This window comes from Serratia sp. C2(1) (genome assembly GCF_036352655.1).
GTDB lineage: Bacteria > Pseudomonadota > Gammaproteobacteria > Enterobacterales > Enterobacteriaceae > Serratia > Serratia inhibens.
In genome coordinates this window covers 459830-549619 of sequence record NZ_JAZFBA010000002.1, presented here as the reverse complement: position 1 = coordinate 549619, position 89790 = coordinate 459830, and the positions used below count along the sequence as shown (strand labels likewise).

Genomic DNA, 89790 nt, shown 5'->3' with positions numbered 1-89790 from the left:
AAAGGTTACTAAATGAATTTTACTTCAGTAGTCACTCTTCAAGACTTGATATTTTTTCGTACCCGAAGGTACTGGATATCGTCTTGTGGAGTGCCCACACAGATTGTCTGATAAATTGTTAAAGAGCGTTCGTTACTGAGATAACTCTCGGTAACGCGGGAGGTGCATATTACGCTTTCCCGCTGAAGAGTCAAGCTTTTTTCTTATTAAGAAACGGTGTTTTCACCGGCTTGCTTCTTCCTGGCTGGGCGACTGGTTCTCGTTAGAGGAGTCGTTGTTCCCGGTCAGTGGAGGCGCATTATAGGGAGTTCTCAGAAGGCCGCAACCCCTAAATGCAAAAAACTTTTCAAGCGTTCAAACATTAACCAATAACGGCTTTTTAGGATATTTGTTAGCCTAAAAAGTGGGATTTTAAGGCTACGAAAGATGCAAACCCCACAAGCCAGGCCAAAAATAGATAACAAAAAGGGAGCGATACTCCGCTCCCTTTTTGTTTATGGCTCTAAATAACCGTTACTGCCTGGCAACGATATGCTCGTTTTCCACATCCAGCGTCACCAGCTTGCCCGGGATCAGCTTGCCAGAAAGGATTTGCTGCGCCAGCGGGTTTTCGATTTCCTGCTGAATAGCGCGTTTCAACGGGCGCGCACCATAAACAGGGTCATAGCCGGTTTGGCCCAACAGTGCCAATGCCGGTTCAGTCATGGTGACTTCGTAACCACGCTCTTCAAGACGCTTGTACAGACGCGCCAACTGAATCTTGGCAATCTCCGCAATATGCTTCTGCCCGAGCGGGTGGAACACTACCACCTCATCTATACGGTTGATGAATTCCGGACGGAAGTGATGCGTAACCATTTCCATAACCGATTCTTTCATCTGTGCATAATTCATCTGACCAAAGTGTTCCTGGATCAGATCAGACCCAAGGTTAGAGGTCATGATCACCACGGTATTGCGGAAATCAACGGTGCGGCCCTGGCCATCGGTCAGACGCCCGTCATCCAATACCTGCAACAGGATGTTGAACACATCCGGGTGCGCTTTCTCCACTTCATCCAACAGGATCACTGAGTAAGGTCGGCGGCGCACGGCCTCGGTCAGATAACCGCCCTCTTCATAACCAACGTAGCCCGGAGGCGCGCCCACCAGCCGCGATACCGAATGTTTCTCCATAAACTCGGACATATCGATACGTACCATCGCATCATCACTGTCGAACAGGAACGACGCCAACGCTTTGCAAAGCTCGGTTTTACCTACCCCGGTCGGGCCGAGGAACAGGAACGAACCGATCGGCCGGTTAGGGTCGGACAATCCGGCACGACTGCGGCGGATTGCATTGGATACCGCAGTGACCGCTTCATCCTGACCAATCACTCGGGAATGCAGCTCCTGCTCCAGACGCAACAGTTTGTCACGCTCGCCCTCCAGCATCCTGGCTACCGGAATACCGGTGGCACGAGCCAGTACTTCAGCGATTTCCGCGTCAGTCACCCGGTTACGCAATAGCTTCATGGTTTTGCCTTCGGCCTGCGTAGCGGCGGCGAGCTGTTTTTCCAGCTCAGGGATCTTGCCGTACTGCAGTTCCGACATGCGCCCCAGATCGCCGACGCGTCGCGCCTGCTCCAGGGTGATCTTGGCCTGCTCCAGCTCCGCTTTTATATTCTGGGTGCCGGAGAGCGAGGCCTTCTCGGCTTTCCACTCTTCTTCCAACTCTGAATATTCGCGCTCTTTCTGCTCCAACTCACTGCTGAGCATTTCCAGACGTTTCTTGCTGGCGTCATCCGACTCTTTGTTCAGCGCCTGCTGTTCCAGCTTGAGCTGAATAATGCGACGCTCCAGTCTGTCGAGCGATTCCGGTTTGGAGTCCATCTGCATGCGGATGCTTGACGCCGCCTCATCGATCAGGTCAATAGCCTTATCCGGCAACTGACGATCGGAGATATAGCGATGTGACAGCGTGGCCGCCGCAACGATCGCCGGGTCGGTGATCTGCACGTGGTGGTGCAGCTCGTAACGCTCTTTCAGGCCGCGCAGGATAGCAATGGTATCTTCGACGCTCGGCTCAGCCACATAGACCTTCTGGAAACGACGTTCAAGCGCCGCATCCTTCTCTATATACTGACGGTACTCGTTCAAGGTAGTCGCGCCGACGCAGTGCAGTTCCCCACGCGCCAACGCAGGCTTCAGCATGTTACCGGCATCCATTGCGCCATCAGCCTTGCCCGCGCCGACCATAGTGTGCAACTCATCGATAAACAGAATGACGCTGCCTTCCTGTTTTGACAGATCGCTCAGTACGCCTTTGAGTCGCTCTTCAAATTCACCGCGGTATTTGGCCCCGGCGATCAGCGCCCCCATGTCGAGGGACAACACGCGTTTGTGCTTCAGCCCTTCAGGCACTTCACCATTAATGATACGTTGCGCCAGACCTTCAACAATCGCGGTTTTACCCACGCCAGGCTCACCGATCAGCACCGGGTTATTCTTGGTACGGCGCTGCAACACCTGAATGGTACGACGGATCTCTTCGTCGCGGCCGATAACCGGGTCAAGTTTGCCCTGTTCGGCACGCTCGGTCAGATCGATAGTGTATTTCTTCAACGCCTGACGCTGATCTTCGGCACCCTGATCTTCCACGCTGTCACCACCCCGCATTTGCTCAATGGCCTTACTGATTTTATCGGCTGTTGCTCCGGCGGCTTTCAGCAGATCGGTCAAGGTTCCGCGATCTTCAAGCACCGCCAGGACGAACAGTTCGGAAGAAATGAATTTGTCCGCCCGCTTTTGCGCCAGCTTGTCGCACAGGTTCAGAACGCGCACCAGCTCATGGGAGGGTTGAACATCACCGCCGGTGCCTTCAACTTGAGGCAGACGTGACAAAGCCTGTTCGATTTCGGTGCGCACGCGCCCGCTATCGATACCGGCAGAAGTTAATAGTGGACGAACCGTGCCCCCTTCCTGAGTGAGCAGAGCGCTCATCAGATGTAACGGTTCCATAAACTGGTTGTCGTGCCCAAGGGCTAAAGATTGGGCATCGGCGAGGGCAAGCTGGAATTTATTGGTAAGACGATCCAGACGCATAACACCTCCAATGTAGGTCAAAATTGCTACTGGAGATTAAATGAGGTCATCCCTCAAATTTTCAAGGTTATTTCGACACTATATTATCAGTACAACGTCATGCGTCAGCGGACCGTCCTAATTCAATAGGTTATATCAGCCAGATTAAACTTGCCATACGTCCGGTTACTCCATCGCGTCGATAGGAGAAAAATTGACTGATTTCGCTAACCGTACAGCGATCGCCGCCGTAGATGAGTTTTACGCCGGCATGCTGCAGGCGCTGGCGAGCCAGCAGGTAGATATCTGCCAGGAACTTATCGCCGTGCGGGATAAAAGCGGCCGCTGCGGCGCTATCCACTGCCATAAATGCGGCACGAACCTCTGGCCCCACTTCAAACTGCTGCGGACCGATTGCCGGACCAAGCCAGGCGCTGATATGGCCCGGCTCAGCGGCAAACGCTGCCAAAGTCTGTTCCAGCACGCCATTGCAAAGCCCGCGCCAACCGGCGTGGGCAGCGGCGATTTCATCACCGGCATGTGAGCAGAACAACACCGGCAGGCAGTCCGCCGTCATCACTGCGCACACCTGCCCCGACACGTTGCTGTAAACAGCATCCGCGCGCAGGTCAGTTGGGGTTTGACCATTCAGCCGCACTACGCGGGTGCCGTGAACCTGTTCCAGCCAAACCGGCATTTGCGGCAGACTCGCGCCCACCACCAACCGTTCACGGTTAAGTTCCACCGCGGATGCAACATCCCCGACATGGGTGCCGAGGTTGAGCGAATCATACGGCGGCAGGCTAATACCGCCACCGCGGGTGGTGCTGCAGGCTTTTACCCCAGCAGGCAACGACCAATCAGGCAGGATAAAGGGATCCATTACCAATTCATCTGATCTTTGAATTCTTCGGTATCAACCTTCAGCGCGTTAATCAGATCGACCATATCCTGAGGAAGCGGCGCATGCCACTCCATCTGGATACCGCTGATTGGATGATACAAACGCAGCATGGTCGCGTGCAGCGCCTGGCGATCGAAACCGCGCAGCGTAGCAATAAACGCCTCCGATGCACCTTTCGGCGGACGCGGGCGGCCACCGTACAGCTGATCGCCTACCAGTGGATGGTTAATGTGCGACATATGCACGCGGATCTGGTGGGTACGACCGGTTTCCAGACGCAAACGCAAACGGGTATGCGCACGGAAGTGTTCCATAATGCGGTAATGCGTCACCGCCGGTTTGCCCATCGGGTGCACCGCCATATGCGTGCGCTTGGTGGAGTGGCGGGAAATCGGCTCTTCAACGGTACCGCCGGCGGTCATGGTACCAATAGCGACCGCTTCGTATTCACGGGTGATTTCACGCGCCTGCAACGCCTCGACCAGACGGGTTTGCGCCGGAACGGTTTTCGCCACCACCATCAGGCCTGTGGTGTCTTTGTCCAGACGGTGTACGATGCCGGCACGCGGCACGTCCGCGATTTCCGGATAGTAGTACAGCAGCGCGTTGAGCACAGTACCGTCAGGATTACCGGCGCCAGGGTGCACAACCAGGTCACGCGGCTTGTTGATCACTAAAATGTCACTGTCTTCGTAGACGATATTCAGTGCGATATCCTGCGGTTCCCAACGGGCTTCTTCTTCTATCTGGGCATCAATGGCGACCGTTTCTCCCCCCAGCACTTTCTCTTTCGGTTTGTTCGTCGTTTTGCCATTAACCTGTACCCGATCGTCCAGGATCCATTCTTTTATGCGAGATCGTGAATAATCAGGGAACAATTCGGCCAAAGCCTGATCTAAACGTTGTCCGAGTTGAGATTCGGCCACCGTTGCGGTGAGTTGTACTTGTTGTGCCATATGCAGCTTCTTCGTTAACGTTGGGTTTTCACGGCGATGCCGTTTAATATAATGTGCTATTGTACCTGGTCTTTGTCGGGAGCTTAACGGACAGTCTCCCGGAATAACACCCTGAGGATAATCAAAACGTCATGACGCGTATGAAATATCTGGTGGCGGCAGCCACGTTGAGCCTGGCGCTGGCAGGTTGCTCCACATCCAAGGATGCGGTTCCCGACAACCCACCTTCGGAAATCTATGCTACTGCCCAGCAAAAACTGCAGGACGGTAACTTTAAGGGCGCGATTACGCAACTCGAAGCGTTAGATAACCGCTATCCTTTCGGACCGTACTCCCAGCAGGTTCAGTTGGACCTGATTTATGCCTATTATAAATCTGCCGATTTACCACTGGCTCAGGCTTCTATCGATCGTTTCATGCGTTTGAACCCAACGCATCCGAACATTGACTACGTGATGTACATGCGTGGTCTGACCGATATGGCGCTGGATGACAGTGCGTTGCAAGGCTTCTTCGGGGTCGATCGTTCAGACCGCGATCCACAGCATGCTCGCGCTGCTTTTCGCGATTTCAGCCAGCTGATTCAGCAATACCCGAACAGCCAGTATGTAACCGATGCCAACAAGCGTCTGGTGTATCTGAAAGACCGCCTGGCCAAATATGAGCTTTCGGTGGTGGAATACTACACTAAACGCGGTGCTTACGTCGCGGTCGTTAATCGTGCCGAGCAGATGTTGCGTGAATACCCGGATACCCAGGCAACGCGCGACGCCTTACCCCTGATGGAAAACGCTTACAAACAACTGCAGTTGAACGGTCAGGCCGACAAAGTGGCCAAAGTGATTGCCGCCAATCCGTCATAAGCGGATTAGTGCTAGCAGAAAAACAAAACGGCAGCTTCGGCTGCCGTTTTCATTTGCTGCGCATTTGACCAAGATTTGAAAAATACACAAGCAAAAACACGGTATTAGCAAGATTGCGCAACCGCTTATCCTCTCAATAATGCGCGTTCTACTCTCAAGACTCAAGCGTTAGATGGCCGTTTCAGACGCTGAATCACAGATTGAACTAACTTTGCAAAAAGTGACAAAAAAACGTGATTTTCATCACGCATTTAAACAAAAAGCGGGGTATGCTGGGGTCATCCAAGACGGAAAGACAGAGAGGTAAGTTATATGACATTGAACATTACCAGCAAACAAATGGATATCACTCCCGCAATCCGCAGTCACGTCGAAGACCGTCTCACCAAACTGGAAAAATGGCAGGCCCAGCTGATTAACCCGCATATTGTTTTATCCAAAGAACCTAAAGGGTTTGTAGCCGATGCCACCATTACCACCCCTAACGGCCCGCTGGTCGCCAGCGCAAAACATGAAGACATGTACACCGCCGTTAACGATCTGATCGCCAAACTGGAGCGTCAGTTAAATAAGGTGCAGCACAAAGGCGAAGCGCGCCGCGCCGCCGCCAGCGTGAAAGACATTGTTCCCGAAGTTGAGCCCGAACAGGAATAACCGTTTAGCGGCTGTTTCACATCAAACGCGCCTGAGGGCGCGTTTTTTGTCTGGTTTTTTATTGACAGAGATAAAAGCCTGCGGTTACTTTAAAACCTGTCTCACGCGCATTTTGGATAACACATGGCCCGCAAACCGTTTTTCTTCGCATTCTTTTTTACCTTCCCCTGATTGGGAGGCGTTTCGTCGTGTGATAAAGAATGCGAAGACGAACAGCAAAGCCTCCTGAAACCAGGGGGCTTTTTTTATGGCTATTTTACGACGTATAAAAATACAAGGCAGAAGCTGATTATGACAGACAACCCGTTACTCGTACTGCGCGAACGCATCAGCGCACTGGATCTCAAACTGCTGGCACTGCTGGCAGAGCGCCGTGAGCTGGCGGTTGAGGTGGGAAAAACCAAGTTGCATTCCCATCGTCCCATCCGCGATAAAGAACGCGAGCGAGATCTGCTGGATGCGTTAATCGCCGCCGCCAAACCCTACGACCTCGACGGCTTTTACGTTACCCGCCTGTTCCAGCTGATTATCGAAGACTCGGTATTGACTCAGCAAGCGCTGTTGCAGCATCAGCTTAATCAAGTCAGCCAGCATTCTGCTCGCATCGCCTTCCTTGGACCTAAAGGTTCCTATTCGCACCTGGCCGCACGCCAATATGCCGCTCGCCATTTCGACCAACTGATTGAATGCGGTTGCCAAAAATTTCAGGACATTTTCACCCAGGTCGAAACCGGCCAGGCGGATTACGCTATCTTGCCGATTGAAAATACCAGTTCCGGATCGATCAACGATGTCTACGATCTGCTGCAGCACACCAGCCTGTCGATCGTTGGCGAACTGACCAATCCAATCGATCACTGCGTCCTGGTGGCCGATAACACCGACTTGAACCAGATCGAAACCGTGTACAGCCACCCACAGCCGTTCCAGCAGTGCAGCCAGTTTATTAACCGCTACCCGCACTGGAAAATCGAGTACTGCGAGAGCACCGCGGCAGCAATGGAAAAAGTCGCCACGTTGAACTCACCTAAAGCTGCAGCATTGGGCAGCGAGGCTGGCGGCGCACTGTATGGCCTGCAAGTACTGGAACACAATCTGGCGAACCAACAGCAGAACATTACCCGCTTCATCGTGTTGGCGCGCAAGGCTATCGAGGTGTCAGAACAGGTGCCGGCCAAGACCACTCTGATTATGGCCACCGGCCAGCAGTCAGGCGCTCTGGTTGAAGCGCTGCTGGTGCTGCGTGACAATGGCATCATCATGACCAAGCTGGAATCCCGCCCAATTAACGGCAATCCATGGGAAGAGATGTTTTATATCGATGTGCAAGCGAATCTGCGTTCTGAAGCGATGCAAAAAGCGTTGAAAGATCTGACGCCGATCACCCGTTCGCTGAAGGTACTGGGATGTTATCCCAGCGATAACGTGGTACCGGTCAATCCATCCTGAATGAGATAAAAAAGGGTTCGGCGCTGCCGAACCCTGATAACTTATTGCCGGCTGTCATTTGCCTGCCGCAACAGCGAGCGGCTTTCTACCAGGAAGCGTTGGGCGTAGTCGCCAAACCAGTCCTCGACCTTCTGGAAACTCTGGATGAACGCCTGTTTATCCCCATGCTCCAGCAACTTTATCGCCTCGCCAAAACGCTGGTAGTAGCGTTTAATCAGCGCAATATTCTCTTCCGACGACATGATGATATCCGCATACAACTGCGGGTCCTGAGCAAAGAGCCGCCCAACCATCGCCAGCTCCAGCCTGTAGATTGGCGAAGACAGCGCCAGCAACTGTTCCAGCTGAACGTTCTCTTCCGCCAGATGCAGCCCATAGGCAAAGGTCGCGAAATGACGGAGCGCCTGGATAAACGCCATATTCTGATCGTGCTCAACCGCGCTGATGCGATGCAAACGCGCGCCCCACACCTGCAACTGCTCCAGCAGCCACTGATAGGCTTCCGGCTGGCGGCCATCGCAATACACCACGACCTGCTTGGCCACGCTGCCCACATCCGGACCGAACATCGGGTGCAACCCCACCACCGGGCCACCATGCGCCGCAAGCATGGCATTTAGCGGACGATTTTTCACCGAGGCCAGATCGACCAAAATACAATCCGCCGGCAACGGCGGCAGCCGCTCAATCACCTGTTCGGTCACGTGAATAGGCACGCTGACAATTACCATGCCGGCGTCTGCCAGCAATGTTTCAGCCTGCGGCCAGTCTTCCTGATCCAGCACCTTGACTCGGTAGCCAGACAGAGTCAGCAGACGGTTGAACAACCGCCCCATTTGACCGTTACCGCCAATAATCACAATCGGACGCAACTGCGGACACAAGGTTTTAAAGCCTTTGTCGTTCTCACTGACATAAGACTCACGCATCACGCGGCGCAGTACGTCTTCGATCAGATCCGGCGGTACGCCAAGGTTTTCTGCTTCTTTACGGCGCGAGGCCAGCATCGCCGCCTCACGCTCGGGAACGTACACCGGTAACCCGTGGTGACTTTTAACCTCGCCCACGTCTGCCACCAGTTGCAGGCGTTTCGCCAGCAGCTGCAGCAGCGCCTTGTCCACTTCGTCGATTTGATCGCGCAACGCGGTCAGTTCAGCCACCATAACTTACTACTCTCCAGTGCGTGCCGTCAGCGCGGCGCCGAGTTCCTGGTGCATATGACGCAGCAGCGTCTCTGTACTCTCCCAGTTAATGCAGGCGTCTGTAACAGAAACTCCGTAGCGCATATCTGCACGCGGTTGCTCGGAAGACTGGCTGCCTTCATGCAGGTGACTTTCCAGCATGATGCCGGTGATCGAACGATTACCCGCTTTGATCTGCTCAACCACGGACTCGGCAACTGCCGGCTGACGGCGATAGTCTTTATTCGAATTGCCATGGCTGCAATCTATCATCAAGGACGGGTGGAGTCCCGCGTCCTGCATCTGTTTTTCGCAGGCTGCAACGTGCTCGGCGCTGTAGTTTGGCGTTTTGCCGCCTCGCAGGATCACGTGGCCATCCGGATTTCCCTGAGTTTGCAGCAAGCACACCTGGCCCGCCTGATTGATACCGACAAACCGGTGCGGCATTGCCGCTGCGCGCATGGCGTTAATTGCCGTCCCCAGGCTGCCATCGGTACCGTTTTTGAAGCCTACCGGCATTGACAGCCCTGAAGCCATTTCACGGTGAGTTTGCGATTCAGTGGTACGGGCACCAATCGCTGACCAGCTGAACAAATCCCCCAGGTATTGCGGGCTGTTCGGATCCAACGCCTCAGTCGCCAACGGCAACCCCATTCCGGCCAGGTCAAGCAACAGGCGACGCGCGATGTGCAAACCTGCCTCAACGTCAAACGACCCATCCATATGCGGATCGTTAATCAGGCCTTTCCAGCCGACAGTAGTCCGCGGCTTCTCAAAATAGACACGCATAACGATATATAGCTGATCGCTCAATTCAGCCGACAGGGTTTTCAAATGACGGGCGTAATCCAGTGCCGCATCCGGATCGTGGATAGAACAAGGGCCGCACACCACCAGCAGGCGGTGATCGCGCCCCTGCAAAATATCGGCGATGGTTTTGCGCGCAGTGGCGATTTCATTTTCATCGTTGGCGCTAAGCGGGAACTGGTTTTTCAATTCTTCCGGAGTGATCAGAATTTGTTCTGCACTGATATGTACGTTATTGAGCGCGTCTTTTTGCATGATGCTATTCCTGTCGTTTGCCGTTATGCGTAAGCGTGAGGAGAACGTTGAGCGTTTCAGAGCCTTACCCTACCATGAACTGTAAAGTTTTCAATCCGAAATTCGTAAATAAAAAATTACCACCGAAATTTTAAGTCAAAAACCCACCATAACCTCGCCAATAAAAACCACCAAATCAATTGATTTTAAATGAATAAAATCAGAAAATCCCAACACCATCGCTCTCTGTTTTAGGGCTCATTCTAAAGAACACCCAGCCTAATAAGTGTAAATTATTTTGTACACAAAATATTACAGTGCAAGGAAGTCAGGCGCGGAGCTTGCGCAAAGCCATAGCTGTGGGTTTTGTTGCCAGCAGGCGACAACCTCACAAAAAAACCCATCAAAACTTAAGGATACTCAGCATGATATGCCAGCGGAAGGGATTAATTAAGTAGAAGAAAAATGAATAAGTGAGGATGAAAAATTTAAAACTTAAGCTAATCGCGGCTATTTTTGTCGCAATGCGGAATCGTTATAATGTGACCGTTATCACCTATAATCACTCTTAACAACTGGATCCAAAATGCTCTCTTTACGCGCTCGTCGCGCTATTCCGCTAGTCATCAGCTGCTTGACTGCCTTCACCAGCATTTCAGCCTTTGCCGACAATACGCTTTTCACCGCGATGGACGATCCGGCCACCGCTAAGAAACCGTTTGAAGGCAATGTCCAGGCCGGGTACAACTCCCAGTCAGGCAACTCACAAAGCTCTACCTTGTTGGCCAATACCAGCATGACCTGGTTTAACAGCGATGCTGCCTACAGCCTGTGGGGAGCCGCCAACAACACTACCTCTTCCAACGTGCGCTCATCGGAAAAGTATCAGGCCGGCGGCCGTACCCGTTATAACCTGTCCGATCGCAACTATCTGTTCGGCCAGGCAAGCTGGTTGAGCGATCGTTTCAACGGTTACGACTCTCGTTCCACTGCAACGGGTGGCTACGGCCGTCAAGTGCTCAACGGGCCACTCAGCGATTTACGGGTAGAATTTGGTCCGGGTGTACGTCACGATGAATACCATGGCGGTGGTCGTTCAACGAAAGCGCTGGCTTACGGCGCAGCCAACTATTCATACCAGTTGACCGACACCACCAAGTTCTCCGAAGGCGTTTCGGCGCTGGCTAACGAAGAAACCACGCTGAATTCCGAGACTGCATTGAGCGTTGCGATTAACGATAAGTTCTCGCTGCGCCTGGCTTACACAGTAACTTACAACAGCAAGCCACCAGCGTCTGCGCCGAAAAACACCGACACCACGACCTCGGTCTCGCTGGTTTACGGTCTGTAATCCTTCTAAGCCTAATCCTACCAAGCCCATCATTGATGGGCTTTTTTTATGTCCAAAGCCTCCCATTAAACATTTTGCTAAAAATAGCATTCACACTATTGACGACTTTAGCAAATAGCTTAATACTGTATGTATACACAGTAGTTATTAAACAAGAGCGGGGCATGGGCAATCTTAATGCTCACAGCGATACATTCCCCATAACGCCGCTATTGCCATCAGGATGGCTCATGCAGGCGCTTCAGGCAAACAACAGTGGGATTGAAGCAATGGAGAAAGTCACCTCATTTATTACTTACGCTATAGCGTTATTTCTCGCTTGGTTGGGCAAGCTTTCCCCCCAGGACCTCGCATTTTTGGTCGGTGCCGCAGTCGGAATTGGCACCTTTCTGGTGAACTGGTATTACCGGCGAAAAAGCCTGCAGGTTCTCAAGGCTATAGAACAAAACGCCGTATCTCGAAGGAGAATTTACGATGAGCTCAATCGTTAAACGTTGTATCGCTGCAACTATTCTGGCGATAGCGATGCTGATACCGCAGTTCGGGCAGGTTAAAACCTCTGAGAACGGGCTAAAACTGATTACCGACTTTGAAGGATGCCAACTGTCACCCTATCAGTGCGATGCGGGCGTGTGGACGCAAGGTGTAGGACACACCGCTGGAGTGATACCTGGTACCACTATCACCGAGGAAAAGGCCGCAGCAGATTTTCTGGCTGATGTTCGACGTATAGAACAGGGTGTGGCGAGTTGTATACCACAAGCTCTACCGCAAGAGATTTATGATGCAGTAATCGCTTTTGCCTTTAACGTCGGCGTAAGCGCCGCCTGCGGATCCACGCTGACCTATTTTCTCAATCAGCATCTGTGGCAACAGGCATGCGATCAGTTACCACGCTGGATCTACATCAATGGCAAAAAGAGTAAAGGGCTGGAACGTCGGCGTGCGGAGGAACGCAAATTGTGTATCAAAGGTGCTGAACGCGCCTCTTGACCAGCATTCTTCGATGCCATTTCGTCGCTTAATCTATTGATTATATTTTAATTTATTGCAAGGGGGTTTCTATGATGCACTGTCCACTATGCGGTAACGTGGCCCACACTCGCTCCAGCCGCTACCTGAGTGAGTCGACCAAGGAGCGCTATCATCAATGCCAGAACATTAACTGCAGCTGTACCTTCGCCACCCATGAGTCGGTTGCGCGGGTCATCGTAAAACCCGGTGATATCATTCCGGCCCAGCCGCACCCGGAGAAAGGCAAACAGCGCGCTGCCGCACTCTAATGCTTAGCCTGCGACAGCAGGCTTTTTTATGCCCGCAAAAATCAACCTTCATAGCGCATTTACGAAAAACAATCTTGCATATGCAACCTGTAAACAACAAGCATAAAAAAAGGGGTTGGCATATTGCCAACCCCTTCATAGCTATTAACTTTTGGATGCAGCGTTAGCCGACGCGGTTCAGACGCTCTTTGATACGAGCAGACTTACCAGTACGCTCACGCAGATAGTACAGTTTGGCTTTACGAACGGCACCACGACGTTTAACAGTAATGCTGTCGATTACTGGGGAGTGAGTCTGGAATACACGCTCAACACCTTCGCCGTTGGAAATCTTACGAACAGTGAATGCAGAGTGCAGACCGCGGTTACGGATAGCGATAACCACGCCCTCGAATGCCTGCAGACGTTTTTTGCTACCTTCAACGACCCATACCTTAACTTCCACGGAATCACCCGGACGGAATGCAGGTACGTCTTGCTTCATCTGCTCTTGTTCAATTTGCTTAATAATGTTGCTCATAATATGTCTCTTACCCTAGGTAAACTGATATATCGGTCCCGTCGAGCCAAATGCTCAGACGTTCCCTTCATAGTCCTGCTGCTTGGCCTGATGTTCCCGTTGGAACTCAGCCAGCAACACCGCTTGCTCGTCAGTCAGAGCTAGGCTTTCCAGAAGTTCAGGTCTTCTAAGCCAGGTACGGCCCAGCGACTGCTTTAAGCGCCAGCGACGTATCTCGGCATGGTTGCCCGACAGTAAAACCGGCGGAACCTCCATCCCTTCCAACACCTCAGGACGGGTATAGTGCGGGCAGTCCAGCAATCCATCGGCAAAAGAATCCTCTTCTGCTGAAGCCTGATGGCCCAGTACACCCGGTATAAAACGGGCGACAGAATCGATCAGGGTCATTGCCGGCAATTCCCCGCCGCTGAGAACGTAATCGCCGATTGACCATTCTTCATCAATTTCGGTTTGGATTACGCGCTCGTCTATCCCTTCATAACGGCCACAAACCAGAATCATCTTCGGGTTAGCCGCCAGTTCGCACACGCCGGTTTGATCCAGCTTGCGCCCCTGAGGTGACAGATAAATCACCTTTGCTCCCTCGCCTGCCGCTGCTTTTGCTGCATGAATGGCCTCCCGCAAGGGCTGCACCATCATCAACATTCCCGGGCCGCCGCCATAAGGGCGATCGTCCACGGTACGATGCCGGTCGTAGGTGAAGTCACGCGGACTCCAACACTGCACGCTCAGCAGGCCATTTTTTACTGCCCGGCCAGTTACCCCATAATCGGTGATCACGCGGAACATCTCAGGAAACAGGCTTACAATACCAATGAACACAAGCCAATCCCCATTCCGTTATTCCACTTGCTTCGACCGTTTAATTCGGAGGTCAAAAACCAGGATCCCAATCTGCTTCAATCACGCGAGCAGTGAGATCGACTTTCTTGATAACCTGCCCATGAAGAAACGGGACCAACCGCTCCTTCATGCCGAACGCATCCTTCAGGTTAGCCTTAACAACCATCACATCGTTCGAACCGGTTTCCATCATATCGACGACTTTACCCAGTTCGTAGCCGGTGGTAGTGACGACCTGGCAGCCCATAAGGTCTTTCCAGTAGTAATCATCACCGTCCAACGCGGGAAGTTGTTCCGAATCCACGATAATCTCACGATTGGTCAGTAGATTCGCAGCATCCCGATCGTCAATGCCTTTGACTTTGATGATCAGGTCCTGACTGTGGCGCTTCCAGTCTTCCAACTCGACAAGCTGCCATTGACCCGCCTGCTGGATAAACCACGGCTGATAGTCAAAAATGCTTTCGGCGTTCTCGGTGGATGAAAATACTCTGAGCCAACCACGGATGCCGTAAGTAGACCCCATTTTACCGAGTACAATCGGCTGCTTAGGTGCTACCGGTTTGAGTTGCTTGCTCATTGCCACCACCGCGACAGATTAAGCTGCTTTCTTAGCGTCTTTGATCAGCGCGTGAACGCGATCAGAAACGGTTGCACCCAGGCCGACCCAATGTTCGATGCGGTCCAGGTCCAGACGCAGTGCTTCAGCCTGACCAGATGCGATCGGGTTGAAGAAGCCTACGCGCTCGATGAAGCGACCATCACGAGCATTGCGGCTGTCGGTCACTACTACTTGATAGAACGGACGCTTTTTAGCGCCGCCACGTGCCAAACGAATTGTTACCATAACATCCTCTTTAGTTAATAAAACAGCCGGGCCCCATTGAGGGAACGGGGCCCGGTTGCAATATAAAAAGCCCGAAAATTTTACTCATTTTGGCGCAAAAAGCAATCTAAAGCGTAGATCACCGTCAACAACTTTTTGCGGCCAGTAATATTTCGGGCGGTTTTTGCCGCGAACGGCAAATGCTTAAACAGGCTCACCCCAGAGGGTAAGCGCCTGTCAGCGGCCTGGGAAGCCTGGCGGCATCATACCTTTCATGCCGCGCATCATCTTCGCCATTCCGCCTTTCTTCATCTTTTTCATCATGCGTTGCATCTCGTCGAACTGCTTCAGCAAGCGGTTAACGTCCTGCACCTGCATGCCGGAACCCATCGCAATGCGGCGTTTACGCGAACCTTTGATGATTTCCGGCTTGGCGCGCTCTTTCAACGTCATCGAGTTGATGATCGCCTCCATGCGCACCAGCACTTTATCGTCCATCTGCGATTTCACATTGTCCGGCAGTTGGCCGGCACCGGGCAGTTTGCTCAGCATGTTGGCCATGCCGCCCATGTTACGCATCTGCTTCAACTGCTCCAGGAAGTCGGTCAGATCGAAACCGTCGCCCTTCTTCAGCTTGTTAGCCAGTTTTTCCGCTTGTTCGCGATCAACTTTGCTTTCGATATCTTCGATCAGCGACAGTACGTCGCCCATGCCGAGAATACGCGACGCCACGCGGTCCGGGTGGAATGGCTCCAGCGCGTCGGTCTTCTCACCCACGCCGAGGAACTTGATGGGTTTGCCGGTAATGTGGCGGATCGACAGCGCAGCACCGCCACGCGCGTCGCCGTCGACCTTGGTCAGCACCACGCCGGTCAGCGGCAGCGCTTCGTTAAAGGCCTTGGCCGTATTGGCGGCGTCCTGACCGGTCATGGCATCGACCACAAACAGGGTTTCCACCGGCTTGATCGCCGCATGCACCTGTTTGATTTCGTCCATCATCGCTTCGTCTACGTGCAAACGGCCGGCGGTATCGACGATCAGCACGTCGTAGAATTTCAGCTTGGCTTGCTGCAATGCGCGGTTAACGATGTCGATCGGCTTTTCTTTGACATCCGACGGGAAGAAATCGATGCCGACACCTTCCGCCAACGTCTCCAACTGCCTGATCGCCGCCGGACGGTAAACGTCCGCAGAAACCACCAACACTTTTTTCTTCTGTTTTTCTTTCAGGAACTTGCCGAGCTTGGCGACGCTGGTGGTTTTACCGGCACCCTGCAGGCCCGCCATCAGCACCACGGCCGGCGGTTGCGCAGCCAGGTTCAGCTCGGTATTCACTTCGCCCATCGCGGCAATCAGCTCGCTCTTGACGATCTTGACGAATTCTTGCCCCGGCGTCAGGCTTTTATTGACCTCATGCCCCACCGCGCTCTCTTTGACGCGGTTGATAAAGTCGCGCACCACCGGCAGCGCAACGTCCGCTTCCAGCAACGCCATGCGCACTTCACGCAGGGTATCCTTGATATTCTCTTCGGTCAGCCGCCCACGGCCGCTGATATTGCGCAGTGTGCGCGACAATCGATCGGTTAAATTTTCAAACATCGTCTCATGCTCAACGTGTAATGACAGGCCGCTTTGGCGACACAATTGCGGCGATGATAACACGAAGCGCACAGGATCTCTGCCTCAGCGTTGGAGATCGGTTGGAGTGGGACGCGCTCAACGCTATACTGGCAATCCAATTAACCATGCCGAAGCAAAATTAAACGCTATGCCAGTTTTCTCCATTGTGGCTTTGATCGCCTACCTGCTCAGCCTTGGACTGATTATTCCCAGCTTGTTGCGGAAGAACAGCGCATACCGTCGGCTTGCTATCGTCTCGGCGGTGGTGGCGCTACTTTGCCATGCCATCGCACTGCAGCAGCGCATCTTTGACGTCAACACCGGGCAAAACCTCAGCCTGCTGAACATCGGTTCCATCGTCAGCCTGATCATTTGTTCGATCATGACCTTTGTCGCTTCGCGCAATCGCGGCTGGTTCTTGCTGCCCATCGTTTACAGCTTTGCGATGATCAATCTGGCCTTCGCCAGCTTTATGCCGGGCGAGTTCATCACTCATTTGGAAGCCAGCCCGGAGCTGATGGTGCATATCGGCCTGGCTCTGTTCTCCTATGCTACGCTGATTATTGCCGCATTGTATGCGCTGCAGCTGGCCTGGCTGGACTACCTGCTAAAAAACAAAAAGCTGTCCTTCAGCGCTGACATGCCACCCTTGATGAGCATCGAACGCAAAATGTTCCACATCACCCAAATCGGCGTAGTGTTGCTCACGCTCACCCTGTGCACCGGCCTGCTTTATATGGATAACCTGTTCAGCAAAGAAAATGTGCACAAAGCCGTGCTGTCCATCATGGCCTGGTTTGTGTACATCGTTCTGCTGTGGGGCCATTATCATGAAGGTTGGCGCGGCCGCCGCGTCGTTTGGTTCAGCTTTGCCGGCGCCTTTTTGCTGACGCTGGCCTACTTCGGTAGCCGTCTGATTCAACAAGTCATGGTGCGCTAACCGCCTCAGGCCATCTTTTTCCCTATATAAGGAATACCGCGTTGGAGCACGTTTCGACAGGGACCCTGATCATTATCCTGGTGATCATGATTGTGGTCTCCGCTTACTTCTCAGCATCCGAAACCGGCATGATGACGCTCAACCGCTATCGTCTCCGTCATCTCGCCAAACAGGGTAACCGCTCTGCGCGCCGGGTCGAGAAATTGCTGCAAAAACCGGATCGCCTGATTGGCCTGGTGTTGATCGGCAATAACCTGGTGAACATTCTCGCTTCGGCGCTGGGGACCATCGTCGGCATGCGGCTGTATGGTGACCTCGGCGTAGCCATCGCTACCGGCGTATTGACGTTCGCCGTGCTGTTGTTCGCCGAAGTGCTGCCAAAAACCTTCGCGGCGCTGTACCCGGAACGCATCGCATTCCCCAGCAGCTTTTTACTAGCGCCTCTGCAGAAGGTGATGTTCCCGCTGGTCTGGCTGCTCAACGGCATCACTACACTGATATTGCGCCTGTTCGGCATTCGCACCAACGTGCGCGTCAGCGATGCGGTGAGCAAGGACGAGCTGCGTACCATCGTCAACGAATCCCACTCGCAGATTTCCCGCCGCAATCAGGACATGCTGATATCGGTGCTGGATCTGGAAAAGGTGACGGTCGATGACATCATGGTGCCGCGCAACGAAATCGTCGGCATCGACGTCAACGACGACTGGAAGTCGATCATGCGCCAGCTTACCCACTCGCCGCACGGCCGCATCGTGCTGTATCGCAGCTCGCTGGATGACGCCATCGGTATGCTGCGGGTGCGTGAAGCTTACCGGCTGATGACCGAGAAAAAAGAGTTTAACAAAGAGAACCTGCTGCGCGCCGCTGACGAAATTTACTACGTGCCTGAAGGGACGCCGCTCAATGTTCAACTGGTGAAATTCCAGCGGAATAAAGAGAAAGTCGGCATCGTGGTGGACGAATACGGTGATATTCAGGGGCTGGTAACGGTGGAAGATATTCTGGAGGAGATCGTAGGCGATTTCACGACCTCCATGTCACCCACGCTGGCGGAGGAAGTTAATCCGCAAAGCGACGGCTCCGTACTGATAGACGGTACTGCCAACGTGCGCGAGTTAAACAAGGCGTTCAACTGGACACTGCCGGCCACCGAAGCGCGCACCATTAACGGCATGCTGCTGGAAGAACTGGAAGAGATCCCCGAGATCGGTACCCGGGTACGCGTAAGTCACTACGACGTCGATATTCTCGACGTGCAAGACAATATGATCAAACAGGTGCGGGTCACACCGATAAAGTCGCTGCAATCCAGCGTTCAACAACACTGATCGCCCACCAGAAAGAGAAAAGACGCGAACCTCGCGTCTTTTTTATTGCGGTAGCCAGGCGTCAAACTAGATATGCAGTTCCTGCAGCTTTTCTTTCGGCAGCGCCAGCTCTTCGTTGTGGTTCACTACCACGTCGTGATCAAGAATGTGCTTGGCGATTTCCTGCGCTTCTTCCAAAGAGTGCATGTGATAAGTTCCGCACTGGAACTCATTCAGCTCAGGAATTTTGCGCTGGTCAGTCACTTTCAGCACGTCAGCCATCGCCGCTTTCCACGCATCGGCAACGCGCTGTTCTTCCGGCACGCCAATCAGGCTCATGTAGAAACCCGTGCGGCATCCCATCGGGGAGATATCGATAATCTCAACGCCCTGGCCGTTCAGATGATCACGCATAAAGCCGGCAAACAGATGTTCCAGCGTATGAATGCCGCGCTCTGGCATCACTTCCAGGTTCGGCCGACAGAAGCGCAGATCGAACACGGTGATGGTATCGCCATGAGGAGTTTTCATGGTTTTCGCGACGCGGACAGCCGGGGCTGCCATGCGGGTATGGTCTACGGTGAAGCTATCCAGCAGTGGCATTTCGTTACCTCCTCGTAAAAGAGTATTTATTTCGAAACTTTTTTAACTAACCAGGAAACCTTTTCCAACCCAGCGAGTCTGAGTATGTGAAAGACGCGCATTTGTTATCATCATCCCTGTCATCAGAGATGCATATTTGGCCACATTGATGTGGCCTTTTTCTTTTTTCAGCCCCCGCCGTGTTGCTTCAGGAACTCTTCAAAGCTTAGCGTATCGCCGGCTTCTATGTTGCGTTGACGCTGCCATGAGGCTTCCTGTTCCTTCGCCAGCTCGGCTTCAGTCAGAATTTCCAACGGCTCTTCCATCAGCATCTGACGGTACTGCTCAGCCAATTGCAGGCCCACTCGGCCGGTTCCCTCTTCCTTCATCGCTTTCAGGATACGAGCAGAGAACGTCAGCTCCGGATCGGCAAACGCCGCAACCAGTTCATCGCAAACTTGCTGGTACTGCCGATCGCCGGCTTCGCTATCCAGTACCTCCGCAACGCGTCGCAGATCGTCAAACAACGCCTTACCGACCTTCTCCAGCGGCTCACGGCTGTCATCACAGCCCATGCCGATGGTCTGCCCAGGCTTGCGCCCTTCGAGGATCACACGGTTCCAGTTCTTGCGCGTGCAAAGCAGCTCATCACTGTTCATCTCTGGCGCATCGGCCAGCACACACCACACCAGGAAGAGGTCCAGGAAACGCGCCTGCACCGCATCCACGCCGATTGGCGAGAACGGGTTGATATCCAGCGAACGTACTTCGATATATTCGATACCGCCGCGCAGCAGCGCATCTGACGGCGTCTCTCCACTTTTGGTCACGCGCTTCGGCCGGATCGGCGCATACAGTTCATTTTCAATCTGCAGCACGTTACTGTTCAATTGCAGGTAACGATCGCCGTCCTTTACACCCAATTCGGCGAACTCTTCGGAAGGCGTGACAATCGCCCGCTTCAGACCGGCGACATAACTCTGCAGATCGTTGAAGGTAATACCCAGATTGCTCTGAGATTTATTGGTGTAGCCCAGGTCACTCAACCGCAGCGAAGTGGCATACGGCAGATAGCACATCCCCTGCTCGGTGCGCTCGAACGGCAATGCGGTTTCACGCCCTTTCAGGAACGAGGAACAGATCGCCGGTGACGCGCCGAACAAATATGGGATTACCCAGCCAAAACGGTAGTAATTGCGGATCAAGCGGAAGTAGCCCGCAGAAATCTGCTCTTTGCCGCTTTCTGCGTCTTTAACGCCGGCCCATGCCTGCCAGAACTCCAACGGCAGCGAGAAATTATAATGCACGCCGGAAATGGTCTGCATCAGTGCACCGTAACGATTTTTCAATCCTTCACGGTACAGCGTTTTCATGCGGCCAATATTCGACGAGCCGAACTGCGCCAGCTCAATATCCTGCTCAGCTTCAATAAAGCACGGCATGCTGAGCGGCCACATGCGTTCATCACCCAGATTACGCGCCACGTGACGATGGATGTCACGCAGGAACGTCAGCAGGTGATCGAGGTTATCGTCAACCGGCGTAATAAACTCTAACAGCGCCTCGGCAAAGTCTGTGGTAATCCAGTGGTGCGTTAATGCCGCCCCCAACTTCTCCGGATGTCCGGTTGTCGCCAGTTTTCCGTCCGCGGTGACACGCAGCGTTTCACGCTCGATGCCGCGACGAATACCTTTTAATGCATGGGGATGGGCTTCCAACCAAGAAAGCGCCTGTGATACGTCCGGGATCAAATTGACCTCCCGCTTCTAAAAACAATAACTCGTAAGCATACTGAATCTGCACCCGAGTGAATATTGAGTTATATTCATTTCGTTAATGCCACCAGGCCATTCCCTGTAACGTTATCATAGTCAAAATGATGTAACGCAGCGCCTTTCCGATACACAGAAACAACGCTACAGGGCCCCAGGGCATGCGCAGCCAACCTGCCAACACGCACAACAAATCGCCCACTACCGGCACCCAGCTGAGCAACAGCGCAGCCGGGCCGAAGCGTTGCATCCACCCGAGCGCTGTCTCCAGCCCTCGCTGCGGTTTCAACGCCGGTAACAAGCGCCCGATAATGACATTGGTCACCCCACCTAGCGTATTCCCCAACGTCGCGGCCAACACCAGTAACTCCGGTGAGACGCGGCTGTTGGTCAGCAAGGCGACCAAAACAATCTCTGAATTTCCCGGCAACAGCGTCGCACTGAGGAAGCTGCTGCCGAATAGCGACATGACCGCCAGCGTACTACTCAAAGCGTGCGGACGTCTACGACAGCCATATTGGCGCTTTTCGCCGCCTGAATACCGAAATCTGCGTCTTCAAATACCACGCATTTTTCCGGCGGTACGCCAATCAGCTCGGCGCAACGCAGGAAAGTATCGGGTTCAGGCTTGTGCCGCAGTACGTCATCGGCACCCACGATCGCATCAAAACAGTGGAACAGGCCCAAATGGCGCAGCAAGGACTCCGCCATGCGATGTTCACTGCCGGTGCCTACCGCCATTGGGCGGCGACCGTGATAGGCTTTGACTACCTCAATCAGCGGCAGGGGGCGCACGCTATCCAGCAGCATAGCTTCCACCGCGCGGGTTTTCTCCGCAGCCAGTTGATGGGGATCGAGATCGGCCTGATGGCGAGTAATAATCGACTGGGCAATACGCCAGCTCGGAGAGCCGTTCAACGCCACCATGGCCGCTTCATCAAACGTCATACCGTAACGGGCCAGCACCTCGTGCCACGCTTTGCGGTGCGTCGGCTCGGTATCAAGAATAGTGCCGTCCATGTCGAAGATCAGACCCTGATAGCGGTCGTACATCGTTACTCCATGATCGTTGAGGAAAGAAAACTACTTTAGCGTAAAGCCGGAAGGTTGTCGCTGATCGCGTAATGGCGGAATGTGCTCTGAGAAAAGCCCGGTAAGAAGAGCAGTGCGGAAAGTATTTTCACAAGGCCGGAAAGCGAAAACCCGCCGAAGCAGGTTTTTCTTAGAGGGTGCATCCAGGAGGATTACTCAGCGTAAACGCTTCGCCCTGCGGGCCGTTGCTGAAGCAACGTTGTCTCGCTTCGCTCGGCTCGAACCTCCAACCGCTCTCCTCGCGGTCGGAAAAGCGAAAAACCCGCCGAAGCGGGTTTTTCTTAGATGGTGCATCCAGGAGGATTCGAACCTCCGACCGCTCGGTTCGTAGCCGAGTACTCTATCCAGCTGAGCTATGGATGCATTACTATTTTTGGTTTGTCTGCTTGAAGAAACAAGTTTGACAGAAAGAATGGTGCATCCAGGAGGATTCGAACCTCCGACCGCTCGGTTCGTAGCCGAGTACTCTATCCAGCTGAGCTATGGATGCACAGGAATTCTTTTTTGATACCGTATGGTACGTTGTTACTACCCCACCATACTGCAAAATATGGTGCATCCAGGAGGATTCGAACCTCCGACCGCTCGGTTCGTAGCCGAGTACTCTATCCAGCTGAGCTATGGATGCAAATGGCGGTGAGGCGGGGATTCGAACCCCGGATGCAGCTTTTGACCGCATACTCCCTTAGCAGGGGAGCGCCTTCAGCCTCTCGGCCACCTCACCATACGCTTCTTTCGAATTGTGCCTAACTTGCTTTGGAGAAGCTCATCGGCACTGCGTGGCGCACATATTACTTTCTCCGACTTTTAAGTCAAACAATTTTTCCCAACTCACGCGCATTTGCACAATTCACGCTCAACATGAGTGATTTCACGGCAAAAAGAGTGTTTTATCAACAGGCAACTACAATCAAACCGCAAACAAAGTGAATGGCTTCAAACAAGAAATGAGTAAGGAGGAAAGCAGAAAGGATAATGATGGGCACAAAAAAGCTCAGTAGCGTCTCGCTAAGCAACGAGACGCTGCTTCGAAATCAGAAGGTCGTCTGTTGAGACTTCTCTGCCTGAATGCGCTGATAGATTTCTTCGCGGTGCACTGACACCTCTTTAGGGGCATTCACACCAATACGAACCTGGTTGCCCTTGACCCCTAATACTGTGACCGTGACCTCATCGCCAATCATGAGGGTTTCACCAACTCGACGAGTCAGAATTAACATTCTTTGCTCCTTGAAAGATTAAAAGAGTCGGGTCTCTCAGTTTCCCCGTCATTATCCATCATATGCTGCGAAAACGTAAGCCATGTAACCCACAATAAGTGTAAGCAGGCTTGGTCTCACCTCAGATAATGATAAGTTTAGCCGACCTGAAAAACTTTGTTCCCGGAATTGTAACTAAATTGTGTTAGCACAGGCTAAAAACGCCATAATCAGCAATGACTTATGGCGTTTATAAGTGCTATTTATTTATATTCACAGTTTCGAAGCCACCCAGGCCTCTACACTGTTTAATGCCGCCGGCAGAGCACTGACATCGGTGCCCCCCGCCTGCGCCATATCGGGGCGCCCCCCCCCTTTGCCGCCAACCTGCTGCGCTACCTGACCGATTAACTCGCCGGCTTTCACCCGGTCGGTCAAATCTTTGGTCACGCCGGCAATCAGGCTAACCTTATCGTCGGCCGTAGTGGCCAGCACGATAATTGCAGAACCCAGCTGATTTTTCAGATCGTCAACCATGGTCCGCAGCATTTTCGCCTCAACGTTATCAAGCCGGCTGACCAACAGCTGCACGCCATTGACCATTTTTGCCTGGCTGGACAACGAAGCGCTTTCCTGTGCCGCCTGCTGATCTTTCAGCTGCTGCAGCTCTTTTTCCAGTGCGCGAGTCCGATCCAGCACCGCACGTACCTTGTCCGTCAGGTTGTTACTGTCACCTTTCACCAGGTGTGCAACGTCCTGTAACAGATCGTTTTGCTGATGAAGGGTAGCAATAGCGCCCTCACCGGTTACGGCCTCAATACGGCGAATACCCGCTGCGGTACCTGACTCGGTCAGAATGCGGAACAGGCCGATATCACCGGTACGGCTAGCGTGAGTACCGCCACACAATTCGGTAGAGAAGTCTCCCATGGTCAGTACACGTACGCTGTCGTCGTACTTCTCACCAAACAGCGCCATCGCGCCCTTCTCTTTGGCATCCTCCAGCGCCATCACGTCGGTTTGCACCGGCAGGTTGCGACGCACCTGCTGGTTAACCAAATCTTCCACGATGCGGATTTGTTCCGGCTTCATCGCTTCAAAATGCGAGAAGTCGAAACGCAGATATTTATCGTTAACCAACGAGCCTTTCTGCGCTACGTGATCGCCCAGAGTCTGACGTAAAGCCGCATGCAGCAGGTGGGTAGCGGAGTGGTTCAGACGAATGCGATTGCGGCGGGCGGTATCGATCTGCGCATCAACGCGATCCTTCACCTTCAGCGAACCCTGGGACAATTTGCCCTGGTGGCCGATAGCCTGGCCATATTTCTGAGTATCGCTAACCACAAAATCAGCGCCAGCGGCTTTCAGCACGCCTTTATCGCCAACCTGGCCACCGGATTCGCCGTAGAATGGCGTTTCATCCAGCACCACCACAGCCTCTTCGCCTGCGTGGATCTCATTCACCGGCTGGCCATCGCGGAACAACGCAGTCACTGTAGCCTGCTGTTCTTCGCGGTCATATCCGCTGAACTGGCTGGCGTCGTCAACGCGGATCATGCTGTTGTAGTCGGCACCGAAGCCGCTGGACTCGCGCGCACGGCGGCGCTGCGCTTCCATCGCCAGCTCGAAGCCGGCTTCATCCACTTTCAAACCGCGTTCACGACACACGTCTGCGGTCAAATCGACCGGGAAGCCGTAAGTGTCATACAGGCGGAAGGCGGCTTCGCCATCTAAGGTATCGCCCTGCAGCTTGGCCAGCTCTTCGTCCAGCAACGCCAGGCCACGTTCCAACGTGCGGGCAAACTGGTCTTCTTCGGTTTTCAGCACTTGCTCAACCAGCGATTGCTGACGCTTCAGTTCGTCGGCTGCCGGGCCCATCACGTCGATCAACGGCGCAACCAGTTTATAGAAGAAGCTCTCTTTCGCACCCAGCATATTGCCGTGGCGGATAGCGCGACGAATGATGCGACGCAGCACGTAGCCACGGCCTTCACTTGACGGCATTACGCCGTCTGACACCAAGAAGGCGCAGGAACGGATATGGTCGGCGATAACGCGCAGGGATTTGTTATTCAAATCAACCGCACCGGTCACTTTCGCCACAGCGGTAATCAGCTTGCTGAACAGGTCGATTTCATAGTTGGAATTGACATGCTGCAACACCGCGGCAATGCGCTCCAGGCCCATACCGGTATCTACCGAAGGTTTTGGCAGTGGCAACATAGTGCCGTCGGATTGACGGTTGAACTGCATGAAAACGATGTTCCAGATCTCAATGTAACGATCGCCGTCCTCTTCCGCGCTGCCCGGCGGGCCACCCCAGATGTGATCGCCGTGATCGTAGAAGATCTCGGTACACGGGCCGCATGGGCCGGTATCGCCCATTTGCCAGAAGTTGTCGGACGCGAAAGCCGCCCCCTTGTTGTCGCCGATACGGATAATGCGTTCCGCCGGTACGCCAATCTGCTTCTGCCAGATGTCGAAGGCTTCGTCATCGGTTTCATAGACGGTCACCCACAGTCTTTCTTTCGGCAGGTTAAACCAGTTTTCACCGGTCAACAGTTCCCATGCGTAGCTGATGGCATCGTGTTTGAAATAGTCGCCGAAGCTGAAGTTGCCCAGCATTTCAAAGAACGTATGGTGACGCGCGGTATAACCGACGTTCTCCAGATCGTTATGCTTACCGCCCGCACGCACGCAACGCTGTGAGGTAGTGGCTCGGGAATAGGCACGCTTGTCCAGCCCCAGGAAAACATCTTTAAATTGGTTCATGCCGGCATTGGTAAACAGCAATGTCGGATCATTGTTAGGTACCAGGGAGCTGCTTGCTACAACCTGGTGGCCTTTACTATGAAAGAAATCGAGAAACGCTTGACGGATCTCAGCGGTGCTCTTGCTCATAATTTTCCCGGAAAGGCTAGAATAACGACACGTGAGCAAGAGCGCGACATCCTGACGATGGCATCTAGCTCACGAACAAAAAGTGGGGATAAGATAAATTTTCTTCAGAGGGAAGTAAAACCCCGTGTGCGTTCATTGCGCAAAATCACGGTAAATTGACTGAATTTCTTCCTGAAAGAAGCCGCGATAGAGCAGATAACGCTGAACTTTGGCTTTCTCTTTCCAGTCCGTTGGCAGCTCGTCACCAAATTTCCGCTGCGCCACCTGCTTAGCTTGTTCACACCAGTCGATATCACAGTCCGCCAGCGCCGTCTGAGTCAGCTCTTTATCCACGCCCTTTTGCATCAGTTCCGAGCGAATGCGCTGCGCGCCGTAACCTTTACGGCTGCGACTGCCGATATAGCTGCGGGCAAAGCGTTGATCGTCCAACCAGTTGTGCTGATAGCAATAAGTAATAACCTGCTCGATAACGGCAGGATCTACGGGTTCTTCAGGGGATGGCGCAGAGGTGGGGAGGGTCTTGGAACCAAATCTGGCTTTCGCCATAAATGGCTGCGCCGCAAGTTTGCGGCGCAGTTCAGCTTCACTATGATCGCGTTGCGACAGCAGGCGCATGGCGCGGCTTAGCAAATCATTCATTATTCAAGCCTGATTTAATCGATGTTGGTGCACCCTAAATGGCACGCACCAACCTCAACAGCGATTAAAACTCTTCGCTGGTTTCAGCTTCGCCATCATCGAAGCTTTCATTGGTAGCAGTAACCAGTTCGCCGTTGCTGTGCAGCAGCAGGTCACGCAGTTTTTTGTCCAGTTCAGCGGCAACCGCAGGGTTTTCTTTCAGGAAGTTGCAGGCATTTGCCTTACCCTGCCCGATTTTATCGCCGTTGTAGCTATACCAGGCACCGGCTTTCTCGATCATCTTGTGCTTAACGCCCAGATCGACCAGTTCACCGCGGCTGTTGATGCCTTCACCGTACAGAATTTGGAACTCAGCCTGCTTGAAAGGCGCTGCAATTTTGTTTTTCACCACTTTAACGCGGGTTTCACTGCCCACCACTTCATCGCCTTCTTTAACCGCACCGATACGGCGGATATCCAGACGAACAGAAGCATAGAATTTCAGTGCGTTACCACCGGTAGTGGTTTCCGGGTTGCCGAACATGACACCAATTTTCATACGGATCTGGTTGATGAAGATCAGCAGCGTGTTGGCGTTTTTCAGGTTACCGGCCAGCTTACGCATCGCCTGGCTCATCATACGCGCCGCAAGGCCCATGTGTGAGTCACCGATTTCACCTTCAATTTCCGCTTTTGGCGTCAGCGCCGCTACGGAGTCAACAATGATCACGTCAACCGCGCCAGAGCGGGTCAAAGCATCACAGATTTCCAGAGCCTGCTCGCCGGTGTCCGGCTGGGAACACAGCAGGTTGTCGATATCGACGCCCAGTTTTTTGGCGTAAATCGGATCCAGCGCGTGCTCGGCATCGATGAATGCACAGGTTTTACCTTCGCGCTGCGCGGCAGCGATAACTTGCAGCGTCAGAGTGGTTTTACCGGAGGATTCCGGGCCATAAATTTCAACGATACGACCCATTGGCAGGCCGCCCGCACCCAGTGCGATATCGAGTGACAGTGAGCCGGTAGAGATCGTTTCTACATCCATAGAACGGTCTTCACCCAGACGCATGATGGAGCCTTTGCCGAACTGTTTCTCAATCTGGCCCAGTGCCGCAGCTAACGCCTTTTGCTTGTTCTCATCAATAGCCATTTTTGCTCCTTCGTTTCGCAATGCCGGTGTTACCCCACACTGCAACGGAATGTATGTTGTGCAGGAAATGTCGCTAATTATACTGTATGGTCATACAGTATCAAGCCTAATTTTACAAAAATTCGTCAAGTGCGGTTTGCAGTGCAAAAATCGTCGCCTGAAGCCGCACCGCATCACGGTCGCCGGCAAATTGCATCTTTCGCGCCAACACTTGTCCAGAGCGTTCGGCAAAACCAAACCATACGGTACCCACCGGTTTTTCCGCACTGCCACCGTCCGGCCCGGCAATGCCGCTGACCGACAGCGCCAGACCGGCCTGCGCCGCATGTAACGCCCCCTGCGCCATCTCGCGCACCACTTCTTCGCTCACGGCACCGTAGGCAGTCAGGGTCGATTCCGCCACGCCCAGCAACTCGTGTTTCGCCGCGTTGCTGTAGGTGACGAATCCGCGATCGAAATAGGCGGAGCTGCCGGCAATATCAGTGATGGCTTTGGCGATGCCGCCGCCGGTGCAGGATTCCGCACAGGTGATCCACAGGCCCTTGGCCTTCAGTTTTTCCCCTACGGCAATGCTGAGTTCCCGCAGCTGATTTTCACTCATAACCCCTCCATAGCGAATCAGGTATATGCGCCCGATAGTAGCATTTATCAAGCTTGACCGACGCCGCAATGACAGAAATGCGCAGCGCCTCGCAGGAGAGGCGGTGTTAAGCCGCGGGTCAAACTGCTAGTATCAAATGTAACGCCCGGGTTAACGAATGGCGTTTCAGGATGAGGGATCTCACAGGGCCGTCTGTGCTGCCGGCATGGCTGGCCCAGGCAAACCAGGACAAAAGATTAGGATGATAGAGTGAAAAAAACGTTAGGCGTCTTCTTCCCGTTGTATACCACCACCCTGCTGATGCTGCTGGGGTCAGGGTTGCTCACCACTTACATCTCCCTGCGTTTAACCTCAATCCATGTAACAGGCGCGCTGATCGGCGCAATTATTGCCGCCAACTACATCGGCCTGGTGATCGGCGGTAAAGTCGGTCATTTCCTGATTGCCCGCGTCGGCCATATCCGCGCTTACGTCTCCTGCGCCGGCATCATTACCGCTGCGGTGTTGGGGCACGGCCTGACGGAGTACATTCCTGTCTGGGTGGTGCTGCGCCTGATTATCGGCCTGTGCATGATGTGCCAGTTTATGGTGCTGGAGAGTTGGCTGAACGACCAGGCGGAATCCAATCAGCGCGGCATAGTTTTCGGTTTCTATATGGCCGCCACTTACCTGGGCATGTCGCTGGGCCAGGTGGTGCTGATGCTGCAGACCAATCTCGGCATCACCACGTTGCTGTTGATCGCGCTGTGTTTTGCACTCTGCCTGGTACCGATCGCCCTCACCACTCGTACCAATGCGCGTCACATGTCACCGGCGCCAATGGAACTGCGCTATTTTGTCGGCGCTATTCCCAAGGTACTGGCGACCACGCTGGTGATCGGCATGGTAGTAGGCTCTTTCTATGGGCTGGCACCGGTCTACGCCAGCATGCAGGCACTCACTACCCAACAAACCGGCCTGTTTATGGCGATCTCCATCTTTGCCGGACTGGTGGCACAGTTCCCGCTCAGTTGGCTGTCAGACCGCTATAACCGTACGCTGTTGATGCGCATCAATGCCATTTTACTGATCGTGGCGGCATTGCCGCTGGCCCTGGTACCGCACATTGATTTTCCTGTGCTGCTGGTTGTGGGATTTATCGTCAGCATGCTGCAATTCACGCTGTATCCACTGGTCGTGGCATTGGCGAACGATCTGATCGAGCCTGAGCGGCGCGTATCGCTGGCAGCCTGTTTGCTGATGGCGTTCGGCGTCGGTGCCAGTATCGGTCCGCTGGCGGTCGGTGCGCTGATTCAGCCGCTGGGCGGCAACATTCTGTATGCGTTCTTCTCGCTTTGCGGCGTATTGCTGGTGGCCTTCAGCCGTACGGTAAAAGAAGACGAATCGCAGTTTGTGCAGGATGCGCCATTACCGCATATTCCCCTGCCGGACAGCCTGACCAGTTCGCCGCTTTCCCCAGCATTGAACCCAACCTTCGATGAGCAGATCATCCACGATACCATGCCGCCTCCGGAGGCCGCACCGGATCCGGTAGATGATCAACCCAGCGAAACGCCGGCAGCGGAGGACCCCATCCCGCAGGGCGCCGATCCCGACGAGGATACGGGGTTGAAAAAGGCCCACTCGATGCTTTAATCATTGTCCCCTCTTTGAGCGCGATACCCTAGCGTCACAGATCCAGGAAGGATCCCAGGCGGTAACCGCGCTCCGCAATCGCGTTTTTGATGCCTGGCGCGGTTAAAACATCCACTTCAGCAAGCCGCGGGTAGCAGTATTTGCTCTCCAGAAGGGTTTTATCCAGAAATGCAGGGTGGCACATCATCTCTACTGAACCGGCGCTGCGTTCGTCGGCCCGCTCAAGCACCTGCAAAAACAGCGCTTCGGATATGGCCTCACCATAAAAGCCCGCATCAAACCACTCGGTGCTGCGATCATAACGCAGCGGAATTTTTTGCTGCTCCACTGCCCGCCGGTCAATACGCAGCGGAATGGATTTGGACTGAGCGAAGGCTTCCACCAACGGATAGATCTGCGGCAACATATGCGCATGATGGTGGCTGTCGATATGAGTCGGCGCTTTGCCGAAAACGGCCACAAACCTGTCGTATTGCCCCACCAGCTCATTGTAGATTTCGTCCAAATCCAGCATCGCAGACTCGGCCCTTTCCCACAGCCACTTACCGAGCTCCCCCCGCTCGTTGACCAATGACGGCATCAGGGTCAATGGGCGCCCATGAGTCAACACAAAATGCAACCCCACCCGCAACCCGGGAAACACCTTGCTCAATTTCGCCGCGTGATACACGTCCTCGCCGTTCACCATGGCGGTAGTTGAAGAGACAACCCCGTAGTGAAACGCCTCGATAACCCCGTAGTTCTGGCCCTTGCTCAAACCAAAGTCGTCGGCATTTACTATCAGTAACTTTTCCATTTTGGTATCCATTTAACAAATTTTTGGCAAGGGAAAGCCGTCCGTCAGGTACGGCAGGTCCCCTTCGCGTATGCAAAAAAATTATTTAATCAGGTTATGGGTGGCCTGAAAGGTATTCGGAATATCGGCGTTAATACTTATCGGGAGCGGCCCTAAACAGGGCCGTAGAACTTTTTTCGGTAATTACCCGGCGTGACTTCGGTGAGTCTTTTAAAGTTTTTAATAAACAGGCTCACGTCGCCGTAACCTGAATCGAAGGCGATATCCGACACGGAATAATTCGTCACCTCAAGCTGCGTTTTGGCGAAGTTGACGCGGATTTCATTAATTACCTGCATCGGGGTTTTATGGTAGTAGCGCCGCATCGCCCGGGTCAGGTATTCCTGCGTTTTCCCCGACAGCTCAACCATATTCAGCAGCGCCTTTTCACCAAACATCGCTTTATCATGCATGCCCGCCAGCGTGTTCTTCAGCCATTGGGGAATATCATCGCCTTCGCCGCACTCTTCCTTGTAATGACGGATGCGGCTGACGATATAAAAAGTCAGCGTTTCCAGGAACTCGGCAAAGTCGTCTTCGCGAAACTGAGGGGAACCGACCACCGACTCGATATAGGCCAAAAACTCGTTCTTCAGGCTATAGGCCTGCGAGGCAACAAAACAGCGCGGTAAAAGCTGCAGGTAGTGCTCCTCAAAGAAGACCTTGCCGACCGCCACGTTGAAAATTTTCGCGGCGCCAAACTCATAAAAGCTCTGGTGCCGCGAGCCGATAGGGATAAAGACAAAGTCTCCCCGCTCCAGCAGCACCCGCTTGCCGTTGATCTCCTGATAGCATTTACCGCTCAGGACGATGGTGAACTCATAGTAGTCATGCTGATGCAGCCCGGTTGCGCTCTCCACCTTGTTATAGATAAACAGATGAAAGTCTTTGCAGTTAAAAAAATCCTGCTCCCGAATCAGCTTAACGTCGTTCGCATTCAGCGAAACCTGATTATCAGTCACCGCGTGCGCTCCCCTTAGTCAAAACCGTTTTGTTTGGCCGTTTCGGCAAACCAGTAGCCACTCTTTTTAAGCGTGCGCCGTTGGCTTTCCCGATCCAGTCTGACTAGCCCGTAGCGATTCTTGTAGGCATTGAGCCAGGACCAGCAGTCGATAAAGGTCCACAAATGATAACCTTTACAGTTGGCCCCCTCCGCCAACGCCTGATGCAGCCATTTCAGATGTTCGCGGATAAAGTCGATGCGATAATCGTCCTCCACCCGCCCAGCGGCGCCGATAAAGGCCTCTTCACCCTCTACGCCCATACCGTTTTCTGAAATATAGCAGGGAATGTTGCCGTAGTTTTCCTTCAGATCCGTCAGGATGTCATACAGCCCTTTTTCATAGATCTCCCAGCCTCGGTGCGGGTTGATCTTGCGGCCAGGCATGTCGTAATAGCTGAACAGATCTTCCGGCATCGTCACCTTATCGGTGGTCCGGAAACCTTCCTTCGCTTTAACCCTGCGAGGCTGGTAATAATTGACGCCCAGGATATCCACAATCCCCTTGGCGATCAGCTGTGCGTCCTCTGGATCCGTCGGTGGCTGCAGCCCATTGGCTTTCAGCAAATCCACCAATTCTTGCGGATAACGCCCTTTTGTTACTGGATCCAGGAAGCTCTTGTTCAGCAGCAAATCCGCATAGTTGGCCGCCACAAGGTCTTCCTGGCTGGTCGACCGGGGATAGGTTGGGCTCAGGTTCAAAATAATGCCTATCGTGCCCTCGTTGCCCACCGCTCTGAAATGGCTCACCGCTTTGGCGTGCGCCAGAACGCTGTGGTATGCCACCACGACGGCCCTTTTGAAATCGACCACGCACGGATAGTGCAGGTCGTTCAGATACCCCGCTTCCACCGGCACAATCGGCTCATTGAACGTGAACCAGTGGGTGACTCTGTCGCCGAACAGGGTGAAGCAGGTTTTGGCATAGCGAGCATAGGCTTCGACTACCGCCCGGCTTTCCCAACCGCCTTTCTGCTGCATGCACAGCGGCATGTCGAAATGGTAGAGATTGATAAATGGCGTGATGCCTTGGGCCAGCAGGCTATCAATCAGCGCGTTATAAAAAGCGACGGCTTTGGGGTTCACTTCACCATCGCCATCAGGTATCAGCCGGGACCAGGAGATGGAGGTTCTGAAGGTGTTATGCCCGAGTTTTTTTAACAGCAGGATGTCTTGCTGGAAATTGTCATAAAACGTGGACGCCTCGGAGGGGCCAACCTGATGATGAAAACGTTCGGGGGCGGTTTCATGCCAGTAGTCGAAGATGTTGCGGCTTTTGCCATCCCGCGCAGAAGCCCCTTCAGACTGCGGCGCAGAGGTGGCGCTTCCCCACCAAAAATCGTCAGCAAATTGATATTTCATCCAAACGCCCCTAAAACCGGGGCAGCAGACGCTGCCCCATTCCGACAGTTAGAATTTCAGCGCCTTGGCGATATCTTCTTCGCTCTCGGTCGCCTGATCGATCTGGCTCTGCGCCTTGTTGGAGATCATCACAAACGGCAGGTAAATCAAGGTCGCCACGCCCAGGTTGAAGAAACTCAGCAACATGGCGACAATGCTGCCATTGGTGTTGAAGAACGCCCCCAGCCCGACCGGCATGGTCCATGGCGCAATGTTGGTGATGGGCGGGATCATCCCGGTGTAATAGGCCACCGTGGTGATAATCGTCAATACCGGTTGCACCAGGATGAACGGAATAAACATCACCGGGTTCATTATCACCGGCAGGCCAAACAGGATAGGTTCATTGATCTGGAAGATACCCGACGGGGTCGCCAGCTTGGCGACCTGACGGTAGTCTTCACGGCGTGAGGCGATAAAGATGGCGATAATCAGCCCCAGCGTCGAACCGGTCCCACCCAGGTAAATGTAAGAGTCGACGAACGGCTTCGCCCACATGTGGAACTCTTTGCCCGCAGCAACCGCCGCCTCGACGGAACCGTACTTGTTGTAAAGCTCCACGTTCTCCAGCGCGAAGGGCGTCATGATGCCGCTGTCCAACGCCGCCAGCGCCATCGAGCCATGCACCCCAAAGAACCACAGCAGCGAGGAGAACATCACATACACCCACCCCACGACGCTGCCCATTTTCGCCAGCGGAGCCGAGATGCTGTCCATAATGATTTGGTGGAAGTTGGTGCCCCACAGCGTCAGGCAATAGGCCAGCACGCCCATAATCGACAGAATCAGGAAACCGGGGATCAATGCAGAGAAAGAACGTGATACCGAAGAAGGCACGCTGTCCGGCAGGCTGATCACCCAATTGCGGCGCACCACAAAGGCAAACATCTCCGCCACCACCAGGCCGATCACCATACCGGAAATGATGTTGGCGCCCCCAAGCCAGTTAGCGCCGACGGCATAAGCCTCACCAACGCTGAACGGTGTTAACGTCATAAAGGCGGCAACCGCCAGCAACGCGGCCGCCAGCGGGTCAACCTTACGTTCTTCCGCTAAAGCCATACTGATAAAAAAGGGCGTCATCAGGGACATGATCCCCAGGGTGCCGTTATACACGCTGCCACCGATGCTTTTCAGGCTATTCAGCGTTTCAATGGTGGATGCATCCAGCCGCACTCCCAGAGAGAAGAAGAACGATCCCTCACCGAAGCTGAGAAACACGTTGTTGATCAGAACGAACATCGCCCCGGTCAGCGTCAGCGGCATTAACCGGATAAACCCGTTTTTAATGGCATTAACATGGGGTTGCTTACCAATTTTCACGGCAAAGGGCAGAATGACCTTTTCCAATGAGGCAATTAACGTATTCACGGCAACGCCCCTTATTGGTTAGCTTTTTTTATTGTGGCAACCGCCGCCTTCAGCACCCCAAGGCCATCGAGTTTGCCGTACAAAACGGAGTCGATCACTTCGACCGGCTTATGCGGCAACTGTTTTTGCACTTCGGCAAGCGTGTAGGCAATCTGTGGCCCCAGCAGGATCACATCTGCCTCAGCGCCTTTCTCCGCAGCCAGAGCTTCGGGATAAGCGGCAATGATCACCGGCACCTCGTACTTCTCCGCTTGCGCTTTCATTTTTGAAACCAGCAGAGAAGTGGACATACCGGCAGAACAAAACAGATAGATTTTTTTCTTTTCCATACCAAGCACCTCAAGATAATCCAAAAAACCCCGTGTCATTTGTATGCCAGATGCAATCAAGATTGCCTCACGCACATTCCTTATGAAGTTTCCGTTACGTTGCCCTGGTTGCCGACAGTATACGGAGACGGTGAAGCGGACCGATAAGCCACTGGCCAATAGAATCGTCTATCCTTGACCTGCCGGCTTGACCCTCTTCACATTTCACATAAAAAAATAGTGTGACTGACCTCTCAAATAACCCTTTAAAACTCGTTTAAGTCGTCAAAAACCAATAAATAACAATTATAAACAATAAGTTAAAAACACACAGGATATTTATGGATAACTTTTGGCGTAACAGAGCCGGCAACGGACGGATGAGGGAAAAATAGTGCACCCTTGATTAGAGCGAGGCACAAGAAGGGAGCAAATTCCGCCGACGGAGAATGAGAGAAGGACAAGAGGAAACGCGCCCGGCTGCAATGCAGCGATTTCAGCCGGGGAAACGCAGCATATCTATTACCGTCGTTAAAGCGACCGGATGGTTTCTGCGGTTGGGATAATACAGATAGAAACCCGGGAATGCCGGGCACCAGTCCGCCAACACCCGCTCCAGGCGCCCGGTGGCAAGATGCTCCGCCGCCTCATTCTCGATGGCGAAGGCAATACCGACATTCTCTAACGCCGCCTGCAGCATCAGCCTGCCGTCATCGAGTATCAACGGGCTATTTACCGCGACGGAAAGTACCTTGTCCCCTTGGCGAAACTCCCATTTATAGAGTTCGCCGGAAGAGATCTTGCGCCATCCGATGCAGCGATGATTTAACAGATCGCTGGGCATATCTGGCTTCCCATGGCGTTGGAAGTATTCCGGGGTCGCGACAATGGCCAGCCGCAAATCCGGCGACACCCGTACAGCCCGCATGTCGTTGTGCAGGTCTTCTCCCAGCCGGATGCCGGCGTCAAATCCCAGTTCGACGATGTTGGCGAACCCCTCCTGCGCCACAATCTCCAGCGTAATGCCGGGACAATCGCGAGCCAATCGCCCCAAATGCGGCAACAGAACCAGTTCGATCGCCGAACGGGGAGCATTGATCCGCACCAGCCCGCGCGGCTGCTCGCGAAAGGTATTCAGACTTTCCAGCGCAGCGTCGATATCGGTAAACGCGGGCACCAGTCTGGCCAAGAGATGCTCGCCGGCTTCGGTCGGCGACACGTTGCGCGTGGTTCGATTCAGTAACCGCAGGCCGACCTGCTCTTCCAGTTCACGCATCGTGTGGCTGAGGGTCGGCGGAGTAACGCCAAGCCGGGCGGCGGCGCGTCTGAAGCTACGTTCATTGGCGATCGCTACGAAAGCCGCCAGGCCGGACAATTCGAGTTTCTTCATCGGATTGATATAAATAATTTAATAGTGAAATGAATTTTTAACGGATAGTTATCTTTTTGGCAACAACATAGCATGGCCGTGTGCTCAATAACCCAGAGTCCATATCATGACTATACATACTGATTCAGCTCGCACCCTGCAAAAACGTTTGGAAGGAAAGGTGGTCCTCGTCACCGGCGGAGGCACGGGCATCGGGCGTGCCGCAGCGCTGGCCTATGCCCGCGAAGGCGCTCAAGTGGCGTTGGCCGGGCGTCGTTCGGCAGAGATCGAGACCACCGCCGGCGAGATCATCGCCGCTGGCGGAGAAGCCTTGTCCGTGGTGGCCGATGTTTCGCTTGAAGAGGATATCCGTCGGCTGATCGCTGCGGTAATCGCCCGTTACGGACGGCTCGACATCGCCTTCAACAACGCCGGCATACTTGGGAATTTTTCACCCATCACTCAACAAAGCAGTGCGGATTTCGACCAGGTGATCGCCGTCAATCTCAGAGGAGTGTGGCTGGCGATCAAATACGAGATAGAGACTTTCCTGGCGCAAAATTCTGCCGGTGTCATCATCAACACCTCTTCCTGGCTCACCCACGGTGCGCTCGCCGGCTCGTCGAGTTACTCCGCCAGCAAAGGGGCGATTGACGCGTTAATCCCCGCAGTGGCACTTGAATACGGACGCCAGGGTATCCGCATCAATAACATTAATCCCGGTATCATCGAAACACCGATGGCGCACAGCAGCGTCGCCGATGCCGGCGATTTCGCGCCTTTTATCGAACACACCCCCGTCGGGCGCATGGGGCAACCGGAAGACATCGGCGATGTGGCGGTCTGGCTTGCAACGGACGAAGCCCGTTTTGTCACCGGGCAAAGCCTGCTGGTGGATGGCGGCTACACCATCGCCGGCATCCGCTGAGGAACCGCATAATGAACTACGTACGCCTCGGCCACAGCGGCCTGAAAGTTTCCCGGCTCTGCCTGGGCTGCATGACCTACGGCGATCCCGCCTGGCGCCCCTGGGTGCTGAAAGAAGAGCAGGCTCGCCCTTTCATCCAACAAGCGCTGGAAGCCGGCATTAACTTTTTCGATACCGCCAATATCTACTCCACAGGCGAGAGCGAGCGCATTCTCGGCCGTGCGCTGAAAGACTTTGCTCGCCGGGAGGATATGGTGATTGCCACCAAGGCGTTCTTCCCTATGAGCGCACACCCCAACAATCGCGGCCTGTCGCGCAAACACATCATTCAAAGCGTCGAGGCTTCTCTACAGCGCTTGAAGACAGACTATATAGACTTGTTCGTCATGCACCGTTTCGATGAGGAAACCCCGATTGAGGAAACGGCCGAAACGCTCGATACTCTGGTGCGTGCAGGCAAGATCCGTTACCTGGGCGCGTCTTCTATGCATGCCTGGCGCTTTATGAAAATGCTGGATTTTCAGCGACACAATAAACTGGCCACCTTTATTTCCATGCAAAGCCAGTACAACCTGATCACACGCGAAGATGAAGAGGATTTGATTCCGCTGTGCCAGGAGGAAGGCATAGGCCTTACTCCCTGGTCGCCGTTGGCTCGGGGCACGCTGGCCGGAGCGAAAATCACCGGCACACTGCGTGCCGAAACGGACCAGCAAAGCCCACTCTGGTACGGCGGCAGAAGCGAAGTAGAGCAATCCATCCAGGCAGTCGAATGCATCGCCGCCGATCGAGGAGTGCCTGCGGCTCAGGTATCCCTCGCCTGGCTAATGTCCAAAACGGCGGTCGCGGCCCCCATTGTGGGCATGTCCAAATCGCACCATCTCCAGGATGCCCTTCAGGCGCTGTCTCTCACGCTGTCCAATCAGGAAATCGCAACGCTTGAGGCGCCTATGAAAGAACAAATTCGCCCTCCACGGTGGTAACACTCCCCCCATCATCCAGAACAAGAGAGGCATCATGTTATACATAATGAAACATCACCCTGCACGGGCCGCGCTAACAGCCCTGGCGTTCGCCATAATGACGTCTGCGGTTTCCGCTTCCGCCATCACGCCCATCTGCACATCCACCAGCCTGACGCTACCGCCTGGCGAGCGCTATCCTAATGGCATAGCCCGTGCCTCCGACGGAACGCTGTATGTGGGGTTGATCACCAGTGGGCATATCCTGCGAAAACGTCCGAACGAGGATTGGGAAATCTTCTTTGCCGGGGCCGACACCGTTTTCTCCTCGACCACCCTGAGGCTGGATGAACAACATGGGCTGTTATGGGGAAATTCCCCGGATTTCCTGCCTGCAGGGCAAACCCGCCCTCACCGCATTTTCGCCCTAAACGTCTCAGATGCTACGATCAATCGAAGTTTAACTTTGCCTGAAGGGGGAATGGGCAATGACCTGGTCGTCGCCAAAGATGGCACGGTTTACGTAACGGAAACCAAAGCGGGCAGCATCATGAGGTTACGCCCGGGAGAGAGCGAGTTTAAGATCATATTTCGCGATAAACGCCTGGCCGATCCAAGTGGCCTCGGTGCCGCAGGTATTGTCTTGATAAACGATCAAAACATGGCAATCAGCAATTTTGGCAGTGGGAAACTCTATAGCCTGAGCTATGGGGAAAAGACGCCAAGGCTGTTTGAAATCCTATTGCCACGCACCATCGAGAACCCAGACGGCATGAGGTTAGCCCCGGACGGAGCGTTGATCGTGCTCGAAAATGGCATTAAAAGTGGTCAGGGCAGGATCCTGCGCATTGCGTCCCCTGGTACCACGGGCATGCACGCTATTGAAGTCATTCGCGAAGGAATGGAGTCGCCGGTCAATCTGGATATTACGCCGCAGGGCTGCGCCTTCGTCAGTGAATCTCGCATTCGCCACCGTCTGCTTCCTGGACGCGCTGCCGAAGTGCCCGACAGCTTTCGCATCTATCAACTCCAATTGCCTCTCTCCGCCACTCACTGACACTAAACTGCTTCTGGCTTGCGGGGGAATAGACTCCCCAAGCCCACCAATGGGGATCCCCTACCTGGTTTTTTACCTTTCACAAGCGACCCGCAACAATAATGCGTCCTGTGCGCTGTAACGACATCCCTCGCATTACAAACCCACTTTGCGCAAGGCTTCCCATTTTTACCTGTGACAGCGGATTGCCCGCTGGGCTAGTATAGCGTCGGTATAAAAAGCTTATTGATCCCACCGCCGGTAGCCGCGGCTCCATCCGTTCCGTGCCGTTTGGGATCGGTGATAAATGGCTTTACCTTGCCCTGTGGCTGCCTGACAAGCGTGATTTTTTGTGAAACGGCGTGATACCTAATGATGACAATGAAGATCACAATTAAATTTAAATTCAATGGATTGGAAACAGTAATCTTATGAATAGCACCGACAAGCTCGATTCGCATACGCCGATGATGCAGCAGTACCTGCGCCTTAAAGCGCAGCACCCCGAAATTCTGCTGTTCTACCGCATGGGCGATTTCTATGAGTTGTTCTACGATGACGCCAAACGCGCTTCCCAACTGCTGGATATTTCGCTGACCAAACGCGGCGCTTCGGCGGGTGAGCCAATTCCCATGGCCGGCGTACCGCACCACGCGGTAGAAAACTATCTTGCCAAGCTGGTTCAGCTCGGTGAGTCCGTTGCCCTTTGCGAACAAATCGGCGATCCGGCGACCAGCAAAGGCCCGGTCGAGCGCAAGGTCGTGCGTATCGTCACGCCCGGCACCATTACCGACGAAGCGTTGCTGCAGGAACGCCAGGATAACCTGTTGGCGGCTATCTGGCAGGACGCAAGAGGCTTTGGCTACGCCACGTTGGACATCAGCTCCGGCCGTTTTCGCGTCGCCGAACCGGAAGACGTTGAAACCATGGCGGCCGAGTTGCAGCGCACCAATCCCGCCGAGTTGCTTTATCCGGAAACCTTTGAACACATGGCGCTTATCGAGAAACGCCATGGCCTGCGCCGTCGTCCATTGTGGGAGTTTGAACCCGAGACCGCACGCCAGCAGCTTAACCTGCAATTCGGCACCCGCGATCTCACCGGTTTTGGCGTGGAGCAGGCCCATCAGGCATTGCGCGCCGCCGGCTGCCTGTTGCAGTACGTCAAGGATACTCAGCGCACGGCATTGCCGCATATCCGTGGCATCACCATGGAACGTCAGCAGGACGGCATCATTATGGATGCCGCAACGCGGCGTAACCTTGAACTGACCCAGAGCCTGTCTGGTGGCAGCGAAAATACGCTGGCGGCCATTCTCGATTGCACCGCAACAGCGATGGGCAGCCGTATGCTCAAGCGTTGGCTGCATATGCCGACCCGCGACATCAAGGTACTGAACAACCGCCAACAGGCGATTGGCGCGCTACAGGATTTGTATGCCGATCTGCAGCCGTCGCTGCGGCAGGTGGGCGATCTGGAACGCATACTGGCGCGTCTGGCATTGCGTACCGCCCGTCCACGCGATTTGGCGCGCATGCGCCATGCATTCCAGCAGTTGCCAGATATCCACGCGCTGCTCCAGGGTGTGGCAACCCCGCATGTGCAGCATCTGTTGTCGCAAGTCGGCCAGTTTAATGAACTGCAGGATCTTCTGGAACGGGCGGTAGTTGAAGCTCCGCCTGTGCTGGTGCGTGACGGCGGCGTTATCGCCCCCGGTTACAACAGCGAACTGGATGAGTGGCGCGCATTGGCCGACGGTGCCAGCGACTACCTGGACCGTCTGGAGATCCGCGAACGCGAAAAGTTGGGGCTGGATACGCTGAAGGTGGGGTTCAACGGCGTGCACGGTTATTACATTCAGGTCAGCCGCGGGCAAAGCCACCTGGTACCGATCCACTACGTGCGCCGCCAGACGCTGAAAAACGCCGAACGCTATATCATTCCCGAACTGAAAGAGTATGAAGACAAGGTTCTGACCTCCAAAGGCAAAGCGCTGGCGATCGAGAAAAGCCTGTATGAAGAACTGTTCGATTTGCTGCTGCCGCACCTTGGGGAATTGCAGCAAAGCGCCGGTGCGCTGGCTGAACTGGACGTACTGGCTAATCTGGCGGAACGTGCGGAAACGCTGAACTATGCCTGCCCGACCATGAGCGAGCAGCCGGGTATGCGCATCACCGAAGGCCGCCATCCGGTGGTGGAGCAGGTGCTGAGCGAGCCATTTATTTCCAACCCGCTATCGCTGTCACCTCAGCGTCGAATGTTGATCATTACCGGCCCCAACATGGGCGGTAAAAGCACCTATATGCGTCAAACGGCGCTGATCGTTCTGATGGCGCACATCGGCAGCTATGTGCCGGCAACCAAGGCCGTTATCGGCCCGGTGGACCGTATCTTTACCCGCGTCGGCGCAGCAGACGACCTGGCCTCTGGCCGCTCCACCTTCATGGTGGAAATGACCGAGACCGCCAATATTCTGCATAACGCCACCGAGCATAGCCTGGTGTTGATGGATGAAATCGGTCGTGGCACCTCGACCTACGACGGCCTGTCTCTGGCCTGGGCCTGCGCGGAGAATCTGGCCAGCCGCATTAAGGCCATGACGCTGTTCGCTACCCATTACTTCGAGCTGACGACCTTGCCGGAGAAAATGGAAGGCGTGGTCAACGTTCACCTGGATGCGCTGGAACATGGCGATACCATCGCTTTCATGCACAGCGTGCAGGATGGTGCCGCCAGTAAAAGTTATGGTCTGGCGGTTGCGGCGCTGGCCGGTGTGCCGCGAGAGGTGATCAAACGTGCGCGCCAGAAGCTGCGTGAGCTGGAATCCATCTCCAGCCATACCGCCTCCGGTACCGTTGACGCCACCCAGATGACGCTGCTGAATGAGGAAACCTCGCCGGCGGTAGAAGCGCTCGAAGCTCTTGATCCGGATTCTCTGTCACCACGGCAGGCGCTGGAGTGGCTTTACCGCCTGAAGAAGATGGTGTAAGTCCCGCCGCGTTTCAGGCATAAAAAAACGGTGAGCATAATGCTCACCGTTTTTATTTTGTGATGCGATTCAACTGCCGACGTTATTCGCGGAACAGCGCCTCAATGCTCAGGCCCTGCAACTGCAGAATTTCACGCAGGCGACGCAAACCTTCAACCTGGATCTGGCGAACACGTTCGCGAGTCAGGCCAATTTCACGGCCCACATCTTCGAGCGTTGCCGCTTCATAGCCTAACAGACCGAAACGACGAGCCAATACTTCACGCTGCTTGGCGTTCAGTTCGAACAGCCATTTAACGATGCTCTGTTTCATGTCATCGTCTTGCGTGGTGTCTTCCGGGCCGTTGTCTTTCTCGTCAGCCAGAATGTCCAGCAGCGCTTTCTCTGAATCACCGCCCAACGGCGTATCGACAGAAGTGATACGTTCGTTCAGACGCAGCATACGGCTAACGTCATCGACCGGCTTGTCGAGTTGCTCGGCAATCTCTTCAGCGCTCGGTTCATGATCCAGTTTATGAGAAAGCTCGCGCGCGGTGCGCAAATAGACATTCAGTTCTTTAACGATGTGGATAGGCAAACGAATGGTTCGGGTTTGGTTCATTATCGCCCGTTCAATCGTCTGACGGATCCACCAGGTTGCGTAAGTTGAGAAACGGAAACCGCGTTCCGGGTCAAACTTTTCCACTGCGCGGATCAGGCCGAGGTTACCCTCTTCAATCAGATCCAGCAGCGCCAGGCCGCGATTACTGTAGCGGCGGGCGATTTTCACCACCAGCCGCAGGTTGCTTTCGATCATTCGGCGGCGAGACGGCACGTCACCGCGCAGTGCTCGCCGCGCAAAATAAACTTCTTCCTCTGCAGTCAGCAGCGGAGAATAACCGATTTCGCCCAGATAGAGCTGCGTCGCATCCAATACGCGTTGGGTAACGCCTTGAGACAACAACTCTTCTTCTGCTAGATCACTCTCACTGGCCTCTTCTTCGACCAGTGCTTTTTCGTCGAATGATTCCGCTTCCGTTGCGTTCTCGTCGAAATCTGCATCATCCTGTAACTCGTTAACTTTCAGCGTATTTTGGTTCATATGCTGCTCCTACCCGTGATACCGCGAGCAGAATATCAGCGTATTCTGCCCAATCTATCGCTGCGGAAGAAAACGCAGCGGGTTTACGGATTTCCCCTTGTAACGAATTTCAAAATGCAAACGTACTGAACTGGTTCCGGTGCTACCCATGGTTGCTATTTTTTGACCCGCCTTCACTTCTTGTTGTTCCCGGACCAGCATTGTGTCGTTGTGAGCGTAGGCGCTCAGGTAATCATCATTGTGTTTGATGATGATAAGATTACCGTAACCCCGTAAAGCATTGCCTGCATACACTACGCGGCCATCGGCGGTAGCGAAGATAGGCTGCCCACGAGAACCGGCGATATCGACACCTTTATTCCCACCTTCTGATGAGGAAAAGTTATCAATGATCTTACCGTCAGTTGGCCATCTCCAGGTACTCACTGGCGAGCTGTTACTGACGGTGCTGCTCACTGGTGGAGCAACGACCGGCGCGGTAACAGGCGCTGCTGCGGTGGTTGCCGCTACTGCACCTGCTGCAGGTAACATCTTACCTACATTCTGTTTACCCGAATTATCAGAATACGCGTTAGTTGATGGAGAATCAACCGTTGCAGTTTGTATCTGCGTAGTGGATGGCGGCTTCGGAACACCGCCGCTGGTTGCGTCTGTCGCCGCCAGCATGCCACCGTTTCCGTTGGCAGAACCATTACCAAGCTGAATGCTTTGACCCACATTCAAACTGTATGGCTCAGGAATATTATTACGTTGCGCCAGGTCACGGAAATCGTTCCCGGTGATCCACGCGATGTAAAATAGCGTATCGCCTCTTTTTACCGTGTAGGTATTACCGCTGTAACTCCCTTTGGGAATTGAATTGTAACTGCGGTTGTAAACGATGCGCCCTTCAGGGCTTGCGTTTGCTCCGGCATTACCGGATGCAGCGGCTCCGCCACCGCCCACACTACTGATAGGGGCTGATGTCGATGCATCATTCGTACAACCCGCCAACCACAAACTTACCATCGTACACACCGCAACCCGGCGTAAAGTAATCATTGGGCTTCCCGTGCTCATGCTTCCCCCATGACAGCAATATCAGCGATATATCCAAAATACCCTTTACATCGTAGCTGAGCTTTTACCACTCTCTCAGTTTCTGCGATGAAAGGTGCCCGCGGCCGATCCCTGAATGCCAGGAAATCTCCTGCCGGAGCCTCAAAACAGCGCGCCAATGCTAACCACATTAGCGGTGCCGCACCATAAGACAACTACGCAGAAAGGCAATTGTATTGAAAATTAACTTTATTGAAACGTTAAAACCTTAACCGGAGGCGATGAAAGTGCAACAGATTTCATTTCGCGCCTAAAATTCAGACAATCCTTAGGCCAGTTCACCCTTCACCAGCGGAACAAAACGCACCGCTTCGACGGTATCGATGACAAAATCATTGCCTTGGCGTTGAATCCGCTTGAGGGTTTGGGCCTGTTCCCCCACCGGCAGCACGAGAATGCCGCCGTCATCCAGTTGTTCCATCAGCGCCGGCGGAATTTCTGGCGGTGCCGCAGTCACAATGATGGCATCAAACGGACCGCGCGACGCCCAACCCTGCCAGCCGTCGCCATGACGTGTAGAGACATTGTGAAGATCGAGCTGCTTCAAGCGGCGCTTGGCCTGCCATTGCAGCCCTTTGATGCGTTCGACGGAACAAACATGCTGTACCAGATGCGCCAGAATAGCGGTTTGATAACCGGAACCTGTGCCGATTTCCAATACTCTGGAAGTTGGCGTCAGATTTAACAACTCGGTCATTCGCGCAACCATATAAGGCTGGGAAATAGTTTGGCCGGAGCCGATGGGCAGCGCAGTATTTTCATAGGCTTTGTGTTCAAGCGCCTCGTCAACAAAGCGTTCACGCGGCACCGCTTCTATCGCTTGCAGCAACCTTTCTTCCCGGATCCCCTGCTGACGCAGCTGCGTCAGCAATGTTTGCATACGCTTGTTCACCATTCCCCGCCAACCCCTGCTTTGGTTAACCACGTTTTTACCACGTCCTGGGCTGCATAGGCGGTTAAATCCACCTGTAAGGGCGTTATCGCCACATACCCTTGCTCCACAGCAGCGAAATCAGTGTCCGGCCCGGCATCAAACTTATCACCCGGTGGCCCGATCCAATAGAGGTTTTGCCCACGCGGATCTTGCTGGCAGAACACTTTGTCGGCCGGGTGGCGGCTGCCGCATCGGGTCACGCGAATGCCTTTTATCTGGTCTAGCGGCAAATCCGGCACGTTAATATTCAGAATTTTCCCCGTACGCAACGGTTCACGCTGTAAAGCGCGCAGCACGCGGCAGGTGATCGCCGCAGCAGTTGCGTAATGCTGATGGCCGTTCAACGACACCGCCAACGCGGGCAAGCCCAGATGACGCCCCTCCATGGCGGCGGCTACGGTACCGGAATAGATAACGTCATCGCCAAGATTGGGTCCGGCGTTGATACCGGAAACCACGATGTCCGGCGCAGGCTGCATCAAGGCATTCACACCCAGATACACGCAGTCGGTCGGCGTTCCCTGTTGCACTGCAATGTCACCATTGGGCAACGTCAGGGTGCGCAGCGGCGATTCCAGCGTCAGCGCATTGGAAGAACCGCTGCGGTTACGATCGGGTGCCACAACCTGCACCTCAGCGAATTCTCGCAGAGCCGCCGCCAGCACCTGAATACCTGGGGCGGTAACTCCGTCGTCATTACTCAGCAATATCCGCATAAGAGGTTGTCTTCTTTTTATCTCTCTCGCCCATGCAGCGTTTAACGCAGCTTGGCATTTAAATACTCGGAATGACCACCCAAAAGGCGGCACTTAACCAGCAGATATTATGTTTACTCCCCCCGACGTGTCCAGTAACCAAAGGGAAGGCCGAATTTTGACCGGTCAGCCACTGGCCGGTCAAAAGAGCATAAGTTTCACGCGGGTCATTTGCCCGACGAAAAAAAACCTGCAAATGCAGGTTTTCTTTATTATTCGCCAATGTCCGCGTCACCGCTATCTTGCCGCATGATTTCGCGCACCACGCTGGTGGCAAAACTGCCGGCCGGTAGCCAAAAACGCAATTCGACGGTGGCATCATCCCACCAATTCCACTGCATCTGTTGCGGCAACAGCAACAGCGCACGACGGGCCGGATCAACGCGTTCACGCTTTAACAACGCCATCAGCTCCGGCTGTTCCACTAAACACTGCTGTTCAAAATCCAGCGCTTCCCCAGCGGTACCCGGTTCGCCGTCGCCCGGCAACGGCGCGGTAATCAGCAGCTCGCCGGCATCCAGCCGCTGTTGCAACTCGGCCAGCTCATCCGATTTGGCAACAAACCAACTGCCGCGGCCATGGAGTTGCAGCGCATCCCCTTCCAGTACCCTACGGTGCTGTTGATTGGCCAAGCGCCGGCTGGCGATCAGATTAAACAGCGCACTACGGCTAGCGGAAAGATAAAAACTGCGCTTGCTGCGTTCTTTAACCCGGATCTCATCATTCGCCCAGCGGCGTGCCATGACCAGGTTATTGCCACCGCGACCAAAACGCTGGCTGCCGAAGTAGTTCGGCACGCCACCCGCCGCAATGGCCTGCAGACGCTGTTCGACATCCTGACGATCGGAGATCTGGCGCAGTACCAGAGTAAAAGCATTGCCTTTTAGCGTGCCGATGCGCATTTTTCGCAGATGTCGTGCACTGGCCAACACTTCGCAACCCTCCAGCGCGAACTGGCTGAAATCGGGCGTTTCCTTGCCCGGCAGGTGCAAACAGAACCATTGTTCGGTCACCGCATGGCGATCTTTCAGGCCGGCATAGCTTACCGAACGGGCGTGAATGCCGGCAAAACGCGCCAGATAATCGGCGACGAACTGGGTGTTACACCCGCTCTTGCGGATGTTCACCAACACATGCTCGCCTTCACCGTCCGGTTCGAAACCCAGATCTTCCACCACCACGAAATCTTCCGGGCTGGCTTTCAGCATCCCGGTGCTTTGCGGTTGGCCATACAGCCAGGTCAGATTAGCCATATCCATGCGTTATTCCTTGATCAACAAGGCAACCGCTTCACAGGCAATGCCCTCGCCACGCCCGGTAAAACCAAGCTGTTCGGTGGTCGTGGCTTTAACGTTAACGTCGTCCATATGGCACTGCAGATCTTCCGCCAGGAAAATACGCATCTGCGGAATATGCGGCGCCATTTTGGGCGCCTGGGCAATAATGGTGATATCCAGGTTCCCCAGGCGGTAGCCTTTGGCGCGAATGCGCTTCCAGGCTTCACGCAGCAGTTCACGGCTGTCGGCGCCTTTGAAAGCCGGATCGGTATCCGGGAACAGTTTGCCGATATCCCCAAGCGCCGCCGCCCCCAGCAGAGCATCGGTCGCCGCATGCAGGGCCACGTCACCGTCCGAGTGGGCCAGCAAACCTTTCTCATAAGGGATGCGAACACCACCGATCACCAGCGGCCCTTCGCCACCAAATTTATGTACGTCAAAACCGTGACCGATACGCATGATGCGCTCCTTAATCGTCCAACTGGGTTAAATAGAACGCCGCCAGCGCCAAATCCTCCGGCCGCGTGACTTTAATATTGTCCGAGCGCCCTGCGATCAGCAGCGGGTGATAGCCGCAATGCTCCAGCGCAGAGGCCTCATCGGTGACCACCGCGTCATCGTCCAGCGCGCGCTGCAAGCAAAGTTTGAGCAATTGCAGCGGGAAAAGTTGCGGCGTAAGCGCATGCCACAGGTCCTGGCGTTCAACGGTATGGGCGATAGTTTCCTGGCCAGGCTCCCCGCGCTTCATGGTGTCGCGCACCCTTGCCGCCAGAATGCCGCCAACTTTGCTGTGTTCGGTGATCGCCAGCAGGCGATCGAGATCTTCTGCATGCAAGCAGGGGCGTGCGGCGTCATGCACCAATACCCACTCGGCTTCACCGGCCAGTTGCAACCCGGCCATCACCGAATCGGCGCGTTGGCGGCCGCCGACGGTCACTCGCACACGGGGATCCTTGGCAATAGGTAACTGGCAAAACTGCCGATCGTCAGGGCCGATCGCCACAATCACCTGCAGGATACGCGGATGACGCAGCAGAGCGTGGATCGCGTGTTCGAGAATGGTTTGCTTACCGATGGTGAGATATTGTTTCGGGCAATCCGCCTGCATGCGGCTGCCGACACCGGCAGCGGGCAAGATGGCAATCACCGATGGAAAGGTGCCTGCAGAAGAGTGATTCATTCGTTACTTTTGTACGTTATTTTGCGAGGAGGACGTCGCGTTGCGTCTTGATTGATCCGGAACCAGACGATAGAAAGTTTCACCGGGCTTAATCATGCTCAGTTCATTGCGCGCACGCTCTTCGATCGCTTCCTGACCACCATTCAAATCGTCTATTTCGGCAAACAACTGATCGTTACGCGCTTTCAATTTAGCATTGCTGCCCTGTTGGAGCGCAACGTCTTCATTGACCCGCACGTAATCGTGAACGCCATTTTTACCCAGCCACAGTGAATACTGTAACCAACCGAGCAATGCCAGCAATAGCAGCGTAAGTTTTCCCATCTCCGCCCCCTGAAAAACCGACCAATCATCCCACAACTTTTCGTTGGACTCCACACTGAGAGCGGCATTCACCGCCAAATTCAGAGTAAGGATGAGAATTTCCTGAGTTTATAACCTAAATTCACTTCGAAAGCGGCAAAAAAAAACACTTTCACCACAGAAAAACCAGCCGACGCCACAACATTCTCCCCTTCAGCGTTTTGCCGGTTATGCAGTAAGAAAAACTGGCTGCTTGCCAATTTCACCAAATCTTCCGCCAGCCATGATCGAAAAGTGAATATTTAACACCATTGAAAATTTCACTATCAGGTAGTGGTTGTATTTCTATTCATTAAATATTATTTTTATGCACTCATAGTGCATAAATAAATCCAATAGATAACGTTAATTACCGGGGATAGCGATGTTTAAATCTTTAGTTGTGCTTGGCGCCTGCCTGGCCGCCACCCTGTCGGCCTCAGTCCTGGCGGCAGAACCTACCTACGTCGTCGGCTCTGGCGGCACCTACCGCCCATTTGAATTCGAAAACAGCAGCAAACAGCTGGAAGGCTTTGATATCGATATCATCAAGGCAGTGGCCAAGGCCGAAAACTTTCAGGTCAAACTGGTGAATACGCCGTGGGAAGGCATCTTCGCTACGCTGAATTCAGGCGATCGCGACATCATTATTTCCGGCATCACCATTACCGACAAACGTAAACAAATGGTTGATTTCTCCGCGCCTTACTTCCCGGCAGAACAGGCGATCGTAGTACCTAAAGACTCCAGCGTAGACTCCATCGCCGCACTGAAAACGCTGAAGGTCGGCGTCGTGAACTCCAGCACTGGCGACATCGTGGTGTCCGACGTGTTGGGTAAAAACAGCACCGCCATCAAACGCTTCGACAATACCCCGTTAATGCTTCAAGAGCTATATGAAGACGGCATCGGCGCAGCCGTAGGCGACGTCGGCGTGGCCAAGTTCTATATCAAAACCCATCCGGAAAAAGAGTTCAAACTGGTGTCTGACGCCAAATTCGAACGTCAGTATTTCGGTATCGCCGTAGCCAAAGGCAATGACGAACTGCGCGGAAAAATCAATGCCGGCCTGAAGAAAATCGTCGCCGACGGCACCTACGCCAAAATCTATCAGACCTGGTTTGACAGCAACGTGCCGACGCTGCCGGCCGAATAATCGACTGGCGCTCGTCAGCGCCTACGCTGATAAACGGGCGTAGCGAGCCAAGTCATATTGGGTACGGACAGCGTACAGCCACCGGCGTGGACACGTAGCCCATGAGGATGGCGGGTACTGTCCAATCCCAAGGTGACGACGCGCAGTAGCCTTAACATTCTTAAATAAGGATCAGATCTTGAATTTCCGTTGGGAGATTATCCAGGAATACGCCCCGCTGTTTATGGAAGGCGCCTGGATGACCATCAAATGCACCATTATCTGCGTGGTATTGGGCACCACCTGGGGGCTGATCCTCGGGTTAGGCCGCCTGGCGCAAGCACCACACGGTATCTGGAAACCGATACTGCATTACGGCGTTCAGTGGCCGGTGCGCATCTACATTAGCGCCTTCCGCGGCACACCGCTGTTTGTACAAATTATGGTGGTTCACTTCGCGCTGGTACCGCTGTTTATCAACCCGCGTGACGGCCTGTTGGTCACCAACGGTCTGATGAGCACCGATTTCGCCCGCGCGCTGCGCTCCGACTACGGCGCATTCCTCTCCTGCGTCGTGGCGATTACGCTCAACGCAGGTGCCTACGTCTCGGAAATTTTCCGCGCCGGCATTCAATCTATCGATCGTGGCCAGATGGAAGCTTCGCGTTCGCTGGGCATGAGCTACGGCAAAACCATGCGCAAAGTGATCCTGCCGCAAGCGTTCCGCCGCATGCTGCCGCCACTGGGCAACAATGCCATAGCCATCGTCAAGGACTCCTCACTGGCCTCCGCCATCGGTCTTGCCGATCTGGCCTATGCCGCCCGCACGGTTTCCGGCGCCTATGCCACCTATTGGGAGCCCTATCTGACCATTTCGCTGGTCTATTGGGTCCTCACCTTCCTGCTTTCGCTGATGGTGCAACATATGGAAAAGAGGTTCGGGAAAAGTGATTCGCGTACATAACCTGCAAAAACAATTCGGCGAAAGTCACGTACTGCGCGGCATCTCCTGCGAGATTGCAGCGAACGAAGTGGTCTGCGTCATCGGCCCGTCCGGCTCAGGAAAAAGCACTTTCCTGCGCTGCATCAACGCGCTCGAGACCCTGTCCGGCGGTGAGATCCTGGTCAACGGTTTTGCCATACACAGCCAGAAAACCGATCTCAATAAAATGCGTGAGAGCGTGGGCATGGTGTTTCAACGCTTTAACCTGTTCCCGCATATGACGGTGCTGGAAAACATCATCATGGCACCTATCGGCGTGAAAAAACTGTCGCGCGCCGATGCCATAGTACGGGCAGAGGCGCTACTGCAAAAGGTGGGGCTGCTGGACAAAATTGATGCCTATCCCAACAGCCTGTCCGGCGGTCAGCAACAGCGGGTAGCCATTGCCCGTGCGCTGGCGATGGAGCCGAAAATCATGCTGTTCGACGAACCTACCTCCGCACTGGATCCCGAGTTGGTGGGTGAAGTGCTGACGGTGATGAAATCATTGGCGCACGAAGGCATGACGATGGTAGTGGTGACGCATGAGATGGGCTTTGCCCGTGAAGTGGCCGATAGGGTGTTGTTTATCGATCAGGGGATCATTCAGGAAGAAGGCTCGCCGCAACAGATTTTCAACCAACCGACCAATCTGCGCACTCAGGCTTTTCTGAGCAAAATTTTGTAACCTTCCGCACCGCTTTGCAATGCTGCGGGCGCAGGCTACTGCGCCCGTTCCCTCACCAGCCGGTCAGAAAACTGAATACCAGCCAGAACAGACACAGCACGATGGCGCCGGTCAGCAACAGCGTCAGGAGGAGCCTGCCGCGCAGCAGCATGCTGAGCGTAATGCCTATCAGCACCGAAACCGGCATCAGGGCCAGGAAGAACGGCCAGGTGTAGAGCAGAAAAAACAGGGTGTTAGAGCCGTAAACCAGAAACGGCACCGCGAACGCCAGCCAGTAAAAAACAAAGCCGCAGACGCCGCCCAGGAAAGAATACGAGGGTTCTTCTTTCTCAAGCGTTGAGTCGATCAAGACGGGCGAGACATTTTGCATAGTAATCCCTGGTTATTCGGCGCGCTCTGCGGCGGGCTTAGCGTAAAAAGCGTGTGGCGCAACAACGCCACACGCTTTTTTGAATTCAGGGTTTGATAATAGCCCGACCACGCAACACGTCTAACAATTGCGCAATCAAATTTGTTACCAATTGTTGGCCATCAAGGTGAATATCAGGCTGCTGCGGCGCCTCGTAAACCGAGTCGATCCCGGTGAAATTACGCAGTTCGCCGGCACGCGCTTTTTTGTATAAGCCCTTCGGATCTCGCGCTTCGCAAATCGCCAGCGGGGTATCGACAAACACCTCGATAAAACGATCGCTATCGAGCAGTTCACGCACCATTTGCCGTTCAGCGCGATGCGGGGAAATAAACGCGGTCAGCACCACCAACCCCGCATCCACCATCAGCTTCGCCACTTCGCCAACGCGACGAATATTTTCACGCCGATCGTCATCGGAGAAGCCCAGATCGCGGCACAGGCCGTGACGCACGTTATCGCCGTCCAGCAGATAGGTACTGACGCCAAGCGCATGCAGCGCCTGCTCCAGCGCGCCGGCAACGGTGGATTTACCCGAACCGGACAACCCGGTAAACCACAGCACCACGCCTTTATGGCCGTTGCGGGCTTCGCGATCCGCACGCGCTACCGCATGCGGATGCCAGACCACATTGTCATCATCCGGCCCGGTGGGCCGTTGTTGATCCTCGGTCACGTTATTTGCCCCCAAGCAGGTCGCGCGCACCCCAATGCGGGAAGTGCTTGCGCACCAGGGCATTCAGTTCCAGCTCGAACGCGCTATGTTCCCCCGCCGACGCCTGCGCGCCATGCAAGGTTTCGCGGATCAGGCCGGCACCGACCGTAACGTTGCTCAGGCGATCGATAAAGATCAGCCCACCGGTATCATGGTTGCGCTGATAGCTGTCCAGCACCAGCGGCTCGTCAAAGGTCAGCTCCACCAAACCGATGCCGTTCAACGGCAGGGTATCCGCCTGATGCTGCGCCAGCGAGTTGATTTCTACCTGGTGGCGAATGCCTTCCACGCGCGCACGGGTCTTTTTACCCGCGACTTTAATGTCATAGCTCTGGCCCGGCAGAAGTGGCTTTTCAGCCATCCACACCACGTCGACCAGCGCGCTTTGCGCCGCCTGCAGGGTTTCCCCGGCATCGACCAGCAGATCGCCGCGGCTGATGTCCACTTCGTCTTTCAGCACCAGCGTAATGGCTTCACCCGGTACCGCTTCCTGCAAATCGCCATCAAAGGTGACGATACGCGCTACGGTGGATTCCACGCCGGAAGGCAATACCTTCACGCGCTGGCCCACACGCACCACACCGGCCGACAGCGTGCCCGCGTAGCCGCGGAAATCCAGATTCGGTCGGTTGACGTACTGCACCGGGAAGCGCAGCGGCTGCGCTTCGCGCTCGCTGATCACATCCACGGTTTCCAATACCTGCAGCAGCGTCGGGCCGCTGTACCAGGGCATATGCACGCTTTCGGTCGCGACGTTGTCGCCGTCGAGCGCCGACAGCGGCACAAATTTGATGTCCAGATCGTTCGGCAACTGTTGTGCAAAGGTCAGGTAATCCTGTTTGAACTGCTCGAACACCGACTCTTTATAGTCCACCAGATCCATTTTGTTGACCGCCACCACAAGGTGACGAATCCCCAGCAGCGTAGCGATAAAGCTGTGTCGGCGGGTTTGATCCAATACCCCTTTGCGCGCATCGATCAGCAGGATCGCCAGATCGCAGGTGGAAGCGCCAGTCGCCATATTGCGGGTGTACTGCTCATGCCCCGGGGTGTCGGCGATAATAAACTTGCGTTTTTCGGTCGAGAAATAACGATAGGCCACGTCGATGGTGATGCCCTGCTCGCGCTCGGCCTGCAGGCCGTCCACCAACAGCGCCAGATCGAGCTTCTCGCCCTGGGTGCCGATACGCTTGCTGTCACTGTGCAGCGTAGACAGCTGATCTTCGTAGATCTGGCGAGTATCGTGCAGCAGGCGGCCAATCAGGGTGCTTTTACCATCGTCGACGCTGCCGCAAGTCAGGAACCGTAACAGGCTTTTATGTTGCTGCGCATGCAGGTAAGACTCTACCCCGCCCTGCTCAGCGATTTGTTTGGCAATTGCCTGGTTTTGCGAAACTATAGTTTTCATCCGGCGGCTCCTTAGAAATACCCTTGACGCTTCTTCAGCTCCATCGAGCCGGACTGATCGCGATCGATCATCCGTCCCTGGCGCTCACTGGTGGTGGATACCAACATCTCTTCGATGATCTCCGGCAGCGTTTCCGCCTCCGACTCCACCGCACCGGTCAGCGGCCAGCAGCCCAGGGTGCGGAAACGCACCATACGCTGGCTGATCTCTTCGCCCGGCTGCAGATCGATACGATCGTCGTCCACCATCAGCAACATGCCGTCACGCTCTACCACCGGACGCGGTGCCGCCAAATACAGCGGCACGATGTCGATTTTTTCCAGGAAGATGTATTGCCAGATATCCAGCTCAGTCCAGTTCGACAGCGGGAACACACGAATGCTCTCACCCTTGTTGATCTGACCGTTGTAGTTGTGCCACAGCTCCGGGCGCTGGTTTTTCGGATCCCAGCGGTGGAAGCGGTCGCGGAATGAATAGATGCGCTCTTTGGCGCGCGATTTTTCTTCGTCACGACGCGCGCCGCCAAAGGCGGCGTCAAAACCGTACTTGTTCAGCGCCTGCTTCAGGCCTTCGGTTTTCATGATATCGGTGTGCTTGGCACTGCCGTGCACGAACGGGTTGATGCCCATCGCCACGCCTTCCGGGTTTTTATGTATCAGCAGTTCAAAACCGTATTCTTTCGCCGTGCGGTCACGAAATTCGTACATTTCACGGAATTTCCAGCCGGTATCCACATGCAGCAGCGGGAACGGCAGCGTGCCCGGATAGAACGCCTTACGCGCCAGATGCAGCATCACGGAAGAGTCTTTACCGATGGAATAGAGCATCACCGGGTTGCCGAATTCAGCGGCGACTTCACGGATGATATGGATACTCTCCGCCTCCAATTGCCGCAAATGAGTGAGTCGTTTTTCGTCCATAACAGATCCTTAAGCCAAATTCACGACGGCAGGGCGTGATACCCCTTCCGCCTGCGGTTGATGCCCAAACCAGGCGATTTGGTGATGCAGTTCCACCACTTCGCCGATCACCAGCAGCGCCGGTAACGGTGCCTGTTGAGCCAATTGTTCGAGTTGTTGCAAGGTGCCGATCTGCACCTGTTGGTCCGCTCGCGTGCCACGGCTGATCACCGCGACCGGCGTACTGGCCGCGCGACCGTGGGCGATCAGACGCTGGCTGATATCCGCCGCCTTCATGGTGCCCATGTAAATGGCCAGCGTCTGGCGCGCACGCGCCAGATCGGCCCAATCCAGCCCATCGCCGTCGGGACGACAGTGCCCGGTAATAAAGGTAACGCTCTGCGCATGATCTCGGTGCGTCAGCGGGATACCGGCATAGGCCGTCGCCCCGGCAGCTGCGGTTACGCCCGGCACGACCTGGAACGGAATGCCTGCGGCGGCGGCCACCTGCAACTCTTCGCCACCGCGGCCAAAGATAAAGGGATCGCCCCCCTTCAAGCGCACCACGCGTTTGCCCTGCTGCGCCAGTTCCACCAACAGACGGTTGGTTTCCTCCTGAATCACCGAGTGCGCCCCGGCGCGTTTACCCACGCAGATGCGTTCGGCGTCGCGACGCACCAAGTCCAGGATCTCGTCGCTCACCAAGTGGTCATACAACACCACATCGGCCTGCTGCATCACCTGCAACCCGCGCAGGGTCAGCAGCCCGACGTCGCCGGGGCCGGCGCCCACCAGCGCAATTTCACCCTGGGTGCCTTCGCTGCCCAGTGCAAACTGCTGCAAGTCCTGTTCCAACTGCCGTTCCGCCTGCGCCTGCTGGCCATTGGCCACCAGCGTCGAAAAACGGCCACCGAAGGTTTTCTCCCAAAAGCGCCGACGTTCGCCGATCGAATTCAGCCGTTGTTTCACCTGGCCGCGCCAGCGCCCGGCCACCTCCGCCATCTGTCCCAGGCTGGCAGGCAACAGCGCTTCGAGCTTTTCGCGCAGCATGCGCGCCAATACCGGTGCCTGGCCGCTGGAAGAGACAGCCACCACCAGTGGTGAGCGATCGATAATCGACGGGAAGATAAACGAACAGCGCGGCTGATCGTCGACCACGTTGGCCAGCACCCGGCGTTTGTCCGCCTCGCTAAACACCTCGGCATTCAGCGCGCCGTCGTCGGTTGCGGCAATCACCAGGAAAACATCGTCCAGCTGTTGCGCGGCAAAGGCCTGCCCCAGCCAGCGGATATGCCCCTGCTGGCGTCGATGTTCAAGTTCCGGTGAGAGCGACTGCGCAACTATCCGTATTTCAGCCCCAGCACGCGTGAGAAGTTCAACTTTGCGCGCAGCCACTTCGCCGCCGCCAACGACCAGTACCGGGCGTTGTTTCAGGTCGGCAAATATTGGTAGATAGTCCACAACAGCCTTTTCATATATGCAGAATGATAGGGTGACTATACGGGCTGAGATTTAGCCTCTGAAATGACGAAAAGGAATTAATAGTTCCTTTATGGAATATAGGCCGCATTGCAGGGTTCAGGGGGTGATAATCGGGCCGGAAGTTTGCGCGCCGGCACCAAAATTAGGAGCCGAAGAAATTGTGTAATGCCGCGTGTCGTCTCATACTGGACACCGCAAAAAAATCATCGGTATCGCCGATATCAAAGAAGGATTTTTCGGTATGTTTTCCCGCGTTTACCTGAAGACGAGCCTGCTGATGGCGGCGCTCGGCGGCGTTTTCAGCGTTTCGGCAGCTATCCCGGCAGTGAAAGAAGCCCCTGTGGGTAAATTCGCCGCCGACCAGATTCGCCATATCGCCACCTATTTCCCCGGTCGCATGGCGGGTAGCCCGGCGGAACTGCTCACCGCAGACTACCTCAAGCAGCAGTTCGGCAAGATGGGCTATCAAAGCGATATCCGCAGCTTCAACACCCGCTATCTCTACACCAGCAAGGACGGCAAAAAGAACTGGAATAACGTCACCGCCAGCTCGGTGATCGCCGCAAAAAATGGCAGCGGCCCGCAACAAATCTTGATCGTGGCGCATTTTGATACTTACACCCCGCAAAGCGATGCCGATCTGGACAACAACCTCGGCGGGTTGACGCTACAAGGCGTCGACGACAACGCCTCAGGCGTTGGCGTGATGCTGGAGTTGGCGGAACGCCTAAAGAACATCCCCACCGCTTACGGCCTGCGTTTTGTCGCCACCAGCGCCGAGGAGATCGGCTCTCTGGGCGCACAGAACTACCTGCAGCGCATGAGCGCGGAAGAAAAAAACAATACCGTGCTGGTGATTAACCTGGACAGCCTGGTGACCGGTGATCGCCTGTACTTCAATGCCGGCCGCAATACGCCGAAGAAGATAGCCAAACAGAGCCGCGATCGCGCCCTGGATATCGCCCACCGTTACGGCATCGCCGCCGCCACTAATCCCGGCAGCAAACAATGGCCGAAAGGCACCGGTTGTTGCTCGGACCAAGAGGTGTTCGATAACGCGGGCATACCGGTGCTTTCGGTCGAAGCCACCAACTGGTCGCTGGGTGATAAAGACGGCTACCAACAGCGCGCACTCAGCCCGCATTTCCCGCAGGGTATCACCTGGCATCGCCCGCAGTACGACAACCTGCAGTATCTGGAGCGTTATCTGCCGGGCCGGATCGACAAGCGCAGCCGCGAGAGCGTGCAGATCCTGTTGCCGCTGATCAAAGAATTGGCGCAGGCGCACCCGGTTAAGCCCGTGCAGCAGAAGAAGAAATAAGGTCTGCGTCCGGCCATAATGCTGGTCAGTTAAACCTGACCGGCATTTTTTCTGCACCAACCCCGTGAGGCCGAGCCTCTCAATTACTCCTTAGTCCGCTCTGTATCATCAGACGGCAGACCCGTCCTGAGCCGATACGGTAAACATCCGGCAGATCTCCGCACTGTGATTAGTGGCTCTCAACCACGTCCGTTTAAATAATGCCGCTCCCTTATTTTATTAATTCCAGACTTGGCGTGGCTATTATTGGGATTAAATTAATAACAATAGATCCTGCTTTCTGCCTATAAAAATACAGTTATAAACAATAGAACATGGTGAACAAGACTCTATTTAACTGGAGAGAAGGTCATTAGCGAATATGATTTATAACTTATGCGTTAAATTGACAACTAATGTGGTCTGCTCTCCAAACAGCACAATAAGGCTGCTGAGCATAGCCGCTATTATGGCACGATTTGATCTCAAATTTTGGTGAGTCAGGCTTGCCAAAAGTACAGTGAAGTAGCTTCCAGACATCAAGTGAAGATCAACTATGAAGGGAAAATCATGCGCAAAATTAAAGCAAAGCCTTGCCTGCTCGCACTCTGTTTCGGTCTCTCCTGGCAGGCCATCGCCGCTCCAGATGTTGCCGATTGCGGTGTTCCACAACTGACCCACTGCCCGGCCCCCGTAGATAAACAACTCCCTGATGTGAAAGATATGTTGACCTGGAATCAACAGCAACGCGTGCTCGGTTTTCGTAACGACTACCGCGCCTATCCTGGCGATATATTTAAAGCCGCTAAAGCGGTGCCGATCCCGGTGGCGGTTCGCGATCTCTCTTCCGCTACCTACGATTACCAAGGACATAAATACGGGCTAAAAGATTATCTCAAACGAAACAGTGTGACGGGGATGATGGTAATTAAAGAGGGCAAGAAAGTCTGGGATTATTATGGCAGTGGTAATACCAAAACGACACTGTGGACCTCACGTTCGGTCGGAAAGTCTGTTGTTTCCACTTTGGTCGGTATCGCTTTAAAAGAGGGGAAAATTGCCTCGCTGGATGATGAGATTGTCAAATATAACCCAGATGTGAAGGGGACAATCTGGGAACATGTAACGGTGCGTCACTTACTTCAACATACTTCGGGTGTTTCTTGGAATGAAAATTATACGGACCCAAAATCTGACTTTTCACAACTAACCCAATGTGAAGCGAATAAAAACACTTACGATTGCGTTAATAAGCTGGTGAATAGCCCACAACGCAAGAGTTACGCTAAACCTGGCGAGGTTTGGTCATACTCTTCAGGTGGCGCCTGGTTGCTGGGAGATACGCTTGAAAAAGCTACCGGTGAACCACTTGCGCAGTACCTTCAGGAAAAAATCTGGCAACCCTACGGGATGGTGCACGATGGCGTATGGCACAGCTATCTGCCGGGTAGACATGATGTAGGGGCACACGGTTTTAACGCTACGCTGGAAGACTGGGGGAAATTTGGGCTGTTTATTATGAATAATGGCATGTTGCTCGACGGAAAAAAAATGCTGCCGGATCATTGGATAAAAGACGCCCGAACCTGGAACAAAGCGGAAAAATCGGTCACCCCGTCTTACCCTGATGGTAAATATGGTTATGCCTGGTGGAACAATAGCGTACCCGCGAATGCAAAAAACCTCAGCCCAAAACAGGGGTTATCAGGCCAAGATACGATGTGGGCATTAGGTATCTTTGGGCAGATGATTATGGTGAACCAGAAAGAGAAGCTGGTGATTGTACAGTGGTCGGTCTGGCCTGAAGCGGAACCCTCTGCTAACGCCCAGCCTCTGGAGGCTTCACTGATGTTTAACGCGATCGCAAATACCTTGGCGACTCGCCATATTGACCGAACCTAAAGCCTATTCTATGCCCTGGGTTCCCAGTTGACTCAGGGCATTGACGCAGTGATTATCCTTCGTGCAGACCGCATTCGCGCTTGAGGCCGAAGAAACGGGTTTCTTCTTCGCTCATGCCCGGTTCCCATTTCTGCGTGGTGTGGGTATCCCCGACCGACAGATAGCCTTGCTCCCATAGCGGGTGGTAACTCAAGCCGTGATCGGTCAGGTACTGATAAATCTTGCGGTTATCCCAGTCGATAATCGGCAGAATTTTGAATACGCCGCGCTGCACCGCCAGCACTGGCAAGTTGGCACGGCTGCCGGATTGTTCGCGGCGCAGGCCGGCGAACCAGGTCTGCCCGCCGAGGGTCTCCAGCGCGCGGTTCATGGGTTCAACCTTGTTGATTTGGTTGTATTTCTCGATACCTTCAACGCCCTGCTCCCACAGTTTGCCATAGCGTGCCTCCTGCCAGGCAGGCGACTGCTCGGCACGGAACACCTGCAGGTTCAGCTTGAGCTTATCGACCAGTTGATCGATAAACTGGTAGGTTTCCGGGAACAGATAACCGGTGTCGGTGAGGATCACCGGGATATCCGGCTTGATCCGGGTGACCAGATGCAGACATACCGCCGCCTGAATGCCAAAGCTTGAAGAAAGCACAAACTCGCCGGGCAGATGTTCCAGCGCCCATTCCACACGTTGCTCGGCGGAAAGCGCTTCAAGTTGACCATTGACGGCCCCCAGCTTCAGCGCCTGTCCAGACTTGGGCAACGCATTCAGCGCCGCCAGATCGAATTCAGCCATGTTGCCTGCCTCCTGATTCTTGAATTCTACCGCGCTGTTTGGCCCCTTCGCCGAGGGGCCAAACAACGTCAGTCCCAGAAATCCTGTGCCGGATCCACTACCGGTCTGACAATGCCGGTGCGGATAGTGAAATCGCCAAAACCTTCGCCCGCAGTGCGCTCTTTCGCCCAGCGGCCAACCAGTTGGTCGATCTCCTTGAGGATTTCTTCTTCATTAATATTTTCACGGTACATGCGCGGAATGCGCGTGCCTTCGCGGTTGCCGCCCAGGTGCAGGTTATAACGGCCAATTGCCTTGCCCACCAGGCCCAATTCCGCCAGCAGCGCGCGGCCGCAGCCGTTCGGGCAGCCGGTGATGCGCAGCACGATGTGTTCGTCGCCCACGCCGTGCCGATGCATGATCCCTTCCACCTTGGTAACAAACTCCGGCAGAAAGCGTTCGGCCTCCGCCATCGCCAGCGGGCAGGTAGGATACGACACGCAGGCCATCGAGTTTTTACGCTGTTCGCTGATCCCATCGTCGATCAGACCATGATCGCGCGCCAGGGCTTCGATCTTCGCCTTCTCGCTTTCCGGCACGCCGGCAACGATCAGGTTCTGATTGGCGGTCAGGCGGAAATCCCCCTTGTGGATCCGGGCAATCTCGGCGATACCGGTTTTCAGCGGGCGGCCCGGATAGTCCAGCAGGCGGCCGTTTTCAATAAACAGCGTCAGGTGCCATTGATTATCAATGCCTTTGACCCAACCGATACGATCGCCACGGCCGGTGAATTCGTACGGACGAATAGGTTCAAAGGTAATGCCGGCGCGTTTTTCCACTTCGGCGCGGAAGACATCCACGCCGACGCGTTCCAATGTATATTTGGTTTTGGCGTTCTTGCGATCGGTGCGATTACCCCAGTCGCGCTGGGTGGTCACCACCGCTTCGGCTACCGCCAGCGTGTGTTCCAGCGGGATGTAACCGAACTCGCTGGCCTGACGCGCATAGGTTTTTTTGTTGCCGTGTTCAATCGACAGACCACCGCCCACCAGCAGGTTAAAGCCCACCAGCTTGCCGTTCTGAGCGATCGCCACAAAGTTCATGTCGTTGGCATGCAGATCGACGTCATTCTGTGGCGGGATCACCACCGTAGTCTTGAACTTGCGCGGCAGATAGGTGGCACCGAGGATCGGCTCTTCGTCGGTGGTCGCCACTTTTTCCTGATCCAGCCATACCTCCGCATAAGCGCGGGTGCGCGGCAGCAGATGCTCGGAAATTTTCTTCGCCCATTCGTAGGCTTCCTGATGCAGCTCGGATTCCACCGGGTTCGAGGTGCAAAGCACGTTGCGGTTCACGTCGTTGGCCGTAGCCAGCGCGTCCAACCCCAGACGGTTCAGTAATTGGTGCACCGGCTTGACGTTGCCTTTCACAATGCCGTGGAACTGGAAGGTCTGACGGTTGGTGATGCGAATGCTACCGTACAGCGTACTTTCCTGTGCGAACTTGTCGATGCCCAGCCACTGCTGCGGGGAAATAATCCCCCCCGGCAAACGGCAGCGCAGCATCATCGCATGACGCGGTTCCAGCTTCTGCTCGGCACGCTCGGCGCGGATATCACGGTCGTCCTGCTGGTACATGCCGTGGAAACGGATCAGCAAGAAGTTGTCGCCGTTGAAACCGCCGGTCAGGCCGTCCTTCAAGTCTTCGGCGATGGTACCGCGCAGGAAGTTGCTTTCTTTCTTCAAACGCTCGGCATCGGACAGTTTGCCTTCGACCACCAGAGGCCCCGGGTGTTTATCACTCATCAGTAAACATCTCGCTGATAACGGCGCTCAAGGCGCAGCTCGCTTAAAAATTCATCCGCCTGCTCGGTATCCATGCCACCGTGCTCGGCCACCAGTTCCAGTAATGTGTTTTCCACGTCTTTCGCCATGCGGTTCGCATCGCCACAGACGTAAATGTGCGCGCCTTCCTGAATCCAGCGCCACACTTCCGCGCCCTGTTCGCGCAGTTTGTCTTGTACGTAGACTTTATGTTGCTGGTCACGTGACCAGGCCAGATCAATGCGGGTCAGCAGACCCTCTTTGACATAGCGCTGCCATTCGACCTGATACAGGAAATCTTCGGTGAAGTGCGGGTTGCCGAAGAACAACCAGTTCTTGCCGCCGGCACCCTCGACCTCACGCTGTTGCATAAAGGCGCGGAACGGCGCGATACCGGTGCCAGGGCCAATCATGATCACCGGGGTTTCCGGGTTGGCCGGCAGGCGGAAGTTGTCGTTATGCTCAATGAAAACCCGTACGTCGCCATCTTCTTCCAGGCGATCGGCCAGGAAGCTGGAAGCCCCGCCGGCACGGGCGCGACCGTCGATGTCGTAGCGTACGACGCCAACGGTGACGTGCACTTCGTTTTCGGTCTCAGCCTGCGAGGAGGCGATGGAATACAGACGCGGCGTCAACGGGCGCAGCAGGCCGATCAACTGCTCGGCGCTAAGATCCGCCGGGGCCTGGCGCACCATGTCGACGATCGGCGTATTGTGCGCATAATGCTGCAACGCGGCTTTATCCGCCAACAGACCAATCAATTTTTCATCACGCGACAACGCGGCATATTTGTCGACAATCGGCGTGGTGTTTTGCGTCAGTTCGAAGTGGCTGCGCAACGCTTCTGCCAACGGCAGGGTTTTGCCTTCCACTGCTACCGGCTCGTCGCCTTTCAGCCACAGCAACTGAACCAGTTCGTCCACCAACGCGGGATCGTTATCGAACCATACGCCCAGTGCATCGCCCGGTTTGTAGCGCAGGCCGGAATCGCCCAGATCGATCTCGATGTGGCGTACGTCTTTATCGGAGCCGCGGCCGGTGATTTTTTGCTTCACAGCCAGTTGCGCGGTCAGCGGCTGTTCCTTGCTGTACGGGCTGCTGTCGAGCAGGTCAACCGCTCCACTAGCCAGCACGCCTGGTGCGGCGTTTTCCGCTGGCGCACGTGCTTTCAGCACCTCTACGACCTGCTTGCGCCAGGCCGTGGCCAGTTCCTGGTACTCCACATCGGCGTCAATGCGTTCCACCAGGCGTTCGGCGCCCAGTTCGGCCAGCTTGCCGTCGAAGTCTTTACCGGACTGACAGAAGTTCTCGTAAGACGTGTCCCCCAAACCGAAGACTGCGAACGCCGTCTCGGTGAGTTTGGGTGCTTTCTTCGAGAACAGGAATTTATGCAGCGCAACCGCCTCTTCCGCCGGCTCGCCCTCCCCCTGCGTGGAGGCGACGATCACCAGCAGGCGCTCTTGGGCAATCTGCTTGAATTTGTAGTCGCCGGCGTTCACCAGCGTGACGCTCAGCTTGGCGGCCAGCAGATCGTCGCGCAGCTGCTCCGCCAGGCGGCGCGCATTACCGGTCTGAGATGCAGAAATTATCGTGATGCTGGCGGCAGCGGGTGCAGCCGGCGTAATGGCTACGGCTCCAGGTTGTTGGTTAACCATTCCCCAGAAATAGCCTGACAGCCACGCCAGCTGCGTCGGTGAATATTCACCAATCGCCGCCTGCAGGCGCGCCAGCTGTTCGGGCGTCAGCGGGAGCAAAGATGTTGGAGGAGCCTGAGTCGTCATCGCAGTACTTATTTCCTTACTTATAGCCTATGAATTTCAAGCTGCAGCCAAGGGGCCAACTCGCTTACCTCAGTCGCTTACTTAGGTAAGTCACTGGGGTGAGCGAGCGCAGATAACAATGCTGCAGTTTGAAAGGCAACGGGTATGGCACCTATCCAGCCAGGTGCTCGCCAGTGTCAGTCGCTGTCTTTTCGTTCAGTTGGGTCCTGAAAAGATCAGGTGAGTTTGTAAGGTTACCGAGCACAATAGCAACGATTAAATAAGGGATAGCAATAAATAATAACCAAAATGACTAAGCGGTTTTTCTGGTAAGTGATAACGGTTAAAACGCTAAAGAGAGTTTTTTATCTTATTGAAAATAAATCCGTTTTTTTGACGATTCTTGAATGAATCGCATTTACCGCTGAGTACCCCATCCGATAGGTGCAACACGGACCAAACAAAAAAAGTGCTAACGCCGGTTAAAGGGCGTACCGGTAGACTAAAGCAGTATAAATGGCAAGCAGGCGCGCTTTCCGGTACTATGCGGCGGTTTTTGAGTCAATGAGGCCGTAATAATGGCAACCACGCTGTTTAAAGATTTTCAGTTTGAAGCCGCACACCGCTTGCCGCATGTGCCGGAGGGCCATAAATGCGGCCGTCTGCACGGGCATTCGTTTATGGTGCGTCTGGAAGTGACCGGTGAAGTGGATGCACACACCGGATGGGTGATGGATTTCGCCGAGCTTAAAGCCGTGTTCTCCCCGATCTGGGAGCGCTTGGATCACCATTATCTGAACGATATTCCAGGATTGGAAAATCCCACCAGCGAAGTGCTCGCCGCCTGGATTTGGCAACAGCTTAAACCCCAGCTGCCGGAACTGAGTGCGGTAATGGTCAAAGAAACCTGCAGCGCGGGATGCGTCTATAAAGGTTGATCTCCTTCATACTTGAAGTGGCATCGGTGTTGGCTGCGCTCACTCACCCGAATCACTGACCCATGTCAGCTCATCGGGCTTTGTTTGCTGGCCGCCTTGATGCCACTCCAATTATTTTGTAGATCGGGTTTAACCGTTCTTAAGCAATATTCAAATACTTATGCGTCTGCATCGACAAGCGCCAGTTGCGCGCAATGCAGGTTTCAATGCACAGGCGAGTCGCCTCTTCCTTTTGACTGATTGGCTGCAACGCGATAATCCGCGGCTTTTCGTCATGCAACGTCGCCAATAGCGCATCCAACGCTTCAATATCACGCTCGCGTCCAACCGGATGCTTCACCTCGTCCGCACGCTGCAAAGCCTGATCCAGCACCTTCATGCCGCCACGCATATTCACCTTGGGGGAAACCGTCACCCAGGTTTTCGCCGAACACCGGACCTCATGGGTACCGCTGGTTTCAATCTGGCAGCCATAGCCGTTGTCTTCCAGCAGCTGGGTCAGCGGGATCAAATCGTAAATACACGGCTCGCCGCCGGTGATCACCACGTGACGCGCGGTATAGCCTTGCTGACGGATAACCGCGAGCAGTTGTTCCGCACTGGCGCTGCCCCAGGCGTCGCTCTCTTCGGTTTTTACCAGGATCCGCTGCATATCCACTTCCCGATTGGCTTCCTTTTCCCAGGTATGTTTGGTATCGCACCAGCTACATCCTACCGGGCAGCCCTGCAGGCGGATAAAAATGGCCGGAACGCCGGTAAAAAAGCCTTCGCCCTGCAAGGTTTGGAACATTTCATTAATCGGGTACTGCATCGGTTTCTCAATCAGGATAGGAAAAAAGCGATTATCTCAGATTACGGCCCGGCAACCAAACCGGCTAAAGTGTATTAAATTTTATCTTTTAGCCATGGCCCAGCCTATCCCACCGCCTATCTGCTTCATTTATTACGTTTATCGGTGTCAGCCGCCACATTGGCGATGCATCCTGCGGCGTAAAAACAACATACAGATAACAAATCAGACAAATATATTTGACATAAACCGTCGCGGCGCAGATGTATATACAGGCAAGCACAAGTTGGGCATCAGTTCCGGCAGTGCATCCACCAACATCACATCTGCGTTTAGAGGGTGCCATGGCTCATTCCACCGAGTTGAATATTCAGCAGGCCATCGACGACAGCAAATTCTCGCTGTTTCATTGGACCTTAATCATTTTGGGATTCCTGATCCTTGCCATTGACGGCTTTGACACTGCGGCAATGGGTTATATCGCCCCTTCGGTCGCCAAAGATTGGGGAATTGTGAAACAGGATCTCGGTCCGGTGCTGAGCGCCGCGCTACTGGGATTGTCACTCGGCGCGCTGGTGGCCGGACCGATTTCCGATCGTATCGGCCGCAAGCGAGTGCTGGTGTTTTCGTGCCTGTTCTTCGGCCTGTCCAGCCTGGCCACCGCCTATGCCGGCTCGCTCAACAGCCTGACGCTGTGGCGCTTTTTGACCGGGCTGGGCCTGGGCGCGGCGATGCCGAACGCCATCACGCTCATTTCCGAATATGCGCCGCAGCGCTGCCGTTCGATGGCGATTAATACCATGTACTGCGGTTTCCCGCTGGGTGCCGCCGGTGGTGGCGCCATCTCATCGTGGCTGATCCCGGCCTATGGCTGGCACAGCGTGCTGCTGCTGGGGGCGATCGCCCCGCTGATCCTGACGGTATTGCTGATCCTGTTCCTGCCGGAATCGGTGAAGTACATGGTGAACCGCGGCAAGGACGCGATGAAAATCAGACGCATCGCCCAGCGCTTCGTCAGCCAAAATATTGATAACGTCACGCGTTTCTATCTGTATGAAGAGAAGCTTGCGCAGTCAAAAACCAGCGTCGGCCTGCTGTTCACCCGTCCCTATCTGGCCGGCACGCTGATGCTGTGGCTGACCTACTTCATGGGGCTGGTGATTTATTACGTGCTGCTGAGCTGGATGCCGATCCTGATGCAGGGGCTGGGTTATCAGCTTGAACAGTCGGCCATTCTGACCTCGCTGTTTACCTTTGGCGGCACCCTCGGCATTCTGATGGCCGGCTGGCTGATGGACCGCTGGAACGCCCATAAAGTGGTGTCGAGCGGTTTTGTCATTACCGCCCTGCTGATTGTGGCGATGGCGACCGAGGACAGCCACATCGTGCTGCTGGGGACCTTTATCTTCCTGATGGGCATCACCATGAACGGCGCGCAGTCGGGCCTGCAAACGCTGGCCGCCACCTTTTACCCCACCCACAGTCGCGCCACCGGTATCGCCTGGATGCAGGGCATAGGTCGCTTTGGGGGCGTAGCGGGCACCATGATGGGCGCACAATTGCTGGCCATGCACTGGGAAGTGCAAAGTATCCTGATGTTCCTGTGCGTACCGGCGCTGATCGCCGCCATCGCTACGGTCTTCAAAATGACCCGAAAAGCGGTGCTGCAACCGGCAGCCTAAGGCTAACGCCCCCTTGAAGGGATACCTTCCTGTGTCCCGTCATGGCGGGCGTTTTGCCGTCAGCGATATGATTTTTTTATCACCGCCGCCAACTTGTAATGGACATGTAAAATTATTGTGATTTAACGCTCAAAAATGACCCATTTTTAATTCATTTTTGTTGAATAGCTCACTGTTCTCCTGCGCCAACCTAATGACTCTGGCACCCAAAACAAAATCATCTATTTGATAATAAACAAAAATAACTTTCTCTTATGCCATTTAAGGCATTCACTGGTCAGTGTTGCATATGCTTGTACATACAAGTATATGTTAATAAACCCTACGCATAGTTATGACGTGGTGATTGACCCCACCGCGTTATGGAATCTGCACCGATACTGTTTGAGGAAAATGCTGTGACTGCAAATAACAAAGTTCGCCATGTCGATGTACGCGCGCCACGCGGCACACAATTAAATGCAAAAAGCTGGCTGACCGAAGCGCCGCTGCGCATGCTGATGAACAACCTCGATCCTGAAGTAGCGGAAAACCCGCATGAACTGGTGGTGTACGGCGGTATTGGCCGCGCTGCGCGTGACTGGGATTGCTACGACAAAATTGTCGCCACCCTGAAAACGCTGGAAGACGACGAAACGCTGCTGGTGCAATCCGGCAAGCCGGTCGGCGTATTTAAAACCCACAGCAACGCGCCGCGCGTCCTGATCGCCAACTCTAACCTGGTGCCGCATTGGGCCACTTGGGAACACTTTAACGAACTGGATGCCAAAGGCCTGGCCATGTACGGCCAGATGACCGCCGGCAGCTGGATCTACATCGGCAGCCAGGGCATCGTGCAGGGGACTTACGAGACCTTCGTGGAAGCCGGCCGCCAGCATTACGACGGCAGCCTGAAAGGCCGCTGGGTCCTGACTGCCGGTCTGGGCGGCATGGGCGGCGCTCAGCCGCTGGCTGCCACGCTGGCCGGTGCCAGCTCGCTGAACATCGAATGCCAGCAGAGCCGCATCGATTTCCGTCTGAAAACCCGCTACGTCGATGAACAGGCCAAGGATCTGGACGACGCGCTGGCGCGCCTCAAGAAATACACCGCCGAAGGCAAAGCCATCTCTATCGCCCTGTGCGGCAACGCGGCGGATATCCTGCCGGAACTGGTGCGCCGTGGCGTGCGTCCTGACATGGTCACCGACCAGACCAGCGCTCATGACCCGCTGAACGGCTACCTGCCGAAGGGCTGGAGCTGGGAAGAATACCGCCAGCGCGCACAGACCGAGCCTGCGCAGGTGGTCATCGCCGCCAAGCAGTCGATGGCCGAACACGTGGAAGCCATGCTGGCCTTCCAGAAGATGGGCGTGCCGACCTTCGACTACGGCAACAACATCCGCCAGATGGCGAAAGAAATGGGCGTCAGCAACGCCTTCGACTTCCCGGGCTTCGTGCCGGCCTATATTCGCCCGCTGTTCTGCCGCGGCGTAGGCCCGTTCCGCTGGGCTGCACTGTCCGGCGATCCGCAGGACATTTACAAAACCGACGCTAAAGTTAAAGAGTTGATCCCGGATGACGAGCACCTGCACCACTGGCTGGATATGGCGCGCGAGCGCATCAGCTTCCAGGGGCTGCCGGCGCGTATCTGCTGGGTCGGTCTGGGCCAGCGCGCCAAGCTGGGCCTGGCGTTCAACGAGATGGTACGCAGCGGTGAACTGTCTGCGCCGATCGTGATTGGCCGCGACCACCTGGACTCCGGCTCGGTCTCCAGCCCGAACCGCGAAACCGAATCGATGAAAGACGGTTCAGACGCCGTATCCGACTGGCCGCTGCTCAACGCCCTGCTGAATACCGCCAGCGGCGCGACCTGGGTTTCTTTGCACCACGGCGGTGGCGTCGGCATGGGCTTCTCGCAGCATTCCGGCATGGTCATCGTTTGCGACGGCACCGATGAAGCCGCCGAGCGTATCGCCCGCGTGTTGCATAACGATCCGGCGACCGGCGTCATGCGTCATGCCGATGCCGGTTACGATATCGCCATCGAATGCGCCCGCGAGCAGGGTCTTAACCTGCCGATGGTCGCCGCCACCCAAGGAGGCAAAGCATGAAAGCGCTGACTATTCGCCCAGGCCAACTGACACTGGCGCAACTGCGTGAGGTGTATCAACATCCGGTTAGCCTTCAGCTTGACGACAGCGCCTATGCCGCCATTCAGCAGAGCGTCGCCTGCGTAGAGCGCATCGTTGAAGAAAACCGCACCACTTACGGCATCAATACCGGTTTCGGCCTGCTGGCCTCCACCCGCATCGCCCGTGAAGATCTGGAAAACCTGCAGCGTTCGATCGTGCTGTCCCACGCCGCCGGCGTAGGTGCCCCGACCGACGACAACCTGGTGCGCCTGATCATGGTGCTGAAAATCAACAGCCTGTCGCGCGGCTTCTCCGGCATCCGTCTGGAAGTGATCCAGGCACTGATGGCGCTGGTGAATGCAGAAGTTTATCCGCACATACCACTGAAAGGCTCCGTTGGCGCCTCCGGTGACCTGGCGCCGCTGGCTCACATGAGCCTGGTGCTGCTGGGTGAAGGCAAGGCCCGTTATCAGGGCGAATGGCTACCTGCCACCGAGGCGCTGGCCAAAGCGGGCCTGAAGCCGCTGACGCTGGCCGCCAAAGAAGGTCTGGCGCTGCTGAACGGCACCCAGGTTTCCGCCGCCTTTGCCCTGCGCGGCCTGTTCGACGCGGAAGATCTGTACGCTGCGGCTACGGTCACCGGCAGCCTGACGGTGGAAGCCGCTCTGGGTTCACGCAGCCCATTTGACGCGCGTATCCATGCGGTGCGCGGCCAGCGTGGCCAGATCGACGCCGCCGCCGCCTACCGCCACCTGCTCGGCGAACGCAGCGAAGTGTCCGATTCGCACCGCAACTGCGAGAAAGTGCAGGATCCTTACTCCCTGCGCTGCCAGCCGCAGGTCATGGGCGCCTGCCTGACGCAGATCCGCCAGGCCAGCGAAGTGCTGGAGATCGAAGCCAACGCGGTATCCGACAATCCGCTGGTGTTCGCCGAGCAGGGCGATGTGCTGTCCGGCGGTAACTTCCATGCAGAACCGGTAGCCATGGCCGCCGACAACCTGGCGCTGGCGTTTGCCGAAATCGGCTCGCTGTCCGAGCGCCGTATCTCGCTGATGATGGATAAACACATGTCGCAGTTGCCGCCATTCCTGGTGGACAACGGCGGGGTGAACTCCGGCTTTATGATCGCCCAGGTGACCGCCGCGGCGCTGACCAGCGAGAACAAGGCTCTGGCCCACCCGGCCAGCGTCGACAGTATCCCGACCTCCGCCAACCAGGAAGACCATGTCTCCATGGCACCGGCCGCAGGCCGCCGCCTGTGGGAAATGGCGGATAACGTGCGCGGCATTTTAGCCGTCGAGTGGCTGGCCGCCTGTCAGGGGCTGGATCTGCGCAAGGGCCTGAAAACGTCGGAAGCCCTGGAGCAGGCGCGCCGCACGCTGCGTGAACACGTCAGTTACTACGACAAGGATCGTTTCTTCGCCCCCGACATTGAAGCCGCCAGCCTGCTGTTGGCGGCCGGTCATCTGACATCGCTGATGCCAGCAGCGCTGCTGCCTAGCCAGGCATAAATAAAACCTACCACGCAGTTTGTTCTGTCCCACCGGGTGCCTTCCACCCGGTGCGGATAGCGCGTGCCTGTTCGGCAATAAAAACTCAACGGGAAGCAACATGCGTAACGAAACAACTCAACTCAGACGCGGATTAAACGCGCGGCATATCCGCTTTATGGCACTCGGCTCGGCCATAGGTACCGGCCTGTTCTACGGCTCCGCCGGGGCGATCCAACTGGCCGGCCCAGCCGTGCTGCTGGCTTATCTGGTCGGCGGCGCAGCGGTGTTTATGGTGATGCGCGCGCTGGGTGAAATGGCGGTGCATCAACCGGTTTCCGGTTCGTTCGGCCACTACGCCAGCCACTATCTTGGCCCGCTGGCCGGTTTCCTCACCGGCTGGACCTATACCTTCGAAATGGTGATCGTCGCTCTGGCGGACGTCACCGCCTTCGGCATCTATATGGGGCTGTGGTTCCCGGACGTCGCCCAGTGGGTGTGGGTGCTCAGCATTATCATGTTTATCGGCGCGCTCAACCTGTGCAGCGTGAAAGTGTTCGGCGAAATGGAATTCTGGCTGTCGCTGATCAAGGTCGCGGCTATCGTGGCGATGATCGTCGGCGGCGCGGCGGTGATGCTGTTTGGTTTCGGCCAGGCCCAGCATGCCACCGGCTTTAGCAATCTGTGGCAGCACGGCGGCTTTATGCCTAACGGCATCGGCGGCGTGATCGCCTCGTTGGCGGTAGTGATGTTCGCCTTCGGCGGCATCGAGATCATCGGCATCACCGCCAGCGAGGCGAAAGACCCGGCGAAGGTGCTGCCGAAAGCGATCAATGCGGTGCCAGTACGCATCCTGCTGTTTTATGTACTGACGCTGCTGGTGCTGATGGCCATCTATCCGTGGAACAGCATCGGCCAGAACGGTAGCCCGTTTGTGGAGATCTTCAGCAATCTGGGTATCAGCTCCGCCGCCAATGTATTGAACGTGGTGGTGATCACCGCCGCCATTTCCGCCATCAACAGCGACATCTTCGGCGCCGGCCGCATGATGTACGGCATGGCGCAGGATGGTCAGGCACCGAGAAGCTTCTCCAAACTGACCGCCAACGGCGTGCCCTGGATGACGGTACTGGTGATGTCTGTCGCCCTGCTGCTGGGCGTGGTGCTTAACTACCTGATGCCAAAACAGGTGTTTATGATCATCGCCTCCATCGCCACCTTCGCGACCGTCTGGGTGTGGCTGATGATCCTGCTGTCGCAGGCAGCCATGCGCCGTACGCTGACGCCGCAGGAAGTCAGCAAACTGAGTTTCCCGGTTCCCTGGTGGCCGATAGCGCCGGCGCTGGCGACGGTATTTATGCTGTTCGTCATCGGTCTGCTCGGTTACTTCGAGGATAGCCGGATCGCCCTGTACGTCGGGCTGGTGTGGGTCGCTTTCCTTACCCTGGCATACTGGTTGTGGGTACGTAAAAAAGGCGGGGGTTCCCCCGTCACAAGCTCGCCTCAGTATTAACGCTCAAACCCGCCACAGGCGGGTTTTTTATTACACCTGCGCCAGCGCCTGTTCGATATCGGCGCGCAAATCTTCTATGTCTTCCAGGCCCGCCGACAGGCGAATCAATCCATCGCTGATATGATGGCGCTGCCGCTCTTCAGCGCTGTAGGCCGAATGGGTCATGCTGGCCGGGTGTTGCGCCAGGCTTTCACAGTCGCCCAGACTGACCGCTCGCAGTATCAACCGCAGCGCATTGAGGAAGCGAATGCCCGCCGCCATACCCCCCTTAAGCTCGAACGCCAGCATACCGCCCGGCCGCGCCATTTGTCGCTGCGCCAATGCGTACTGCGGGAAGGTTTCGAGGCCGGGATAGTCAACCCGCTCCACCGCCGGATGCTGCGCCAGCATCTCCGCCAGCCGCTCGGCGTTGTCGCAGTGGCGCTCCATGCGAAGCGGTAGCGTCTTCAGGCCACGCAGCAACAGTGCAGCATCCTGTGCCGACAGTACCGCGCCGTTCATATCCTTCAGTCCCACCAGCCGGATCGTCTGCGCCAAATCCTGAGTGGTCACCACCAGTCCGGCCAGCAAATCCCCGTGGCCACCGATATATTTGGTGGCGGAATGCACCACGATGTCAGCCCCGAGCGCCAACGGCTGTTGCAGATAGGGAGTGCAATACGTGTTATCCACCAGCAGCAGTGCCTGCTGCCGATGAGTCACCTCCGCCACGGCAGCAATATCGATCAACCGCATATTGGGGTTGGCCGGCGTTTCGCAGTACACCAAACGGGTACGTGGACTTATGACTGCGGCCAGTTTTTCCGGCTGCGTCAGATCGACGTGCGTGATCTTGACGCCAAAACGCGCCAGACCCTGATGAAAATAGCTGAAGGTGCAGCCATAAATGGTTTCATCGACGATCAGCTCATCTCCCGGCGCCAACAGCGTCCAGCAACAGGCGGTTATCGCCCCCATGCCGGAAGAAAACGCCACCGCCGCCTCACCGCCCTCCAGGTTGGCTATCCGCTGTTCCAGCAGATTTAGCGTCGGGTTGGCGATGCGGGAATAAAAATAGCCCGGCTCACTGCCGGCAAAACAGGCACCGCCGTATTCCGCCGTGGGAAAGGTAAAGGTCGAACTCATAAAGACCGGCGGACAAAGCGCCCCCAGATATTGCCGAGGATCGTAGCCGTGATGGATCGCACGTGTGGCAAAGGCGTGCCGGATAGTGACAGACATAACAACTCCTTACCTGATTGAGTAAAACAATTCCCGTCATTCCGCAGTGGCGTCAGGCGGCAACGTGCCGGTACGTATGCGCCCGCCGATGATTTGCAAGGTACGCAGCACCAACATCAGGCCCAATAACGTATCCGGCTGGCGCAATAAGGCATACAGCGAACGAAAATTGGCAGGCGGCGGATCCAGCTGCAGTTCCGTGTGCGCCATCCGCAGCGCCATGCCGCCTTCCCATCCTGCAGCTACTACACCTTCAAATAGGCCGGCCAGCTTTTCCACCAGCGCGTTATCCGCGATATCCACCCCATCGGACAGCAACGACAGCAAATCGACCACGTTATCGAGCCGCCCACCGGCCAACAGCGGTTCCAGTTTCTCCAGCAATGCCGCCAGAGATTCATGTTCAGGTGAGTTCATCAGTGGCCCTCGTTATATCAACCCGCGTACCGTCGCCCAATAGAGCCCACGGTTAAACCCGTTGCGCAGCATACCGCCCACCTTGGTCGGCGGCGTCGGCAGCACATCGTGTCGGTAGTCATAAACCAGCGGCATACCCGCATGCAGCCCCATCTGGGCGATCGCCTGCACCTTGCCGTCGTAGTGGCTGACGGTCTGGCCCAACCTCAGTTCAGCCACAATGTTATCGGCAATCACCGGCGCCTGATTGTGGCAGGAGCCGCCGGCCTTGCTGACCGGCAGATCCACGGTATCGCCAATCACATAAACCCCCTGCTGGCCGTACACCTGCAGCGTCTGGTGATCGGTCGGCAGCCAGCCTTCTCCATTTTTAATATCGCTCAGCCCGGTATTGCGTACCGCTTCGACCGCACGGATCGGCGGCGTAGCCATCAGTATGTCGAACGGCTGCTCCTCGCCTTCGGCGGAATACGCTATTTTCCGTCGCTCGTCCACCCTGCTGAGGGTAAAGCCACGCTGATGGCCGATATCGCGTGCCGCAAATATGGCAGGCAGCGCTTCGCCGGTAGGGCGCTGCAGGAACAGGCAATTACGCAGTAACTGGGAAATTGTCGGATAGGTATAAACGATTTCTACCGCCTTGCGCACGCCGCGCCGCCGCAGGTAATCATCCAGCATCAGTGTGGTTTCTATCGGCGCAATGCCGCATTGATGCGGCACGTTGGGCGTTTCAGGGAAGGAAACGGTAATAAAAATGCGGCCTTTTTCGATCGTCGCCAGCTTTTGCGCCAACTGCCGGGCAGCCTGATACTGATAGAAGTGATCCCCCGCCGGTGCCAACCCCTCGATACGCTCAGGCCAAGGCACGCAACCGGTAGCAAACACCAGAAAATCGTAGGCATACTGTTTGCCGCTACGGGTATGGATCAGCCGCTGGGATAAATCGAACCGCTCCGCTTTATCGACAACAAACTTAATTTCCGGGCTCAGCAAACTTTGTTGCGGACGCATTAACTCCTGTTTAAAAAAAGCGTTAAATGCCACGTACATAAATGCCGGTTTATAATAATGAATCGGAGAGTCCGAAATCATTAATAACTCAACTTTATTATTTAATATTTCCCGGTGCAATTTAGTGGCCAGTAAATTGGCCAATATCGTCCCACCGGTTCCTCCGCCGACAATCACAATCCTGTTCCGCATCAAGCCCTCACCCAGCCGCCCATAGGGCAGCGATTTTGTAGGAAACTCAAAGAGGCAGGACAGCGGGTAATAGCTCTGCCTTACAGGCAGTCTAGTAACTAAAAGATATAAAGCAATGAAAAATGTAATTTATAAAAAGGAAATTTATTATTATAATTAAATTATAGAGTTAAAATCCGCCATTAAAATATTAATTCAATACCAATAAATAACATACTATAACTCCCGTAAATAATGAGTATTGAAAAATAGCGATAAAAAAACCCGCCGCAGCGGGTTTTTATTTAGCAACGAACCAAGCCGTTATTACTGACCTTTAACTTCTTTCAGGCCGTTGAACGGTGCGCGGTCGCCCAGCGCTTCTTCGATACGGATCAGTTGGTTGTATTTGGCAACGCGGTCAGAACGGCTCATGGAACCGGTTTTGATCTGGCCAGCCGCAGTACCTACCGCCAGGTCGGCGATGGTTGCATCTTCGGTTTCACCTGAACGGTGAGAGATCACCGCGGTGTAGCCTGCGTCTTTCGCCATCTTGATAGCAGCCAGAGTTTCGGTCAGAGAACCGATCTGGTTGAATTTGATCAGGATGGAGTTAGCGATGCCTTTATCGATACCTTCTTTCAGGATCTTGGTGTTGGTAACGAACAGGTCGTCGCCCACCAGCTGGATTTTGTCGCCCAGCACTTTGGTCTGGTATGCGAAACCAGCCCAGTCAGATTCGTCCAGACCATCTTCGATAGACACGATTGGGTACTGTTTGGTCAGGTCTTCCAGGAAGTGAGTGAACTCTTCGGAAGTGAAGGCTTTGTTGCCTTCGCCGGCCAGAACGTATTTACCGTCTTTGTAGAACTCGGAAGCTGCACAGTCCATCGCCAGGGTCACGTCTTTGCCCAGCACGTAACCTGCCGCTTTTACCGCTTCTGCGATAACAGCCAGCGCTTCGGCGTTAGAACCCAGGTTTGGCGCGTAGCCGCCTTCGTCACCGACCGCGGTGCTCATGCCTTTGGCCTTCAGCACTTTCGCCAGGTGATGGAACACTTCAGAACCGATGCGAACGGCTTCTTTCAGGGTCTTCGCGCCAACCGGCTGAATCATGAATTCCTGAATGTCGACGTTGTTGTCAGCGTGCTCGCCGCCATTGATGATGTTCATCATAGGCAGTGGCATAGAGAATTTGCCTGGGGTGCCGTTCAGTTCAGCGATGTGCTCATACAGCGGCATGCCTTTGGAGGCAGCAGCCGCTTTGGCAGTAGCCAGGGAAACCGCCAGAATGGCGTTTGCACCGAATTGAGATTTGTTTTCAGTGCCGTCCAGGTCGATCATGATCTTGTCGATGTTAGCCTGGTCTTTGGCATCTTTACCCAGTACTGCCTGAGCAATCGGGCCGTTTACTGCAGCAACGGCTTTCAGTACGCCTTTACCCAGGAAACGAGACTTGTCACCGTCACGCAGTTCCAGTGCTTCACGGGAACCGGTAGAAGCACCTGACGGCGCAGCAGCCAGACCTACGAAACCGCCTTCCAGATGCACTTCGGCTTCAACGGTCGGGTTACCGCGGGAGTCGATGATTTCACGACCGATGACTTTAACGATTTTGGACATTAGGTTTTCCTCAGTACAAGTTAAACTAAAACTCCAGACAAACAACGCGCGGTTCTCACCGCGCGCCGCTTACCAAATATTTTATTTCACCTGGCGCTTCTGGTGCTCGCCGGCGGCCTTCACGAAACCGGCGAACAACGGATGACCATCACGCGGCGTTGAAGTAAATTCCGGGTGGAACTGACAAGCTACAAACCACGGGTGATTCGGCAGTTCAATAATCTCAACCAGCTTGTTGTCTGCAGAACGGCCGGCAACACGCAGCCCGGCGGCTTCGATCTGCTTCAACAGCATGTTGTTGACTTCATAACGGTGGCGATGACGTTCAACAATGGTCGGTTCGCCATACATCTGGCGCACCAGGCTATTGTCGGTCAGGTGGCATTGCTGGCCACCGACACGCATCGTGCCGCCCAAATCGCTTTCTTCAGTGCGCACTTCAACGTTGCCGTCTTCGTCACGCCATTCGGTGATCAACGCGACTACCGGGTACTTGCAGTCTGGCACAAACTCGGTTGAGTTGGCGTTCTCCATACCCGCTACGTTGCGGGCGAACTCCATCAGCGCCACCTGCATACCCAGGCAGATACCCAGATAAGGGATGTTGTTTTCACGCGCATAACGCGCGGTCATCACCTTGCCTTCTACACCACGGTAGCCAAAGCCGCCTGGGATCAGAATCGCGTCCAGACCTTTCAGCACTTCCACACCGCGGGTTTCGACATCCTGCGAGTCGATCAGCTTGATGTTCACGGTCAGACGATTTTTCAGGCCACCGTGTTTCAAAGCTTCAATCACCGACTTATACGCATCCGGCAGTTCGACATATTTGCCCACCATACCGATGGTCACTTCGCCGCCCGGATTGGCTTCTTCGGAAATCACCTGTTCCCATTCGATCAGGTTAGCTTCCGGTGCGTTGAGGCTGAATCGTTTACAAATATAGTCGTCCAGGCCCTGAGATTTCAAGAGGCCTGGGATTTTATAAATGGAATCAACGTCTTTCAGGGAGATAACCGCTTTTTCCGGCACGTTGCAGAAAAGTGCGATTTTCGCACGTTCGTTAGCAGGAACGGTGCGATCAGAACGGCAAATCAGCACATCAGGCTGAATACCGATAGAAAGCAGCTCTTTTACGGAATGTTGGGTAGGTTTGGTTTTCACTTCACCGGCGGCGGCCAGGTACGGCACCAGCGTCAGGTGCATGTACAGGGTGTGCTCACGGCCCACTTCGACCGCCATCTGGCGGATGGCTTCCAGGAACGGCAGCGATTCGATATCGCCGACGGTACCGCCGACTTCCACCAATACCACGTCGTGGCCTTCGCCGCCTTCGAGGATGCGCTCTTTGATCGCGTTGGTGATGTGCGGGATAACCTGTACGGTGGCGCCCAGGTAGTCGCCACGGCGTTCTTTACGCAGAACGTCGGAGTAAATGCGACCCGTGGTGAAGTTGTTGCGGCGCGACATTTTAGTGCGGATGAAGCGCTCGTAGTGGCCCAAATCCAGATCGGTTTCTGCCCCGTCTTCGGTGACGAAAACTTCCCCATGCTGAATCGGGCTCATGGTGCCCGGATCCACGTTGATGTACGGGTCCAGTTTCATGATGGTAACGTTGAGGCCACGGGCTTCAAGAATAGCCGCCAGAGAGGCTGCGGCAATGCCTTTACCCAGAGAGGATACGACCCCGCCGGTCACAAAAATATAATTAGTTGTCATGCTGAACCTGAGAGTTTAGGTTTAAAGACGATGGAAGTACCAAGACGGGAAAGTAGTATACCCGAACCTCTCCAGACCTACAAACGATCGTTTTGCTGTCCATCATCTCTGTCACCACCGGGAGTTCATCAGGGTTTAATCCGTCGGCACCTTGCCCACTGCCTTTTAAAAACAATGAGTTAGCATGTAAAATTTTCTTTTACCGCCCTTTCATGGCAATAAAACGCCTTAAATTTCAGTTTGTTGGCATTTTCTTGCCGTTCTCTCGTCGTTCAGCAAACCATGGCTCTCAGCTTAACCGTTTCAGCTTAAGCGAACCTTGTCGCCGATCAACATTGCGACCCACATCGAACAACTTTAGGACAACGCCGCCCGGGATTAGTTTTCCCGACGTTTAACCTGTTGCCAGGCCTCTTCCATCTGCTCCAGCGTAGCCTCTTCCATCTGCTCCAGCGTAGCCTCTTCCATCTGCAACCCGCGCTGTTTGACAATCTCTTCCACCTGCCGGAAACGGCGTTCGAACTTGCGGTTGGCCGCCTGCAGCGCGTTTTCCGCCTTGTGCCCGAGATGGCGCGATAAATTTACCGTAGCGAACAGCAGATCGCCAATTTCCTCTTCCAGCTTCTGTTCATCGACCACCGCTTGCCTGGCTTCGTGCATGACTTCGTCGATCTCTTCGTACACTTTGTCCAGTACCGGCCCCAGGGTATGCCAGTCGAAGCCGACCGAGGCGCAACGCTTCTGGATTTTGTGCGCCTTCATCAGCGCCGGTAATGCCTGCGGGATATCGTCCAACACCGAATGCAGCTCTTTTTCGGCGCGCTCGCCGGCCTTCAACTGCTCCCAACGCGCCGCAACGGCTTCGCTGTCTGTTGCATCGGCATCGCCGAAAATATGCGGGTGGCGGCGTTCCAGCTTATCGCTGATGGCGTTACACACTTCATCGAAGTCGAACAGCCCCTGCTCCTGGCCCATCTGAGCGTAAAACACCACCTGGAACAGCAGATCGCCCAACTCATCGCGCAGATCGGCGTAGTCCTGACGCTCGATGGCGTCCAGCACTTCGTAGGTTTCTTCCAGCGTGTAGGGCGCGATGGTGGCGAAGGTTTGCTTGCGATCCCACGGGCAACCGGCTTGCGGATCGCGCAGCGTTTTCATGATGTTCAGTAAGCGTTGCAGCGGAAAAGAGGGGGTCATATTGGCATCTCTGACAAAAGGACGGGCACGGATTATTATGCCCTATAGTATGAATACCCACTGGATTTCGAGTCGCATTCAGGCGGCAAGAACGCCAATCCCCCGGAGCTTGCAGGGATGAACGTTCCGCAGCCAACAACGATACGGCTCGAAAGACGCAGGAGATTTAGCTGCCGTGCAGGCGTTTGGCGTCAATCACATCCGGCAGCTGATTAAGTTTGGCCAACACCCGGCCGAGCACCTGCTGGTTGTAGATTTCAATGTCCATATCGATGGTCGCCAGCTGCTTTTTGGTGTCGCTCCGGCTGGCCACGCCCAGCACGTTGACCTTTTCATTGGCCAGAATGGTGGTGATGTCGCGCAGCAGGCCGCTGCGATCGTTGGCCATCACCCGCACCACCAGCGAATAACCGCTGGAATAGCTTTCGCCCCACACCGCGTCAACGATGCGTTCCGGCGCGTGCGACTGCAAATCCACCAGTTGGTCACAGTCCGCACGGTGGATGGAGATGCCGCGCCCCTGGGTGATAAAGCCGACAATGTCGTCGCCCGGGATCGGCTGACAGCAGCGGGCAATGTGGTGCATCAGGTTGCCTACCCCTTCCACCACCACCCGGCCGTTGTCCTTGCTGCGGCTCACCGGCGGGGCTTTATGCTGCACCAGTTGGCGCAGCGCTTCGCGATCCTGTTCCTCGGCGCTCGGCTTGTTGAACTTGCCTTGCAGGAAGTTCACCATCTGATTCAGACGGATATCGCCACCGCCAATCGCCGCCAGCACTTCATCCAGCGAGTTCATGTTGTAACGCGGGATCAGCAGCTTCTCGGCTTCTTTCAGGCTGATGCCTAGGTGCTCCAGCTCGCTGTCCAGCATCTGGCGGCCGGCCAGGATATTCTTGTCGCGATCCTGCTTGCGGAACCAGTTATGGATCTTGGAGCGGCCACGGCTGGTGGTGACATAGCCCAAGTTCGGGTTCAGCCAGTCGCGGCTCGGGTTCGGCTGCTTCTGGGTGATGATTTCAATCTGATCGCCCATCCGCAGCTGATAGGTAAACGGCACTATGCGCCCGCCGATCTTGGCACCGATGCAGCGATGGCCGACGTCGCTGTGAATATGATAGGCAAAGTCGAGCGGCGTGGAACCGGCCGGCAGATCCACCACATCGCCTTTCGGGGTAAACACGTACACCCGATCGTCGAATACCTGGCTGCGCACCTCGTCGAGCATCTCGCCGGAGTCCGCCATCTCTTCCTGCCAGGCGATCAGCTTGCGCAGCCAGGCGATGCGTTCTTCATAGCCGGAGCGTACCGTCGCTACCGCGCCTTCTTTGTATTTCCAGTGCGCGGCCACGCCCAGCTCCGCGTCTTCATGCATCTGCCGGGTACGGATCTGGATTTCGAGCGTTTTGCCGCGCGGGCCCAACACCACGGTGTGGATCGACTGATAACCGTTGGGTTTCGGGTTGGCGACGTAGTCGTCGAACTCATCCGGCAGATGGCGGAAGTGGGTATGCACAATCCCCAGCGCCGCATAGCAGTCTTGCAAGCGTTCGACCACCACACGCACCGCGCGCACGTCAAACAGCTCGTCGAAGGCCAACGCCTTCTTCTGCATTTTGCGCCAGATGCTGTAAATATGTTTCGGGCGGCCGTAGATATCCGCTTTGATACCCTCGTCGCCCATCGCATTGCGCAGCGAGGCGACGAAGTCGTCGATAAACTGTTCGCGATCGATGCGGCGTTCGTGCAGCAGCTTGGCGATACGCTTGTATTCATCCGGGTGCAGGTAACGGAAGCAGAAATCCTCCAGCTCCCATTTCAGTTGCCCGATGCCGAGGCGGTTGGCCAGCGGCGCATAAATATTCGAACACTCTTTTGCCGCCAGCACGCGCTCGTCTTCCGGCGCATCCTTCACTTCGCGCAGGTGGGCGATACGCTCAGCCAGCTTGATTACCACGCAGCGGAAATCCTCCACCATCGCCAACAGCATGCGGCGCACGTTGTCGACCTGTTCGGAGGCCATGGAGTCGTTTTGGGTGGCTTTCAGTTGGCGGATGGCGTCCATATCGCGCACGCCGTGCACCAGGTAGGTGATGCCCTTGCCAAACTCTTCGGTCAGGGTTTCTTCCGGCACGATGCCGGCGTCCACCAGCGGGAACAGCAGCGCGGCGCGCATGCTGTCGTTGTCCATGCTCAGCGTGGAGAGGATTTCCACCATTTCCAGTCCGCGCCACAGCAGCAGCGACGCGTCAGGGTGGTTCTGGGTCTGTTGCTCACAGTAGCGCCAGGTTGCGGCTAATCGCTCACATGACTGCGGGTTAGGTAGCCCCAAGCTGGCAATCCACTCGTCGAGAGCAAATTCACCAGCCGTGTTCAGATGTGCACTTCTTACCGCAACCATACCCTCTCCCTACTTTGCAGCGACCCCAGGCGTGTTGTCTTTAATAAACAGCGCCATTGACTCAAGATGCCCCGTATGCGGAAACATATCCAACATCCGCACACGTGCAAGACGATAACCGGCATCCAGCAATATTTTGCTGTCGCGTGCCAGCGTGGTGGGGTTACAAGAAACGTAAACCACCCGCTCTGGCGCCAGTTTTACAATATGTGACATCACGCCGGCCGCACCCGCACGGGCAGGGTCCAGCATCACTTTATCAAATCCTTGTGCTGCCCAAGGTTGCCGCTCAACGTCGTCTTCCAGATTTTCATGGAAGAAGGCGGCATTATTCAGTTTATTCTTATGTGCATTATATTGCCCATTCGCTACCAGCGTGGCAACACCTTCTATCCCCACCACCGCAGCGGCACGTCGCGCCAGCGGCAGGGTAAAATTGCCCATGCCGCAGAACAGATCCAATACCCGATCATTGGGCTGAATGTTGAGCCATTCAAGGGCCTGCGCCACCATTTGCTGATTTACTGTGTCATTGACCTGTATAAAGTCGCGCGGGCTGAAGTCTAAGCGTAGCCCGTCGACCTGATAATACGGCGTTTCGCCGCACAGTTTTTCGACCCTGTCGCTGTCCGGCGCCAAATAAATAGTTACGTTTTTTTGCTGCGCAAAGGCCTGCAATGCCAGGCGATCGTCATCTTTCAACGCGTCCAGATGCCGTAAAACCAGCAACGGGCCATTATCCGCCTGTACAAGCTCCGCATGCCCCAGACGCCGGGCGGCGTGCAGCCCGTTAAGACAGGCGCGCAGCGGCGTCAGCAAATGTTCCAGCTCGGGATGAAGGACCGGGCACTGCGTCACCGGCACCAGATCGCTGGAAGCCGCCTGGCGAAACCCCATCACCAGTTGTTGCTGTTTGGGTTGCCACATCAGCCCCAGACGGGCGCGGCGACGGTATCCGTATTGCGGGCCGGCGATCACCGGCTCCTGCTGTGGCGTAATGCCGGTTTCACGGGCGATCATGCGCACCAGTGCGGCAGATTTGCTCTGCTGTTGCAGGCTTTCATCCGCGTGCTGCTGCTGGCAACCGCCGCAAACGCCAAAGTGCGGGCAACGCGGCTCTACACGTTGCGGGCTGCGGCTCAACAGGCGTTTCAACCGGCCTTTGGCAAACTTGCTTTTTTCTTCCGTCAGCTGGATTTCCGCCTGCTCGCCCGGCAACACTCCCGGCACAAACACCGCTTTGCCGTTGTGGCGCGCCACGCCCTGGCCAAAGGGATCGAGATCGCTCACCGTTACGGTGAATATTTGTAGGCTTTGCCGGGTCGTCACGCGGCGTTTGGGAGAGTAGAATTGCGCCATATTTGTCGATTGAGTGCTGGTTCATTAAAGTAGAGAGTGTCCGGCAATTCTCCCACATTGGAATCCCATGACCAAATACAGCTTGCGTGCGCGCATGATGATCCTGATTCTGGCCCCAACGCTGTTGATTGGTCTGCTGCTTAGCACCTTCTTCGTGGTGCACCGTTACAATGAGCTGCAAGAACAGTTGGTTGATGCCGGTGCCAGCATTATCGAACCCCTGGCGGTGGCCAGCGAGTATGGTATGACATTCCGCAGCCGCGAGTCGGTCAGGCAGTTGGTCAGCCTGTTGCACCGCCGTCATTCAGATATTGTGCGTTCAATTACGGTGTTCGATGCGCAGAATAATCTGTTTGTCACCTCCAATTATCATCACAATTTTGCCCAATTGCAGCTGCCGAAAGGTGTGCCAATGCCCACCGATCTGATGCTGACGCGGCGCGGCAACTCATTGATCCTGCGCACGCCGATCCTGTCGGAAAGCCAGTACCCGGATCAAAATGCCACCGACCCGGTTCCGCAGGACAATAATCTGGGTTATGTGGCGATCGAACTGGATCTGCAGTCGGTACGGTTGCAGCAGTATAAAGAGGTGTTTATCTCTACCCTGCTGTTGCTGCTGTGCATGTGCATCGCCATCCTGTTCGCTTACCGTCTGATGCGCGACGTTACCGGCCCGATCCGCAACATGGTGAACACCGTCGACCGCATTCGCCGCGGCCAGCTCGACAGCCGCGTCGAAGGCTTTATGCTCGGCGAATTGCATATGTTGAAGAACGGCATCAACTCGATGGCGATGTCGTTGACCGCCTATCACGAAGAGATGCAACAGAATATCGATCAGGCCACCTCAGACCTGCGTGAAACGCTGGAACAGATGGAGATCCAGAACGTCGAACTGGATCTGGCGAAAAAACGCGCTCAGGAAGCGGCGCGCATCAAATCCGAGTTTCTGGCGAACATGTCGCATGAGCTGCGCACCCCGCTCAACGGCGTGATTGGCTTCACGCGGCAGATGCTGAAAACCGAGATGAGCGTCACCCAAACCGATTATCTGCAAACCATCGAACGCTCGGCCAACAACCTGCTGACCATCATCAACGACGTGCTGGACTTCTCCAAGCTGGAAGCCGGCAAGCTGGTGCTGGAACACATTCCGTTCTCGCTGCGTGAAACGCTGGACGAAGTGATTGTGTTGCTGGCGCCCAGCGCCCACGAGAAAGGGCTGGAACTGACGCTGGACGTGCATAACGACGTGCCGGAGCAAGTGATCGGCGACTCGTTGCGGCTGCAACAGATCATCACCAATCTGCTGGGCAACGCGATCAAATTTACCGAAACCGGCAACATCGATATCCGCGTCGAGTTGCGTGGCCTGCAAGATCGCCAGGTCGAGCTTGAAGTGCAAATCCATGACACTGGCATCGGCATCTCCGAACGGCAGCAGTCGCAGTTGTTCCAGGCGTTCCGTCAGGCGGACGCCAGCATTTCGCGCCGCCACGGCGGCACCGGTCTGGGGTTGGTGATCACCCAAAAACTGGTGAAAGAGATGGGCGGCGATATCTGCTTCCACAGCCAGTTGAACCGCGGTTCGACCTTCTGGTTCCATATCACGCTTGAGTTGCACGAAGGCATGCTGTCGCTGCCGTCAAGCCTGCCGGACCTGCGCGGCAAGACGCTGGGGTATATCGAGGCCAACCCGATGGCGGCGGAAGCCACGCTCAACATGCTGAGCGTAACCTCGCTGGTGATCACCCATTCGCCTACGCTGGCCCAGTTACCGAAAAAGGATTACGACTTCCTGCTGGTGGGAGTCCCGATCCCGTTCCGCGATAACCTGGCACAGCACGAAAGCAAGCTGAAAGCGGCGCTGAATATCGCCGGTCGGGTGATTTTGGCGCTGCCCTGCCAGTCGCAGATCAACGCCGAACAGCTTAAACAACAGGGCGCTATCGGCTGCCTGATCAAACCGATCACCAGCAACCGCCTGTTCCCGCTGCTGCGCATGGAACCCCCGCAACGCCTGCTCGCCGCGCCGGAACGCAAACGCCTGCCGCTGACGGTGATGGCGGTCGACGACAACCCGGCCAACCTGAAGCTGATCGGCACCCTGTTGGCCGAGCAGGTGGAAAAGACCCTGCTGTGCGAAAGCGGGGAAGAGGCGCTGGCGCTGGCGCGCGATAACGTGCTGGATCTGATCCTGATGGATATCCAAATGCCGAATATCGACGGTATCCGCACCAGCGAACTGATCCGCCAACTGCCGCACCACAACTCTACGCCGATCGTCGCGGTTACCGCCCATGCGGTGAGCGGCGAGCGCGAGCATTTGCTGCAAGCGGGAATGGACGATTATCTGGCCAAGCCGATTGACGAAGCTATGCTGACCCGCGTGCTGGCCCGTTATTACAGCGGCGAACCGGCCGCCGAGCCGTTGCTGTCGTTAGACTGGCCGCTGGCGCTGCGCCAGGCGGCGAACAAACAGGATTTGGCGCACGACCTGCTGCAGATGCTGCTCGACTTCCTGCCGCAAGTCAGCGAACGGGTGCAGGCGGTACTGGACGGCACCCCAGACGACAGCATTCTCGATTTGATCCATAAATTGCACGGCAGTTGCAGCTACAGTGGCGTGCCGCGCCTGAAGCAGCTGTGCTTCTACCTTGAACAGCAGTTGCGCAAGGGCGTCGGCAACGAGGAGCTGGAGCCGGAATGGCTGGAACTGCTGGATGAGATCGAGCTGGTGAGCCAGGCGGCCCGCAGCCATCTGGAGAACGATCGCCCAACGACAAGCTGAGGGTTACCCCTCAGCAGCATTGGCGGAGCCTATATCAGCTGCGACAGCCTTATGGTCGCCGCAATATTGCGTGCGGTCATGCGCACGTTGTCGGCGGCATTCTCCAGCGCTTCCTCGAGCGTGCAGATGCTGTACAGCACGCTGAACACCGCATCCAACCCGTGCTGATGCACCACCCCGACGTCGGCCGTCAGGCTGCCGGCGATGCCGATCACCGGCTTGTTGTAGCGTTTGGCGACGCGCGCCACGCCGATAGGCACCTTGCCGTTGATGCTCTGACTGTCGATGCGCCCTTCGCCGGTGATCACCAGCGTTGCGTCGCGCACCAATGCGTCCAGCCCCAACGCTTCGGTGACGATCTCAATCCCCTGACGCAGATCGGCATGGCAGAACGCCAACAGCGCCGCCCCCATACCGCCGGCCGCACCCGCACCGGGCACCCCGCCCACCTCAATCGCCATATCCTGTGCGATCACCTGCGCATAGTGCAGCAGACAGCGATCAAGTTGCGCCACCATCTGCGGCGTCGCCCCTTTCTGCGGGCCGAAAATCGCCGAGGCGCCCTCTTTGCCGGTTAACGGGTTAGTGACGTCACAAGCGACCTCGAATTTGCACTGGGCAATGCGCGCATCCAGCCCGCTGACGTCGATCGCGACGAGGCGTTCCAACTGCGCACCGCCAAAGCCAATGTCGTCGCCGTTTTTATCCAGCAACCTCGCCCCCAGCGCCTGTACCATGCCGGCGCCGCCGTCGTTGGTGGCACTGCCGCCGATGCCGATAATGCAATGTTTTACGCCGTGATCCAGCGCCGAACGGATCAGTTCGCCGGTACCATAAGAGGTGGTGTTCAGCGGGTTGCGCTGCCGCCCCGGCACCAACTCCAATCCGCTGGCGGCGGCCATCTCGATAAAGGCGCTTTGCCCATCGCCGGACAGGCCGAAAAAGGCCTGCACTTTTACGCCCAGCGGCCCGGTGACGTCGACATCCACTTTACGCCCGCCGGTAGCGGCAACCATCGCCTCCACCGTACCTTCCCCACCGTCGGCTACCGGCAGTTTGATGTACTCGGCATCAGGAAATATCTCGCGAAAGCCCGCTTCAATCTGGGTCGCCACTTCCAGTGCCGACAGACTTTCTTTGTATGAGTCCGGCGCGATCACTATTTTCATATACGGTCCGTTTCCTCGACTGCACTCGTCCTTTGATTCGCCAACCGGCGCATCGGCACCCTCGGCAGAGGCTGAGCCTGCTCACCTGACCAGACGGCCCCTATCGGCTCACTTCCGCCTTGGCTAATTTCTCATAATAGCAGGCCAGCGCACTGTGATCCGCCGCCCCCAGCCCGTCGGCCCGCAGCGCCTGCATCATTTCCATTACTGCGGCGGTGAGCGGCAACGGTGCGCCGACGCCGTGCGAGGTATCCAGCGCGTTGGCCAAATCCTTGATATGCAGCTCAATGCGAAAGCCCGGCTTAAAATTGCGATCCATCACCATCGGCGCTTTGGCGTCCAGCACCGTGCTGCCGGCCAGCCCGCCGCGAATGGCCTGATAGACCAGATCCGGGTTGACGCCCGCCTTGGTTGCCAGCACCAGGGCTTCGGACATCGCGGCGATGTTCAGCGCCACAATCACCTGATTCGCCAGCTTGGTGACATTCCCGGCCCCGATTTCCCCGGTGTGCACGACCGAACCGGCCATCGCCTTCATGACCGGCAGGCAGCGCTCAAATACCGCCTTGTCGCCGCCGACCATGACCGACAAGGTCGCGTCGATGGCCTTCGGCTCGCCGCCGCTGACCGGCGCGTCCAGCATGGCAATCTGTTTTTCCGCCAGCGCGGCGCTGATTTCACGGCTGGCAAGCGGCGCAATCGAGCTCATGTCGACAAGCACGCTGCCCGGTCTGGCGCCTTCGATAATGCCGTCCTTGCCCAATGCAACCTCTTGCACCTGCGGCGAATTCGGCAGCATGGTGATCAGGATATCGCTTTGCTCAGCCACCGCTTTCGGCGTCTCGGCGGCGGTGGCGCCCAACGCAACCAGCTCGGCGGTGGTCTGGGGATGATGATTGAGCACCACCAGCGAATAACCGGCTTTCAGCAAATTTTTACTCATGGGTTTGCCCATGATACCCAAGCCAATAAATCCAATTTTCATGCGGTTAACCTCTTTGCAAAGTGGAAAGCAGAACGTTACTTTTTAAACCGATCGCACAGCGCTTGGGTGGCCGCGCGGAACACCCCAAGATCGCTCCCAACAGCGACAAACGTGGCCCCCCATTCCAGGTATCGGCGCGCATCGGCCTCCGCCGGCGCCAGTATGCCGCTCGGTTTGCCGTGCGCCTTGGCGCATTCAAAGATATGGCGGATCGCCGCCTGCACCTGCGGGTGATTGGGCTGGCCGAGGTAGCCGAGTGCCGCCGATAAATCGCTTGGCCCGACAAAGATGCCGTCAACGCCGTCCACGGCGGCAATCTCATTCAGGTTATCCACCCCGGCCTGGTTTTCTATCTGGACCAGTACGCTGATGTTGTCGTTGATGGTGGTGAAATAATCCGCCACCGTGCCGTAACCGTTGCTGCGATGAGAGACCGACACGCCGCGAATGCCCGCCGGCGGATAACGGGTGGAAGCTACCGCCAGCCGCGCCTGTTCCGCGTTTTCCACAAAGGGGATCAAGAAGTTGTAAAAACCGATATCCAGCAGGCGCTTGATAATCACCGGTTCGTTGCACGGCGGCCGCACCACCGCCGCGCTGTCGCTGTCTTTCAACGCCATCAGTTGCGGCACGAAAGTGGTGATGTCGTTAGGCGCATGCTCGCCGTCCAGCACCAGCCAGTCGAAACCGGCCAGCCCCAGTACCTCGGTAG

Annotated in this window: 78 protein-coding genes, 4 tRNA genes, 1 other RNA gene, 1 pseudogene and 1 other annotated feature (1 of these 85 running past the window's edge); of the genes and pseudogenes, 26 read left to right on the top strand and 58 right to left on the bottom strand. The window is 55.4% G+C overall.

From position 1 onward, the window contains the following. Positions 1-513: 513 nt before the first annotated feature. From clpB to rluD, 3 genes are all read right to left on the bottom strand, one after another. On the bottom strand, positions 514-3087 hold the full coding sequence (gene clpB, locus V2S86_RS18105) for an ATP-dependent chaperone ClpB (RefSeq protein WP_006323719.1): 2574 nt from the start codon (positions 3085-3087) through the stop codon (positions 514-516). A gap of 130 nt (positions 3088-3217) precedes the next feature. Further along, a complete protein-coding gene (yfiH, locus tag V2S86_RS18100; protein WP_330763552.1) occupies positions 3218-3949 on the bottom strand; it encodes a purine nucleoside phosphorylase YfiH in 732 nt (243 codons plus the stop codon). Beyond that, entirely contained in the window at positions 3949-4926 is a 978-nt protein-coding gene (gene rluD, locus V2S86_RS18095; RefSeq protein WP_065505914.1) for a 23S rRNA pseudouridine(1911/1915/1917) synthase RluD, read from the bottom strand. Before rluD ends, yfiH begins: the two co-directional genes overlap by 1 nt. A 131-nt stretch (positions 4927-5057) precedes the next feature. Here rluD and bamD point away from each other — a divergent pair, with 131 nt between their 5' ends. The 4 genes from bamD to pheA all read left to right on the top strand — a co-directional run bounded on the left by bamD (position 5058) and on the right by pheA (position 7892). Further along, positions 5058-5789 (top strand): outer membrane protein assembly factor BamD, encoded by a 732-nt coding sequence (bamD, locus tag V2S86_RS18090; RefSeq protein ID WP_126480394.1) that lies wholly within the window; start codon positions 5058-5060, stop codon positions 5787-5789. A 312-nt stretch (positions 5790-6101) separates the two neighbouring features. Beyond that, the gene (raiA, locus tag V2S86_RS18085) at positions 6102-6443 is read left to right on the top strand and encodes a ribosome-associated translation inhibitor RaiA (RefSeq protein WP_004950387.1); all 342 of its coding nucleotides are present in this window, start codon (positions 6102-6104) and stop codon (positions 6441-6443) included. A gap of 122 nt (positions 6444-6565) precedes the next feature. Then, positions 6566-6692, top strand: a sequence feature (Phe leader region). Further along, positions 6567-6614, top strand: a complete 48-nt coding sequence (locus tag V2S86_RS18080) for a hypothetical protein (RefSeq protein WP_193378397.1) — start codon at positions 6567-6569, stop codon at positions 6612-6614. It overlaps the preceding feature by 48 nt. A gap of 42 nt (positions 6693-6734) precedes the next feature. After that, positions 6735-7892: a bifunctional chorismate mutase/prephenate dehydratase gene (gene pheA / locus V2S86_RS18075; protein ID WP_330763551.1), complete on the top strand. Its 1158-nt coding sequence runs from the start codon at positions 6735-6737 to the stop codon at positions 7890-7892. 41 nt (positions 7893-7933) lie between these two features. Here the strand turns inward: pheA and tyrA are convergent, their stop codons facing one another. Continuing rightward, on the bottom strand, positions 7934-9055 hold the full coding sequence (gene tyrA, locus V2S86_RS18070; protein WP_330763550.1) for a bifunctional chorismate mutase/prephenate dehydrogenase: 1122 nt from the start codon (positions 9053-9055) through the stop codon (positions 7934-7936). A 6-nt stretch (positions 9056-9061) separates the two neighbouring features. After that, positions 9062-10135, bottom strand: coding sequence for a 3-deoxy-7-phosphoheptulonate synthase (locus V2S86_RS18065; protein ID WP_330763549.1), 1074 nt, complete (start codon positions 10133-10135; stop codon positions 9062-9064). 565 nt (positions 10136-10700) lie between these two features. On the opposite strand from V2S86_RS18065, the gene V2S86_RS18060 reads away from it, so the two are divergent. The 4 genes from V2S86_RS18060 to V2S86_RS18045 all read left to right on the top strand — a co-directional run bounded on the left by V2S86_RS18060 (position 10701) and on the right by V2S86_RS18045 (position 12748). After that, complete coding sequence (locus V2S86_RS18060) at positions 10701-11465, top strand: DUF481 domain-containing protein (RefSeq protein WP_330763548.1); 765 nt, start codon at positions 10701-10703, stop codon at positions 11463-11465. A 269-nt stretch (positions 11466-11734) separates the two neighbouring features. Beyond that, positions 11735-11956 (top strand): HP1 family phage holin, encoded by a 222-nt coding sequence (locus tag V2S86_RS18055; protein ID WP_126480384.1) that lies wholly within the window; start codon positions 11735-11737, stop codon positions 11954-11956. Continuing rightward, entirely contained in the window at positions 11940-12458 is a 519-nt protein-coding gene (locus V2S86_RS18050; RefSeq protein ID WP_330763547.1) for a lysozyme, read from the top strand. The genes V2S86_RS18055 and V2S86_RS18050 overlap by 17 nt, the downstream gene beginning before the upstream one ends. A 71-nt stretch (positions 12459-12529) precedes the next feature. Next, complete coding sequence (locus V2S86_RS18045; RefSeq protein WP_004950376.1) at positions 12530-12748, top strand: DNA-binding transcriptional regulator; 219 nt, start codon at positions 12530-12532, stop codon at positions 12746-12748. Between the two features lie 163 nt (positions 12749-12911). On the opposite strand, the gene rplS is transcribed toward V2S86_RS18045, so the two are convergent. From rplS to ffh, 5 genes are all read right to left on the bottom strand, one after another. Next, positions 12912-13268 (bottom strand): 50S ribosomal protein L19, encoded by a 357-nt coding sequence (gene rplS, locus V2S86_RS18040; protein ID WP_004950372.1) that lies wholly within the window; start codon positions 13266-13268, stop codon positions 12912-12914. Positions 13269-13322: 54 nt separating this feature from the next. Beyond that, positions 13323-14090 (bottom strand): tRNA (guanosine(37)-N1)-methyltransferase TrmD, encoded by a 768-nt coding sequence (trmD, locus tag V2S86_RS18035; protein WP_330763546.1) that lies wholly within the window; start codon positions 14088-14090, stop codon positions 13323-13325. Between the two features lie 52 nt (positions 14091-14142). Beyond that, a complete protein-coding gene (gene rimM / locus V2S86_RS18030; RefSeq protein ID WP_212558578.1) occupies positions 14143-14691 on the bottom strand; it encodes a ribosome maturation factor RimM in 549 nt (182 codons plus the stop codon). A gap of 18 nt (positions 14692-14709) precedes the next feature. Continuing rightward, positions 14710-14958, bottom strand: a complete 249-nt coding sequence (gene rpsP / locus V2S86_RS18025) for a 30S ribosomal protein S16 (protein WP_004932501.1) — start codon at positions 14956-14958, stop codon at positions 14710-14712. A 216-nt stretch (positions 14959-15174) separates the two neighbouring features. Continuing rightward, the gene (ffh, locus tag V2S86_RS18020; protein WP_062790301.1) at positions 15175-16536 is read right to left on the bottom strand and encodes a signal recognition particle protein; all 1362 of its coding nucleotides are present in this window, start codon (positions 16534-16536) and stop codon (positions 15175-15177) included. 169 nt (positions 16537-16705) lie between these two features. Between ffh and V2S86_RS18015 the strand changes: the two genes are divergently transcribed. Then, a complete protein-coding gene (locus V2S86_RS18015) occupies positions 16706-17497 on the top strand; it encodes a cytochrome C assembly family protein (protein WP_330763545.1) in 792 nt (263 codons plus the stop codon). 41 nt (positions 17498-17538) lie between these two features. After that, positions 17539-18828 (top strand): HlyC/CorC family transporter, encoded by a 1290-nt coding sequence (locus tag V2S86_RS18010; RefSeq protein WP_330763544.1) that lies wholly within the window; start codon positions 17539-17541, stop codon positions 18826-18828. A gap of 66 nt (positions 18829-18894) precedes the next feature. Here V2S86_RS18010 and luxS read toward each other — a convergent pair whose 3' ends face one another. From luxS to pncC, 14 genes are all read right to left on the bottom strand, one after another. Next, positions 18895-19410: an S-ribosylhomocysteine lyase gene (gene luxS / locus V2S86_RS18005; protein WP_020825287.1), complete on the bottom strand. Its 516-nt coding sequence runs from the start codon at positions 19408-19410 to the stop codon at positions 18895-18897. Positions 19411-19577: 167 nt separating this feature from the next. Continuing rightward, positions 19578-21140 (bottom strand): glutamate--cysteine ligase, encoded by a 1563-nt coding sequence (gene gshA / locus V2S86_RS18000; protein ID WP_330763543.1) that lies wholly within the window; start codon positions 21138-21140, stop codon positions 19578-19580. Positions 21141-21222: 82 nt separating this feature from the next. Beyond that, the gene (locus V2S86_RS17995) at positions 21223-21651 is read right to left on the bottom strand and encodes a YqaA family protein (protein WP_065505884.1); all 429 of its coding nucleotides are present in this window, start codon (positions 21649-21651) and stop codon (positions 21223-21225) included. Then, a complete protein-coding gene (yqaB, locus tag V2S86_RS17990; protein ID WP_330763542.1) occupies positions 21648-22214 on the bottom strand; it encodes a fructose-1-phosphate/6-phosphogluconate phosphatase in 567 nt (188 codons plus the stop codon). The genes V2S86_RS17995 and yqaB overlap by 4 nt, the downstream gene beginning before the upstream one ends. A gap of 174 nt (positions 22215-22388) precedes the next feature. After that, positions 22389-22511, bottom strand: a non-coding RNA gene (locus V2S86_RS17985) — RtT sRNA. A gap of 28 nt (positions 22512-22539) precedes the next feature. Next, positions 22540-22616: transfer RNA gene (locus V2S86_RS17980), tRNA-Arg, on the bottom strand. A 50-nt stretch (positions 22617-22666) separates the two neighbouring features. Continuing rightward, positions 22667-22743: transfer RNA gene (locus tag V2S86_RS17975), tRNA-Arg, on the bottom strand. 61 nt (positions 22744-22804) lie between these two features. Beyond that, a tRNA-Arg gene (locus V2S86_RS17970) sits at positions 22805-22881 on the bottom strand. 3 nt (positions 22882-22884) lie between these two features. Further along, positions 22885-22977 (bottom strand) — tRNA-Ser (locus tag V2S86_RS17965). Positions 22978-23287: 310 nt separating this feature from the next. Then, complete coding sequence (gene csrA, locus V2S86_RS17960) at positions 23288-23473, bottom strand: carbon storage regulator CsrA (protein ID WP_004950328.1); 186 nt, start codon at positions 23471-23473, stop codon at positions 23288-23290. 252 nt (positions 23474-23725) lie between these two features. Continuing rightward, positions 23726-26353, bottom strand: a complete 2628-nt coding sequence (gene alaS / locus V2S86_RS17955; protein ID WP_330763541.1) for an alanine--tRNA ligase — start codon at positions 26351-26353, stop codon at positions 23726-23728. Between the two features lie 132 nt (positions 26354-26485). Beyond that, entirely contained in the window at positions 26486-26992 is a 507-nt protein-coding gene (recX, locus tag V2S86_RS17950; protein WP_330763540.1) for a recombination regulator RecX, read from the bottom strand. A 64-nt stretch (positions 26993-27056) separates the two neighbouring features. Next, positions 27057-28121, bottom strand: coding sequence for a recombinase RecA (gene recA, locus V2S86_RS17945; RefSeq protein WP_004950320.1), 1065 nt, complete (start codon positions 28119-28121; stop codon positions 27057-27059). Between the two features lie 112 nt (positions 28122-28233). Continuing rightward, positions 28234-28722 carry a nicotinamide-nucleotide amidase gene (gene pncC, locus V2S86_RS17940; protein WP_330763539.1) on the bottom strand — a complete coding sequence of 163 codons (489 nt, stop codon included), beginning with the start codon at positions 28720-28722 and terminating at the stop codon, positions 28234-28236. A 249-nt stretch (positions 28723-28971) separates the two neighbouring features. Here pncC and V2S86_RS17935 point away from each other — a divergent pair, with 249 nt between their 5' ends. After that, the gene (locus V2S86_RS17935) at positions 28972-30357 is read left to right on the top strand and encodes an MFS transporter (RefSeq protein WP_330763538.1); all 1386 of its coding nucleotides are present in this window, start codon (positions 28972-28974) and stop codon (positions 30355-30357) included. A gap of 34 nt (positions 30358-30391) precedes the next feature. On the opposite strand, the gene chbG is transcribed toward V2S86_RS17935, so the two are convergent. The 6 genes from chbG to V2S86_RS17905 form a co-directional block, all read right to left on the bottom strand. Further along, entirely contained in the window at positions 30392-31153 is a 762-nt protein-coding gene (gene chbG, locus V2S86_RS17930) for a chitin disaccharide deacetylase (protein WP_330763537.1), read from the bottom strand. A 152-nt stretch (positions 31154-31305) separates the two neighbouring features. After that, a complete protein-coding gene (gene chbR / locus V2S86_RS17925; protein WP_330763536.1) occupies positions 31306-32154 on the bottom strand; it encodes a transcriptional regulator ChbR in 849 nt (282 codons plus the stop codon). A gap of 14 nt (positions 32155-32168) precedes the next feature. Then, positions 32169-33554 carry a glycoside hydrolase family 1 protein gene (locus V2S86_RS17920; protein WP_330763535.1) on the bottom strand — a complete coding sequence of 462 codons (1386 nt, stop codon included), beginning with the start codon at positions 33552-33554 and terminating at the stop codon, positions 32169-32171. A gap of 48 nt (positions 33555-33602) precedes the next feature. Next, positions 33603-34964: a PTS N,N'-diacetylchitobiose transporter subunit IIC gene (gene chbC, locus V2S86_RS17915; protein WP_330763534.1), complete on the bottom strand. Its 1362-nt coding sequence runs from the start codon at positions 34962-34964 to the stop codon at positions 33603-33605. Between the two features lie 11 nt (positions 34965-34975). Further along, on the bottom strand, positions 34976-35293 hold the full coding sequence (locus tag V2S86_RS17910; RefSeq protein WP_006317708.1) for a PTS sugar transporter subunit IIB: 318 nt from the start codon (positions 35291-35293) through the stop codon (positions 34976-34978). A 475-nt stretch (positions 35294-35768) separates the two neighbouring features. Next, positions 35769-36662 (bottom strand): LysR family transcriptional regulator, encoded by an 894-nt coding sequence (locus V2S86_RS17905; RefSeq protein ID WP_330763533.1) that lies wholly within the window; start codon positions 36660-36662, stop codon positions 35769-35771. 106 nt (positions 36663-36768) lie between these two features. Here V2S86_RS17905 and V2S86_RS17900 point away from each other — a divergent pair, with 106 nt between their 5' ends. From V2S86_RS17900 to mutS, 4 genes are all read left to right on the top strand, one after another. Continuing rightward, a complete protein-coding gene (locus tag V2S86_RS17900) occupies positions 36769-37569 on the top strand; it encodes an SDR family NAD(P)-dependent oxidoreductase (protein ID WP_330763532.1) in 801 nt (266 codons plus the stop codon). Between the two features lie 11 nt (positions 37570-37580). Further along, positions 37581-38552 (top strand): aldo/keto reductase, encoded by a 972-nt coding sequence (locus V2S86_RS17895; protein ID WP_330763531.1) that lies wholly within the window; start codon positions 37581-37583, stop codon positions 38550-38552. Positions 38553-38586: 34 nt separating this feature from the next. Further along, positions 38587-39588 (top strand): hypothetical protein, encoded by a 1002-nt coding sequence (locus V2S86_RS17890; RefSeq protein ID WP_330763530.1) that lies wholly within the window; start codon positions 38587-38589, stop codon positions 39586-39588. A 410-nt stretch (positions 39589-39998) separates the two neighbouring features. Beyond that, on the top strand, positions 39999-42554 hold the full coding sequence (mutS, locus tag V2S86_RS17885; protein ID WP_330763529.1) for a DNA mismatch repair protein MutS: 2556 nt from the start codon (positions 39999-40001) through the stop codon (positions 42552-42554). Positions 42555-42636: 82 nt separating this feature from the next. Here mutS and rpoS read toward each other — a convergent pair whose 3' ends face one another. The 8 genes from rpoS to ftsB form a co-directional block, all read right to left on the bottom strand. Further along, on the bottom strand, positions 42637-43635 hold the full coding sequence (gene rpoS, locus V2S86_RS17880; protein ID WP_004950287.1) for an RNA polymerase sigma factor RpoS: 999 nt from the start codon (positions 43633-43635) through the stop codon (positions 42637-42639). Between the two features lie 54 nt (positions 43636-43689). Further along, positions 43690-44676: a murein hydrolase activator NlpD gene (gene nlpD / locus V2S86_RS17875; protein ID WP_043912121.1), complete on the bottom strand. Its 987-nt coding sequence runs from the start codon at positions 44674-44676 to the stop codon at positions 43690-43692. A 325-nt stretch (positions 44677-45001) separates the two neighbouring features. After that, positions 45002-45628 (bottom strand): protein-L-isoaspartate(D-aspartate) O-methyltransferase, encoded by a 627-nt coding sequence (locus V2S86_RS17870; protein ID WP_330763528.1) that lies wholly within the window; start codon positions 45626-45628, stop codon positions 45002-45004. Further along, positions 45622-46383, bottom strand: coding sequence for a 5'/3'-nucleotidase SurE (gene surE, locus V2S86_RS17865; RefSeq protein ID WP_006323649.1), 762 nt, complete (start codon positions 46381-46383; stop codon positions 45622-45624). The genes V2S86_RS17870 and surE overlap by 7 nt, the downstream gene beginning before the upstream one ends. A 251-nt stretch (positions 46384-46634) precedes the next feature. Beyond that, positions 46635-47681 carry a tRNA pseudouridine(13) synthase TruD gene (gene truD / locus V2S86_RS17860; RefSeq protein WP_330763527.1) on the bottom strand — a complete coding sequence of 349 codons (1047 nt, stop codon included), beginning with the start codon at positions 47679-47681 and terminating at the stop codon, positions 46635-46637. A 3-nt stretch (positions 47682-47684) separates the two neighbouring features. Continuing rightward, the gene (gene ispF / locus V2S86_RS17855) at positions 47685-48158 is read right to left on the bottom strand and encodes a 2-C-methyl-D-erythritol 2,4-cyclodiphosphate synthase (RefSeq protein WP_004950274.1); all 474 of its coding nucleotides are present in this window, start codon (positions 48156-48158) and stop codon (positions 47685-47687) included. Between the two features lie 10 nt (positions 48159-48168). Next, complete coding sequence (gene ispD / locus V2S86_RS17850; protein WP_330763526.1) at positions 48169-48879, bottom strand: 2-C-methyl-D-erythritol 4-phosphate cytidylyltransferase; 711 nt, start codon at positions 48877-48879, stop codon at positions 48169-48171. A 3-nt stretch (positions 48880-48882) separates the two neighbouring features. Beyond that, positions 48883-49203: a cell division protein FtsB gene (ftsB, locus tag V2S86_RS17845; protein WP_006317700.1), complete on the bottom strand. Its 321-nt coding sequence runs from the start codon at positions 49201-49203 to the stop codon at positions 48883-48885. Between the two features lie 403 nt (positions 49204-49606). On the opposite strand from ftsB, the gene V2S86_RS17840 reads away from it, so the two are divergent. The 3 genes from V2S86_RS17840 to V2S86_RS17830 all read left to right on the top strand — a co-directional run bounded on the left by V2S86_RS17840 (position 49607) and on the right by V2S86_RS17830 (position 52026). Continuing rightward, positions 49607-50377, top strand: coding sequence for a basic amino acid ABC transporter substrate-binding protein (locus V2S86_RS17840; protein ID WP_330763525.1), 771 nt, complete (start codon positions 49607-49609; stop codon positions 50375-50377). A 175-nt stretch (positions 50378-50552) separates the two neighbouring features. After that, entirely contained in the window at positions 50553-51320 is a 768-nt protein-coding gene (locus tag V2S86_RS17835) for an amino acid ABC transporter permease (protein WP_330763566.1), read from the top strand. Beyond that, complete coding sequence (locus V2S86_RS17830) at positions 51304-52026, top strand: amino acid ABC transporter ATP-binding protein (protein WP_330763524.1); 723 nt, start codon at positions 51304-51306, stop codon at positions 52024-52026. Before V2S86_RS17835 ends, V2S86_RS17830 begins: the two co-directional genes overlap by 17 nt. A gap of 52 nt (positions 52027-52078) precedes the next feature. Here the strand turns inward: V2S86_RS17830 and V2S86_RS17825 are convergent, their stop codons facing one another. The 5 genes from V2S86_RS17825 to cysG form a co-directional block, all read right to left on the bottom strand. Beyond that, positions 52079-52396, bottom strand: a complete 318-nt coding sequence (locus V2S86_RS17825) for a DUF3561 family protein (protein ID WP_212558552.1) — start codon at positions 52394-52396, stop codon at positions 52079-52081. 85 nt (positions 52397-52481) lie between these two features. Continuing rightward, a complete protein-coding gene (cysC, locus tag V2S86_RS17820) occupies positions 52482-53174 on the bottom strand; it encodes an adenylyl-sulfate kinase (RefSeq protein ID WP_013811535.1) in 693 nt (230 codons plus the stop codon). Then, positions 53113-54558, bottom strand: a complete 1446-nt coding sequence (cysN, locus tag V2S86_RS17815) for a sulfate adenylyltransferase subunit CysN (protein ID WP_330763523.1) — start codon at positions 54556-54558, stop codon at positions 53113-53115. The genes cysC and cysN overlap by 62 nt, the downstream gene beginning before the upstream one ends. An 11-nt stretch (positions 54559-54569) precedes the next feature. Continuing rightward, positions 54570-55478, bottom strand: coding sequence for a sulfate adenylyltransferase subunit CysD (gene cysD / locus V2S86_RS17810; RefSeq protein WP_004950261.1), 909 nt, complete (start codon positions 55476-55478; stop codon positions 54570-54572). Positions 55479-55487: 9 nt separating this feature from the next. Further along, entirely contained in the window at positions 55488-56918 is a 1431-nt protein-coding gene (gene cysG / locus V2S86_RS17805; RefSeq protein WP_330763522.1) for a siroheme synthase CysG, read from the bottom strand. Between the two features lie 262 nt (positions 56919-57180). Here cysG and V2S86_RS17800 point away from each other — a divergent pair, with 262 nt between their 5' ends. Next, positions 57181-58260 (top strand): aminopeptidase, encoded by a 1080-nt coding sequence (locus V2S86_RS17800; RefSeq protein WP_330763521.1) that lies wholly within the window; start codon positions 57181-57183, stop codon positions 58258-58260. A 549-nt stretch (positions 58261-58809) separates the two neighbouring features. Beyond that, entirely contained in the window at positions 58810-60141 is a 1332-nt protein-coding gene (locus V2S86_RS17795; protein ID WP_330763520.1) for a serine hydrolase domain-containing protein, read from the top strand. Between the two features lie 52 nt (positions 60142-60193). Here the strand turns inward: V2S86_RS17795 and V2S86_RS17790 are convergent, their stop codons facing one another. The 3 genes from V2S86_RS17790 to cysJ form a co-directional block, all read right to left on the bottom strand. Next, positions 60194-60928, bottom strand: a complete 735-nt coding sequence (locus V2S86_RS17790) for a phosphoadenylyl-sulfate reductase (RefSeq protein ID WP_212558548.1) — start codon at positions 60926-60928, stop codon at positions 60194-60196. Between the two features lie 68 nt (positions 60929-60996). Further along, positions 60997-62712: an assimilatory sulfite reductase (NADPH) hemoprotein subunit gene (gene cysI, locus V2S86_RS17785; protein WP_330763519.1), complete on the bottom strand. Its 1716-nt coding sequence runs from the start codon at positions 62710-62712 to the stop codon at positions 60997-60999. Further along, positions 62712-64511: an NADPH-dependent assimilatory sulfite reductase flavoprotein subunit gene (gene cysJ / locus V2S86_RS17780; protein ID WP_330763518.1), complete on the bottom strand. Its 1800-nt coding sequence runs from the start codon at positions 64509-64511 to the stop codon at positions 62712-62714. The genes cysI and cysJ overlap by 1 nt, the downstream gene beginning before the upstream one ends. 557 nt (positions 64512-65068) lie before the next feature. Here cysJ and queD point away from each other — a divergent pair. After that, positions 65069-65428: a 6-carboxytetrahydropterin synthase QueD gene (queD, locus tag V2S86_RS17775; RefSeq protein WP_004950240.1), complete on the top strand. Its 360-nt coding sequence runs from the start codon at positions 65069-65071 to the stop codon at positions 65426-65428. A 139-nt stretch (positions 65429-65567) separates the two neighbouring features. Here queD and queE read toward each other — a convergent pair whose 3' ends face one another. Beyond that, complete coding sequence (gene queE / locus V2S86_RS17770; RefSeq protein WP_330763517.1) at positions 65568-66239, bottom strand: 7-carboxy-7-deazaguanine synthase QueE; 672 nt, start codon at positions 66237-66239, stop codon at positions 65568-65570. Between the two features lie 323 nt (positions 66240-66562). Here queE and V2S86_RS17765 point away from each other — a divergent pair, with 323 nt between their 5' ends. The 4 genes from V2S86_RS17765 (at position 66563) to V2S86_RS17750 (ending at position 73014) form a co-directional block, all read left to right on the top strand. Continuing rightward, positions 66563-67900 (top strand): MFS transporter, encoded by a 1338-nt coding sequence (locus tag V2S86_RS17765; RefSeq protein WP_330763516.1) that lies wholly within the window; start codon positions 66563-66565, stop codon positions 67898-67900. Positions 67901-68298: 398 nt separating this feature from the next. Then, the gene (gene hutU / locus V2S86_RS17760; protein ID WP_006317681.1) at positions 68299-69990 is read left to right on the top strand and encodes a urocanate hydratase; all 1692 of its coding nucleotides are present in this window, start codon (positions 68299-68301) and stop codon (positions 69988-69990) included. After that, positions 69987-71522, top strand: a complete 1536-nt coding sequence (gene hutH, locus V2S86_RS17755; RefSeq protein ID WP_330763515.1) for a histidine ammonia-lyase — start codon at positions 69987-69989, stop codon at positions 71520-71522. The genes hutU and hutH overlap by 4 nt, the downstream gene beginning before the upstream one ends. 100 nt (positions 71523-71622) lie before the next feature. Beyond that, a complete protein-coding gene (locus V2S86_RS17750; protein ID WP_330763514.1) occupies positions 71623-73014 on the top strand; it encodes an amino acid permease in 1392 nt (463 codons plus the stop codon). 30 nt (positions 73015-73044) lie between these two features. Here V2S86_RS17750 and V2S86_RS17745 read toward each other — a convergent pair whose 3' ends face one another. The 8 genes from V2S86_RS17745 to rlmD all read right to left on the bottom strand — a co-directional run bounded on the left by V2S86_RS17745 (position 73045) and on the right by rlmD (position 84130). Then, entirely contained in the window at positions 73045-74235 is a 1191-nt protein-coding gene (locus V2S86_RS17745) for a methionine gamma-lyase (protein WP_330763513.1), read from the bottom strand. 36 nt (positions 74236-74271) lie between these two features. Continuing rightward, complete coding sequence (locus V2S86_RS17740) at positions 74272-74652, bottom strand: hypothetical protein (protein WP_330763512.1); 381 nt, start codon at positions 74650-74652, stop codon at positions 74272-74274. A gap of 12 nt (positions 74653-74664) precedes the next feature. Beyond that, positions 74665-75855, bottom strand: coding sequence for an NAD(P)/FAD-dependent oxidoreductase (locus V2S86_RS17735; RefSeq protein WP_330763511.1), 1191 nt, complete (start codon positions 75853-75855; stop codon positions 74665-74667). A 306-nt stretch (positions 75856-76161) separates the two neighbouring features. Then, positions 76162-77457, bottom strand: coding sequence for a phosphopyruvate hydratase (eno, locus tag V2S86_RS17730; RefSeq protein WP_330763510.1), 1296 nt, complete (start codon positions 77455-77457; stop codon positions 76162-76164). 81 nt (positions 77458-77538) lie between these two features. Next, a complete protein-coding gene (pyrG, locus tag V2S86_RS17725) occupies positions 77539-79176 on the bottom strand; it encodes a glutamine hydrolyzing CTP synthase (RefSeq protein WP_212558536.1) in 1638 nt (545 codons plus the stop codon). A gap of 378 nt (positions 79177-79554) precedes the next feature. After that, positions 79555-80373, bottom strand: a complete 819-nt coding sequence (gene mazG, locus V2S86_RS17720; protein ID WP_330763509.1) for a nucleoside triphosphate pyrophosphohydrolase — start codon at positions 80371-80373, stop codon at positions 79555-79557. Positions 80374-80539: 166 nt separating this feature from the next. Continuing rightward, positions 80540-82771 (bottom strand): GTP diphosphokinase, encoded by a 2232-nt coding sequence (relA, locus tag V2S86_RS17715; RefSeq protein ID WP_330763508.1) that lies wholly within the window; start codon positions 82769-82771, stop codon positions 80540-80542. 9 nt (positions 82772-82780) lie between these two features. Then, on the bottom strand, positions 82781-84130 hold the full coding sequence (gene rlmD / locus V2S86_RS17710) for a 23S rRNA (uracil(1939)-C(5))-methyltransferase RlmD (protein WP_330763507.1): 1350 nt from the start codon (positions 84128-84130) through the stop codon (positions 82781-82783). Positions 84131-84197: 67 nt separating this feature from the next. Between rlmD and barA the strand changes: the two genes are divergently transcribed. Further along, the gene (barA, locus tag V2S86_RS17705; RefSeq protein WP_330763506.1) at positions 84198-86924 is read left to right on the top strand and encodes a two-component sensor histidine kinase BarA; all 2727 of its coding nucleotides are present in this window, start codon (positions 84198-84200) and stop codon (positions 86922-86924) included. 29 nt (positions 86925-86953) lie between these two features. Here the strand turns inward: barA and V2S86_RS17700 are convergent, their stop codons facing one another. The 3 genes and pseudogenes from V2S86_RS17700 to garL all read right to left on the bottom strand — a co-directional run. After that, positions 86954-88093 (bottom strand): glycerate kinase, encoded by a 1140-nt coding sequence (locus V2S86_RS17700; RefSeq protein WP_330763505.1) that lies wholly within the window; start codon positions 88091-88093, stop codon positions 86954-86956. Positions 88094-88193: 100 nt separating this feature from the next. Then, positions 88194-89084: pseudogene (gene garR, locus V2S86_RS17695) on the bottom strand (2-hydroxy-3-oxopropionate reductase); the annotation flags it as partial. A 29-nt stretch (positions 89085-89113) separates the two neighbouring features. Further along, positions 89114-89790: the 3' portion of a 2-dehydro-3-deoxyglucarate aldolase gene (garL, locus tag V2S86_RS17690; RefSeq protein ID WP_330763504.1), read on the bottom strand. It continues 94 nt past the right edge of the window; 677 of the gene's 771 nt are visible here — the last part of the coding sequence; the start codon falls outside the window, past its right edge — the gene reads right to left on this strand; the stop codon is at positions 89114-89116.

Coding starts and splice junctions, on each gene's coding strand:
- clpB (WP_006323719.1), bottom strand. CDS start 3,087: ATGCGTCTGGATCGTCTTACCAATAAATTCCAGCTTGCCCTCGCCGAT.
- yfiH (WP_330763552.1), bottom strand. CDS start 3,949: ATGGATCCCTTTATCCTGCCTGATTGGTCGTTGCCTGCTGGGGTAAAA.
- rluD (WP_065505914.1), bottom strand. CDS start 4,926: ATGGCACAACAAGTACAACTCACCGCAACGGTGGCCGAATCTCAACTC.
- bamD (WP_126480394.1), top strand. CDS start 5,058: ATGACGCGTATGAAATATCTGGTGGCGGCAGCCACGTTGAGCCTGGCG.
- raiA (WP_004950387.1), top strand. CDS start 6,102: ATGACATTGAACATTACCAGCAAACAAATGGATATCACTCCCGCAATC.
- pheA (WP_330763551.1), top strand. CDS start 6,735: ATGACAGACAACCCGTTACTCGTACTGCGCGAACGCATCAGCGCACTG.
- tyrA (WP_330763550.1), bottom strand. CDS start 9,055: ATGGTGGCTGAACTGACCGCGTTGCGCGATCAAATCGACGAAGTGGAC.
- V2S86_RS18065 (WP_330763549.1), bottom strand. CDS start 10,135: ATGCAAAAAGACGCGCTCAATAACGTACATATCAGTGCAGAACAAATT.
- V2S86_RS18060 (WP_330763548.1), top strand. CDS start 10,701: ATGCTCTCTTTACGCGCTCGTCGCGCTATTCCGCTAGTCATCAGCTGC.
- V2S86_RS18055 (WP_126480384.1), top strand. CDS start 11,735: ATGGAGAAAGTCACCTCATTTATTACTTACGCTATAGCGTTATTTCTC.
- V2S86_RS18050 (WP_330763547.1), top strand. CDS start 11,940: ATGAGCTCAATCGTTAAACGTTGTATCGCTGCAACTATTCTGGCGATA.
- V2S86_RS18045 (WP_004950376.1), top strand. CDS start 12,530: ATGATGCACTGTCCACTATGCGGTAACGTGGCCCACACTCGCTCCAGC.
- rplS (WP_004950372.1), bottom strand. CDS start 13,268: ATGAGCAACATTATTAAGCAAATTGAACAAGAGCAGATGAAGCAAGAC.
- rimM (WP_212558578.1), bottom strand. CDS start 14,691: ATGAGCAAGCAACTCAAACCGGTAGCACCTAAGCAGCCGATTGTACTC.
- rpsP (WP_004932501.1), bottom strand. CDS start 14,958: ATGGTAACAATTCGTTTGGCACGTGGCGGCGCTAAAAAGCGTCCGTTC.
- ffh (WP_062790301.1), bottom strand. CDS start 16,536: ATGTTTGAAAATTTAACCGATCGATTGTCGCGCACACTGCGCAATATC.
- V2S86_RS18015 (WP_330763545.1), top strand. CDS start 16,706: ATGCCAGTTTTCTCCATTGTGGCTTTGATCGCCTACCTGCTCAGCCTT.
- luxS (WP_020825287.1), bottom strand. CDS start 19,410: ATGCCACTGCTGGATAGCTTCACCGTAGACCATACCCGCATGGCAGCC.
- yqaB (WP_330763542.1), bottom strand. CDS start 22,214: ATGTACGACCGCTATCAGGGTCTGATCTTCGACATGGACGGCACTATT.
- csrA (WP_004950328.1), bottom strand. CDS start 23,473: ATGTTAATTCTGACTCGTCGAGTTGGTGAAACCCTCATGATTGGCGAT.
- alaS (WP_330763541.1), bottom strand. CDS start 26,353: ATGAGCAAGAGCACCGCTGAGATCCGTCAAGCGTTTCTCGATTTCTTT.
- recX (WP_330763540.1), bottom strand. CDS start 26,992: ATGAATGATTTGCTAAGCCGCGCCATGCGCCTGCTGTCGCAACGCGAT.
- recA (WP_004950320.1), bottom strand. CDS start 28,121: ATGGCTATTGATGAGAACAAGCAAAAGGCGTTAGCTGCGGCACTGGGC.
- pncC (WP_330763539.1), bottom strand. CDS start 28,722: ATGAGTGAAAATCAGCTGCGGGAACTCAGCATTGCCGTAGGGGAAAAA.
- chbG (WP_330763537.1), bottom strand. CDS start 31,153: ATGGAAAAGTTACTGATAGTAAATGCCGACGACTTTGGTTTGAGCAAG.
- V2S86_RS17920 (WP_330763535.1), bottom strand. CDS start 33,554: ATGAAATATCAATTTGCTGACGATTTTTGGTGGGGAAGCGCCACCTCT.
- V2S86_RS17910 (WP_006317708.1), bottom strand. CDS start 35,293: ATGGAAAAGAAAAAAATCTATCTGTTTTGTTCTGCCGGTATGTCCACT.
- V2S86_RS17905 (WP_330763533.1), bottom strand. CDS start 36,662: ATGAAGAAACTCGAATTGTCCGGCCTGGCGGCTTTCGTAGCGATCGCC.
- V2S86_RS17900 (WP_330763532.1), top strand. CDS start 36,769: ATGACTATACATACTGATTCAGCTCGCACCCTGCAAAAACGTTTGGAA.
- V2S86_RS17895 (WP_330763531.1), top strand. CDS start 37,581: ATGAACTACGTACGCCTCGGCCACAGCGGCCTGAAAGTTTCCCGGCTC.
- V2S86_RS17890 (WP_330763530.1), top strand. CDS start 38,587: ATGTTATACATAATGAAACATCACCCTGCACGGGCCGCGCTAACAGCC.
- mutS (WP_330763529.1), top strand. CDS start 39,999: ATGAATAGCACCGACAAGCTCGATTCGCATACGCCGATGATGCAGCAG.
- rpoS (WP_004950287.1), bottom strand. CDS start 43,635: ATGAACCAAAATACGCTGAAAGTTAACGAGTTACAGGATGATGCAGAT.
- nlpD (WP_043912121.1), bottom strand. CDS start 44,676: ATGATTACTTTACGCCGGGTTGCGGTGTGTACGATGGTAAGTTTGTGG.
- V2S86_RS17870 (WP_330763528.1), bottom strand. CDS start 45,628: ATGGTGAACAAGCGTATGCAAACATTGCTGACGCAGCTGCGTCAGCAG.
- surE (WP_006323649.1), bottom strand. CDS start 46,383: ATGCGGATATTGCTGAGTAATGACGACGGAGTTACCGCCCCAGGTATT.
- truD (WP_330763527.1), bottom strand. CDS start 47,681: ATGGATATGGCTAATCTGACCTGGCTGTATGGCCAACCGCAAAGCACC.
- ispF (WP_004950274.1), bottom strand. CDS start 48,158: ATGCGTATCGGTCACGGTTTTGACGTACATAAATTTGGTGGCGAAGGG.
- ispD (WP_330763526.1), bottom strand. CDS start 48,879: ATGAATCACTCTTCTGCAGGCACCTTTCCATCGGTGATTGCCATCTTG.
- ftsB (WP_006317700.1), bottom strand. CDS start 49,203: ATGGGAAAACTTACGCTGCTATTGCTGGCATTGCTCGGTTGGTTACAG.
- V2S86_RS17840 (WP_330763525.1), top strand. CDS start 49,607: ATGTTTAAATCTTTAGTTGTGCTTGGCGCCTGCCTGGCCGCCACCCTG.
- V2S86_RS17825 (WP_212558552.1), bottom strand. CDS start 52,396: ATGCAAAATGTCTCGCCCGTCTTGATCGACTCAACGCTTGAGAAAGAA.
- cysC (WP_013811535.1), bottom strand. CDS start 53,174: ATGCCCTGGTGCGCAAGCACTTCCCGCATTGGGGTGCGCGCGACCTGC.
- cysN (WP_330763523.1), bottom strand. CDS start 54,558: ATGAAAACTATAGTTTCGCAAAACCAGGCAATTGCCAAACAAATCGCT.
- cysD (WP_004950261.1), bottom strand. CDS start 55,478: ATGGACGAAAAACGACTCACTCATTTGCGGCAATTGGAGGCGGAGAGT.
- V2S86_RS17800 (WP_330763521.1), top strand. CDS start 57,181: ATGTTTTCCCGCGTTTACCTGAAGACGAGCCTGCTGATGGCGGCGCTC.
- V2S86_RS17795 (WP_330763520.1), top strand. CDS start 58,810: ATGCGCAAAATTAAAGCAAAGCCTTGCCTGCTCGCACTCTGTTTCGGT.
- V2S86_RS17790 (WP_212558548.1), bottom strand. CDS start 60,928: ATGGCTGAATTCGATCTGGCGGCGCTGAATGCGTTGCCCAAGTCTGGA.
- cysI (WP_330763519.1), bottom strand. CDS start 62,712: ATGAGTGATAAACACCCGGGGCCTCTGGTGGTCGAAGGCAAACTGTCC.
- cysJ (WP_330763518.1), bottom strand. CDS start 64,511: ATGACGACTCAGGCTCCTCCAACATCTTTGCTCCCGCTGACGCCCGAA.
- queD (WP_004950240.1), top strand. CDS start 65,069: ATGGCAACCACGCTGTTTAAAGATTTTCAGTTTGAAGCCGCACACCGC.
- queE (WP_330763517.1), bottom strand. CDS start 66,239: ATGCAGTACCCGATTAATGAAATGTTCCAAACCTTGCAGGGCGAAGGC.
- V2S86_RS17765 (WP_330763516.1), top strand. CDS start 66,563: ATGGCTCATTCCACCGAGTTGAATATTCAGCAGGCCATCGACGACAGC.
- hutH (WP_330763515.1), top strand. CDS start 69,987: ATGAAAGCGCTGACTATTCGCCCAGGCCAACTGACACTGGCGCAACTG.
- V2S86_RS17750 (WP_330763514.1), top strand. CDS start 71,623: ATGCGTAACGAAACAACTCAACTCAGACGCGGATTAAACGCGCGGCAT.
- V2S86_RS17745 (WP_330763513.1), bottom strand. CDS start 74,235: ATGTCTGTCACTATCCGGCACGCCTTTGCCACACGTGCGATCCATCAC.
- V2S86_RS17740 (WP_330763512.1), bottom strand. CDS start 74,652: ATGAACTCACCTGAACATGAATCTCTGGCGGCATTGCTGGAGAAACTG.
- V2S86_RS17735 (WP_330763511.1), bottom strand. CDS start 75,855: ATGCGGAACAGGATTGTGATTGTCGGCGGAGGAACCGGTGGGACGATA.
- eno (WP_330763510.1), bottom strand. CDS start 77,457: ATGTCCAAAATCGTTAAAGTCATCGGTCGTGAAATCATCGACTCCCGC.
- pyrG (WP_212558536.1), bottom strand. CDS start 79,176: ATGACAACTAATTATATTTTTGTGACCGGCGGGGTCGTATCCTCTCTG.
- mazG (WP_330763509.1), bottom strand. CDS start 80,373: ATGACCCCCTCTTTTCCGCTGCAACGCTTACTGAACATCATGAAAACG.
- relA (WP_330763508.1), bottom strand. CDS start 82,771: ATGGTTGCGGTAAGAAGTGCACATCTGAACACGGCTGGTGAATTTGCT.
- rlmD (WP_330763507.1), bottom strand. CDS start 84,130: ATGGCGCAATTCTACTCTCCCAAACGCCGCGTGACGACCCGGCAAAGC.
- barA (WP_330763506.1), top strand. CDS start 84,198: ATGACCAAATACAGCTTGCGTGCGCGCATGATGATCCTGATTCTGGCC.
- V2S86_RS17700 (WP_330763505.1), bottom strand. CDS start 88,093: ATGAAAATAGTGATCGCGCCGGACTCATACAAAGAAAGTCTGTCGGCA.